We start from the raw sequence: 115,343 nt of genomic DNA, 5'->3' as shown, positions 1-115,343 counted from the left end.
CTGACCTTCACGCAACACATCTTTAATGTTGGGACGACCATGAGCACTGTAGTTAGCAGGGAAATATTCGCGGGCAATTTCTTTTAGTGGGAGGAAACCGTGACGTTCAGCGCCGTAATCAACAAAAGCAGCTTCCAGACTCGGTTCAATGCGGGTGATTTTACCTTTGTAGATGTTTGCCTTTTTCTGCTCGTGCCCTGGACTTTCGATATCCAGGTCATACAGACGCTGCCCATCTACAAGGGCAACGCGCAACTCTTCCTGCTGAGTTGCGTTGATTAACATTCTTTTCATCGTAACTTACTCATTATTCTTACATTGACGACTAAGCTGCGGGCAAAGTAACGCCTTTCCGGGTGTGAACCGATGGCCTCGTGTCTAGTCGCGTCGCCAACCTCACGGTTATCGTCAGCTCAAAGAGGCGCAGAGTGTCGGTTGCCCGTTTTTCATGCGGAAAAACAGCGCAATTATCAAAGAAACAGACTGGGTATTACTCTCCAGAAATATTTCCATCTACCGGTAAGGACTGCAACCCGCAGCCCGCTAACTGCCTGAAAGATCAATACGTCTTACGCCATTGCTGCGTGGATGATCGGTCGGGCAAAATGGGTTATTCCGTAAAATTTCTTGTTTTAACAAGGATGGACACGGAAACGGCCTCATTATTCCACTGCAAGCCTTGTTATAGCAAGATGACTTTTACCATTTATCACCCGCTTACTCACAGTTTTTTCACTTCTTGCTGGTGATTGGTTTAATAACCATCAATAAAGTGATCACGCAGTGAAGTAATAAGGTGCAAAAGTAAATATAAGCATAGAAAAATGAGTGGCGCGAATCCTGTTGGCTAATTAGAATCGCCAACCATGAAAACAGAGACTCCATCCGTAAAAATTGTTGCTATCACCGCTGACGAAGCGGGGCAACGTATCGATAACTTTTTGCGTACCCAATTGAAAGGCGTACCAAAAAGTATGATTTACCGTATTTTGCGTAAAGGCGAAGTGCGGGTGAACAAAAAACGTATTAAGCCTGAATATAAACTCGAAGCGGGTGATGAGGTGCGTATTCCACCGGTTCGCGTTGCTGAGCGGGAAGAAGAGGCGGTTTCGCCACATCTGCAAAAGGTGGCGGCGCTGGCGGACGTCATCTTATATGAAGATGATCATATCCTGGTGCTGAATAAACCTTCCGGTACGGCGGTACATGGCGGCAGCGGTTTAAGCTTCGGCGTTATTGAAGGTTTGCGGGCGTTGCGCCCGGAAGCGCGGTTCCTTGAACTGGTTCATCGTCTCGACCGGGACACTTCAGGTGTGTTGCTGGTAGCGAAAAAACGCTCGGCGTTGCGTTCTCTGCATGAGCAATTACGTGAAAAAGGGATGCAAAAAGATTACCTGGCGCTGGTGCGCGGTCAGTGGCAGTCGCATGTGAAGAGCGTTCAAGCACCGTTACTGAAAAATATTCTGCAAAGCGGCGAACGTATCGTGCGTGTGAGTCAGGAAGGCAAACCGTCGGAAACACGCTTTAAAGTGGAAGAACGCTATGCATTTGCCACCCTGGTGCGTTGTAGCCCGGTAACAGGGCGTACTCATCAGATCCGTGTGCATACACAGTATGCGGGTCATCCGATTGCCTTTGACGATCGCTACGGTGACCGTGAATTTGACAGACAGCTCACTGAAGCAGGCACGGGATTAAATCGTCTGTTCCTGCACGCCGCAGCGTTGAAGTTTACCCATCCGGGGACCGGTGAGGTGATGCGTATCGAAGCGCCGATGGATGATGGTTTGAAGCGTTGTTTGCAAAAGCTGCGTAACGCGCACTGATACAAACATATAAGCCTAATAATGGGCGGTTGGCCTGATAAGGCGTTTACGCCGCCTCAGGCCGCCAGCACCGATTGCCGGATGCGACGTAACCGCATCCGGCGCAAACAACTATCCCATCAGCGGGTTTTTCCCTTCCCGACGTAACATCTGACACAGCGCGATTAGCGGTAAACCAACCAGCGTGTTAGGGTCACGCCCCTCTAAACGCTCAAACAGCGTAATGCCAAATCCTTCACTCTTAAAGCTACCCGCGCAGTGCAGGGGATGCTCCTTACGCACATAATTATCAATCTCCGCCTCGCTCAGGTGACGGAAATGGACGTCAAAAGGCTCCACTTCTGTTTGCAGATGCCCATTCGCCGAATTAAACAACGCCAGTCCAGTATAGAAGGTGACGATATTGCCGCTGGCTTTGCGTAATTGCAGACGGGCATTTTCTTCCGTTAACGGTTTACCGGTGATTTCGCCATCAAGAACACATACCTGGTCTGAACCAATAATTAAATGATCCGGATAACGTGACGCAAGGGATTGTGCTTTTTCTTGTGCCAGTCGAAGCACCAACTGTCGCGGTGATTCGTCGCTGCGTGGGGTTTCGTCGACCTCTGGTGCTGCACATTCAAAAGAGATTTGCAGTTTTTCCAGAAGAGCGCGACGCCATGGCGAGGTGGAGGCTAAAATAAGTTTAGGCATATTTTTTTCCATCAGATATAGCGTATTGATGATAGCCATTTTAAACTATGCGCTTCGTTTTGCAGGTTGATGTTCGTTATCAGCACTGAACGAAAATAAAGCAGTAACCCGCAATGTGTGCGAATTATTGGCAAAAGGCAACCACAGGCTGCCTTTTTCTTTGACTCTATGACGTTACAAAGTTAATATGCGCGCCCTATGCAAAAGGTAAAATTACCCCTGACTCTCGATCCGGTTCGTACGGCTCAAAAACGCCTTGATTACCAGGGTATCTATACCCCTGATCAGGTTGAGCGCGTCGCCGAATCCGTAGTCAGTGTGGACAGTGATGTGGAATGCTCCATGTCGTTCGCTATCGATAACCAACGTCTCGCAGTGTTAAACGGCGATGCGAAGGTGACGGTAACGCTCGAGTGTCAGCGTTGCGGGAAGCCGTTTACTCATCAGGTCTACACAACGTATTGTTTTAGTCCTGTGCGTTCAGACGAACAGGCTGAAGCACTGCCGGAAGCGTATGAACCGATTGAGGTTAACGAATTCGGTGAAATCGATCTGCTTGCAATGGTTGAAGATGAAATCATCCTCGCCTTGCCGGTAGTTCCGGTGCATGATTCTGAACACTGTGAAGTGTCCGAAGCGGACATGGTCTTTGGTGAACTGCCTGAAGAAGTGCAAAAGCCAAACCCATTTGCCGTATTAGCCAGCTTAAAGCGTAAGTAATTGGTGCTCCCCGTTGGATCGGGGATAAACCGTAATTGAGGAGTAAGGTCCATGGCCGTACAACAGAATAAACCAACCCGTTCCAAACGTGGCATGCGTCGTTCCCATGACGCGCTGACCGCAGTCACCAGCCTGTCTGTAGACAAAACTTCTGGTGAAAAACACCTGCGTCACCACATCACTGCCGACGGTTACTACCGCGGCCGCAAGGTCATCGCTAAGTAATCACGCGTCTGCGTGATGAAGCTTAGTGAGGATTTTCCCCAGGCAACTGGGGAAAGACCAAACCGGGCGGCGACGATACCTTGACACGTCTAACCCTGGCGTTAGATGTCATGGGAGGGGATTTTGGCCCTTCCGTGACAGTGCCTGCAGCATTGCAGGCACTGAATTCTAATTCGCAACTCACTCTTCTTTTAGTCGGCAATCCCGACGCCATCACGCCATTACTTGCTAAAGCTGACTTTGAACAACGTTCGCGTCTGCAGATTATTCCTGCGCAGTCAGTTATCGCCAGTGATGCCCGGCCTTCGCAAGCTATCCGCGCCAGTCGTGGGAGTTCAATGCGTATGGCCCTGGAGCTGGTGAAAGAAGGTCGAGCGCAAGCCTGTGTCAGTGCCGGTAATACCGGGGCACTGATGGGGCTGGCAAAATTATTACTCAAGCCCCTGGAGGGGATTGAGCGTCCGGCGCTGGTGACGGTATTACCACATCAGCAAAAGGGCAAAACGGTGGTCCTCGATTTAGGGGCCAACGTCGATTGTGACAGCACAATGTTGGTGCAATTTGCCATTATGGGCTCAGTTCTGGCTGAAGAGGTGGTGGAAATTCCCAATCCTCGCGTGGCGTTGCTCAATATTGGTGAAGAAGAAGTAAAGGGTCTCGACAGTATTCGGGATGCCTCAGCGGTGCTTAAAACAATCCCTTCTATCAATTATATCGGCTATCTTGAAGCCAATGAGTTGTTAACTGGCAAGACAGATGTGCTGGTTTGTGACGGCTTTACAGGAAATGTCACGTTAAAGACGATGGAAGGTGTTGTCAGGATGTTCCTTTCTCTGCTGAAATCTCAGGGTGAAGGGAAAAAACGGTCGTGGTGGCTACTGTTATTAAAGCGTTGGCTACAAAAGAGCCTGACGAGGCGATTCAGTCACCTCAACCCCGACCAGTATAACGGCGCCTGTCTGTTAGGATTGCGCGGCACGGTGATAAAAAGTCATGGTGCAGCCAATCAGCGAGCTTTTGCGGTCGCGATTGAACAGGCAGTGCAGGCGGTGCAGCGACAAGTTCCTCAGCGAATTGCCGCTCGCCTGGAATCTGTATACCCAGCTGGTTTTGAGCTGCTGGACGGTGGCAAAAGCGGAACTCTGCGGTAGCAGGACGCTGCCAGCGAACTCGCAGTTTGCAAGTGACGGTATATAACCGAAAAGTGACTGAGCGTACATGTATACGAAGATTATTGGTACTGGCAGCTATCTGCCCGAACAAGTGCGGACAAACGCCGATTTGGAAAAAATGGTGGACACCTCTGACGAGTGGATTGTCACTCGTACCGGTATCCGCGAACGCCACATTGCCGCGCCAAACGAAACCGTTTCAACCATGGGCTTTGAAGCGGCGACACGCGCAATTGAGATGGCGGGCATTGAGAAAGACCAGATTGGCCTGATCGTTGTGGCAACGACTTCTGCTACGCACGCTTTCCCGAGCGCAGCTTGTCAGATTCAAAGCATGTTGGGCATTAAAGGTTGCCCGGCATTTGACGTTGCAGCAGCCTGCGCAGGTTTCACCTATGCATTAAGCGTAGCCGATCAATACGTGAAATCTGGGGCGGTGAAGTATGCTCTGGTCGTCGGTTCCGATGTACTGGCGCGCACCTGCGATCCAACAGATCGTGGGACTATTATTATTTTTGGCGATGGCGCGGGCGCTGCGGTGCTGGCTGCCTCTGAAGAGCCGGGAATCATCTCCACCCATCTGCATGCCGACGGTAGTTATGGTGAATTGCTGACGCTGCCAAACGCCGACCGCGTGAATCCAGAGAATTCAATTCATCTGACGATGGCGGGCAACGAAGTCTTCAAGGTTGCGGTAACGGAACTGGCGCACATCGTTGATGAGACGCTGGCGGCGAATAATCTTGACCGTTCTCAACTGGACTGGCTGGTTCCGCATCAGGCTAACCTGCGTATTATCAGTGCAACGGCGAAAAAACTCGGTATGTCTATGGACAATGTCGTGGTGACGCTGGATCGCCACGGTAATACCTCTGCGGCCTCTGTCCCGTGCGCGCTGGATGAAGCTGTACGCGACGGGCGCATTAAGCCGGGGCAGTTGGTTCTGCTTGAAGCCTTTGGCGGTGGATTCACCTGGGGCTCCGCGCTGGTTCGTTTCTAGGATAAGGATTAAAACATGACGCAATTTGCATTTGTGTTCCCTGGACAGGGTTCTCAAACCGTTGGAATGCTGGCTGATATGGCGGCGAGCTATCCAATTGTCGAAGAAACGTTTGCTGAAGCTTCTGCGGCGCTGGGCTACGACCTGTGGGCGCTGACCCAGCAGGGGCCAGCTGAAGAACTGAATAAAACCTGGCAAACCCAGCCAGCGCTGTTGACTGCATCTGTTGCGCTGTACCGCGTATGGCAGCAGCAGGGCGGTAAAGCACCGGCAATGATGGCCGGTCACAGCCTGGGGGAATACTCCGCGCTGGTTTGCGCTGGTGTGATTGATTTCGCTGATGCGGTGCGTCTGGTTGAGATGCGCGGCAAGTTCATGCAAGAAGCCGTACCGGAAGGCACGGGCGCTATGGCGGCAATCATCGGTCTGGATGATGCGTCTATTGCGAAAGCGTGTGAAGAAGCTGCAGAAGGTCAGGTCGTTTCTCCGGTAAACTTTAACTCTCCGGGACAGGTGGTTATTGCCGGTCATAAAGAGGCGGTTGAGCGTGCTGGCGCTGCCTGTAAAGCTGCGGGCGCAAAACGCGCGCTGCCGTTACCAGTGAGCGTACCGTCTCACTGTGCGCTGATGAAACCAGCAGCCGACAAACTGGCAGTAGAATTAGCGAAAATCACCTTTAACGCACCAACAGTTCCTGTTGTGAATAACGTTGATGTGAAATGCGAAACCAATGGTGATGCCATTCGTGACGCACTGGTACGTCAGTTGTATAACCCGGTTCAGTGGACGAAGTCTGTTGAGTACATGGCAGCGCAAGGCGTAGAACATCTCTATGAAGTCGGCCCGGGCAAAGTGCTAACTGGCCTGACGAAACGCATTGTCGACACCCTGACCGCCTCGGCGCTGAACGAACCTTCAGCGATGGCAGCGGCGCTCGAGCTTTAAAAGAGGAAAATCATGAATTTTGAAGGAAAAATCGCACTGGTAACCGGTGCAAGCCGCGGAATTGGCCGCGCAATTGCTGAAACGCTCGCAGCCCGTGGCGCGAAAGTTATTGGCACTGCGACCAGTGAAAATGGCGCTCAGGCGATCAGTGATTATTTAGGTGCTAACGGCAAAGGGCTGATGTTGAATGTGACCGACCCGGCATCTATCGAATCTGTTCTGGAAAAAATTCGCGCAGAATTTGGTGAAGTGGATATCCTGGTCAATAATGCCGGTATCACTCGTGATAACCTGTTAATGCGAATGAAAGATGAAGAGTGGAACGATATTATCGAAACCAACCTTTCATCTGTTTTCCGTCTGTCAAAAGCGGTAATGCGCGCTATGATGAAAAAGCGTCATGGTCGTATTATCACTATCGGTTCTGTGGTTGGTACCATGGGAAATGGCGGTCAGGCCAACTACGCTGCGGCGAAAGCGGGCTTGATCGGCTTCAGTAAATCACTGGCGCGCGAAGTTGCGTCACGCGGTATTACTGTAAACGTTGTTGCTCCGGGCTTTATTGAAACGGACATGACACGTGCGCTGAGCGATGACCAGCGTGCGGGTATCCTGGCGCAGGTTCCTGCGGGTCGCCTCGGCGGCGCACAGGAAATCGCCAACGCGGTTGCATTCCTGGCATCCGACGAAGCAGCTTACATCACGGGTGAAACTTTGCATGTGAACGGCGGGATGTACATGGTCTGACCGCGATTTGCACAAAATGCTCATGTTGCGCGCAGTCTGCGTGGTTATGAGTAATAATTAGTGCAAAATGATTTGCGTTATTGGGGGGTAAGGCCTCAAAATAACGTAAAATCGTGGTAAGACCTGCCGGGATTTAGTTGCAAATTTTTCAACATTTTATACACTACGAAAACCATCGCGAAAGCGAGTTTTGATAGGAAATTTAAGAGTATGAGCACTATCGAAGAACGCGTTAAGAAAATTATCGGCGAACAGCTGGGCGTTAAGCAGGAAGAAGTTACCAACAATGCTTCTTTCGTTGAAGACCTGGGCGCGGATTCTCTTGACACCGTTGAGCTGGTAATGGCTCTGGAAGAAGAGTTTGATACTGAGATTCCGGACGAAGAAGCTGAGAAAATCACCACCGTTCAGGCTGCCATTGATTACATCAACGGCCACCAGGCGTAAGTGAACATCTCCAGGCGGTCGTTCGACCGCCTGAGTTTTATCTTTTTGTCCCACTAGAATCATTTTTTCCCTCCCTGGAGGACAAACGTGTCTAAGCGTCGTGTAGTTGTGACCGGACTGGGCATGTTGTCTCCTGTCGGCAATACCGTAGAGTCTACCTGGAAAGCTCTGCTTGCCGGTCAGAGTGGCATCAGCCTAATCGACCATTTCGATACTAGCGCCTATGCAACGAAATTTGCTGGCTTAGTAAAGGATTTTAACTGTGAGGACATTATCTCGCGCAAAGAACAGCGCAAGATGGATGCCTTCATTCAATATGGAATTGTCGCTGGCGTTCAGGCCATGCAGGATTCTGGCCTTGAAATAACGGAAGAGAACGCAACCCGCATTGGTGCCGCAATTGGCTCCGGGATTGGCGGCCTCGGACTGATCGAAGAAAACCACACATCTCTGATGAACGGTGGTCCACGTAAGATCAGCCCATTCTTCGTTCCGTCAACGATTGTGAACATGGTGGCAGGTCATCTGACTATCATGTATGGCCTGCGTGGCCCAAGCATCTCTATCGCGACCGCCTGTACTTCCGGCGTGCACAACATTGGTCATGCTGCGCGTATTATCGCGTATGGCGATGCTGACGTGATGGTTGCAGGTGGCGCAGAGAAAGCCAGTACGCCGCTGGGTGTTGGTGGTTTTGGCGCGGCACGTGCATTATCTACCCGCAATGATAACCCGCAAGCGGCGAGCCGCCCGTGGGATAAAGAGCGTGATGGCTTCGTACTGGGCGATGGTGCCGGTATGCTGGTACTTGAAGAGTACGAACACGCGAAAAAACGCGGTGCGAAAATTTACGCTGAACTCGTCGGCTTTGGTATGAGCAGCGATGCTTATCATATGACGTCACCGCCAGAAAATGGCGCAGGCGCAGCTCTGGCAATGGCAAATGCTCTGCGTGATGCAGGCATTGAAGCGAGTCAGATTGGCTACGTTAACGCGCACGGTACTTCTACGCCGGCTGGCGATAAAGCTGAAGCGCAGGCGGTGAAAACCATCTTCGGTGAAGCTGCAAGCCGTGTGTTGGTAAGCTCCACGAAATCTATGACCGGTCATCTGTTAGGTGCGGCGGGTGCAGTAGAATCTATCTACTCCATCCTGGCGCTGCGCGATCAGGCTGTTCCGCCAACCATCAACCTGGATAACCCGGATGAAGGTTGCGATCTGGATTTCGTACCGCATGAAGCACGTCAGGTCAGCGGAATGGAATACACGCTGTGTAACTCCTTCGGCTTCGGTGGCACTAATGGTTCTTTGATCTTTAAAAAGATCTAAGTTGTCATTTTCCACCCTTATAAAAGGTCCGCTTGCGGGCCTTTTTTCTTAGCTTTTATTCCGACTTGTTCCGTAGTGAACATGCTGCCACACTAACAATTCTCTGATAAGGAGCCGGTATGTTCTTAATTAACGGTTATAAGCAGGAATCGCTGGCAGTAAGCGATCGGGCAACGCAGTTTGGTGATGGTTGTTTTACCACCGCCAGAGTTATCGACGGTAAAGTCAGTTTGTTATCGGCGCATATCCAGCGACTACAGGATGCTTGTCAGCGGTTGATGATTTCCTGTGACTTCTGGCCACAGCTTGAACAAGAGATGAAAACGCTGGCAGCAGAACAGCAAAATGGTGTACTGAAAGTCGTGATCAGTCGCGGTAGTGGCGGGCGAGGGTACAGCACATTGAACAGTGGACCGGCAACGCGGATTCTCTCCGTTACGGCTTATCCTGCACATTACGACCGTTTGCGTAACGAGGGGATGACGTTGGCGCTAAGCCCGGTGCGGCTGGGGCGCAATCCTCATCTTGCAGGTATTAAACATCTCAATCGTCTTGAGCAAGTATTGATTCGCTCTCATCTTGAGCAGACAAACGCTGATGAGGCGCTGGTCCTTGACAGCGAAGGGTGGGTTACGGAATGCTGTGCGGCTAATTTGTTCTGGCGGAAGGGCAACGTAGTTTATACGCCGCGACTGGATCAGGCAGGTGTTAACGGCATTATGCGACAATTCTGTATCCGTTTGCTGGCACAATCCTCTTATCAGCTTGTCGAAGTGCAAGCTTCTCTGGAAGAGGCGTTGCAGGCAGATGAGATGGTTATTTGTAATGCGTTAATGCCAGTGATGCCCGTACGTGCCTGTGGCGATGTCTCCTTTTCGTCAGCAACGTTATATGAATATTTAGCCCCACTTTGTGAGCGCCCGAATTAGTCATGAAAAAAGTGTTATTGATAATCTTGTTATTGCTGGTGGTACTGGGTATCGCCGCTGGTGTGGGCGTCTGGAAGGTTCGCCATCTTGCCGACAGCAAATTGCTTATCAAAGAAGAGACGATATTTACCCTGAAGCCAGGGACCGGACGTCTGGCGCTCGGTGAACAGCTTTATGCTGATAAGATCATCAATCGCCCACGGGTTTTTCAATGGCTGCTGCGTATCGAACCGGATCTTTCTCACTTTAAAGCCGGGACTTACCGCTTTACACCGCAGATGACCGTGCGCGAGATGCTGAAGTTGCTGGAAAGCGGTAAAGAAGCACAGTTCCCTCTGCGACTGGTAGAAGGGATGCGTCTGAGCGATTACCTCAAGCAATTGCGTGAGGCCCCGTATATCAAGCATACGCTGAGCGACGATAAGTACGCCACCGTAGCGCAGGCACTTGAACTGGAAAACCCGGAGTGGATTGAAGGTTGGTTCTGGCCAGACACCTGGATGTATACCGCCAATACCACCGATGTCGCGTTACTCAAGCGAGCGCACAAGAAAATGGTGAAAGCGGTCGATAGCGCCTGGGAAGGGCGTGCGGACGGTCTGCCTTATAAAGATAAAAATCAGCTGGTGACGATGGCATCAATTATCGAAAAAGAAACCGCCGTTGCCAGTGAACGCGATCAGGTTGCCTCGGTATTTATCAACCGTTTACGCATTGGTATGCGCCTGCAGACCGACCCAACCGTGATTTACGGGATGGGAGAGCGTTATAATGGCAAACTTTCTCGTGCAGACCTGGAAACGCCGACAGCGTATAACACCTATACCATTACCGGTTTGCCGCCGGGTGCGATAGCTACGCCGGGGGCGGATTCGCTGAAGGCTGCTGCGCATCCGGCAAAAACGCCGTATCTCTATTTTGTGGCCGATGGTAAAGGTGGTCACACGTTTAATACCAATCTTGCCAGCCATAACAAGTCTGTGCAGGATTATCTGAAAGTGCTTAAGGAAAAAAATGCGCAGTAAGTATATCGTCATTGAGGGGCTGGAAGGCGCAGGCAAAACTACCGCGCGTAATGTGGTGGTTGAGACGCTTGAGCAACTGGGTATCCGCGACATGGTTTTCACTCGGGAACCTGGCGGTACGCAACTTGCCGAAAAGTTAAGAAGCCTGGTGCTGGATATCAAATCGGTAGGCGATGAAGTCATTACCGATAAAGCCGAAGTTCTGATGTTTTATGCCGCGCGCGTTCAACTGGTAGAAACGGTCATCAAACCAGCTCTGGCTAACGGCACCTGGGTGATTGGCGATCGCCACGATCTCTCCACTCAGGCGTATCAGGGCGGAGGACGTGGTATTGACCAACATATGCTGGCAACACTGCGTGATGCTGTTCTCGGGGATTTTCGCCCCGACTTAACGCTCTATCTCGATGTTACCCCGGAAGTTGGCTTAAAACGCGCGCGTGCGCGCGGCGAGCTGGATCGTATTGAGCAAGAGTCTTTCGATTTCTTTAATCGCACCCGCGCCCGCTATCTGGAACTGGCTGCACAAGATAAAAGTATTCATACCATTGATGCCACCCAGCCGCTGGAGGCCGTGATGGATGCAATCCGCACTACCGTGACCCACTGGGTTAAGGAGTTGGACGCATGAGATGGTATCCATGGTTACGACCTGATTTCGAAAAACTGGTAGCCAGCTATCAGGCCGGAAGAGGTCACCATGCGCTACTCATTCAGGCGTTACCGGGCATGGGCGATGATGCTTTAATCTACGCCCTGAGCCGTTATTTACTCTGCCAACAACCGCAGGGCCACAAAAGTTGCGGTCACTGTCGTGGATGTCAGTTGATGCAGGCTGGCACGCATCCCGATTACTACACCCTGGCTCCCGAAAAAGGGAAAAATATGCTGGGCATTGATGCGGTACGTGAGGTCACCGAAAAGCTGAATGAGCACGCACGCCTAGGTGGTGCGAAAGTTGTCTGGGTAACCGATGCTGCCTTACTGACCGACGCCGCGGCTAACGCATTGCTGAAAACGCTTGAAGAGCCACCAGCAGAAACCTGGTTTTTCCTGGCTACCCGCGAGCCTGAACGTTTACTGGCAACATTACGTAGTCGTTGTCGGTTACATTACCTTGCGCCGCCGCCGGAACAGTACGCCGTGACCTGGCTTTCACGCGAAGTGACAATGTCACAGGATGCATTACTTGCCGCATTGCGCTTAAGCGCCGGTTCGCCTGGCGCGGCACTGGCGTTGTTTCAGGGAGATAACTGGCAGGCTCGTGAAACATTGTGTCAGGCGTTGGCATATAGCGTGCCATCGGGCGACTGGTATTCGCTGCTAGCGGCCCTTAATCATGAACAAGCTCCGGCGCGTTTACACTGGCTGGCAACGTTGCTGATGGATGCGCTAAAACGCCATCATGGTGCTGCGCAGGTGACCAATGTTGATGTGCCGGGCCTGGTCGCCGAACTGGCAAACCATCTTTCTCCCTCGCGCCTGCAGGCTATACTGGGGGATGTTTGCCACATTCGTGAACAGTTAATGTCTGTTACAGGCATCAACCGCGAGCTTCTCATCACCGATCTTTTACTGCGTATTGAGCATTACCTGCAACCGGGCGTTGTGCTACCGGTTCCTCATCTTTAAGAGAGACATCATGTTTTTAGTCGACTCACACTGCCATCTCGATGGTCTGGATTATGAATCTTTGCATAAGGACGTGGATGACGTTCTGGCGAAAGCCGCCGCACGCGATGTGAAATTTTGTCTGGCAGTCGCCACAACATTACCGGGTTATTTACATATGCGAGATCTGGTAGGCGAACGTGACAACGTCGTATTTTCTTGTGGCGTGCATCCACTCAACCAGAATGATCCCTACGATGTAGAAGATTTACGCCGTCTGGCGGCAGAAGAGGGTGTTGTAGCGCTGGGTGAAACCGGGCTGGATTATTATTACACACCGGAAACTAAAGTACGTCAGCAAGAGTCCTTCATCCATCATATCCAGATTGGTCGTGAACTGAACAAGCCGGTTATCGTCCATACCCGTGACGCCCGTGCCGATACGCTGGCAATTCTGCGCGAAGAAAAAGTGACGGATTGCGGTGGCGTACTACACTGTTTTACAGAGGACAGAGAAACGGCGGGTAAATTACTGGATCTCGGATTTTACATCTCCTTTTCCGGCATTGTGACCTTCCGTAATGCGGAGCAACTGCGCGATGCTGCGCGTTATGTCCCCCTGGATCGATTACTGGTGGAAACTGACTCACCTTACCTTGCGCCGGTACCGCATCGAGGAAAAGAGAATCAACCTGCGATGGTTCGTGACGTTGCAGAATACATGGCTGTGTTGAAAGGTGTTGCCGTTGAAGAACTGGCGCAGGTAACCACCGATAACTTCGCCCGTCTGTTTCACATCGACGCTTCCCGCCTTCAATCCATCCGTTGAATGAGTTTTTTTAAAGCTCGTAATTAATGGCTAAAACGAGTAAAGTTCACCGCCGAAAATTGGGCGGTGAATAACCACGTTTGAAATATTGTGACATATGTTTTGTCAAAATGTGCAACTTCTCCAATGATCTGAAGTTGAAACGTGATAGCTGTCAAACAAATTGGCACTGAATTATTTTACTCTGTGTAATAAATAAAGGGCGCTTAGATGCCCTGTACACGGCGAGGCTCTCCCCCCTTGCCACGCGTGAGAACGTAAAAAAAGCACCCATACTCAGGAGCACTCTCAATTATGTTTAAGAATGCATTTGCTAACCTGCAAAAGGTCGGTAAATCGCTGATGCTGCCGGTATCCGTACTGCCTATCGCAGGTATTCTGCTGGGCGTCGGTTCCGCGAATTTCAGCTGGCTGCCCGCCGTTGTATCGCATGTTATGGCAGAAGCAGGCGGTTCCGTCTTTGCAAACATGCCACTGATTTTTGCGATCGGTGTCGCCCTCGGCTTTACCAATAACGATGGCGTATCCGCGCTGGCCGCAGTTGTTGCCTATGGCATCATGGTTAAAACCATGGCCGTGGTTGCGCCACTGGTACTGCATTTACCTGCTGAAGAAATCGCCTCTAAACACCTGGCGGATACTGGCGTACTCGGAGGGATTATCTCCGGTGCGATCGCAGCGTACATGTTTAACCGTTTCTACCGTATTAAGCTGCCTGAGTATCTTGGCTTCTTTGCCGGTAAACGCTTTGTGCCGATCATTTCTGGCCTGGCTGCCATCTTTACTGGCGTTGTGCTGTCCTTCATTTGGCCGCCGATTGGTTCTGCAATCCAGACCTTCTCTCAGTGGGCTGCTTACCAGAACCCGGTAGTTGCGTTTGGCATTTACGGTTTCATCGAACGTTGCCTGGTACCGTTTGGTCTGCACCACATCTGGAACGTACCTTTCCAGATGCAGATTGGTGAATACACCAACGCAGCAGGTCAGGTTTTCCACGGCGACATTCCGCGTTATATGGCGGGTGACCCGACTGCGGGTAAACTGTCTGGTGGCTTCCTGTTCAAAATGTACGGTCTGCCAGCTGCCGCAATTGCTATCTGGCACTCTGCTAAACCAGAAAACCGCGCGAAAGTGGGCGGTATTATGATTTCCGCGGCGCTGACCTCGTTCCTGACCGGTATCACCGAGCCGATCGAGTTCTCCTTCATGTTCGTTGCGCCGATCCTGTACATCATCCACGCGATTCTGGCAGGCCTGGCATTCCCAATCTGTATTCTTCTGGGGATGCGTGACGGTACGTCGTTCTCGCACGGTCTGATCGACTTCATCGTTCTGTCTGGTAACAGCAGCAAACTGTGGCTGTTCCCGATCGTCGGTATCGGTTATGCGATTGTTTACTACACCATCTTCCGCGTGCTGATTAAAGCACTGGATCTGAAAACGCCGGGTCGTGAAGACGCGACTGAAGATGCAAAAGCGACAGGTACCAGCGAAATGGCACCGGCTCTGGTTGCTGCATTTGGTGGTAAAGAAAACATTACTAACCTCGACGCATGTATTACCCGTCTGCGCGTCAGCGTTGCTGATGTGTCTAAAGTGGATCAGGCCGGCCTGAAGAAACTGGGCGCAGCGGGCGTAGTGGTTGCTGGTTCTGGTGTTCAGGCGATTTTCGGTACTAAATCCGATAACCTGAAAACCGAGATGGATGAGTACATCCGTAACCACTAATCCGTAAGACGTTGGGGAGACTAAGGCAGCCAGATGGCTGCCTTTTTTACAGGTGTTATTCAGAATTGATACGTGCCGGTAATGCTGAAATTACGCGGTGCGCCGTAGACGATAGAACCTTCCACGTTGGTATCGTAGGTTTTGTCGAACAGGTTATTGACGTTCCCCTGTAACGAGAAGTTTTTCGTCACCTGGTAGCGGGTGAAGAGATCCACCAGCGCGTAGCTACCTTGCTCGGCGCGGAAGGTGCCATACGGTGTCACGGTGTCGGTATACACGCGATTTTGCCAGTTAACACCACCGCCGACTGTCAACTCTGGCATGACAGGCAACCGATAGCTGGTGAACATTTTAACCGTGGTGCGTGGCAGATTAGGATTAACGGCGTTTCCTTCGTTATCCTCTGCAATATAGCGCGTTGCGCCAAATGTCAGCTGCCAGTTGTCGGTAATTGCGCCGTTGAGTTCAAATTCCACCCCTTTACTGACTGTCCCATCCACCGCTTTATAGGCGGTTTCGCCGTTGCTGCCGGGGATAGGTGTACCGGTGGACTGAGCGACATTATCCTGCTCAATACGGAAGATGGCTAATGTGGTGGTCAGACGGCTATTCATCCAGTCCGATTTCAGACCCAGCTCGTAGTTGTTACCGGTGATTGGAGCCAGATATTTGCCTGAACTGTCACGATCATTTTGCGGCTGGAAAATAGAGGTATAGCTGGCGTAGGTCGACCAGTTGTCATTGATGTCAAACACCAGACCAGCGTAAGGCGTGGTGTGGTTTTTCTCCATGCTGTAAGTCAGCGTATCAACCCGCCAGTTGGTATAACGTGCGCCGAGGATCAGATGCAGCGGATCGGCAAGGGTGACACGAGTGGCAGCATATAACGATTTCATATGTGTGGTATCGTCCTGCGCCAGGCTCTGTGGTGACCAGTCGGTTTGTGGGAAATTGCCATTAAAGTTGTAGAAACTGCCAATTTCATCCGGGAAGATGTTGGCCCATGAACTGAAGTAACGATTGTTTTGTTTGCTGTAACTGCCACCAAACATTAGATTGTGCTGACGACCAAACAATTCATAACTACCGTCAGCGAACAAATCCAGCGCATCAACTTTACGTTTGCCACTGTTCCAACCGGTGCCGCCGACATAATCAAAGCCAGGTCCATAATTACTGTATGGCCCAACCAGCATACCATCCGCTTTGTTTACATAGGCATCGACATACATCATTTTGCTGTCAAATTCGACTTCAGAGTGGGTGGCATTCAGCGTCGCTTGCCAGGTATCAGCAAACCGCTGCTTCAGGGTCATAAAGACCTTGTTGATCTCTTTATCGTTGTACGCCCAGTCAGGTGCGGTACTGCGTGCGCGATCGTAACTGTTGCTGCTGCCATCAGTATTCCAGCGCGGTAAACCGCCCCAGGTTGGGCTATTAACATCAATGCGCTGATATTCGTAACCGGCTGAAAGCATCGTAAGATCGCCTAAATCAGCATCGACAATGCCGGAGAAGAAGGTCTTTTCACTGTTGTAGCGGTCCAGCCATGAGTCGTTATTCTGGTAGCCGCCGACAATTCGCGCGCGGATTTTACCGTCTTCGGTGAGTGGGCTTTGTAAATCCGCCACATACCGTTCTTTGTTCCAGCTACCGTATTCCGCCGAGACATCGCCTTTAAATTCACGACTGGTCGCGTGTTTTCGAACCATATTAATTGCCGCAGATGGATTACCCGTCCCGGTCATGAGTCCTGTCGCGCCACGCACTACTTCTACGCGTTCAAAGAGTGCCATATCAGAAAGTGCGTCGCCCAGATTCCAGCGCGATTCAAAATAGGTGGGGATACCATCAACCATATAGTTATCGATCTGGAATCCGCGGGAATAATAAAGAGCACGATCGGAATCCGCCTGACTTTTGCTGATCCCCTGCGTGTTTTCCATCACTTCGCCCAGCGTTTGTAACTGCTGATCTTCCATCCGCTGCTGGCTAACAATAGTGACCGACTGAGGAATATCACGTTGAGTCATCTGCATTTTGGTACCCGCAGAGGTAGACGTTACGCTGTAATCATTTTCGCCATCATCTGGAGCTGTGGCTGAACCCTCAACAATCACCGTTTCTTCAGTGGCTGGTGCAGCAAAAGCGGCAGAAGGTAATAGTGCCAGTGCTATGCAACCGGCAAGTAGTGACGGTTTGGTGATGGCTTGATATTGATTATCCCTGTTAAATTGTGTTGAAAGCATTTGAAATCTCTTGGTTTATGTTGTCGTCAGGCTCATGCCGGAGGAGGGTGATGAGCGATTATATTTAGTGTGCGAATAATTTTGTTTGTAAATGCAAATGAGAAATATACGCATTCATATTTGTCGTGTAAACCAAACAGAGAATGTCTTTTCAGCGCATTCGCAGGCAGAAATGGGAATAATGGCGATATATACGGCAGCAAAACGATTTTTTGCTTAAGAAATCGTGAGTTAAGGTTGAAAGAGCAGGTTTAACTCGACCATACTCTATACTCGCAGTGTGGCGCGGCGTAGCATGGCGCAACGCATGGCTATTTGAAAAAGGAAAATATCGTGGCAGAAGAAACTATATTCAGCAAAATTATTCGTCGTGAGATCCCCTCCGATATCGTCTACCAGGATGATCTGGTAACGGCGTTTCGCGATATTTCGCCGCAAGCGCCAACGCATATTCTGATCATTCCGAATATCCTCATTCCGACTGTGAACGACGTCTCAGCTGAGCATGAGCAGGCGCTGGGACGCATGATCACCGTAGCGGCAAAAATTGCTGAGCAAGAAGGTATTGCCGAAGATGGCTATCGTCTGATCATGAATACCAACCGCCATGGCGGACAAGAGGTTTACCACATCCATATGCACTTGTTGGGTGGCCGTCCGCTGGGACCAATGCTGGCGCATAAAGGTCTGTAACGATGAGAAAAGGATGCTTTGGGCTGGTGTCTCTGGCGTTGTTACTGCTGGTGGGCTGTCGTTCACATCCGGAAATTCCGGTGAATGATGAGCAATCGCTGGTGATGGAGTCATCTTTATTGGCTGCGGGCATCAGTGCAGAAAAGCCCGTCCTTTCGACGTCTGATATTCAACCTTCAGCATCCTCAACGCTTTATAACGAAAGGCAAGAACCCGTTACCGTTCATTATCGTTTTTACTGGTATGACGCCAGAGGGCTGGAGATGCATCCTCTGGAAAGGCCACGCAGCGTTACCATTCCCGCACATTCGGCGGTAACGCTGTACGGCAGCGCCAATTTTCTGGGGGCGCACAAAGTCAGACTTTATCTATATTTGTAAGGGGTGAATCTTGATGACAAAAATGAGTCGCTACGCCTTGATTACCGCGCTGGCGATGTTTCTCGCCGGATGTGTGGGGCAACGTGAACCTGCACCGGTAGAAGAAGTGAAACCAGCGCCGGAACAACCAGCCGAGCCACAACAGCCTGTCCCCACAGTGCCCTCGGTGCCGACGATCCCGCAGCAGCCAGGCCCAATTGAGCACGAAGATCAAACGGCACCGCCTGCGCCGCATATTCGCCATTATGACTGGAATGGCGCAATGCAGCCGATGGTCAGTAAGATGCTTGGGGCTGACGGGGTGACTGCGGGTAGCGTCCTGCTGGTTGATAGCGTTAACAACCGTACTAACGGTTCGCTGAATGCCGCAGAAGCGACCGAAACGCTGCGAAATGCGCTGGCTAATAACGGGAAATTTACCCTGGTTTCCGCCCAGCAGCTGTCGATGGCTAAGCAACAGTTAGGTTTGTCGCCGCAGGACAGTTTAGGTACTCGTAGTAAAGCCATAGGCATTGCCCGCAATGTCGGCGCTCATTACGTGCTGTACTCCAGCGCCTCTGGCAACGTTAACGCTCCGACCCTACAAATGCAGCTGATGCTGGTGCAGACGGGCGAAATTATCTGGTCAGGTAAAGGTGCCGTTTCGCAGCAATAATCCCATCATGCGCGACGAATTGCTGTCGCGCTTTTTCCCGCAGTTTCATCCCGTCACGACGTTTCATAGTGGGCTTAGTGGCGGGAGTTTTCTCATTGAACACCAGGGCCAGCGTTTTGTTGTACGTCAGCCGCACGATCCTGATGCGCCGCGGTTCGCGTTCTTGCGCCAGTATCGGGCTTTATCACAATTACCCGCATGTATTGCACCGAAGCCGCATTTATATCTCCGTGACTGGATGGTGGTCGACTATCTGCCCGGCGAGGTAAAAACGTATTTGCCGGATACCAACGAACTGGCAGGCTTGCTGTATTATCTACATCAACAACCGCGTTTTGGCTGGCGAATAACGCTGTTGCCGTTACTGGAACTGTACTGGCAGCAAAGCGATCCGGCGCGGCGGACAGTGGGTTGGCTGCGAAGGTTAAAACGTCTGCGCAAAGCGCGGGAACCACGGCCTTTACGCTTAAGTCCATTGCATATGGATGTCCACGCCGGAAATTTAGTGCATAGCGCGTCAGGGTTAAAACTCATCGACTGGGAGTATGCCGGAGATGGTGATATCGCGCTGGAACTGGCGGCGGTGTGGGTGGAAAATACTGACCAGCACCGGCAATTGGTCAATGACTATGCCACTCGCGCGAAGATTTATCCGGCGCAATTATGGCGTCAGGTCAGGCGATGGTTTCCCTGGCTGCTGATGCTCAAAGCAGGGTGGTTTGAGTACCGCTGGCGACAAACCGGCGATCAACAATTTATCAGGCTGGCCGATGACACCTGGCGGCAGCTATTAATAAAACAATAAGGAGAGCAGTGTGGGTCCAGTAATGTTGGATGTCGAAGGTTACGAACTGGACGCGGAAGAGCGTGAAATACTTGCGCATCCGCTGGTGGGAGGGCTGATTCTCTTTACGCGTAACTATCATGATCCTGCCCAGTTGCGTGAACTGGTGCGCCAGATCCGCGCAGCTTCGCGCAATCATCTGGTGGTGGCGGTAGATCAGGAAGGTGGACGCGTGCAGCGTTTTCGCGAAGGTTTTACCCGCTTACCGGCAGCACAATCCTTTGCTGCGCTGTTGGGAATGGAAGAGGGCGGCAAACTGGCGCAAGAGGCGGGTTGGCTGATGGCCAGCGAAATGATCGCTATGGATATTGATATCAGCTTTGCGCCTGTGCTGGATGTCGGGCATATCAGCGCGGCGATTGGCGAGCGTTCTTATCATGCCGATCCACAAAAAGCCCTGGCAATTGCCAGCCGGTTTATTGATGGTATGCATGAAGCCGGAATGAAAACGACCGGGAAACACTTCCCAGGACACGGTGCAGTAACGGCAGACTCACACAAAGAAACACCGTGCGATCCACGTCCACAAGCGGAGATTCGCGCTAAAGATATGTCGGTCTTCAGTTCCTTAATCCGCGAAAATAAACTCGACGCCATTATGCCTGCGCATGTGATCTACAGTGATGTTGATCCGCGTCCGGCGAGCGGTTCTCCCTACTGGCTGAAAACCGTTTTGCGTCAGGAACTGGGTTTTGACGGCGTGATTTTCTCTGACGATTTATCGATGGAAGGTGCCGCGATTATGGGCAGTTATGCCGAACGCGGGCAGGCATCACTGGATGCGGGTTGCGATATGATCCTGGTCTGCAATAATCGTAAAGGGGCCGTAAGCGTGTTAGATAATCTGTCACCGATCAAGGCAGAAGGTGTTACACGTTTGTATCATAAAGGTTCATTTTCGCGACAGGAACTGATGGACTCGGCTCGCTGGAAAGCGATCAGCACCCGTCTGAATCAGTTACATGAACGCTGGCAGGAAGAGAAAGCAGGTCACTAACCCTGGCTTATGTGAGGAAGCGATGATTATCTATTTACACGGTTTTGACTCTAACAGTCCGGGTAACCACGAGAAAGTCTTACAATTGCAGTTTATTGACCCGGATGTACGCTTGATAAGCTACAGTACGCGGCATCCGAAACATGATATGCAGCATCTGCTCAAAGAAGTGGACAAAATGTTGCAACTGAACGTCGACGAGCGTCCGCTGATTTGCGGCGTTGGTCTGGGCGGATACTGGGCGGAACGGATTGGTTTTCTTTGCGATATCCGCCAGGTGATCTTCAACCCTAATTTGTTCCCTTATGAGAACATGGAAGGCAAGATTGATCGCCCGGAAGAGTATGCCGATATTGCCACTAAGTGTGTGACCAACTTCCGTGAGAAGAATCGCGATCGTTGCCTGGTGATTTTGTCGCGTAATGATGAAGCGCTTAACAGCCAGCGGACATCTGAAGAGCTGCATCATTATTACGAGATTGTCTGGGACGAAGAGCAGACGCACAAATTCAAGAATATCTCCCCGCATTTACAGCGCATTAAAGCGTTCAAAACCCTCGGGTAAATGCCCTCGTCGCATCAGGTAACCTTGCCGGTACCTGATGCGCTCCGGATTCTGTGGGTCGGATAAGGCGTTCACGCCGCATCCGACATTCGAGCATCAATGCCTGATGCGCCTCTTATCAGGACGACCAAACGCCCTCGATATACGCTTCACCCTATATCGCCCTTCCGGACTTGCTCAAATAATAAACAATAAACTCTGTTTTTTGATCTCACCCGGTAAAGTCGCCTATCTTTTCAGCAACAAAACTTGATTAACATCAATTTTGGTATGACCAATGCACCATTCATGTTATTCTCAATAGCGAAGAACATTTTCATTGCTGTAACCTGTTGTTAATTAAGAGCTATGTTAATAACCATTAATTAACAATTGGTTAATAAATTTAAGGGGGTCACGTTGACTACGCCATTGAAAAAGATTGTGATTGTCGGCGGCGGTGCTGGTGGGCTGGAAATGGCAACACAGCTGGGGCATAAGCTGGGACGCAAGAAAAAAGCCAAAATTACGCTGGTCGATCGTAACCACAGCCATCTGTGGAAACCGCTGCTGCACGAAGTGGCGACTGGCTCGCTTGATGAAGGCGTCGATGCGTTGAGCTATCTGGCCCATGCGCGCAATCATGGTTTCCAGTTCCAGCTGGGTTCCGTCATTGATATTGATCGTGAAGCGAAAACAATCACTATTGCAGAACTGCGCGATGAGAAAGGTGAACTGCTGGTTCCGGAACGTAAAATCGCCTATGACACCCTGGTAATGGCGCTGGGTAGCACCTCTAACGATTTCAATACGCCAGGTGTCAAAGAGAACTGCATTTTCCTCGATAACCCGCACCAGGCGCGTCGCTTTCACCAGGAGATGCTGAATCTCTTCCTGAAATACTCCGCCAACCTGGGCGCAAATGGCAAAGTGAACATTGCGATTGTCGGCGGCGGCGCGACGGGTGTAGAACTCTCCGCTGAATTGCACAACGCGGTCAAGCAACTGCACAGCTACGGTTACAAAGGCCTGACCAACGAAGCCCTGAACGTAACGCTGGTAGAAGCGGGAGAACGTATTTTGCCTGCATTACCGCCACGTATCTCTGCTGCGGCCCACAACGAGCTAACGAAACTTGGCGTTCGCGTGCTGACGCAAACCATGGTCACCAGTGCTGATGAAGGCGGCCTGCACACTAAAGATGGCGAATATATTGAGGCTGATCTGATGGTGTGGGCAGCCGGGATCAAAGCGCCAGACTTCCTGAAAGATATCGGTGGTCTTGAAACTAACCGTATCAACCAGCTGGTGGTGGAACCGACGCTGCAAACCACCCGCGATCCAGACATTTACGCTATTGGCGACTGCGCGTCATGCCCGCGTCCGGAAGGGGGCTTTGTTCCGCCGCGTGCTCAGGCTGCACACCAGATGGCGACTTGCGCAATGAACAACATACTGGCGCAGATGAACGGTAAGCCGCTGAAAAATTATCAGTATAAAGATCATGGTTCGCTGGTATCGCTGTCGAACTTCTCCACCGTCGGTAGCCTGATGGGTAACCTGACGCGCGGCTCAATGATGATTGAAGGACGAATTGCGCGCTTTGTATATATCTCGCTATACCGAATGCATCAGATTGCGCTGCATGGTTACTTTAAAACCGGATTAATGATGCTGGTGGGGAGTATTAACCGCGTTATCCGTCCGCGTTTGAAGTTGCATTAATCGACGTACACTGGCGGATGTGGCATAAACGCCTCATCCGCCCTGGACAAATGGTACGAGCGGTAGGCCTGATAAGACGCGTTAAGCGTCGCATCAGGCATTCCTTCAGACTCCTCCGAATCATTAAGTATTTCCAGCCATTCCCGCGCTTTTCATCTTCTGTCTGATAGCTGCTTTTCTCCTTCGCTTGCATGATTGGCATAACTGCAAAGAAGGAGGTGTTCCCGTGAATAAATCAATGTTGGCGGGTATCGGGATTGGTGTCGCAGCTGCGCTGGGCGTAGCGGCAGTGGCCAGTCTGAACGTGTTTGAACGTGGCCCGCAATACGCTCAGGTTGTTTCTGCAACCCCAATCAAGGAAACGGTTAAAACACCGCGTCAGGAGTGTCGCAACGTCACAGTGACCCATCGTCGACCGGTGCAGGATGAAAATCGCATTACCGGGTCGGTGCTCGGCGCTGTTGCTGGCGGCGTGATAGGGCATCAGTTTGGCGGTGGTCGCGGTAAAGATGTCGCCACTGTTGTGGGGGCGCTGGGTGGTGGATATGCCGGTAACCAGATCCAGGGCTCTCTCCAGGAAAGCGATACTTACACGACTACGCAACAGCGTTGTAAAACGGTGTATGACAAGTCAGAAAAAATGCTCGGTTATGATGTGACCTATAAGATTGGCGATCAGCAGGGCAAAATCCGCATGGACCGCGATCCGGGTACGCAGATCCCGCTAGATAGTAATGGGCAACTGATTTTGAATAACAAAGTATAACAAGGCTGTACTCTGCAATTTGGCCCCTCATTCGCTCAGGCTGAGGGGCTTTTTTTGCGACTTATTTCACCAGTTCGGGCCATAAACGCAAAGTCGTTCCGGCAATCTGCATTAGTTTTTCCAGCGATGCACCTTCGCGTGCGCTGATCGACATCCCCTGAATAATACAATTAAGGAATTCTGCCAGATGTGTCACGTCACAGTGGGTCGGGATTTCCCCGCGCGCTTGTCGTTGACATAAAAACTGCTGCAAAGTGCGCTCTTGCATCGCATGGCGTGATTTCAACGTATTGGCGATATCTCCTGAATCTGGGGAGAGGGTGGTGCAGTTGTTGATCATGAAGCAGCCTGCCGGGGTGTCTTTGCTGGTAAAGCAGTTGGCGATGGCAGCAAAATAGTCAGCCAGCGCAGACTCCACGCTTTTCTCTTCACAAAACAGCTGTGCTTCATGCTTAGCGGCAAAACGATCGATATAGCGGTCGAGAACGGCACGAAATAACCCCTCTTTGTTGGTAAATTCCGCGTATAGCGTGGGCGCTTTGGCTCCGGTCGCTTCGACGAGGTCCGCAAGAGAAGTCGCTTCATAACCGTGTTGCCAGAACAATTTCATGGCCTTATCAAGCGCGGCATCCCTGTCGAACACTTTTGGGCGGCCACGGCTTTTTTTTACACATTGTGTTGAGTCAGTTGCCATGATGCCGTTGTACCTGGTGACTGTGAATGAAAGGTTATTATAAAAATAATCACCTCCGTTCACCAGTCCAGATCCCATAAAAATAATTGCTTTCTATTTAACTGAAATTTAAAGATTTTTAAATTAATTAATGATTGTTATAAAAAATATCTTGTATGTGATCCAGATCACATCTATCATTTAGTTATCGATCGTTAAGTAATTGCTTGCGACGTCATTCATCTGCATAAGGCCACTATTATGAAAAACGTAAAAACCCTCATCGCTGCGGCGATTTTAAGCTCCATGTCATTTGCCAGCTTTGCGGCTGTCGAAGTTCAGTCAACGCCAGAAGGCCAACAAAAAGTCGGTACAATCAGTGCTAACGCGGGGACAAATCTGGGATCGCTGGAAGAGCAGCTGGCGCAAAAAGCGGATGAGATGGGCGCAAAATCTTTCCGTATTACTTCTGTAACCGGTCCGAATACCCTCCATGGAACAGCAGTAATTTATAAATAAGCATTAACCCTCATTAATGCCTGCTACTGCTGATTTTTTCCCCGCGACATGCCGTGTCGCGGGGATTTTTTTTATCCAGGATTTACAGAGTTTGTGGGCTCACTTGATGACGGCGGACATCCACCGGCATCCCGGAACGGACATCCATCACATGTTGCATCACTTCAGCGTCAGTTTGTGCTGCATCTTTAAATGATTGCATTGCGCTATTCAGCGTAATTGGCAGCAGCTGCGGATCGTCATCAATCTTCTCTGACAGCGGCTGATGTACTTCAACCAGACGCGCACCGTTTGGTTCGGCAGAGACTTTTATCGGAGTGTTGATGATATTCACTTTGGTGCCTGGGGTGACCTGGCTAAAGAGTGTTTTGATATCGTCATCCCGCAGACGAATACAGCCAGAACTTACCCGCATGCCAATGCCGAAATCGGCGTTCGTACCGTGAAGCAAATAAACGCCGCCATAGGCCGCCAGACGAATCGCATGATGGCCCATTGGGTTATCCGGTCCAGCCGGCACTACCGCAGGCAACTCAATTCCCTGTGCTTTATAACGGGCGCGGATGTTTGCCGTTGGCGTCCAGGTTGGGTTTGCACGTTTGTCTGAAACGGTGGTCACCATTGTCGGTGTCAGCGTGTCACCACCTAACTGACCAATACCTATTGGATACACGGTTACCGAATTTTTACCCGGCGGGTAGTAATAGAGACGCAGCTCCGCAATGTTGATCACAATGCCTTCGCGCGGCGCGTCTGGAAGTAGGGTTTGCAACGGGATCGTTAACACGCTGCCCGCGCGCGGTACGTAAGGATCAACGCCGGGGTTAGCCTGTAACAGAGCGAGAAAGCCGACGTTATATTTTTTGGCGATGGCTTCCAGAGAACCACCGTCATTTTCCACCACATGAAATTTGTTTTCGCCAACCAGACGACTGCCCGCTGGCGGCAGCGGCCAGGTGTTGGCTTTTGCCGGTAGCGCCAGCGCCACGGCAGCGGCGAACGTAAAAAACGTTAGCCAGCGAGAAAAACGCGTTTTGATCATCACCAAAAATCCATAATAAATATAAGGTTATTGTAATAAACAGATAAGCCTGAATTATGGATGGTGACAGTGTCGGATAGTGCAGGGAAGTGCAAAGAATTTGTAAATGTTGCAGATGGGGGCGCAGAAACGCCCCCGATTTACCATTAAGCGATCGCGTTCTCTTCCAGTTCACGCATAAACTGGCGTACCCATTCGATACGCGTTTTCCGCTCACTCAAATCCTGAATAAATTTCAGGCGCGTCGGACCATCAAGGCGGTAATGCTGCGGCTGTTTTTGCAGCAAACCAATCAACCAGGCCGGATTAACGTGATTCTTCTCGGCAAATTCGATCACCCCGCCTTTCTCATTACCTTCCAGCTTCCTGATCCCCAGTTTCTGCGCTTGCTGGCGCAGACGGGCAACATCCAGCAGGATACGCGCCGGATCCGGCAGCAGGCCGAAGCGATCGATAAGCTCGACTTTGATCTCTTCCAGTTCGTTTTCCGTTTTGGCGCTGGCAATACGTTTATAGAACGACAAACGCGTATTCACGTCAGGAATGAAATCATCTGGCAATAGCGACGGCATCCGCAGCTCGACTTCTGTTTGCTGGCTGGTGAGATCTTCCAGCGACGGCTCGCGTCCGGCTTTCAGTGCATCGACGGCGTTTTCCAGCAACTCCATATACAGCGAGAAACCGATGGTTTCCATTGAGCCGCTTTGTTCTTCGCCAAGCAGTTCACCCGCGCCGCGAATCTCCAGATCGTGCGTTGCCAGCGCAAAACCTGCCCCGAGATCTTCCAGCGAGGCAATCGCTTCAAGACGTTTTTGTGCATCGGTAGTCATCGCTTTTGGATGCGGCGTCAGCAACCATGCATATGCCTGATGATGCGAACGTCCGACGCGACCGCGTAACTGGTGCAGCTGCGCCAGACCGAAGTGATCCGCACGTTCAATGATAATGGTGTTGGCTGTCGGGATGTCGATCCCGGTTTCGATAATGGTGGTACAAACCAGCACGTTGAAACGTTGATGATGGAAATCATTCATCACCCGTTCCAGTTCGCGCTCGCGCATCTGCCCGTGACCGATGGCGATCCGCGCTTCTGGCACCAGTTCTGCCAGCCGTTCGGCGGCTTTCTGAATGTTTTCCACATCATTGTAGAGATAATAAACCTGTCCTCCACGCAAAATTTCACGCAGGATCGCCTCCCGGACCACCAGGCTGTCATACTCACGGACAAAGGTTTTAACTGCCAGACGACGGGCGGGCGGCGTGGCGATAATCGACAGGTCACGCATTCCGCTCATTGCCATATTCAGCGTACGTGGGATCGGCGTTGCAGTAAGCGTCAGAATATCCACGTTCGCGCGCATCGCTTTAATACGCTCTTTATGACGCACCCCGAAGCGGTGTTCTTCATCGACAATCAGCAGGCCTAAATCTTTAAACTTGACGTCACTTTGCAGCAGTTTGTGCGTACCGATCAGAATATCGATTTTCCCTTCCGCCACTTCCGCAAGGATTTGCGTCTGCTCTTTGGCGCTGCGGAAACGGGAGATCATTTCGATACGTACCGGCCAGTTGGCGAAACGGTCGCGGAAGTTGTCGTAATGCTGCTGCGCGAGAAGGGTGGTAGGCACCAACACCGCCACCTGCTTGTGGTTATCTACTGCCAGGAAAGCGGCGCGCATCGCCACTTCTGTTTTACCAAAGCCAACATCGCCGCACACCAGACGATCCATTGCCAGCGGCTGACACATGTCGCTAAGTACCGCATTAATGGCCTGCGCCTGATCCGGCGTGGTTTCAAACGGGAAGCTGTCGCAGAACAACTGATACTGCTCACGATCGTGTTTAAACGCGAAGCCCTCTTTGGCGGCGCGTTGCGCGTAGATATCCAGCAATTCCGCCGCCACATCACGCACTTTTTCCGCCGCTTTCTGCCGCGCGCGTGACCACGCATCGCCGCCAAGTTTATGCAGCGGGGCGTTTTCTTCCGCGCCACCTGCGTAACGGCTAATCAGATGCAGTGACGACACCGGAACATACAGTTTGGCGTCGTTGGCATAGGTGAGCATCAAATACTCGCCAGTAATGCCGCCCGCTTCGAGCGTGGTCATTCCGGCATAGCGCCCGACACCGTGCTCCAGATGGACCACCGGCTGACCAATATGCAGCTCCGCAAGGTTACGGATCAGTGTATCGGGGTTGATGGTGCGGCGAGAATCCTGACGACGGCGGGCAACACGTTCACCGAGCAGATCGCTTTCGCAGATCAGCGCCAGATTACGCACCTTATCGACAAAACCATGTTCGGCAGCGCCAATCATCAGATAACGCCCACGGTCGCTGGCTTCATCAAGACGCATAATGCGTTGCGGAGCAATTTTAATTCGTGCGAGCAGTTCACCCAGCGCTTCACGGCGACCTTCACTTTCTACCGAGAACACCACCGGACCGTCGAAAGTCTCGAGGAACTTACGCAGCGCATCCAGCGGCGCTTTTTGTTGCGCCTGAACGGCCAGGTCTGGCAGTTTCTGGAAACCTAAATTGGCATTCGCGGCTTTTGTCGGTAAATGTTCAGTTTTTAGCTGCACCCGGGGCCAGTTTTTCAGCTCTGAGAAGAGCTCGTCCACCCGCAGCCAGAGCGATTGTGGTGGCAACAGCGGGCGCATCGGATCGACGCCGCGATTCTCAAAACGCGCCAGCGTGTCAGCCTGGAAACGTTCGGCACTGGTTTCCAGATCGCCAGTATTCACGAGCAAGGTATTGGCAGGGAAATAACTGAACAGCGGCGGCAGTGGTTCGCTGAAGAACAATGGCTGCCAGTACTCGATCCCGGCAGGTAATGTGCCTTTACTCACTTGCTGGTAAATATGTTCCGGATCGCGCTTCACTTCGAAGGTATCGCGCCACTGGCTGCGGAACAGTTCAATTGCCGCTTTATCGGTCGGAAATTCGTGCGCGGGCAGCAGATTGATCGCTTCTACTTCCTCCAGCGTGCGCTGGCTGTCGACGTCAAACACCCGCAGGCTGTCGATTTCATCATCAAAGAAATCAAGACGATAAGGCAGCTCACTCCCCATCGGGAAGAGATCCAGCAACGCGCCGCGCGTGGCGTATTCGCCGTGCTCCATCACCTGGTCAACATGGCGATAACCGGCGCTGTCCAGTTGGGTTCGTAATGCATCTCGTGACAGGCGCTGACCTTTTTTCATCACCAGCGCATGACCGTGGAGAAAACTGTGTGGGCAAACGCGCTGCATAAGCGTATTCACCGGAACAATCAGTACGCCACGCTGCATCGTCGGTAGCTGGTAAAGGGTGGAAAGGCGCGAGGAGATAATGTCCTGATGAGGCGAAAAACTGTCGTAGGGAAGAGTTTCCCAGTCCGCCAGATTCATCACCATCTGATCGGTGAACTGGCTGATTTCATCATGCAAACGCAGAGCATTTTGCATATCTGGTGCAATGAGTACCACCGGACCGGCGTGACGTTCGGCAATTTCCGCTACCAGCGTTGCACAGGCTGCGCCGGTTAACTCGCCCAGCAGACGCTGCTCACCCGCTTTGACGGGCAGCGTATAACGATATTGTTCAGGCATAACGGTTGTCAGATTCTCGTTAGGATATGCCTCAACATATGGGGGCATATCTCTGATAAGCAATGCTGTTCATTATCCGTAATCGACATGGTTTAGCAAATTGAATCGCCCCGGCTGGGGCGATGGCTTAGCGGGAGTAACTGACGGCAGCGGGCAGTGAAGGCGGGGAGAACAACAGATCGCTGAATGCACGCTGTGAAAGTTTTCTTACCAGCAAGCCCGCAACAGTACAGATGAACAAACTGACAAAGGGATAAACCAGCAGGAGTGTCAGTTCGACTTGCGGCGACCAGCGTGCTGCGTTCATTTGCGCAAGCAGAGTTAAGCTGAATATTTCAACCAGAATGCGATGGGTGGTGTAGATAGCAATGGTGTTGGAGCCAATCACATTCAGCAGGCTGGTGGAGCGCATACCGAATCGTTGCTCGTATTGATAAAACAGCTTCATGATCACCACAATCGATACCAGCGACAACAGCAGCGAGATAGTAAACAACCAGGCACCGACCGCCAGAACGGTAAGCAAAGAAGCCATCAGCAGATGGCGGCGCAACGGCACCTCTTTAACACAGGTCATTATTGTTGCGCCAAACCATGCGCCAAGGCTGTAATAAGGCAAATTGCGGATCACACTGTTCATTCCCCACCACGGCGTGGGAACGAAATTAACCGCCACACTCAACAGTACAAACAAGGCGAATAGTGGCAGCGCCAGACGGCTAAAAATTTTACATACCACGAAATAGACAATTAACGCATACAGATACCACAAGCTGGTGCTGGCGGTGATCATCCCGTGCAGGAACTCACCGGTGGAATCGGCATAAGCGGCATTGGAGGCATTGCTTAAATCGCGCTCAGGTGCCAGCCACTGGTTCAGCGCACTTAACGCCAGCCACTGCACCACGCCCCAAAGCGCCAGCACCCAGAAGATGTTCCAGATCCGTTTATCGAGACAATTTCCCCACGGTACGCTGTCGATATAGCGGCGAATCAAATAGCCGGAAATAAAGAAAAAAACCGGCATACGAAAGGGGGCAAGGTAAAGATTGAAATAGATCCAGCATTTGCTCAGGACTTCCGATAACGGATGCTGAAAAGTGGTCAGATGCGGATAAAAGGTAATGACCGAGTGATAAATCACCACCAGACAAATACATAACCCTTTGATCTGGTTAATCCATAGCTCTTTTTGTTTCATCAGGACAACACGCTCTTTTTTAATTTACATGCGGTTGATCCTGCGGGTTATGACCCGAGGTGTAATGGGTATCTGTCTGTATTGGATGATTTTTCAGATTAAGATCAGGCGGCAAGATTGATGATAAAACATGGCAATTTAGCCGATTGATTTACGGGGGCTTTTCAGATTAGCCCTGACGATCACTTACAGTTCAGACGTTTACCCATCTTGCTTTCGCTTATATACTCGTGTCTTTGCTACAGCAACCAGACGGATTTCATGTACCAACCTGTCGCTCTATTTATTGGCCTGCGTTACATGCGTGGGCGTGCAGCGGATCGCTTCGGTCGTTTCGTCTCCTGGCTTTCTACCATCGGCATTACCCTCGGGGTGATGGCGCTGGTCACAGTATTGTCAGTGATGAACGGCTTTGAGCGCGAGCTGCAAAACAACATCCTTGGCCTGATGCCACAGGCAATTCTCTCTTCTGAGCATGGCTCTCTTAACCCGCAGCAACTCCCGGAAACGGCAGTCAAACTGGACGGCGTTAATCGCGTCGCACCTATTACTACCGGTGATGTGGTACTGCAAAGCGCGCGCAGCGTGGCGGTCGGGGTGATGCTCGGTATCGACCCGGCGCAAAAAGATCCACTAACGCCGTATCTGGTCAATGTGAAACAAACTGACCTCGAGCCGGGGAAATATAATGTCATCCTCGGCGAACAACTTGCCTCACAGCTAGGCGTTAATCGCGGTGATCAAATCCGCATGATGGTACCATCTGCCAGCCAGTTCACGCCGATGGGGCGTATTCCAAGTCAGCGCCTGTTCAATGTGATTGGCACTTTCGCCGCCAACAGTGAAGTCGATGGCAATGAAATGCTGGTGAATATTGAGGATGCCTCGCGTCTGATGCGTTATCCGGCAGGCAATATTACCGGCTGGCGTTTGTGGCTGGATGAGCCGCTGAAAGTCGACTCATTAAGTCAGCAAAAACTGCCTGAAGGCAGCAAATGGCAGGACTGGCGTGATCGTAAAGGCGAGTTGTTCCAGGCCGTACGCATGGAAAAAAATATGATGGGTTTACTGCTGAGCCTGATTGTCGCCGTTGCGGCGTTTAACATTATTACCTCACTAGGGCTGATGGTAATGGAGAAGCAGGGCGAAGTAGCGATCCTGCAAACGCAAGGCTTAACTCCGCGACAAATCATGATGGTCTTTATGGTGCAAGGGGCCAGCGCCGGGATTATCGGTGCGATCCTCGGAGCGGCGCTTGGCGCCCTGCTTGCCAGCCAGTTAAATAATCTGATGCCGATAATCGGCGTCCTGCTTGATGGCGCGGCGCTGCCGGTCGCTATCGAACCTTTACAGGTCATTGTTATTGCGCTGGTGGCGATGGCTATCGCGCTGCTGTCTACGCTTTACCCTTCATGGCGCGCTGCCGCCACTCAACCCGCTGAGGCTTTACGTTATGAATAAGATCCTGTTGCAATGCGACAACCTGTGCAAACGCTATCAGGAAGGCAGTGTGCAAACCGATGTGCTGCACAATGTCAGTTTCAGCGTCGGCGAAGGTGAAATGATGGCGATCGTCGGTAGCTCTGGTTCCGGTAAAAGCACCTTGCTGCACTTGTTGGGCGGGCTGGATACGCCAACCTCCGGCGATGTGATCTTTAACGGTCAACCGATGAGCAAACTGTCTTCGGCGGCGAAAGCAGAGCTGCGCAACCAGAAGCTGGGCTTTATTTATCAGTTTCACCACCTGCTGCCGGATTTTACCGCCCTGGAAAACGTGGCTATGCCGCTGCTGATTGGCAAGAAAAAGCCCGCTGAAATCAACAGCCGTGCACTTGAGATGTTAAAAGCGGTGGGGCTGGATCATCGTGCGAATCACCGCCCATCTGAACTTTCTGGCGGCGAACGCCAGCGTGTGGCGATTGCCCGTGCGCTGGTGAATAACCCGCGCCTGGTACTGGCGGATGAACCTACCGGTAACCTCGATGCGCGTAACGCCGACAGCATCTTCCAGTTGCTTGGGGAATTGAATCGCTTGCAGGGCACCGCCTTCCTGGTGGTTACTCACGACCTGCAACTGGCGAAACGTATGAGCCGCCAGTTAGAAATGCGTGATGGTCGTCTGACGGCGGAACTGAGCCTGATGGGGGCGGAGTAATGGCGATGCCTTTATCGTTATTAATTGGCCTGCGTTTTAGTCGCGGACGGCGGCGCGGCGGCATGGTGTCGCTGATCTCCGTTATTTCTACCATTGGCATTGCCCTCGGCGTGGCGGTATTGATCGTCGGCTTAAGCGCGATGAACGGCTTTGAACGCGAACTGAACAACCGTATTCTGGCGGTGGTGCCGCATGGTGAAATCGAGGCGGTGGATCAGCCGTGGACTAACTGGCAGGAAGCACTGGATCACGTGCAAAAAGTGCCGGGTATTGCCGCTGCCGCGCCGTATATCAATTTCACCGGGCTGGTGGAAAGTGGCGCGAATCTTCGCGCAATCCAGGTGAAGGGCGTTAACCCGCAACAGGAACAGCGTCTGAGCGCATTACCCTCGTTTGTCCAGGGCGATGCGTGGCGCAATTTTAAAGCGGGCGAACAGCAAATTATCATCGGCAAAGGCGTGGCGGATGCGCTGAAAGTGAAGCAGGGGGATTGGGTGTCGATTATGATCCCCAACTCGAATCCCGAGCATAAACTGATGCAGCCAAAACGTGTGCGTTTGCACGTTGCCGGTATTTTGCAGTTGAGTGGTCAACTCGATCACAGTTTTGCCATGATCCCGCTGGCGGATGCCCAACAATATCTTGATATGGGTTCCAGCGTGTCAGGTATTGCCCTTAAAATGACGGATGTTTTCAACGCCAATAAGCTGGTACGCGATGCGGGTGAAGTGACCAACAGCTATGTTTATATTAAAAGTTGGATTGGTACTTACGGCTATATGTATCGCGATATCCAGATGATCCGCGCCATTATGTATCTGGCGATGGTACTGGTGATTGGCGTGGCCTGTTTCAACATCGTCTCCACCTTAGTGATGGCGGTGAAAGACAAGAGTGGCGATATCGCAGTATTAAGAACGCTGGGGGCGAAAGATGGTTTAATTCGCGCCATCTTTGTCTGGTATGGATTGCTGGCAGGGCTGTTCGGCAGCCTGTGTGGGGTGATTATCGGTGTGGTGGTTTCACTGCAACTTACCCCGATTATTGAGTGGATTGAAAAGTTGATCGGTCATCAGTTCCTCTCCAGCGATATCTATTTTATTGATTTCCTGCCATCGGAATTGCACTGGCTGGACGTCTTCTACGTACTGGTCACAGCATTGTTGCTGAGTCTTTTGGCAAGTTGGTATCCGGCGCGGCGCGCCAGTAATATTGACCCTGCGCGAGTCCTTAGCGGCCAGTAAAGGCAGTACATTAAAACAAGGAGCGGCAATGTATTACGGGTTTGATATTGGTGGAACAAAAATTGCGCTTGGCGTGTTTGATAGCGGTCGGCAGTTGCAGTGGGAAAAGCGGGTGCCGACACCGCGTGACAGCTATGACGCATTTTTAGATGCAGTGTGTGAGCTGGTAGCTGAAGCTGACCAACGTTTTGGCTGTAAAGGTTCTGTCGGCATCGGTATTCCGGGAATGCCGGAAACAGAAGATGGTACGCTGTATGCCGCCAATGTCCCCGCTGCCAGCGGTAAACCGCTGCGTGCCGACCTGAGCGCACGTCTTGATCGCGATGTACGCCTTGATAACGATGCCAACTGTTTTGCCCTTTCAGAAGCCTGGGATGATGAATTTACTCAATATCCACTGGTGATGGGGTTGATTCTCGGCACCGGCGTTGGCGGCGGGCTGATTTTCAACGGCAAACCGATTACCGGTAAAAGCTACATTACCGGCGAGTTTGGCCATATGCGTCTGCCGGTTGATGCGTTAACCATGATGGGGTTGGATTTCCCGTTACGCCGCTGCGGCTGTGGTCAGCATGGCTGCATTGAAAATTATCTGTCTGGTCGCGGTTTTGCGTGGCTGTATCAACACTATTATCATCAACCGTTGCAGGCTCCCGAAATTATTGCGCTTTATGATCAAGGCGATGAGCAGGCAAGGGCGCACGTTGAGCGTTATCTGGATTTATTAGCGGTTTGTCTGGGAAATATCCTGACCATTGTTGACCCTGACCTGGTCGTCATTGGTGGTGGCTTATCGAATTTCCCGGCAATCACAACGCAACTGGCGGACAGGCTGCCTCGTCATCTCTTACCTGTAGCTCGTGTTCCGCGCATTGAACGCGCGCGCCACGGTGATGCGGGAGGAATGCGTGGTGCGGCCTTCCTACATCTAACCGATTAAACAACAGAGGTTGCTATGCTGTCGCGTCGGGGTCATCGGTTAAGTCGTTTTCGTAAAAATAAACGCCGCCTGCGCGAGCGTTTGCGTCAGCGTATTTTTTTCAGAGATAAAGTGGTGCCGGAAGCAATGGAAAAACCAAGAGTACTCGTACTGACAGGGGCAGGGATTTCTGCGGAATCAGGTATTCGTACCTTTCGCGCCGCAGATGGCCTGTGGGAAGAACATCGGGTTGAAGATGTGGCAACGCCGGAAGGTTTCGATCGCGATCCTGAACTGGTGCAAGCGTTTTATAACGCCCGTCGTCGACAGCTGCAGCAGCCAGAAATTCAGCCTAACGCCGCGCATCTTGCGCTGGCTAAACTGCAAGACGCCCTCGGCGATCGCTTTTTGCTGGTAACGCAGAATATAGACAACCTGCATGAACGCGCAGGTAATACCAATGTCATTCATATGCATGGGGAATTGCTGAAAGTTCGTTGTTCGCAAAGTGGTCAGGTTCTCGACTGGACCGGAGACGTTACGCCAGAAGATAAATGCCATTGTTGCCAGTTCCCGGCACCCTTGCGCCCGCACGTCGTTTGGTTTGGCGAAATGCCACTCGGCATGGATGAAATTTATATGGCGTTGTCGATGGCTGATATTTTCATTGCCATTGGTACTTCCGGGCATGTTTATCCGGCGGCTGGGTTTGTTCACGAAGCGAAACTGCATGGCGCGCACACCGTGGAACTGAATCTCGAACCAAGTCAGGTCGGTAATGAATTTGCCGAGAAATATTACGGCCCGGCAAGCCAGGTGGTGCCTGAGTTTGTTGAAAAGTTGCTGAAGGGATTATAAAGCAGGAAGCATTGCCTGATGCGCTACGCTTATCAGGCCTACAAGGGGACGCAATTAATTGAATTTGCGGGTTTTGTGGGCCGGATAAGGCGTTCGCGCCCCATCCGGCATAATACACGCGCACTTTTCCGGCCTCTTTTATCGTTTACTCGTCAATAACAATGCGGCAATAAACGTACAGACACCAATTAGCCCTGCCCAGAGTGGCGATATTCTGGTAATCGCAAAGCTATTATCGATATACAAACATAAAGCCTGATAACCCATATTGGCAATAGTCATCGCCACTGCAAATTTTAACGCATAAATAAAACGAGTCGTGTAGCAAAAGATCCAGGAAAATAAGATAAACGTCGCAGCCCAGGCGATAAAACCTAATGTGTTGGTGCTGCCGGGGGGAGCATTTTCATGCTGTTGTCCTGGATGCGGATAATACGTCAGTGGCGGCGTCGGTTGTTTTAATATCTGTGCTTGTAGAACAGCCAATGCATTATTGATTCCCTGATACCAGAGATCTGCATTTAAATAAGCCAGCGTGTGATTTTCTATCAGAAGGCCGAGATGTTTATCGTCCAGACCACTTTCAACCTGGCCGTTGGTGATCATAATTAACCGTGGTTCGCGGGTAGTAAATAGTAACAGAACACTTCCTTTTACATTACTCAATGAAGATGACGCATGCGCCAGCATCGCTTTACCATTTTGTCTGAGACTGGCTTCATTATTAATGTCGGGTAAAATCACAATAAACGGTGCAATTCCCGTTTGTTGGCGAAAAAGCTCGGCTTTACGTGCGATCTCTTCAGCATCCGGTACAGTACCGGTAACATCCGTAAAAAGTGTCTTCATTATTGGAATCAATGGTTTACTGGTTGCTACCAGAGGCAGGAGTATCAGTAAACTGAGCAGTATAATGAATTTTTTCATGGGCGGGACTTCCGTTTCCTGCGAGATTTTTTGGTGGAGGGGAGCGTGATTATCAGACCGACACTACCGAAAATAATGCCTGCTATGCCAACAAAGCCCCATTTAAAAAAATTAACCCAGGGATTGTTTATTTCGGCTTGTTCTGGATGCCCTGGCGGATAATAGACATTGACTCTGTCACCTTCGCTATCTTCATAAAAATCACTACCGATATTCGAATTGAAAATTAGCGTGTAATCTGGCGTAGGGCGAAAGGCAACCACTGGATACCAGGAACCATTATCATCGACGTCGTTTGAGTGATTGTTGTACCAAACGGCATCAACAATGATTCCTTCTGTATGAACCGCGCTTTTGGTAAAAGTAAAATGGTAATAAAAGATGATTGCAGAAATAACGAGCAATATCAGACCGATACCGAGAAAAGCGCGGGATAACACTTTACTGTCCTGACTCATTAGCCACATCCTTGCTAACTAAAAAACGGGCGGTAATACCACCGCCCGCTTGCTGAATTAACGTCCTGCTTTCAGCTTCTGATAATACTCTTCATAAATGCTGCTGGCTGCGCCAACGTCATTCTGCCATTCGCCATTTTTAATGGTTTCAGCATCGGGGTAGAGCGTTTTATCGTTCGCCACTTCTGGACTTAACAGCTTACGCGCCGCAAGGTTTGGCGTTGGATAACCGATAGTTTCAGCAACCTGTTTTGCCACATCCGGGCGCAGCAGGAAGTTGATCAATTTCAGCGCGCCTTCTTTGTTTTTGGCATTTGCCGGGATCGCCAGGCTGTCCATCCAGAATATGCCGCCTTCTTTCGGCCACACCACGTCAATTGGCGTACCCGCCTGGCGTGCAACGAAAGCAGAGCCGTTCCAGATCATGCCGAGGTTAACTTCGCCTTCCATGTACGGGTTAGCCGGGTTATCGGAGTTAAACGCTGCGACGTTTGGCATCAGTTTTTTCAGCTCGTTATATGCAGCTTCAATCTCTTTCGGATCGGTAGTGTTACCGGAGTAGCCCAGTTTGCGCAGCGCCATCTGGAACACTTCACGGGCATCGTCGGTCAGCAGCAGGCTACCTTTGTACTCAGGCTTCCACAGATCGGCCCAGCTGGTAACGGATTTCGGATCTACCGCATCACCGTTAACGCCAATCGCCGTCGCCCCCCAGATATACGGAATGGAGTAGTCGTTATTCGGGTCAAACGGCTTGTTGAGCATGTCTGGATCGAGGTTGCTGAAATTGCTTAACTTCGACTTGTCGATCTTCTGGATCATCCCTTCTTTACGCATTTTATCGACGTAATAGGTTGAAGGAACCACCAGGTCGTAGGCACCGTCTTTGTACGTTTTCAACTTGGCGTACATGGTTTCGTTCGACTCGTAAGTCGAATAGATAACCTTAATACCGGTTTCTTTGGTGAACTGTTCAAGCAGTCCTGGCGGCACGTACTCGGTCCAGTTGTAGAAATACAGCGTATTGTTGTCATCGGCGTGAGCGGCGCTCATGCCCAGTGCCAGAGCACCCGCCGCGAGCAGGTGGCGTGACCATTTTTTCATTTAACGTCCCCTGTGTTACCTTTCGTTTTATCACGAGCAATAAGCTGGCTGGCAATTACCATCACCAGCGACAGCACCAGTAATATGGTTGCCAGCGCGTTAACTTCCGGCGATACGCCGACTTTGACCATCGAATAAATTTTTAACGGCAGAATTTCATAGCTTGGTCCGGTGACGAACGAAGAAACTACTACATCGTCCATCGACAGGGTAAAGCTTAACACCCAGCCCGCCGCCACCGCAGGCATTGCCAGTGGCAGAATGATTTTTCGCAGAATGGTAAATTCACTGGCACCGAGATCTTTCGCCGCTTCCAGCATCCGCACGTCAAAACCTTTCAGGCGCGAATACACCGTCACCACCACAAACGGCAGGCAGAAGGTGATATGCGAGAACAGCAGCGACCAGAAGCCAAGCTGAATACCCAGCAGCATAAACAGCACCAGCAGAGAAATCGCCATCACAATATCTGGCGACATCATCACCACAAACAGCATTCCGCTAACGAACGGCTTACCGCGAAAGCGATAACGGTACAGCGCAACTGCCGTCAGTGAACCGATAAGCGTAGCAAACGTCGCCGAAAACACCGCCATTGTTAGTGAATGCTGTGCTGCCTGTAACAGGCTGTCGTTGTTCATCAGCAGGCTATACCATTTGGTGGTAAAACCCTGCCAGTTGATGCCAAAGCGCGAGCTGTTAAAGGAGTTCACAATCAAAATAATGATTGGGATATACAGGTACGCGTAGATAGCGGTCATAAAACCGCCGCGAAGCAGTCGACCGATCATTCGAGTTCCACCTTCTTATTCAGCAAACGAGAAGCGCGCCAGTAAACCAGCAACATCAGGCCCATTACGATAGTCAGCGTAATGCTGGTGGCTGCACCAAACGGCCAGTCACGAATATTGAGGAACTGTACTTTGATGACGTTACCGATCAGCAGGTTTTTCGCACCGCCCATCAGGTCGGACACATAGAACAGGCCCATCGCTGGCAGCATCACCAGCAGACATCCGGCAATAATCCCCGGCATCGTCAGTGGGATAATGATGCGGATAAAGGTCTGCAACTTGCTGGCACCGAGATCGCGCGCCGCCTCAAGCAAAGGCTTATCCAGTTTTTCGATACTGGAGTACAGCGGCATCACCATAAACGGCAGCAGAATGTAAACCAGACCGATAATCACCGCACTGGGCGTGAACATGATACGGATTGGTGTGTCGATAACGCCCAGCCAGAGCAAAAACTCGTTGAGATAGCCTTTGGTGCTGAGGAAAATTTTCAGCCCGTAGATACGAATCAATGAGTTGGTCCAGAAGGGAACAATCAGCAGAAACAGCAGCAGCGGACGCACCTTGTGTGGCAGCTTCGCCAGAAACCAGGCAAACGGGTAGCCCAGCACCAGGCAGGCGAGGGTGGCGATCAGCGCCATATTCAGCGAGTGCAATAGCACTTCAAAATAGAGCGGATCGAGCAGACGCGTGTAGTTATCCAGCGTAAAGACCATTTTGACGAAACTGGCGTCGTCGCGGGTCAAAAAGCTGGTGCCAATGATCATCAGGTTGGGCAGAAAGACAAACAACACAAGCCAACCGACAATAGTGACAATCACTACATTCTGGAACTTACTTGTGTTCTTCATCAGCCAGTACGACCTCCCAGCTTTCTACCCAATTAATGGCCATTTTTTGGTCGAGAGAGTGGTCAAAGTCAGGGTCGTCTTCATTGAAGAATTCGCTGACCATCACCATCTTGCCATTTTCCAGTTCAACAACCGACTCCAGCGTCATGCCTTTGTAGTTACGCTCACGAACGTAACCAATCAGCCCTTCAGCGTGGTTGTCGTCGTTAATCTCTTCAACACGTAAGTCTTCCGGGCGCAGCAGAACATGCAGTTTTTGCCCCGGTTCAACGGCGAAGTTAACGTAGATATTACATTCGCGGCCTTCAACGTTGGCGCGTACGCGCTGCTCGTCGAGTCGCTCGATCACCGTAGCGTTAAACATATTAATTTCGCCAATGAACCCGGCAACAAACAGGTTTTTCGGCTCTTCGTAGATTTCACGCGGCGTGCCGTCTTGCTCAATGCGACCATCGCGCATCACCACAATCCTGTCTGACATGGTGAGTGCTTCTTCCTGGTCGTGAGTCACGAAGACGAATGTAATGCCAAGCTTACGCTGTAACGCTTTCAGCTCGTTCTGCATTTGCTTGCGCAGTTTGTAATCCAGCGCTGAGAGCGACTCATCCAGCAACAACAGACGAGGCTTGTTAACCACCGCGCGGGCAATGGCGACGCGTTGCTGTTGACCACCAGAGAGCTGATGCGGTTTACGTTGAGCGAAGGTTTCCAGTTGCACCATCCGCAGGGCTTCCATCACGCGGGGCGTAATTTCAGCAGCGGGGGTTTTTTGCATGCGCAACCCAAAGGCCACATTTTCGAACACGGTCATGTGGGGGAAAAGTGCGTAGCTTTGGAAAACAGTGTTCACATAGCGGTTTTCCGCCGGAACGTGGGTGATGTCCTCGTTATCCAGCATGATGCGTCCGGAATCAACAGTTTCCAGACCTGCAATCAGGCGAAGAACGGTTGTTTTACCGCAGCCAGAAGGGCCAAGCAGCGTGAGGAACTCGCCATTGTTGATAGTCAGATCCAGCTGGGGAATGACCTCTTTACCATCAAAGCATTTGCGAATTCCCGCCAATTGCACCAGCGGTGAAAGCGAACTCGGTTGTTTATTCAATTTTTTACTCTGTCCCATGTAAACGCAACGGATGGCTTACCGATGCGGGGTTTGTGGTTAACCACCTTGGTGACTCTTAATGAGGGCGGTAATTCTACGGCAAACCGCTTGAATCGCCAATCTTTGTTGTGAATTACTGGCTTAGCTTTATATTCATTAAGGTAATGCTGATAAATATTCCCGCTTGCAGGGGTAAAAGTGACCTGACGCAATATTTGTCTTTTCTTGCTTCTTAATAATGTTGTCACAAAAAGTGAGGGTGACTACATGGATAAACTACTTGAGCGATTTTTGAACTACGTGTCTCTGGATACCCAATCAAAAGCAGGGGTGAGACAGGTTCCCAGCACGGAAGGCCAATGGAAGTTATTGCATCTGCTGAAAGAGCAGCTCGAAGAGATGGGGCTTATCAATGTGACCTTAAGTGAGAAGGGCACTTTGATGGCGACGTTACCGGCTAACGTCCCTGGCGATATCCCGGCGATTGGCTTTATTTCTCATGTGGATACCTCACCGGATTGCAGCGGCAAAAATGTGAATCCGCAAATTGTTGAAAACTATCGCGGTGGCGATATTGCGCTGGGTATCGGCGATGAAGTTTTATCACCGGTTATGTTCCCGGTGCTGCATCAGCTACTGGGTCAGACGCTGATTACTACCGATGGTAAAACCTTGTTAGGTGCCGATGACAAAGCCGGTATTGCAGAAATCATGACCGCGCTGGCGGTATTGCAACAGAAAAACATTCCGCATGGTGATATTCGCGTCGCCTTTACCCCGGATGAAGAAGTGGGCAAAGGGGCGAAACATTTTGATGTTGATGCCTTCGATGCCCGCTGGGCTTACACTGTTGACGGTGGTGGCGTAGGTGAACTGGAGTTTGAAAACTTCAACGCCGCATCGGTCAATATCAAAATTGTCGGTAACAATGTTCATCCGGGCACGGCGAAAGGAGTGATGGTAAATGCGCTGTCGCTGGCGGCACGTATTCATGCGGAAGTTCCGGCGGATGAAAGCCCGGAAATGACAGAAGGCTATGAAGGTTTCTATCACCTGGCGAGCATGAAAGGCACCGTTGACCGAGCCGATATGCACTACATCATCCGTGATTTCGACCGTAAACAGTTTGAAGCGCGTAAACGTAAAATGATGGAGATCGCCAAAAAAGTGGGCAAAGGGTTACATCCTGATTGCTACATTGAACTGGTGATTGAAGACAGTTACTACAATATGCGCGAGAAAGTGGTTGAGCATCCGCATATTATCGATATCGCCCAGCAGGCGATGCGTGACTGCGATATTGAACCGGAACTGAAACCGATCCGCGGCGGTACCGACGGCGCGCAGTTGTCGTTTATGGGATTACCGTGCCCGAACCTGTTCACTGGCGGTTACAACTATCATGGTAAGCATGAGTTTGTGACTCTGGAAGGTATGGAAAAAGCGGTGCAGGTGATTGTCCGTATTGCCGAGTTAACGGCGCAACGGAAGTCGTGATTGCCCGATGCGTATGTGGACTGCCAATTACCGGGATGAAACCGTTATATTGATACTGGTCCACATACTTATCGTGCCTACAGGCGTTCAGTGCATGTAGGCACGATAAGGCGCAATCAGCGCCGCATCCGGCTTAAATCTAAACTTATCCTTCGAAGAACCAGTATCCGCTATTGACCAGCGCCGCGAGCATCGCGAGGAATGACGGATCTTCCAGCGCATCACCAAAATTCTCCGCGGTCAGCGCAATGTTGCTGGCGAGTGCATCCAGTGCCGGACGGTGCGGGGAATCGATCTTCTCACCATTGGCATACACGTCGTCGCCAATGCGCAATACGCGCAGACCACCCAGGCGCACCAGCACTTCACCTTGTTTCAGCGCATCGTAGATTTCATCCGGCTGATAAGGCGGCTCTGGCGGCGCGATATCCAGTTCATGACGTGACTGGGATATAAACTCGCCAAACCATTGCTTAAAGTGTTCCGGCTGGTTGATCAATTCGAGCATCATCTCACGCAGTTTATCCATCTCTTGCGGCAGAACATCCGCAGGATGAGCGCGAGGTGGAACATCCGGATCGCTGTAGTAGTTGCCGCCCAGTTCACGTTGCAGCACATAATCGGCAAATCCGCTAATTAATTCCCGCGTATTTGGCGCGCGAAAACCCACGGAATAGTTCATCGCATTTTCCAGCGCGTAGCCTTCATGCGGGAATCCTGGCGGAATATAAAGAATATCGCCAGGCTCCAGCTCTTCATCGATGATGGCTTCGAACGGATCGACTTGTAACAGATCCGGGTGCGGACAGTGCTGTTTCATTTGCAGCTTTTCGCCCACTCGCCAGCGACGACGGCCGGTACCCTGAATGATAAACACGTCGTACTGATCGAGATGCGGGCCGACGCCGCCGCCCGGTACAGAAAAAGAGATCATCAGATCATCAATACGCCAGTCCGGTAGTTCACGGAACGGTCGCATCAGCGCGGCGGTCGGCTCATGCCAGTGGTTCACTGCCTGTACCAGTAATGACCAGTTGGTTTCACCGAGATGATCGTAGCTTTCGAACGGGCCGTGGCTGACCTGCCATTTGCCATCCTGGTGACTGACCAGTCGACTGTCGACTTCGCTTTCCATCGCCAGACCCGCCAACTCGTCTGGAGAGATCGGGTCAATAAAATTATTAAAGCCGCGTTTTAACACCACCGGGCGTTTCTGCCAGTGACGTTCAAGAAAATCGGGCCAGTTAAGAGTGAGTTGGTATTCCATGTTAAGCATCCACAGGCTGGTATCTGCAACCGATTATAACGGATGCTTAACGTAATGCGTGAAGTATGGACATATTTATTCATCTTTCGGCGCAGAATGCTGGCGACCAAAAATCACCTCCATCCGCGCACCGCCCAGCATGCTCTCTCCGGCGACGATTTTACCCTCATATTGCTCGGTGATTTCGCGGGCTACCGCCAGCCCTACACCTTGTCCAGGGCGTAAAGTATCAACCCGTTGACCACGGTCGAAAATGACCTCTCGCTTGCTTAATGGAATACCGGGGCCATCATCCTCGACCACAATATAGAGATGCTCGTCGGTTTGCCTTGCAGAAATTTCGACAAACTCGAGGCAATATTTACAGGCATTATCCAGCACATTGCCCATCACCTCGACAAAATCGTTCTGCTCACCGACAAAGCTGATCTCTGGCGAAATATCGAGAGAGATATTGACCCCTTTGCGTTGATACACTTTGTTCAGCGCCGAGGTGAGATTGTCCAGCAGTGGGGCGACCGGATGCAGCTCGCGGCTGAGCAATGTCCCGCCGCGCATACTGGCACGATGCAGGTAGTAGCCAATTTGCTGTGAAATGCGGCTGATTTGCTCCAGCATTACCGGCTCAGCATCACTGACGCTCATCTTCTCACTACGCAGAGAACGTAGCGTACTTTGTAGCACCGCCAGTGGCGTTTTCAGACTATGGGTCAGGTCGGTGAGCGTCGTACGGTATTTGTCGTAACGTTCGCGTTCACTTTTTAACAATCGGTTCAGGTTTCGTACCAGACTGGTCAGTTCTCGCGTTGTGGCTGGATTGAGCAATTCGCGGTTATGTTCTTCCAGTTCGCGGACTTCTTTTGCCAGGGCTTCGATGGGGCGTAAACTCCACCAGGCGGCGACCCACAGCAGCGGGATCACTAACAGCAGATTGGCTGAGAGCACGTAGATAAACCAGCTCCAGACCATATAGGAACTTTTTAGCTCCACCGGAATGGTATCCACCACCACAATGGTTAACTTTGGCATCCGCGATGTTGCCGGGTAGACGTTTACCGCCACCGAGTGGGTCATCTCCGCGTCGTCATCATCTTCCCGCACTTCCTGCAACTGTTGCTGTATCGAATGATCTCCACTCAGCAAGAGGCTGGTATCGTTAACATCCGCTTCAATTTCATGAAAACCATTCGATTTCAGCCAGTCAGGCTGGATCATCTTCATCAGCCAGGGCACGTCACGTTGCGCCCATAAAAGCTGCCCGTTCTCATCATAAATTAGCGTCATGGTGGGGCTTTGCTTGTCGATATTTTCGGGTAACTCGACATGCAACTTATTGTTTTCCCACTTCGCAAGGGTATAGAACAGATTGCTCTCGCCACGTAACAGCCGAAACGTAGTTTTATCGAAACTGACGCTATAACCGATCAGCGCGACCATTCCGTAGGCAAGCGAAAGCACCAGTACTACCGCTGCCGTTGCCAACAGAAAACGTACCCGCAGCGAGAGCGGGAAAAAAAGACGCAGTAATTTTTTCATCAGCGCAATTCGAACAGATAGCCCTGGCCGCGAACGGTGGTAATGACTTCTTGCGGATATTGTGCCTGAATTTTTTTGCGCAGACGTCCCATCAGTACATCAATGGTATGGCTTTCCCGCAGCTCCGCGTCCGGATAGAGTTGTAGCATTAACGAATCTTTGCTGACCACTTTGCCATTATTGCGTATCAACGTTTCCATAATGGTGTATTCGAACGCGGTCAGTTTGATCACTTCGTCATTAATAGATAATTCACGGCGAGAGAGATCAACCTGAAACGGGGGTAGCGAAATGACCTGTGAAGCCAGACCGCTATTACGCCGCATTAATGCCTGCATTCGCGCCATCACCTCTTCAATATGAAACGGTTTAGTCACGTAATCATCAGCACCAGCACTTAATACTTCGACTTTGTCCTGCCAGCTTTCACGGGCGGTTAATACCAGAATCGGCAGTGAAACATCATTGCTACGCCAGCGGCGAATCAGTGACAGACCGTCCTCGTCTGGCAATCCGAGATCGACAATCGCAATATCCGGTAAATGTTCATTGAGATAATAATCGGCTTCTTTGGCATCTTCTGCGTCATCGACCTGATGACCAGCATCCTGAATCTGAACTTTAAGGTGGTGACGTAACAACGCATTGTCTTCAACAACCAGTACGCGCATTTTTATTTCTCCCTGTCTTAATTATTAAAATAGTGTAACGCGATTATGTGTTTATGGGGGTAAACATTAAATAAACCAGCGGGGAGGGAGGTAAAGTGAAAAAAGAAAAAGTGGATAATCTTAATAAGCAGGCCGGACAGCATCGCCATCCGGCACTGATTTGAGGCTTATTTCAGCTCATCAACCATCGTGATAGCTCGACCAATATAGTTAGCCGGCGTCATCGCTTTCAGGCGGGCTTTCTCTTCTTCTGGCAACGCCAGACCATCGATAAACTGCTTCATGCCTTCGGCGTCAACGCGCTTACCGCGAGTAAGCTCTTTCAGCTTCTCGTACGGTTTTTCGATGCCATAGCGACGCATAACTGTCTGGATTGGTTCTGCCAGCACTTCCCAGTTGTGATCCAGCTCATCCAGCAGATGGTCACGGTTCACTTCCAGTTTGCTCACGCCTTTCAGGGTGGATTGATACGCAATCAGCGCATAACCGATACCCACGCCGAGGTTACGCAGCACGGTGGAGTCGGTCAGGTCACGCTGCCAGCGGGAAACCGGCAGTTTGCTTGCCAGATGCTGCAATACCGCATTGGAAAGGCCCAAATTTCCTTCGGAGTTTTCGAAGTCGATCGGGTTAACTTTATGCGGCATGGTGGAAGAACCAATCTCACCAGCAATGGTTTTCTGTTTGAAGTGGTTAAGGGCGATATAGCCCCAGACGTCACGGTCAAAGTCGATCAGAATGGTGTTGAAGCGCGCAACGCAATCAAACAGTTCGGCAATGTAGTCGTGCGGTTCAATCTGGGTAGTGTACGGGTTCCACTGAATACCCAGCGAGGTGACGAACTCTTCGCTGAACTGATGCCAGTCAACTTCCGGGTAAGCGGCGATGTGGGCGTTATAGTTACCGACCGCACCGTTGATTTTGCCGAGGATCTCCACCTGGTTAAGCTGGCGGTACTGGCGCTCCATACGGTAGGCGACGTTTGCCATCTCTTTACCGATGGTTGACGGCGTGGCTGGCTGACCGTGGGTACGAGACAGCAGCGGGATATCGCGGTACTGAACGGCGAGATCTTTAATGCCATCAATCAGTTGACGCCAGTACGGCAGGATCACTTCATCACGCGCGGTTTTCAGCATTAATGCGTGGGAGAGGTTATTGATATCTTCCGAAGTACAGGCAAAGTGGATGAATTCAGAAACCGCGTGCAGTTCCGGGATCTCCGCCACTTTTTCTTTCAGGAAATACTCAACCGCTTTAACGTCGTGGTTAGTGGTACGCTCGATGGTTTTGATGCGTGCGGCATCTTCTTCGCTGAAATTGGCGACAATTGCATCAAGGTAACCGATTGCGTCGGCAGCAAAAGCAGGAACTTCCTTGATCGCTGCGTGCGCGGCCAGTTTTTGCAGCCAACGTACTTCAACTTGTACACGGAATTTCAGCAAACCATATTCGCTGAAAATCCCGCGCAGCGCGCTGACTTTATCGCCGTAGCGTCCATCGACAGGGGAAACGGCGGTCAGTGAGGATAATTCCATAGATCACAACTCCGGGGTTAAATGAGCAAGAATTTGTTTTGCCTGAGTGGTCAGGCGATTACGAGAAAACATCAGTTGCAGACGTCCGCCGCCGACCTGGTGCCAGAGCACGGCGGCGCGAATGCCTGCCAGCAGGGTTGCGCGAACTTTCGCCTGCACTTGTGGGCTTTGCAGTACAGCAGGGGAACCGGTGACCTGAATGCGCGGGCCAAGCGGGCTGATCACATCAACATAGATAGCAGCCATCGCGCTCATCAGCGTTTCGGACTGTAAATCGAAGTGTTCGAGCTGGCGTTGCAGGCCGTTGATCCGGTTGCCCAGAGTGTCGAGCGCGCCTTTCGCTGAGGAGAGTTTGCGCTCAAGCACCATCAAGCTGAGTGTGTAGCGGGTTAATTCGGCGTTTAAGCCCTGGCGACTGCTGGCATTGAGCACGCCGAGCAGGGTTTCCAGCCCGACGCGCAGGTTGGCTTCGCTACCGCCAAAAACCGCCAGCGTCGAGCTGGGGTTCATATCAATAATACTGTTGAGTGAGACGTGTAGCGCATCGGCATCACAATGCCCCTGGTGAGCGAGTTGTTGCACCAGGCGTGCCGACTGACAAATACCGGCCAGGGCGAGGGTGATGTCATAGTAATTCTTTGCCACGTTCACTGCTTCCTTGTTTTAAGTAAAGATAATAATCAGACCGGCAGCGGCAGACGCTGCTCAATAATACCGCCACCGAGGCACACTTCACCGTTATAGAAGACGGCAGACTGGCCCGGCGTCACGGCGGCAACCGGTTCATCGAAAATCACTTCAATGCGATCATCGTCCAGCGCCTTGACGGTGCAAGGGATATCGGTCTGGCGATAGCGGGTTTTTACCGTGCAACGCATAGTGCCGGTGAATGGTTCGCGATCGACCCAGTGCAACTGCTGGGCAATCAACCCGACAGACATCAGCCGCGGGTGTTCATGGCCCTGAGCGACAACCAGAATGTTGTTTTCGACGTCTTTGTCCACCACATACCACGGTTCTTCGGTACCTTCTTTGGTGCCACCGATACCCAGACCTTTACGCTGACCGAGAGTGTGATACATCAGCCCCTGGTGCTCACCAATTTCATCGCCATCGACGGTAATGATTTTGCCCGGTTGCGCCGGGAGATAACGGCCCAGGAACTCGCGGAATTTACGTTCGCCAATGAAGCAAATGCCGGTAGAGTCTTTTTTCTTCGCGGTGACCAGACCAAGATCTTCAGCAATCTTACGCACCTGCGGTTTTTCCAGTTCGCCGACCGGGAACAGGCTTTGCGCAATCTGCTCATGGCTGAGCGTATAAAGGAAGTAGCTCTGGTCTTTATTGCTGTCCAGACCACGCAGCAGGCGGCTCTTGCCATCGACATCGGCCCGACGTACGTAATGACCGGTAGCGATATAATCGGCACCTAAATCTTCGGCGGCAAATTCGAGGAAGGCTTTAAATTTGATCTCTTTGTTGCACAGAATATCCGGATTCGGCGTGCGACCGGCTTTATATTCGGCAAGGAACAGTTCGAAGACGTTGTCCCAGTACTCGGCAGCAAAGTTAACGGTGTGCAGTTCAATGCCGAGCTTGTCGCAGACAGCCTGGGCATCAGCCAGATCCGCTGCCGCTGTGCAATATTCCTCACCGTCGTCTTCTTCCCAGTTCTTCATAAACAGGCCTTCGACCTGATATCCCTGTTGTTGCAACAGCCAGGCAGAAACGGAGGAATCGACACCGCCGGACATGCCGACGATTACTTTTTTTGCGGTTTCAGACATTGGATCACTCACGACATTGAACTTCAAGGCGGCGTATTCTATCACGCAGCCTTTTAGATGACACCCTTTGTAAAAGGCCAGTTAAAATCGCCAATCATCTCCAGCGGATAGCGTTGCCCGCTTTGATAACAACGGATACTTTCCGCCACCAGCGGCGAACGAAGATTTGACGCCTGTAAAATTTCTTCGGCGCTGACCCAACGACAGCAGTCGATATCGCTGTCATGAGGCTGGGTCGGGCATATTTGCTCAAGCTCAATGGCAAAGAGGAAACGCAAAAACGGCGTTTTATCTGGCGCAATCCACTGATGCATACGAATAAAGTGTTGCGGCTGCGCGCTGATGCCGGTTTCTTCCCACAGTTCACGGGCGGCGGCTTCCACTAAGGTTTCATCGGCTTCCAGATGCCCGGCAGGTTGGTTCCATAACGCTTTACCATTAATCGTCTCTTCAACGACTAAAAATTTGCCTTCTGCGTGCACCACGCAAGCAACGGTAACGTGCGGTTTAAACATTTTGCATCCTTAATCTGTCACTTCTCGCCATTCGCCATTGGCAAGATTATCCAAAGAGTAATCTCCCATCGCATAGCGAATCAGTCGCAGCGTGGGGAAACCAACATGGGCGGTCATGCGGCGCACCTGGCGATTACGTCCTTCATATAAGGTGATCTTCAGCCAGCTGGTGGGAATACTTTTGCGTTCACGAATTGGTGGATTCCGCGGCCATAACCACGCGGGTTCGTCAACCAGCTCCGCGCCTGCGGGCAGGGTAGGGCCATCATTTAAGGTTACGCCATTGCGCAAGGCTTCAAGTGCGTCTTGTGTGGGAATACCTTCCACCTGCACATAATAGATTTTCCCGGTGCGTTTGCCCGGCTGGGTTAAACGCGCCTGCAACGCGCCGTTATTGGTCAGCACCAGTAACCCTTCGCTATCGCGGTCAAGACGACCTGCTGCATAAACGCCCTGAACCGGGATGAATTCTTTTAATGTTTTGCGTCCGGCTTCATCGGTGAACTGCGGAAGAACATCGTAGGGTTTATTGAACAGGATCACACGCGTGGGCTGGTTTTCAGGTTTACGCCTGGTAGAACGTTGCGAGCTGAATCGCTTAACCTGGTGATTTCTAAAAGAAGTTTTTTGCATGGTATTTTCAGAGATTATGAATTGCCGCATTATAGCCTAATAACGCGCATCTTTCATGACGGCAAACAATAGGGTAGTATTGACAAGCCAATTACAAATCATTAACAAAAAATTGCTCTAAAGCATCCGTATCGCAGGACGCAAACGCATATGCAACGTGGTGGCAGACGAGCAAACCAGTAGCGCTCGAAGGAGAGGTGAATGGAAAGTAAAGTAGTTGTTCCGGCACAAGGCAAGAAGATCACCCTGCAAAACGGCAAACTCAACGTTCCTGAAAATCCGATTATCCCTTACATTGAAGGTGATGGAATCGGTGTAGATGTAACCCCAGCCATGCTGAAAGTGGTCGACGCTGCAGTCGAGAAAGCCTATAAAGGCGAGCGTAAAATCTCCTGGATGGAAATTTACACCGGTGAAAAATCCACACAGGTTTATGGTCAGGACGTCTGGCTGCCTGCTGAAACTCTTGATCTGATTCGTGAATATCGCGTTGCCATTAAAGGTCCGCTGACCACTCCTGTTGGTGGCGGTATTCGCTCTCTGAACGTTGCCCTGCGCCAGGAACTGGATCTCTACATCTGCCTGCGTCCGGTACGTTACTATCAAGGCACTCCAAGCCCGGTTAAACACCCTGAACTGACCGATATGGTTATCTTCCGTGAAAACTCGGAAGACATTTATGCGGGTATCGAATGGAAAGCAGACTCTGCCGACGCCGAGAAAGTGATTAAATTCCTGCGTGAAGAGATGGGGGTGAAGAAAATTCGCTTCCCGGAACATTGTGGTATCGGTATTAAGCCGTGTTCGGAAGAAGGCACCAAACGTCTGGTTCGTGCAGCGATCGAATACGCAATTGCTAACGATCGTGACTCTGTGACTCTGGTGCACAAAGGCAACATCATGAAGTTCACCGAAGGCGCGTTTAAAGACTGGGGCTACCAGCTGGCGCGTGAAGAGTTTGGCGGTGAACTGATCGACGGCGGCCCGTGGCTGAAAGTTAAAAACCCGAACACCGGCAAAGAGATCGTCATTAAAGACGTGATTGCTGATGCATTCCTGCAACAGATCCTGCTGCGTCCGGCTGAATATGATGTTATCGCCTGTATGAACCTGAACGGTGACTACATTTCTGACGCTCTGGCAGCGCAGGTTGGCGGTATCGGTATCGCCCCTGGAGCAAACATCGGTGACGAATGCGCCCTGTTTGAAGCCACCCACGGTACTGCGCCGAAATACGCCGGTCAGGACAAAGTAAACCCTGGCTCTATTATTCTCTCCGCTGAGATGATGTTACGCCATATGGGCTGGACTGAAGCCGCAGACCTGATTGTTAAAGGTATGGAAGGCGCAATCAATGCGAAGACCGTAACCTATGACTTCGAGCGTCTGATGGAAGGCGCTAAACTGCTGAAATGTTCAGAATTTGGTGATGCGATCATCAAGAACATGTAATCACTACATGTGTTTAATATTGCAACGGGCGTATAACACGCCCGTTGTTTTATTTATGTAGGTATTATTAATAGCATATCGAGCATATTTATATAAAACCCTTTACTTGAGCCCATATGGGCATATTTTTATAATGCAACTATTATGCAAACATTTATTTGTTATTTTGCTTTCTCCTGGAGGACACTCTTGACTGCTTTTGAGTAGACTCCATAAATCCTTGTTGAATGGTGCGATGTTATAAATAGTAATAGGATATTCTTTATCTTTAAGGATAATTCCAGATTTAACCGGTGTAAATATACTGCCAGGAGGGAGAAATATAGTAGATTGATACCAGATGATCATTTTCATATTACCCCATATGGCTGAAAAAGATATGCCGCATGAAGGTTGAATTATCGTGTCAATTACTATCCACTTCATTTGTTATGTCTTATCCCACGGTATTTAATATAGTTCATTTGGATGTTCATTTCTTTATTTTGCATATGAGTATATTACCCCTTCAAAAAATAAATTAATTAAAACGATTGCTTATATAAAACAAAATTTAAAGCAAGGAATCTCAATGGATGTTAAACAAAATGAGATTTAGTGAAAACAATAAATTATTCACTTCGTTTTAGATTTGTTTAGCTATAATGTTATACATTCAAATGACTGAACATCCTGTAATTAAAACATAGCCTTTATGCTACTTTGTGCCAATTTGCTAAACATTATGGTTGCCTTTTTATATAACGATAATAATGAATATAAGCATGACATGAGAATAAGGTTTCAATTTTTGAGTTATATAGGAAAGGTTTAACCTGTTCCTGGCTAAAATACATATAACTGGATGATGACTAAACCAAAACACATGTGCGTTAAGTATTGAAACGGGCGTATGGCACACCCGTTGTTTTTATAAATATATTAACCGTTATAAAATAACGTATAGAAAGTCAAGTGATCACATTTCAAATATCAATTTGATAGTATTGGCATGGTGATTATTTATGGGTAGCAATAAAAGGACAGTATTTATCATCCATAGGGATAGTCTCTGTACTTTTATTCCCATTATGCTAATGCCTTACTGAATTATGAAGCATTTCTTAAGCATCCAACTTTAGCTAGATTAATGGTTTATTATTTTCTACATCTTCAATATATAAAAGCGTATTATCAATGGCGTAGTAACTGCGTTTGTTATGATTAACATCAGTAACCCACCGGAAAACGCCCGCGCCTGCTAGTGTTGAACAGTATTCCCGAAATGTAGATTTTCCGCAAATATGAAGCAATGCGGCCTCTTTTATTTTAGCAGGGTTCTTGGTCGTACTAACTTTTAACAGGTTCCTGGTTCCTCTTAATAACAAAACCGTGTCATCGTGAGTAATAATTCTGATGTTATCCGTAGCCAGATAATAAATGTAATGTGCAATACGGTGATGTTTTAATTCTGAATAAAACCAGGAGAAGTTTTGCTCTTTTCTCACTTGCTCAAACATCTTTTGAAAAACAACGACCTGATCCATCAGGATAATAACCTCTTGTTAGTTGTGAGACTGCGTAGTGTGCACGATCGGTTTTACCACTTCAATCTGGTCTGTCCTTTGGCTGTGATATGTACAGAGTGTGATAGAGGGAATATCTGAATTCTCCCGGTGAGCATTTTGCAACGGACCAGCTCCGGTACAAACGCTGTTGTGGGTTCAGATTATAACATTCTGTCTAAGGGGCGGGATAAAGGTGAAATTAGGGGGCATGAAAGATGACTTTATAACCTTGCTCACCCCAATGTTGTAAAAGTTCGTTTTGCCTTCTCGTTGGTGCCATGCCTGTCCAGACAATCAATGTTTGCGTCGGGAACAGTTCCGGGCGCGGCGATTCAATGGGATCAGCAAGAACAGAAATGTGCCATCCTGACAATGATAAACGCCATGCTTCCAGCCACAATCGTGCTCTCTCTTCAACATTCCACGCCATCAGAATGGCTTCTTTACCGGGCTTACGGCGCATTTCGAAAAGCGAGGTTGCTGCGTATTCAATTAATGCGCCGTCAAACATACTGCTCATAATGCGGGAGGTGTTGTGATCAAGCACGAGACGCTGGCGAACAGGAAGGTAAACATGATTAATCAATTGATCTACTGGGTACTCTCGACCCAGTGAAATAATTCTCGCGCGTAGTTTGGCAGGATTAGCCATGCGAAGAATTGACATCATCTCTTCTTGCAGGCGGCTCCAGTCATCTTCCGTATCCTGGCTGGTGGTTTCCAGTAATGCTTTAACTTTGCCTACAGGGACGCCATTACTTATCCAACGCTTGATCTCTTCGATGCGTTGTATGTCTTCTTCATCAAAGAGTCGGTGTCCGCCTTCACTGCGCTGTGGTTTTAACAAACCGTAGCGGCGTTGCCAGGCCCGGAGAGTGACAGGATTAATCCCGCAACGTTCAGCAACATCACCAATGCTGTAATAAGCCACAATTCCTCCTTGCGGTCATAAATCTCCGCCGCCTGTACACGACCCAATAATACTTTGTACAATATACGCTAAAATTGTACAAAGTATAAATAAGATTTCAGCTAAATTGGATGAAACATTATATTTAATGTGGATTAAATTTAAACATAACGTATTCATTTTCACGATGATTTACTGAAATCATGTGAAAGAATGTGCTGAAAATTATTTTTTCTCTGGCCACGCTATGGAAGGGATACCATTCAATTTAGCTTTAGCAAACAGATCTCCCTGAAACATCTCAATTCCTGCGGATTCAAGCCACATCCACTCTTCTGGTGTTGCCACGCCCATAGCACTGACTTGAATTTCAAGTGATGTACAGCATTTTATGATCGCTTGAATAATTGCCTGCCGTGGCCCGCTTTTATGAATATTGGTAATCAATTCCTGACTGATTTTAATTCTGTCAGGCTGGAAGCGTGACAGGAGTAACAAACCGGCAAAACCTGCGCCAAAATGATCAATTGCTACACTGATACCGGCAGCCTTAAGCGATTTAATCGCTTCTGCAAACTCATCAAACCGAGATATAACTTCACTTTCAGTAAATTCAACGATGATTTGTTCAGGCACCAGAGCATTGGCCTTTATTTCATCAAGTAAAAAAGAGACTGCGTCAGGTTCGTTAACCAGGGTCATAGGTAATAGATTGATTGAAATCATTTTATCACCGAGCTCAAGTGCGTGTGCCATCGCGAATGCAAGCGCCTTACTTTTGAGATCCGCTGTGTAGATTTCCCCGTCTTTACGCTGCCCAACCGCTATGGCTGATGGGCTATCTTCATTTTTTTGCACAATGGCTTCAAAAGCGATTATCCGCCGCGATAAGGGATCGACAATAGGATGAAAGGCAAAGTGGTCGTTTATAGTTGGTGAAAGGGTACAGGAATCAAGTTCTTTATCAGATCCGTCAGCGATAAAAAGCCAGGAGTCTTCGGCAGGGATCTCGAAATAGGTTGATTGTTCGGTTGCAAGGACAAAAGTACGAAAAAATTGTAGCGCTCTGTCATCATAAGTTAGCTGAAATTTTGATGTGCCTTTGTCGAATACGGCCTGTAAAACGTCATCTCGCTCGTGCAGGCGCAAATCAAATAATTCCATTCCCGCTTTGCCAAAACGGCGAGCAGGCGCGTAATCGCACAGCAGCTCAACAATATTATAGTGCCGTGGATCCTGGCATATAGCCCGATATATCATTTTAACCTGTTCTTCCGGACCTTCCAGAAGCTGGAAAAAATGAGAACCATTAAACAGTAAGATCCCTGTTACGTCAGACTGCATGTTCCTGCGATTTGCTATCGAAACCATTTCTTCGATTTTTTTGACAGGTTCGTCGTCACGTATATGGCTACGATAAATAAGGGTGGTAAGCATTAACAATCCAGGGTAATGGGTGAGGCGAGAGTAAGACGGTAACAGACATATCTTCTTGTGTCTTTCTTTTAATACCAAAACATAACCGTTTCTTTACATTGATAAAAAATGGAAAAAGTTGAACACTAGTTGGCGAAAAATCTTGTATAGATTGTCAGTTAAATGATGCAATATGTTTTATCATAACACATTGTTTTATATGCATTAGCACTAATTGCAAAAAATTAATTTATCATTCTGTACACATATTTCGTACAAGTTTGCTATTGTTACCTCACTTAACATTGATTAACATTTTTAACAGAGGCGTAGCATGCATCAAAATTCAGTGACTTTAGATTCTGCGGGAGCAATCACTCGTTACTTTGCAAAAGCTAACTTGCCTACTCAGCAGGAAACTCTCGGGGAAATTGTGACTGAGATTTTGAAAGATGGACGTAATCTGAGTCGAAAGTCGCTTTGTGCCAAACTTCTTTGCCGACTGGAACACGCGACTGGGGAAGAGGAACAGAAACATTATAATGCACTAATTGGGTTGCTTTTTGAATAATGCAACAGCCTGATTATTTAACAGGTTAGCTATGAAGTCGTTATGAAGACATCTGATAATGAACGTATAAAATATGAAATTACTGGCCAGGCGGTGATCCAGATACTGCGCATGAAGATAAATTTTTCATTGCAGACTCTTATTAAGCAATTACTCGTAATGAAATCGGCTGAGGAAGATGCTTTCCGACGCGATTTAATTGACAGCATAATTCGTGATTTTAGCAATAGTGATTCAGGAGGGCCAAACCGAAGAACAGCGACAGCTGACAATAAAAGTATGTTCAATGGTAAGAAAATAAACAGAATACATTAAAATTTCATAAGTAAGATGAGAGGTTACCATGCTTGAAGATACTACAATTCATAATGCAATAACTGATAAAGCGTTAGCAAGTTACTTTCGCAGTTCGGGTAATTTGTTAGAAGAAGAGTCAGCTGTGTTAGGGCAGGCTGTCACCAATTTAATGCTTTCAGGCGATAATGTTAATAATAAAAATATTATCTTAAGTCTGATACACTCCCTGGAAACAACAAGTGATATTCTCAAAGCTGATGTGATTAGAAAAACACTGGAAATCGTGTTGCGATACACAGCTGATGATATGTAACTTCTAATTATTAAGTATAAGTTTATAGAAAACTCATTCATCTTATTTTTGTCTGTCGCTTTAGACTATACACAGCATAATTTTATTGGGTTAATATTTCTACGAGACTGACATGAATAATTCAATCCCAGAGAGATTTATTTTTCAATGTGCTTTGTTTAAAAATCTCGAGAGGGAGGTGTTCATGACGCATGGGTATGTTGATAGTCATATTATTGATCAGGCTTTACGCTTGCGTTTAAAAGATGAAACCAGTGTGATTCTTTCTGATCTCTATCTGCAAATATTGCAGTACATTGAAATGCATAAGACTACACTAACGGATATCATTATTAATGACAGGGAATCCGTGCTCTCTTAGAACTTGAGTAAGGTTTTAGAATAAACATCAGCTGTATCACCATGCTGATGCAAAGTGAGCATTTCAGGCGTTATGCTTTCTTATTATGTCCGCAATATCAGGTGTCAAGAATGGAGAGTTCTCGCTCTCCATTCTTGACGCCTGATATCCCGCCTAACTTATTTTGTACTGCCTACATTATGCTCAATAATTAATGGGTTAGATCAAGATGGAGAAAATTTTATCTTCGGCGTGGATATTTCTTATGCTCTCTACCATGCTCTCTGTAGATGCCAGCGCGAGCGAATGAATGGCATTTTCATGTATTAAACCCTTTGGCCGGGACAAGCAAATGCGCAATACACTCATACCCATCCTCGTTGCGATATGCTTGTTTATTACCGGTGTCGCTATTTTGAACATCCAGCTCTGGTATTCCGCAAAAGCAGAGTACCTGGCGGGAGCGAGATATGCCGCCAACAATATCAATCATATACTTGAAGAAGCGTCACAAGCGACTCAAACAGCGGTTAACATTGCCGGGAAGGAATGCAACCTCGAGGAGCAATATCAGCTTGGCACTGAAGCAGCTCTGAAACCTCACCTGCGCACAATCATCATTCTCAAACAGGGAATAGTCTGGTGTACATCCCTGCCTGGGAATCGGGTCCTGTTGTCTCGTATTCCTGTTTTCCCGGACAGTAATTTACTGTTGGCTCCAGCAATCGACACCGTTAATAGATTACCTATCCTGCTCTATCAGAACCAATTTGCAGATACGCGCATTTTGGTTACGATAAGCGATCAGCATATTCGTGGGGCACTTAATGTACCCTTGAAAGGGGTAAGGTATGTATTACGCGTGGCGGATGACATTATTGGGCCTACGGGTGATGTGATGACACTTAATGGACATTATCCCTATACCGAGAAGGTTCACTCCACAAAATATCATTTCACTATTATCTTTAACCCGCCGCCACTCTTTAGCTTCTACAGACTTATCGATAAAGGCTTTGGGATCTTGATATTTATTCTGTTAATCGCCTGCGCCGCTGCCTTCCTGCTTGATAGGTATTTCAATAAAAGCGCAACGCCTGAAGAGATCCTGCGACGGGCAATAAATAATGGGGAGATCGTCCCTTTTTACCAACCTGTGGTAAATGGTCGGGAAGGGACATTGCGGGGAGTTGAGGTGTTAGCCCGCTGGAAACAACCTCACGGTGGATATATATCACCCGCGGCATTTATTCCACTTGCTGAAAAATCCGGATTAATCGTTCCGCTTACGCAAAGCCTGATGAATCAGGTTGCCAGACAGATGAACGCTATCGCGAGTAAATTGCCGGAAGGTTTTCATATTGGAATTAATTTTAGCGCTTCGCATATTATTTCGCCGACGTTTGTCGACGAGTGTTTAAATTTCCGTGACAGTTTTACCCGCCGCGATTTAAACCTTGTTCTGGAAGTCACCGAGCGTGAGCCATTGAATGTTGATGAAAGTCTGGTTCAGCGGTTGAACATTCTGCATGAAAATGGTTTTGTCATCGCGCTGGATGATTTCGGTACTGGCTACTCAGGGCTTTCTTATCTTCATGACCTGCATATTGATTATATCAAAATTGATCACAGTTTCGTTGGCCGCGTAAACGCAGACCCAGAATCAACCCGAATTCTGGATTGTGTATTGGATCTGGCGCGTAAACTTTCGATCAGTATCGTCGCTGAAGGTGTCGAAACGAAAGAACAACTTGACTATCTGAACCAAAATAATATCACATTTCAGCAGGGTTATTATTTCTATAAACCTGTTACATACATCGACCTGGTCAAAATTATCCTTTCTAAACCGAAGGTGAAGGTTGTGGTTGAGTGAAAATTGATCAGTAAGGCCATAGTGCGGTGTAATTATAGACAGCTAATTAGCTCGTTGCCTCTTGTTACTATTGTTCATTATTTTGTTTGCTATAATTGTTTGAAAGTTTTGACAGGATTGCCATTAGTAGCATGAACAATAGTAATAATCTGGATTATTTCACTCTCTATATCATCTTTTCCATTGCATTTATGCTGATCACCCTCCTGGTCATCCTTATTGCAAAACCCAGTACCGGGCTGGGAGAAGTGCTTGTGACGATAAATTTGCTTAATGCCCTTGTTTGGCTGGCGATCAATCTGGTTAATCGATTAAGAGAAAGACTCGTCAACCACAGGGATCAGCAATAATCTTTCAGTTTCTCACTGTCAGTATGCGGCTGAATGGGTTGCTGGCAGTGAACGCCTGGATCATTGAAGGAAAGGCATTATTGCGCAAATAGTTGTCAACCCTGGTGTTATCACGGTTGTTTTTATATATCACCGAAATAATCCTCATCGCAACTATTAACAATTTTGATGTCGAAGAGTTATTTGTTAAACAAAATCGTCACCCTAAAGTGATCAATGTCATGAAAATAAGGTGAAAAATGATAATGCCGACTTATTTATCATTTATATATTGTCGCTGTTTATCTATTTAAATTTTTTGTGCTTTTGTTTTTGTCTTTACCCTCCGTTTTGGTAATCTGAACGCATAGGTTATTTGACCAGGAATGTTTGTTAATCCAATGAATGGATGGTTAATCTATGAAACTGAAAAAACTCTCCGGGTTTAGTTTGGGACTTATTGCTCTGGCGGTGGGTAATGCATATGCTGAACAGTTTATTCAGCACGATGAATATAAACATGCTGTGGCAATAAAAGATGGAAAAGTAAAAGATATTGATAATGCGCTAGTTATAACAACGGGTAATGGAAGTTACGGGTATCCGTTGCAGGAGAGGGTAGCAAGTTAACCATTAACAATGGCGTCATTGTAACAACGGGCGGTTTATATCCTTCTGACAATAGTCCTCTAAGCACAGCATTAACAGCTAGCGCAATCGTAAGTGAATTTGGCGGTGCTGTTATTTTGCAGGGTAAAAACACGATTGTCATAACGGGGGATTACTCAATTGGTTTGCTAAGTCAAACGAGTGGAAACCTGAATACTGACACCATAATAAGAGTCAACTCTGACGGTTCGGTTACCCCCTCTTTTTCTGACGGAGATGATACATTTATTGTTACTGCGGGTAATCACGCAGTCGGCGTTCTTGCGTGTGCATCTCCCGGAAGCGCGCGTGCGTGTGTATCTTCTCTTGATGAAGAAAGTACTACCGATACAGGAAGTAATGAAAATAATGCCATAGCAAAACTGGATATGGCAAAAGGGGAGATCACAACCCACGGAACAGAAAGTTATGCCGCGTACGCTAATGGCACTGTCGTCAAGGCTGGTGACACGCTTGATTATACCAATGCCAGCGTTACATTAACCGATGTTGATATCACCACGCATGGGGACAATGCTCATGCCATCGCTGCCCGCCAGGGGACAGTTTCATTTAACCAGGGAGAAATTTATACAACGGGTCCTGACGCCGCGACTGCTAAAATTTATAATGGCGGCACGGTGACGCTGAAAAATACATCTGCAGTCGCGCATCAGGGGTCTGGAATTGTGCTGGAGTCTTCCATAAATGGTCAGGAAGCAACGGTAGATATTTTATCTGGTAGCTCACTACGGTCAGCAAATGAAATCCTCTACCATAAAAATGAGACGAGTAACGTGACCATTACGGATAGTGAGGTATCATCGGCTGCAGATGTTTTTATCAATAATATTAAAGGTCATTTGACCGTCGATGCAACTAATTCAAAAATAACGGGTTCAGCTAATATTTCAACAGATGTTAACACTCATACCTATCTGTCGCTTTCAGATAATAGTACCTGGGATATTAAAGCTGACTCAACGGTGAGCAACCTCACGGTTGATAATAGTACGGTCTATATTTCCCGGGCAGATGGACGGGATGTCGAACCAACAAGATTAACAATAACTGAAAATTACGTTGGTAATAATGGCGTATTGCATCTCAGAACTGAATTGGGTGATGATAATTCAGCTACGGATAAAGTCGTTATTGATGGAAATACCTCTGGAACAACCCGAGTTAAAGTTACCAATGCAGGAGGCAGCGGAGCTTACACGTTAAATGGGATAGAGATTATCAGCGTTGAGGGGGAATCAAATGGGGAATTTATTAAGGATTCGAGGATTTTCGCCGGTGCCTACGAATATTCATTAACCCGAGGTAATACCGAAGCGACCAATAAAAACTGGTATCTGACTAACTTCCAGGCAACGAGCGGCGGTGAAACAAACTCCGGAGGAAGTTCAGCGCCTACTGTTGCGCCTACCCCCGTCCTGCGCCTCGAAGCTGGAAGTTACGTCGCCAACCTGGCAGCCGCTAACACTCTTTTTGTTATGCGTCTGAACGACCGTGCGGGTGAAATGCGCTACATCGATCCTGTAACTGAACAGGAGCGTTCAAGCCGACTTTGGCTACGTCAAATTGGCGGGCATAATGCCTGGCGTGACAGCAACGGACAGTTGAGAACGACCTCGCATCGCTACGTCTCGCAGTTAGGGGCCGAGCTGTTAACCGGTGGTTTTACCGACAGTGACAGTTGGCGTTTGGGAGTGATGGCTGGTTATGCCCGCGACTACAACTCAACTCATTCCAGCGTGTCGGATTATCGTTCGAAAGGGAGTGTCAGAGGCTATTGCGCAGGGCTGTATGCCACTTGGTTTGCCGATGACATCAGTAAAAAAGGCGCATACATTGACGCCTGGGCGCAATATAGCTGGTTTAAAAACTCGGTGAAAGGGGATGAATTAGCCTATGAATCCTATAGTGCGAAAGGCGCAACCGTCTCGCTGGAAGCGGGTTACGGCTTTGCCCTGAATAAATCCTTTGGTCTGGAAGCGGCGAAATACACGTGGATATTCCAGCCACAGGCACAGGCTATCTGGATGGGCGTCGATCATAATGCGCACACCGAAGCCAATGGCTCACGTATTGAGAATGACGCAAATAACAACATCCAGACCCGACTTGGTTTCCGCACCTTTATTCGTACTCAGGAGAAAAACAGCGGTCCGCACGGTGACGACTTTGAACCTTTTGTTGAAATGAACTGGATCCATAACAGTAAAGATTTTGCTGTCTCAATGAACGGTGTGAAAGTCGAACAAGATGGGGCGAGTAATTTGGGGGAAATTAAACTTGGCGTAAATGGCAACCTGAATCCAGCGGCCAGCGTCTGGGGGAATGTGGGCGTGCAGCTGGGTGATAATGGCTACAATGACACCGCAGTGATGGTGGGCCTGAAATATAAGTTCTGATCCCGCCGTTAGCTAAAAAACCGCGTCGTATTCATCGACGCGGTACATATGAAATATTATTTTTTGCCGATAGCACGCATGGTGTCATCAATTGCCGTGATCAACAGCATTTGCGGGTCTTTAGCGCAAACCTGATTCAGTTTTTCTACCACTTTGGCGCTCAGTTCCGGAGATTGCTCAATTTTTAAATCACGGCTGGCAACGCTGGCATTACCCATTACCGCAACAATTTCTGCAACCTGTGCGCTGTCAGTTTTTGCCATTTCGTTGGCTTCTGCGCAAGTAATATAGGTTTCTGACGGCAAACCGTTTTTAATATTGTAGTCCTGCGCCCAGGTCATTGGTGCGAAAACAAACAGGCCCGCCAGTAAAGCAAATTTTTTCATCATCATTCCTTATTTCATTTTACCCAGAATTGCACCACCCGTACCGCCAATCACGGCACCTTTAATCGCCCCTTCGAGGCCATTGCCGGTCAGAACGCCAGTGACAGCACCAACGGCGGCACCTACTTTTGCACCTTTACGCGCATTTTTACCGTCGCGGCCTTTTTCTGTTACTGCACCAACACCAGCGCCAACAGCTGCACCTTTCAGTACGCCATTAACACCATTGCCAGTAAGTAAACCAACGCCTGCGCCTAGCAATGCACCTTTCGTGGTGCGATTCATATCCGCCATCGCTGGCGTGGAGCAGAACAATGCTGAGATAAGCCCGAAGGCAAGTATTTTTTTCTTCAACTTAGATGTCCGGTATTAAGTAAGTTGCACACACAATAATTTCGTCTTCAATTAAGATCTGCTTAACTAAAGAACGCTCGCTATTATTCAGATAATTCAAAATGAGCGTGGCTGTGATGATAGGAATTATGTTTTTTACGTGAATGAGAATAATCTTAAATGAGGAATAACTCATTGATTGACAATATTTTTATTCAAGAAGTGTCATTGACTGTTAACGCAATGTTGTAAAGGTAAGATAATCTGATTTATCAATATTATTGTGTGATTTTTATGTGAGCAGAAGATATTCATCAGCAACGATTACATTAGTCATTTTATTTTGCCGACGGCCTCATTGTCGAAAGATAAGCGTACGACAGTATTATCTGAAAAGAGTGATTTTTTATCCAACTACACTTCAGCGCACTGCGTGTAAAAAATGCCTCTTTCTTATGCGGGATATCATCATTTCATCATGATGTCTTTGGTGAGCGGTGAACACAATACACCTGCGCTGTCTCTTCAGGATGAATCCCCTGGTCTGGTGCCTGCGGGCTGATGTTGCAGCAGAGCTTAGGTCACTTAGACGCTACTATCATTTATCCAATGGCATGGAATCGAAATCAGTCGATACCCGCAGTATATATCGTGAACTGGGTGCAACGCTGAGTTACAACATGCGTCTGGGGAACGGTATGGAAATTGAACCCTGCCTGAAGGCGGCTGTGCGCAAAGAATTTGTCGATGATAATCGGGTGAAAGTGAATAGTGACGGTAATTTTGTCAATGATTTGTCGGGCAGACGTGGAATATACCAGGCAGGTATTAAAGCCTCATTCAGCAGTACGTTAAGCGGGCATTTCGGGGTGGGGTATAGCCATGGTGCCGGTGTGGAGTCCCCGTGGAACGCGGTGGCTGGTGTGAACTGGTCGTTCTGACCATCAACGATTAAACTGCGCTTCGGCGCAGTTTTCGTTTACAGGATGTTGAAAGAGAAAATTCTGGGGCAAAAAAAGCCCGCCAGTTACGGCGGGAAACCTCATCCTATGGGAGAACAATGAATAATGAAATTGCGGGGTTATCATCTCCCAGTATATCCACACTAACAACAGGGTTATTTACTCAACCAGGCATAAACATTTTGTTCTGTGCGTGGGAACAGCCTTAAGGTGTAAAGGGGGAGGTGGAAATAGCAATGAGGAGTATCAGCAAGAATACTCGCCGCTTTACCACAACGTGGATGAGAGGGATGAAAAACTCAAGGCAGAAATGACTCTGCCTTGAAGATAAATGCGTTTTTACAGCGGGCTTATTTCAGCTCTTCTGCTTCCGGTAAGGTCACGTTCAGCTCAAGAATAGAAATATCGCCATCTTTTTGCTCAAGCTGTACGGTTACCATCTCAGGATCAATTTGTACGTATTTACAAATGACCTCAAGAATATCTTTACGCAACTGCGGCAGATAATGCGGTTCTGCATCGCTGCGACGGCGTTCAGCAACAATAATCTGCAGCCGTTCTTTTGCAATGTTGGCTGTGTTTTTCTTCCGCGAGAGAAAGAAATCGAGTAATGCCATAACTTATCCTCCGAACAAGCGTTTGAGGAAGCCTTTCTTCTCTTCTTCAATGAAGCGGAAAGGACGTTCTTCTCCCAACAGACGTTCTACGGTATCTGCGTAGGCTTTACCCGCATCGGCGTTAATGTCGAGAATGACCGGTTCACCCTGGTTAGAGGCGCGCAATACTGATTGATCCTCTGGGATCACGCCGACGAGTTTGATGCGCAGGATCTCCAGCACATCTTCCATGCTCAGCATGTCACCTCTGCTTACGCGGCCTGGGTTATAGCGCGTTAACAGCAGGTGCTCTTTAATAGGCTCTTCGCCATTTTCTGCGCGGCGTGATTTCGACGCCAGAATGCCTAAAATACGGTCAGAGTCGCGTACTGAGGAGACTTCCGGGTTGGTGGTAATAATGGCTTCGTCTGCAAAATAGAGTGCCATTAACGCACCGGTTTCAATCCCTGCCGGGGAGTCACAAACGATAAATTCAAAATCCATCGCTTTCAGATCATCAAGAACTTTGGCGACCCCTTCACGGGTGAGGGCATCTTTATCGCGTGTTTGCGATGCCGGAAGAATATAGAGATTTTCAGTACGCTTATCTTTAATTAACGCCTGATTTAGCGTTGCATCGCCCTGAATGACGTTGACGAAATCGTAAACGACCCGGCGTTCACAACCCATAATCAGGTCGAGATTACGCAGGCCGATATCAAAATCTATCACGACAGTTTTCTTTCCCTTCTGGGCCAAACCAGTGGCGATGGCCGCGCTGGAGGTTGTCTTACCAACACCCCCTTTGCCCGAAGTAACAACAATAATGCGTGCCATAGAAATTCCTTGTTAAAAAGGGATCAATTTAACGGTTGAACGGTCAAAGCGTTTTCGACTAACTGCAGTCGCGCCGCTTTGCCATAAAATTCTGCTGGGATTTGATCACTCAGCCAGTATTCACCTGCGATGGACACCAGTTCCGCCATCAGGTTCGTACAAAATATTTGCGTTTCCCGGTCACCACTTGCCCCTGCAAGCGCACGACCGCGCATCATGCCATAGACATGAATGTTCCCATCGGCAATCAATTCGGCCCCAGCGCTAACGTGGCTTGTAACAATCAGATCACATTGTGGAGCATAAATACGCTGACCGGAACGCACCGGGGTATCTATTAAACGCGTTTTTGTGACCGGCGTTGTATTTTGCGCTGGAGCCTGTGGTGCGGGAGCTGGACGCGGCGCTTTTTCCTTTCCTTCCGTCAGGATAGGCAGCCCCATCTTTTCAATTTCGGCTTTAAGTTGCGCATCTTTGCAGCCACTTACGCCAATAACCCGCAAACCGGTTGCCGAAACCGCCTTATGCATCGCTGACCAGTTTACCGGGTCTTCCAGTGCACTGACGTTGAGTACAACGGGGGCATGTTTTAAAAATGCGGGGGCCTGAGCGATTTTGTCTTCCAGCGCCTGATGGATAACCTTAGGTTCTGCCTCATGCAGATGAACCACAGATAAAGTGAAGCTACTGCCTTTAAGCTCGATTGGCGTGTTTGACATCCTGGCCTTACTCAATTAGCTATTAATCATCGCCAGCGCGCGATGATGTTCCGAAGACTATAAGGCATGTTATAGTCTGGATTATATTGAGGCAAGTCACCCTCCCATTTATTCAGAGTAAAAGTCTATTCTGTGATAAATGGCGCTGATTCATAGCTTAAAAAATACCCTTGTCAATCAACCCATTGCCGTCGTACTTTTGATTGTTCTTATTTACGCTTCCTTTTTCCGCACCCTAATCGTGACAGCATCTCCAGACCTGTTTAAATATCCAGTATTGAGGCAAGTGTATTTTTTCACCACGCCAGGCTTTCTTAACTTTCCATTTTTTGCGGCATCATTAAAGAACAGATACCCGTTATCTTAATATCCGCCACAGAATTGCTCTATCATAGAAACCGCAGAAGACGTCTGATACTTCTGTCAGGTCATCGTAACTCGTCCAGGTCAGCGGTTTTGATTACGGATTGATGATGAAATGAGCATAAGTGTTGTACGGTTGGATTATCAGGATGTGCTATGAATATGATGCGTATTTTTTATATCGGATTGTCAGGTGTGGGGATGATGTTCTCATCAATGGCGTCTGGACATGACGCTGGCGGACTTCAATCTCCGGCGTGCGGCGTTGTTTGCGACCCGTATATTTGTGTGAACTCAGATGGCATTTCCCCAGAGTTAACAAGGAAATATCTCGGCGAAAAAGCCGCTGAAAACTTACAATCATTACAAGGCTACGATCCCAGCGAATTTACATTCGCTAACGGTGTATTTTGCGATGTTAAAGAAAAATTATGTCGTGATGATCGTTATTTTGGTGTGGATGGTAAGCGGAGTGGAAAAATCAATCAAATCACCACAAAGATGTTATTTATGTGTCGTGAGTGATGCCTTGTTTACATTATGTTCTATTCGGCATTGTCTGCTATTCGTCATTAACCTCTTGAGCGACAGAGAGGAGTGGGGCGTTAACGTTTATGACGGGGAGAGTCCCCGTCGGTTGACATTTACTTAATTTGAATATCGACGTTATATTTTTTAGTTTTGTTTTTACGGGCGTCGTTTCGGGTTTGCAGCACTCGCAGCTCATATTTGCCAGAAGCAGGGAGTGAGTATTGTCCGTGACTATCGAGTTCTGGTGAATATCTGGATAAATCAACTGAATCATCGATTCCTGGCCCGAAGAGGTAAGTATCAGCGCCTTCATTAGAGATACTCACATGCACTTTCTGACCTTTTTTGGCATAGAAGGTATATGTATCGTAATCGTATCCCTTTATTTCGCCGGAGTACTGAGCGCTGCTATGGCCTTTGCTGAACTCAACATTGACATTCTTACCCGCAGCAAAGCTCGTGGAGGTTAGCAGTGCAAGCAGCAATACAGCCTTACTGATGCTCTTGATTTTCATTGGTAGTCTCCTGTTCAGAATGAGTACGATGAACTGTTATAATATAACAATCCCTTACGGGAGAATTCCAGTGGCTTTTCTGCGTTCGGTAAAATCCCGGCGCGGCATTTTTTGCCGGGGGGATTACTTATAAAGGGGCATGGACTCAACAAACCGCAGAAATCTACAGCTGGCTGGCTTGTGGCGCGGGTTTCATTGATGTTAGCTTATGCCAAAACCTGGCATCTTAAAGAGTAAAAGTATGTTTTGTGTGATTTATCGAAGCAGCAAGCGTGACCAGACCTATTTATATGTCGAAAAAAAAGACGATTTTTCGCGTGTTCCTGAGGAACTGATGAAAGGTTTTGGTCAGCCTCAGTTAGCGATGATTCTGCCGCTGGATGGGCGCAAGAAACTGGTCAATGCTGATATTGAAAAGGTTAAACTGGCATTAACCGAGCAAGGTTACTATTTGCAGTTACCGCCACCACCCGAAGATTTGCTGAAGCAACATCTTTCCGTCATGGGGCAGAAAACAGACGACACTAACAAATAACCGATATCCGGCGGTGGCATTATCTTTGTCGGCGCGGGTTTTCATATCCACGATAAGGTGAGGGGAACGTTATGTATCAACATCACAACTGGCAAGGTGCGCTGCTGGATTATCCGGTGAGTAAAGTAGTCTGTGTTGGCAGTAACTATGCCAAACATATTAAAGAGATGGGCAGCGCAGTGCCCGAAGAGCCAGTGCTGTTTATTAAACCAGAAACGGCACTGTGCGATCTGCGGCAGCCATTGGCGATCCCATCCGATTTCGGTTCAGTTCATCATGAAGTCGAACTGGCGGTGTTGATTGGCGCGACGCTGCGTCAGGCAACGGAAGAGCATGTCCGCAAAGCCATTGCCGGTTACGGCGTGGCGCTTGATCTGACATTGCGTGATGTTCAGGGAAAAATGAAGAAAGCCGGGCAGCCGTGGGAAAAGGCTAAAGCGTTTGATAACTCTTGTCCGCTTTCCGGGTTTATCCCCGCGGCGGAATTTACCGGCGATCCACAAAATACAACGCTGGGCCTGAGCGTAAACGGCGAACAACGCCAGCAAGGTACGACTGCGGACATGATCCATAAAATCGTTCCGTTGATCGCTTATATGAGCAAGTTTTTTACCCTCAAGGCCGGTGACGTTGTGTTGACAGGCACGCCTGATGGCGTCGGCCCGTTGCAAAGCGGTGATGAGCTGACAGTCACTTTCGATGGGCATTCTTTGACAACTCGCGTTTTGTAATACTTTTTGCCGCCTGAAAGCGGCGGCAAAACTTGCATCGCTGTGCCAGACTGGTTATAAGGTGCGTTTTAACGTAATGGCGGAACACCTGATGAGCGATGTACCTTTCTGGCAAAGTAAAACCCTGGACGAAATGAGCGATGCGGAATGGGAGTCGTTGTGTGATGGTTGCGGTCAGTGTTGCCTGCATAAACTGATGGATGAAGACACCGACGAAATCTACTTCACTAACGTCGCCTGTCGCCAGCTCAATATTAAAACTTGTCAATGTCGGAACTACGAACGTCGTTTCGAGTTTGAACCCGACTGCATTAAATTAACCCGTGAAAATCTGCCAACATTCGAATGGCTGCCAATGACCTGCGCTTATCGTTTGCTGGCGGAAGGTAAAGATTTACCTGCGTGGCATCCGCTACTTACTGGTTCGAAAGCGGCAATGCATGGTGAACGTATCTCTGTGCGTCATATCGCAGTGAAAGAATCAGAAGTGATTGACTGGCAGGATCATATCTTAAATAAACCTGACTGGGCGCAGTGATAAATTTAATAGATGTTGATGGGGGCTTTCTTAATATACGTCTGGATGCTCGCCATTTCGTAGCCCTGTTTTTGAAAGCGCTCTGTCATAATGAGAGTTACCCGATACCTTATTATCAACAGGTAACTCTCAATCTTTAAAAAACGTCTGTGTTTTTAAATGTGATAAACCTTATACCTTGAGTACATGGAGAGAATAATCGCTTATCAGACTTCAGGTACCTCAAAGAGTGTCTTTTTACCGTGTCTTTTCTGATACTCATTACAGGTGTTAATCATTTTTTTTGCCGCTTCTTTTAGCAAAGAAAGCATTAAATCATCATAATCAACATAGAATCTGGTTGTTTCAGTTTCCGTTTTTATCTCCCCGATGGCGGCTATTTCGGTGGTTAATTTCAATTTGGCGGCATCGATATCTTTATTCGCTTGTTTAACCGTGTTAGACAGGGTGGTAAAGAAATTCTGCACAGATTTTAACTTGTTCTTCAATTCTGGAATCAGTTTCCCTTCAACTACGCCCGCAGCAATAGAATAGGAAATGATTAATCCAAATGGACCGGCGACGACACCGGCTGCGGCACCGGCATACGCTTCCTTCCTGATTTTATCTACCTGTGACTGGAAAAGCTGCTTTTTTCTGAAAAATCATTGGTTAACTGGCTATCTAACGCCAGCAGTTTCCCGGAAGCGTTGTTGAAACTTTGTGAGCTTACCAGCAGGGATTTTTGCGCTTCATTCAGCTTCGTGATGCCGTCATCCAGTACCTTAATGAGAATGTCTTTCTGGGCGGATGCTTTCTTCTCATTGTACTCATCAAATAGAAAAATATACGCTGCGAGCAATTGCGTCGCAACACCACACCATTCATACACTGTTTGGGTTGCTTCAAAATACTTATCCTGGCTATCCATAAGTAAGGTTTTAATATCGCCGACTAAAACGGAGGCTGCCTGTGAATACTCCTGTTTAAAGCGACTTAACTCTTTTATGATTTCATCAAAGGTCTGCCAGGGGATGACCTGATCGAGATATTTATTATAAAGATCTAATGCTCCATCTGCAGTTTCGATTGCGTTTTTAACTACTTCTACCGTTTTATCTGCAACGATTTCAGTCATAATCATTCGCCTCTTTAAATATATAAATTGTAATGAAACTCCTGTTTTACAACTATTAATAAATTTTACTTCATCTAATTCATAGTTAGCCGGGCGGGATGCGTCAATGTCTTTATTTCTATTAATATGATAAATATCAAACAATGTTTAATGTCATTATGGCGAATGCTTCTATTCTATTTTTTTGCCGGGTGATATTTTTCATTTCTGCTGGATGAGCGTCGTCGCCAGAAGGCCACGTGAGCACAGGATAAGAGAACGAAAAATCAGCAGTCTATGCAGCGACAAATATTGATAGCCTGAATCAGTATTGATCTGCTGGCAAGAACAGACTACTGTATATAAAAACAGTATAACTTCAGGCAGATTATTATGTTGTTTATCAAGCCTGCGGATCTCCGCGAAATTGTGACTTTTCCGCTATTTAGCGATCTTGTTCAGTGTGGCTTTCCTTCACCGGCAGCAGATTACGTTGAACAGCGCATCGATCTGAATCAACTGTTGATCCAGCATCCCAGCGCGACTTACTTCGTCAAAGCAAGTGGTGATTCTATGATTGATGGTGGAATTAGTGACGGTGATTTACTGATTGTCGATAGCGCTATTACCGCCAGCCATGGTGATATTGTCATCGCTGCTGTTGACGGCGAGTTTACGGTGAAAAAATTGCAACTACGCCCGACGGTACAGCTTATTCCCATGAACAGTGCGTACTCGCCCATTACCATCAGTAGCGAAGATACGCTGGATGTCTTTGGTGTGGTGATCCACGTCGTTAAGGCGATGCGCTGATGTTTGCTCTCTGTGATGTAAACGCGTTTTATGCCAGCTGTGAGACGGTGTTTCGCCCTGATTTATGGGGTAAACCGGTGGTTGTGCTATCGAATAATGACGGTTGCGTTATCGCCCGAAACGCTGAGGCAAAGGCGCTGGGTGTTAAAATGGGCGATCCCTGGTTCAAACAAAAAGATCTGTTTCGTCGCTGTGGCGTGGTTTGCTTTAGCAGCAATTATGAGCTTTACGCAGACATGAGCAATCGGGTGATGTCGACGCTGGAAGAACTATCGCCCCGCGTCGAGATTTACAGTATTGATGAGGCATTCTGCGATCTGACAGGTGTGCGTAATTGTCGCGATCTGACTGATTTTGGCAGAGAAATTCGCGCAACGGTGCTACAACGTACCCATCTTACTGTTGGTGTGGGGATCGCCCAGACCAAAACGTTGGCTAAGCTTGCCAATCATGCGGCAAAAAAATGGCAGCGGCAGACGGGTGGGGTGGTGGATTTATCAAATCTGGAACGCCAGCGTAAATTAATGTCTGCTCTCCCCGTGGATGACGTCTGGGGGATTGGACGGCGGATCAGCAAAAAACTGGACGCGATGGGGATCAAAACCGTTCTCGATTTGGCGGATACAGATATCCGGTTTATCCGTAAACATTTTAATGTCGTGCTCGAAAGAACGGTGCGTGAACTGCGCGGCGAACCCTGTTTGCAACTGGAAGAGTTTGCACCGACGAAGCAGGAAATTATCTGTTCCCGCTCGTTTGGTGAACGCATCACGGATTATCCATCGATGCGGCAGGCCATTTGTAGTTACGCTGCCCGGGCGGCGGAAAAACTTCGCAGCGAGCATCAATATTGTCGGTTTATCTCCACATTTATTAAGACGTCACCATTTGCGCTCAATGAACCTTATTACGGCAATAGCGCGTCGGTAAAACTGCTGACGCCCACTCAGGACAGCAGGGATATCATTAACGCTGCTACGCGATCTCTGGATGCCATCTGGCAAGCGGGCCATCGCTACCAAAAAGCGGGCGTGATGCTGGGGGATTTCTTCAGTCAGGGAGTCGCGCAGCTCAATTTATTCGATGACAACGCACCGCGCCCCGGGAGTGAGCAATTGATGACGGTAATGGATACACTGAATGCTAAAGAGGGCAGAGGAACACTCTATTTTGCCGGGCAGGGGATCCAGCAACAATGGCAGATGAAGCGTGCCATGCTTTCACCACGTTATACAACGCGAAGTTCTGATTTACTGCGGGTCAAATAAATATAGCGGCAGGAAAAAAGCGCTCCCGCAGGAGCGCTGAAGGGATTAGCGACCGAACAGGTCACGTTTTTTCGCTTTAAACGGCTGGGAAATCACCACCAGCACCGCGACAATCAGGTAAGCGATAAAAATACCGAGCAGCCACTGCGGCATTTCCATACCTAAAAAATCCCACTGACGCTCGGCACAATCGCCAGAGGCGACAAACACTTGCGGCACCCATTTATCCAGCGGCAGCCATTCCGGGAAACGAACCATAAAATCACAGGTGGCAAACGGCGAAGGATAGAGCTGAAGCATGGTGTGCTCGTAAGTTAACTGCACACCGCGGAACGCACTATACAACCAGATAACCATCGCTACATAACGCAGCGGAGTTTTCGGGGCGATCGCGCCAATCAGCGCAGCACCCAGAACGCCGAATAACGCACAACGTTCATAAATACAGAGCACGCAAGGTTTCAGTAACATCACATGCTGGAACCACAGCGCCGTCAGTTCCAGTGCCAGAGCAGTAAACGCCATCAACAGCCACGCGCCCCGGCCTTGTGAACATTGGTTCAAAAATCGCAACATAATCATTTCCCTGCAATATGCATAGAGTGCGCAGTTTAAACCAATTCATTCGCTGCGCCACCAGGAGGCAGCAAAAATAGGAAGCAATTGGACAATTATCGGGCGAAAAGGCAAACCGGGCATTTATATGCCCGGTAAGTTGTTATCAAAGCGTTGCTATCCAGCCCATTTGCATAAACCATTCGGTTACAGGGGCAAGCGTAAACTCGACGCAGAGCAAGCCGACGAGTGTCAGTACGAGGGTGTAAGGCAGGGCCATCCACACCATGCGGCCATAAGAGAGACGAATCAATGGCGCGAGTGCAGAGGTCAGCAGGAACAGGAACGCAGCCTGACCGTTCGGCGTAGCGACGGAGGGCAGATTGGTACCGGTATTAATGGCGACCGCCAGCAGCTCGTATTGCTTCAACGTGATAGCGCCACTTTCCATTGCCGCTTTCGCTTCGTTGATATAAATCGTCCCCACGAAGACGTTATCCGAAATGGATGACAGCAGACCGTTGAAAATATAGAACAGCGACAGCTGAGCATGTTCCGATGCCTGCAACACAAACTGAATAATTGGCGAAAACAGTTGTTGGTCGATAATCACCGCGACTACCGAGAAAAACACCGTCAACAGTGCGGTGAATGGCAGAGATTCGGTGAAGGCTTTACCGATAGCATGTTCATCGGTGACACCGGTCAATGATGTCGCCAGAATAATGACTGACAAACCAATCAAGCCAACTTCCGCCAGATGCAACGCCAGCGCAGTCACCAGCCAGACGCCAATAATCGCCTGGACAATCAGACGGATTTTATCCTGACGGGTACGCTGGTGGCGGCTTTGATCGTCAAACTGTTGCAACACTTCGCGGACTTTCTCCGGCAGCGTTTCACCGTAGCCAAACCAACGCAGCTTCTCTACCAGCAGGCAGGTTAACAGGCCACAAATCAGAACCGGAACGGTCACCGGCGACATGCGCAGGAAGAAATCGCCAAAATGCCAGCCAGCCGCTTTAGCGATGATCAGGTTCTGTGGTTCGCCCACCATGGTCATCACGCCGCCTAATGCAGTGCCGACACCGGCATGCATCATCAGGCTACGCAGAAAGCCACGGAACTGTTCCAGAACCACTTTGTAATGCTTGTCGATATGACTATCGTCTTGCAGGTCGGTGTCTTCGGTACGGGAAGAGGCTACGCGATGATAAATACCATAAAAACCGACTGCAACGCTGATCACCACCGCCACGACGGTTAAGGCATCGAGGAACGCGGAGAGGAACGCAGCCGCCACGCAAAAAGAGAGCGACAGCAGCATTTTGGAGCGAATGCTTAACAGCAAACGGGTAAATATGAACAGCAACAGCTGTTTCATAAAATAGATACCCGCCACCATAAACATCAGTAACAGCAAGACTTCAAGATTTGCCGCCACCTCTTCACGGACGTGTTCCGCGCTGGTCATGCCGATGAATACCGCTTCGATAGCCAACAGACCACCGGGGAGCAGCGGGTAGCATTTCAGGGCCATCGCCAGAGTGAAAATAAATTCCGCTACCAGCAACCAGCCCGCGACGAAAGGGCTGATGAGGAAAATTAACGGGTTTACGATTAAGAAAATGATGAGGGCGAGTTTGTACCAGTCGGGGGACTGGCCCAAAAAATTGCGCCATAGCGCGCGGCCCCAGGAGATCTCCATGATGGTTTCCCTTACCTTACAAATAATCAATGATGTTTTTATGTTTAAACGCAAAGCTTAACGGTCAGGCAGGAGTGAGGCAAGTCTTGATAGTCAAGGGGAAAGAGATGCGGAAAATGAAGCCTTGATCCCTTTTTCTTCTTTTTGTCTGCTGTCAGCGTAGTTAGCCCTCTGGTATGATGAGTCCAACTTTGTTTTGCTGTGTTATGGAAATCTCACTATGGTCATTAAGGCGCAAAGCCCGGCGGGTTTCGCGGAAGAGTACATTATTGAAAGTATCTGGAATAACCGCTTCCCTCCCGGGACTATTTTGCCCGCAGAACGTGAACTTTCAGAATTAATTGGCGTAACGCGTACTACGTTACGTGAAGTGTTACAGCGTCTGGCACGAGATGGCTGGTTGACCATTCAACATGGCAAGCCGACGAAGGTGAATAATTTCTGGGAAACCTCTGGTTTAAATATCCTTGAAACACTGGCGCGACTGGATCACGAAAGTGTGCCGCAGCTTATTGATAATTTGCTGTCGGTGCGTACCAATATTTCCACTATTTTTATTCGCACCGCGTTTCGTCAGCATCCCGATAAAGCGCAGGAAGTGCTGGCTACCGCTAATGAAGTGGCCGATCACGCCGATGCCTTTGCCGAGCTGGATTACAACATATTCCGCGGCCTGGCGTTTGCTTCCGGCAACCCGATTTACGGTCTGATTCTTAACGGGATGAAAGGGCTGTATACGCGTATTGGTCGTCACTATTTCGCCAATCCGGAAGCGCGCAGTCTGGCGCTGGGCTTCTACCACAAACTGTCGGCGTTGTGCAGTGAAGGCGCGCACGATCAGGTGTACGAAACAGTGCGTCGCTATGGGCATGAGAGTGGCGAGATTTGGCACCGGATGCAGAAAAATCTGCCGGGTGATTTAGCCATTCAGGGGCGATAATCCCTTCCGTTTAAAGAGCAAACCCCTCAAACGAGGGGTTTTTTGTTGTTTTTACAGATTTCCCATTCTTGGCGGGCAACGTTCCAGCAACTCGATGCTGCCGTCTTCGTTTTGCTGTTCGAGCATCACATCAAATCCCCACAGGCGATGCACATGCTTCAGGACTTCTTTGCGCCCCCGATCCAGCGGTGCGCGATTATGTGGAATATAACGCAGCGTCAGCGAACGGTCGCCGCGCAAATCCACGTTCCAGATCTGAATATTCGGCTCCAGATTACTTAAGTTATATTGCGACGATAACCGGTTACGGATCTCCCGATAACCTTCTTCATTATGAATAGCGGAAATCTCCAGATAATTATGCCGATCGTCATCCAGCACGGTGAAGAAGCGGAAATCACGCATCACTTTCGGTGACAGAAACTGGCTGATAAAACTCTCATCTTTGAAATCACGCATCGCGAAATGCAGCGTTTCCAGCCAGTCGGAACCGGCGATATCCGGGAACCAGTATTTGTCTTCTTCCGTTGGCGACTGACAAATCCGTTTAATATCCTGGAACATGGCGAACCCGAGGGCATACGGGTTGATGCCGCTGTACCACGGGCTGTTATAGGGGGGCTGGAAGACCACATTGGTGTGGCTGTGCAAAAACTCCAGCATAAAACGTTCCGTTACTTTCCCTTCATCATACAGATGGTTAAGGATGGTATAGTGCCAGAAGGTCGCCCAGCCTTCGTTCATCACCTGAGTCTGTTTTTGCGGATAAAAATACTGGCTCACCTTACGCACAATACGCAGGATTTCACGCTGCCATGATTCCAGCAGTGGCGCATTTTTCTCCATAAAATAGAGCAGGTTTTCTTGTGGTTCGGACGGATAGCGGCGCGCTTCAGCAACCGTTTTCTCTTCCTCGCGCTTTGGCAGGGTACGCCAGAGCATATTGACCTGACTTTGTAGATACTCTTCGCGACTTTTCTGCCGGGCTTTCTCTTCTTGCAGCGAGATTTTTTGCGGGCGTTTGTACCGGTCCACGCCGTAGTTCATCAGCGCGTGGCACGAGTCCAGAAGCCGTTCTACTTCATCAACGCCATAACGTTCTTCGCACTCGGTAATATATTTACGGGCAAAAATCAGATAATCGACAATCGAACTGGCGTCGGTCCAACTGCGGAATAAGTAATTGTTTTTAAAGAAAGAGTTATGCCCATAGCAGGCGTGTGCCATTACCAGCGCCTGCATGGTAATGGTGTTCTCTTCCATCAGGTAAGCGATACACGGGTTAGAGTTAATGACGATTTCATAGGCCAGCCCTTGCTGACCGTGCTTATACAGCCGTTCAGTCTCGATAAACTTTTTACCGAATGACCAGTGCGGATAGTTAATTGGCATGCCGACGCTGGAGTAGGCATCCATCATCTGTTCTGAGGTTATCACTTCAATCTGGTGCGGGTAGGTATCCAGCCGGTAGAGTTTCGCCACCCGGTCTATCTCTGCCAGATAAACATCCAGCAGGTCGAACGTCCAGTCGGGTCCATCGCTCAACCGTGTGGTGTCCTTATTCATAGAATCGATCGTCGCCATACGCGCACCTCATTGTTGTCGGCGCTCTCTGTGTGGAGCACCTCATTTCAAGCATAGAACACCTGTTAAAAACCGCGTCGCCGGAGAATTTTTTTCTTTGCGATTTCTTATTATCAGAGTGCCACTAATCCGCTTCTGAACGGAATTTTATGCTGGATAAAAAGGGCGTTCAGCAGGAGATACTAAAGACGCCATATTGCCGCAGAGTCAGGGAGATGTGAGCCAGCTCACCATAAAAAAGCCGTATGTTGAATAATATTTTCAACTGAGTTATCAAGATGTAATTAGATTATTATTCTTTTACTGTATCTACCGTTATCGGAGTGGCTATGCGAGTTGTCATACTGGGAAGTGGTGTGGTAGGCGTTGCCAGCGCCTGGTACTTAAATCAGGCAGGACATGAGGTCACCGTCATTGATCGGGAGCCGGGGGCCGCCCTGGAAACCAGCGCCGCGAATGCCGGGCAAATCTCCCCCGGATATGCTGCACCGTGGGCGGCACCAGGTGTGCCTTTAAAAGCGATTAAATGGATGTTCCAGCGCCATGCGCCGCTGGCGGTTCGTCTCGACGGTACGCAGTTCCAGTTGAAATGGATGTGGCAAATGTTACGTAACTGCGACACCAGCCACTACATGGAAAACAAAGGGCGGATGGTGCGTCTGGCGGAATACAGCCGTGATTGCCTGAAAGCATTGCGCGCCGAAACCAATATTCAGTATGAAGGGCGTCAGGGTGGGACGCTGCAACTGTTCCGTACCGAACAACAGTATGAAAATGCGACCCGCGATATCGCCGTGCTGGAAGATGCCGGCGTACCGTATCAGCTGCTGGAATCCAGCCGCCTGGCGGAAGTGGAGCCCGCGCTGGCAGAAGTAGCGCACAAACTGACGGGTGGTCTGCAACTGCCCAATGATGAAACCGGAGACTGCCAGCTGTTTACCCAGAATCTGGCGCGGATGGCAGAGCAGGCGGGGGTTAAATTCCGCTTTAATACGCCCGTTGACCAACTGCTTTGCGACGGCGAGCAAATCTACGGCGTGAAGTGTGGCGATGAAGTGATTAAGGCCGATGCGTATGTGATGGCGTTTGGTTCTTACTCGACGGCGATGCTCAAAGGCATTGTTGATATTCCGGTGTATCCGCTGAAAGGCTACTCGCTGACTATTCCAATTGCGCAGGAAGATGGTGCGCCAGTATCCACTATTCTTGATGAAACCTACAAAATCGCCATTACCCGTTTCGATAACCGCATTCGTGTTGGCGGAATGGCGGAAATTGTTGGTTTTAACACCGAGCTGTTGCAACCGCGTCGTGAAACGCTGGAAATGGTGGTTCGCGATCTCTATCCACGCGGCGGTCATGTCGAGCAGGCGACTTTCTGGACGGGTTTGCGCCCGATGACGCCAGACGGTACGCCGGTTGTCGGGCGTACACGCTTTAAAAATCTGTGGCTGAATACCGGTCACGGCACGCTCGGCTGGACGATGGCTTGCGGTTCCGGTCAGTTGTTAAGCGATCTGCTCTCTGGTCGCACGCCAGCGATCCCATATGAGGATCTAAGCGTAGCGCGCTACAGCCGTGGATTTACGCCATCACGTCCGGGCCATTTACATGGCGCACACAGCTAAGGAAACGAGATGACCCGTCCGATACAGGCCAGCCTCGATCTGCAGGCATTAAAACAGAATCTGTCCATTGTCCGCCAGGCCGCGCCGCACGCGCGCGTCTGGTCGGTGGTAAAAGCGAACGCTTACGGGCATGGTATTGAGCGTATCTGGAGCGCGCTCGGGGCCACCGATGGCTTTGCATTACTTAACCTGGAAGAGGCAATAACGTTACGTGAGCGCGGCTGGAAGGGGCCGATCCTGATGCTGGAAGGATTTTTCCATGCTCAGGATCTGGAGATTTATGACCAGCACCGCCTGACCACCTGCGTACACAGCAACTGGCAGCTCAAAGCACTGCAAAATGCGCGGCTAAAAGCACCGTTGGATATTTATCTTAAAGTGAACAGTGGGATGAATCGGTTGGGCTTCCAGCCCGATCGCGTGCTTACCGTCTGGCAGCAGTTGCGGGCAATGGCGAATGTTGGCGAGATGACCCTGATGTCGCATTTTGCCGAAGCGGAACATCCTGATGGAATTTCCAGCGCGATGGCGCGTATTGAGCAGGCGGCGGAAGGGCTGGAGTGTCGGCGTTCGTTGTCCAATTCGGCGGCGACTCTGTGGCACCCGGAAGCGCATTTTGACTGGGTTCGGCCTGGCATTATTTTGTATGGCGCTTCGCCGTCCGGTCAGTGGCGTGATATCGCCAATACCGGATTACGTCCGGTGATGACGCTAAGCAGTGAGATTATTGGTGTCCAGACGCTAAAAGCGGGTGAGCGTGTGGGCTACGGCGGTCGCTATACTGCGCGCGATGAACAGCGAATCGGCATTGTCGCCGCAGGGTACGCCGACGGTTATCCGCGCCACGCGCCTACCGGTACCCCTGTTTTAGTGGACGGCGTGCGCACCATGACGGTGGGGGCCGTCTCGATGGATATGCTAGCGGTCGATTTAACGCCTTGCCCGCAGGCGGGGATTGGTACGCCGGTTGAGCTGTGGGGCAAGGAGATCAAAATTGATGATGTCGCCGCCGCTGCCGGAACGGTGGGCTATGAGTTGATGTGCGCGCTGGCGTTACGCGTCCCGGTTGTGACAGTGTAACTTGTTGTAAGCCGGATCGGAGGCAGCGTCTTCTGGTTGCGAAAAAATCATCCATCCGGCTGGTCAGCAACTGTAGTTGTTAATGTGACAGAGCCATTGCCCATGATAGTGTCCATTAAAAGAATGGACACTATTTCCCCGGAACCTGAACTCACCGCACAGGCGTTCTACATAAAACGCTTACGCTTCATTGTTGACTCGAACTCGACTTCAGATAAATCACGCTTTACCCTTGATGGAGCCTGTACATAGATTTGTGTAATTGCCTGATTTTGATATGTTCAATTCAACATCAAATGAAGGTTAAATTATGGACGACAAACAATTGCAGGCTCAGGCTGCGTTCAGCAAAGCATCGCAACCGGCGATAGATGCTTCATTAAATTTAAGATTCAGCTTCCTCTTCAGCCACCCGTACGCCAATCTTCAACACTTCATTATCTTCTTTCTCGGCCACCGTCCAGATCATCCCGGCAAACTCTACCTGGTCACCGACAACCGGTGCCGCGCCTAACAACTGCTGGACAATTTCACCCAGCGTTTGCTGCTTATCACGATATTCTCGCCCGTCTTCCAGGCCATATATCAGCGCAACATCAGCATATTTGGCGCTGGCTTCGAGAATGAAGTCACCAAAGAAGCGTTGATCCAGCGCGACCGGCGGCGACTGGCTGAACAGTTTACCGAGCGCCGGAAGATCGCGTTCCCGACCAATTACACACAACACATCGCCTTCGCGCAGTCGGGTGCTGCCGGTAGGATGAAGCAACTGGTTATCACGAAACAGTGCCGCAATACGCGTCTCTTTTGGCATATGCAAATCGCGCAGTGCCGCGCCCACGCACCATTTATCGGCACTCAATTGATAAACAAACTGCTCCCACGGATTTTCCGGATGAATATCCAGGCCAACGCGTGACACCGGACGTCCCACTGGCGGAACCACCACTTTGGCTTTTTTAGCCGCCCACGAGAGTGATGTTCCCTGCAAGAGCAGTGAAACCAGAACCACAAAGAAGGCGACATTAAAGAACAGACGTGCATTCTCCAGCCCCGCCATCATCGGGAACACGGCCAGGATGATTGGCACCGCGCCGCGTAATCCTACCCAGCTGATAAACACGCGCTCACGCAGATTGAAACCGCGGAAGGGGAGCAATCCAGCAAATACCGAAAGGGGACGGGCGAAGAATATCATCCATGCCGACAAAATGAGCGCCGGAATGGCAATAGGCAGCAGATCGCTTGGGTTAACCAATAGCCCCAGCACCAGGAACATGGCGATTTGCGCCAGCCAGGCGAGGCCGTCGAAATTTTGCAGGATGCCGTAGCGGTTGCGAATCGGCCGATTACCCAGCAGAAAACCGCACAGATAAACAGCCAGAATACCGCTGCCTTCCAGCGCCGTGGTTAAAGCAAAAATTAAAATACCGCCGCTTAATGCCAGCAATGGATATAATCCGGCGGGCAGGGCGATGCGATTAATCATTTGCAGCAGTAAATAACCACCGCCAAGTCCGATGACAATCCCGAGGCCAAATTGCTGCAGAATATCGACCACGAACATCCAACTGACACTGCTTTCATGTTGCTGGATCATCGCAATCAGGGTAATCGTCAGAAAGACCGCCATTGGATCATTACTGCCGGATTCAATTTCCAGCGTCGAGCCAACACGTTCGTTAAGCCCCTTACCACCCAGCAGAGAAAAGACCGCTGCAGCATCGGTAGAGCCGACGATAGCGCCGATTAATAAGCCTTCAATCAAATCAAGATTAAACAGCCACGCCGCCATCATGCCGGTTAAACCAGAGGTGATAAGCACGCCCAGCGTCGCCAGCGACAGTGCCGGTCCTAACGCCACACGAAAGGAACTGGCCTGAGTGCGCATCCCGCCGTCGAGCAAAATAATCGCCAGTGCCAGGTTACTTACCATGTAGGCGAAGGGGTAATTATCAAACGGGATACCGCCGACGCCATCGACTCCTGCCAGCATGCCGATCGCCAGAAAAATAACCAGAATAGGAATGCCAAGACGGGAAGAAAATGAACTAAGTAATATACTGCTGGTGACAAGGATGGATCCTAAGATGAAAAGGCTAATTATTGTTGTGGCATCCAACGGTCGGTTACTCCTGATTACGCTGTCTCTTATATAAACCCTACCATATTAGCGGCAGAGACAGCGTTTTACTTAGCCCTGAAGCGTGATTTTTTTACATTTTAAGAACAGGATGACCGCTAATCGTCAACTGAGTGCCTTCCCGGGTGTTATTCAGAATGGCATGTGCGCCCAACGGCAGCGTAACCGTGCGTTGTTCATGACCAAAATCGAGGCCGGTAATGAGTGGAATCGACAGGCGGGAACGCAAAAACGCGTACACTGACTCCAGGTTGTAACCTGCGTCATAATCATTGGGCGTGCTGCCGCTAAAGCTACCGAGAATAATCGCCTTCTGACGTGGCAAAATTCCCGCATGATAGAGCTGCAACAGCATACGTTCGACGCGGAAAGGGTGCTCGTTAATATCTTCCAGCACCAGAATACCGTTCTCAATTTTTGGCATCCACGGTGTACCAATCAGTGAAATCAGCATCGCAAGATTGCCTCCCCACAACGTGCCTTCGGTCTGACATGTCGGGCCTTCCCCTTGCCATTCAATGGTGAAGGTTTTATTGCGTAACGCCAGCCAGAAATGGTGCTCGGTAAAGGCGTTCAGTTCATCCGCACCAAAGTTTGCTACCAGCATGGGGCCGCTAAAGGTGATGACATTGCCTTGCGCCAGAAGACCGCACTGAATGGCGGTAAAATCGCTATGTCCGCAAATGAGTAACGGGTCATGTTGTTGGCGAGCCACCAGTGCCTGCCAGTCAATATCTGCCAGTAAACGACTGGCACCGTAACCGCCGCGTACAGCCAGCACGATGGTGTTGGGGGTAGTCAGTCTGGCAAGGGAATTGAGATCTTCCAGGCGCTCCGTTTCCGTACCCGCAAAACGCTCACAACGACGGGCAATAACCTCGACGTTATTGACCTGATGCCCCTCGTCGGTAAGGCGATGGATACCACGCAGCGCGGCGTGCTGTTTAATGCAGTAACCCGATGGGGCAATTAAGTGAAACAGAGACATGGCAATTCCTTGCTGACAACAGAAACGAAATGTATATCATGCCGCTTAGGTGTGCCGTTGTCACCTCAACGGCGATTCCAGGCTATAAGGATAGAAGAAGTGAAATTGAGATGGTTTGCCTTTTTGATTGTGTTATTAGCGGGTTGTTCATCAAAGCATGACTATACGAACCCGCCGTGGAACGCGAAAGTTCCGGTGCAACGTGCGATGCAGTGGATGCCAATAAGCCAGAAAGCCGGTGCAGCCTGGGGCGTCGATCCACAATTGATCACGGCGATTATCGCTATCGAATCGGGTGGTAATCCGAACGCGGTGAGTAAATCGAATGCCATTGGTTTGATGCAGTTAAAAGCTTCAACCTCCGGACGTGATGTTTATCGCCGTATGGGCTGGAGTGGTGAGCCGACGACCAGCGAGCTGAAAAATCCAGAGCGTAATATTTCAATGGGGGCGGCTTACCTGAATATTCTGGAAACCGGCCCGCTGGCAGGCATTGAAGATCCGAAGGTACTGCAATATGCGCTGGTGGTGTCATACGCTAACGGGGCAGGTGCGCTGCTACGGACTTTCTCGTCAGATCGGAAAAAGGCGATCAGCAAAATCAACGATTTGGATGCTGACGAGTTCCTCGATCACGTAGCGCGAAATCATCCTGCGCCGCAGGCTCCGCGCTATATCTACAAACTTGAGCAGGCACTGGACGCGATGTAAATCAGTCGCGCACTTTGTCCGCTTTTTCTCGGGCTTCTCGCTCGAGAGAGAAAATAATCCGTTGTAATTGCCGCTCCACCGTCGGGCTGACGTTAAGAAAACGGAAGCTCAGACGGGGAGTGGTGATGGTTTCATTCTTGCCATCAATCACTTTGCGCTCGCTGATGGAGATTAACTGGGCGTCAAAGTGAAAAACACCCCATTGCCCCATGTTGACTTCAATCTGAGCGAAGCGCATGCCTTCTTGTAATTCGGCAGGCTTTGCTGTTTCCAGTAATGCGCCCATGCCGCCTAACGACAAATCATACAGGCGGAAACGTAACGTACTGTTATCCGCCAGTTTGGTCTGGCAAAAATAAGGCGGATGGAGTGGGGCGGAGATGCGGAAATATCGGCGTCGTTGTACAAACCATAAGGTGGGAGGCGGTACGGTGATAAATGCCGGAAGCTGCAAGTATTCACTCTGCTGTAGTTGTTCAACAGTAAACTCGACTTTCGCACCCTGAGTTTCGGCGGTAATGGTAATGTGCTGTGCCTTTAGCACGGCGATGTTGTCTTCGGCTTGACTGCCGAAATCCAGCACCAGTTTATCCGGGGTTATTGCCAGTATTTTGCTGATCAGCTGCCCGCCATTCCAACTGAGACGCAAAGGAATTGCGGCTTTGTGCAAATCGCGTAACACGCCCAGGACGGCTAACGGATTTTGTTTCAGGAACTGCTCATGGTAATGACTCACGCGGAAAAACTCCTGACTGACAAACTGTCTTTGGTTTATCGGTCACAGTTAACAAAACTTAATACAAATGCGTGAATATTTTTTACATGTTGTTCTTAAATCAGCCGACATACGCCCAGCATCGATCCCGCCCTTGCCTATACTTAGAGCGTTGACGTAAGCATTTCTTGCGTCCGATTCATCGAAACGAGGGCCTGAACATGGGAATTATTGCCTGGATTATTTTTGGCCTGATAGCCGGCATTATCGCCAAGCTAATCATGCCGGGGCGTGATGGTGGTGGATTTTTCCTGACCTGTATTCTCGGGATAGTCGGTGCGGTGGTCGGCGGCTGGCTGGCGACCATGTTTGGCATTGGCGGCTCCATCAGTGGTTTTAATCTGCACAGCTTCCTGGTGGCGGTGGTGGGAGCTATTCTCGTTCTGGGCATATTCCGCCTCCTGCGAAGAGAATAAGATTTTCATAAGGCGGATAGCGATACAGATGCCGCTATCCGCTTTCACATCAGAACGTATACTCGACACCTGCTTTACGGGTGAAAAAAATCAATATAGCACTTCGATATCCGATAAAGTCGGTTCCCGGTAACAACAACAGAATCCTTTTTTAATTATTGTTTCGTTGTTTTTGGTGTGATTCAGAAAATAAATATTTTAGACAGTAGCCAGTCAGGCGTTAAAAATGGGGCGGATAGTGAGGCGGTTTTGGCTGCGCTTATTGAACATTTAGAATTGATCAATCCTTCTGGCAGATTAAGCCAAAATACCCGTTCGGCAATGCTTCAGTTACGCGAAGAGGAATGGTCTGAATTCTTTTTTTGGTTGCTAAATTCTCTGGAGTGTCTGGATTATGTGATTATTAATTTAACTCCAGAAAGCAAAAAAACGTTGATGAGTGAACACCGTAACAATATTCAGGTAGCAATTGATGCTTTATATAGCCAACGTCGGCGTAAATCGCCGGGTGATGAAAGTGAAACACTTACCCGTAGAAATGACGCTATCTTCGGCAACCACGTATGGCAAACATTTGCGCAATACTTCCCGCCAGGACTTGAAAAACCGTCTGTGTAGAAAAAACCATAGCTATGGTGTTATCTGCCGACAACGCCATCCGGAGAAGCCGAATGACGTTGTCGGAGTAAGCGCTGGTTAAGGTGTGGGTTGTGCCTCTTTGGTTGAGGGTTGCGTCGTTGCTGACTTAACGGTCGGACGCGTCGCCGGAACATTGTCACACGGTTGCTCTTTCGGGCAGATCAAATCCAGCATTTTCAGCGTCACGCCATTGGTCCAGCCAAAGCCATCCTGTAATGGATATTCGCCACCGCCGCCCCCCGTTCCGGTGGTGCTGACATCATATTTTTCCACCAGCTTTTTCTCCCGGTCATAGGTGTGCTGAACATTGGTCAGGAAGTGCCAGCTAATGTCCATCGCCACCTCTTTTTGCCCGTAGTTTTGTAATCCTTCTGTCGCGACCCACTGTAACGGTGCCCAGCCATTTGGCGCATCCCATTGTTGCCCACTTTTCACCGACGTGGTGTTCAGGCCGCCGGGTTGCAGCAGATGTGTTTTCGTCGCCGTCGCCATTTTGTTGGCGCGATCTTTCGCTGCCGCATTGACGTACAGCGGGAACAGGGCGGCCGCGGTTAACTGATTGCGCACTTTATGACTTTTCAGGTCGTAATCGGCATACCAGCCTTGTTGATCGTTCCACAGGTATTTTTCGATCCCTTTTTGACGGGCATTTGCCAGCGTTTCGTACTGGTTTGCCATCGCGTTATCTCCGGCAGCTTTGCTGGCGCGGGCGAGGATTTTTTCCATTTTAAACATCAGGCTGTTCAGATCGACCGGTACGATGCTGGTGGTGCGTAAGGTATTTAACTGCTGCGGGTTGTCCATCCAGCGCGAGCTGAAATCCCAGCCAGACGCAGCGGCAGAGCGCAGGTCGCGGTAAATTTCAGTGGCAGGTCGATTCGGATTGCTTTTGGCGGTGGCAATATCTTCCACCCATGACTCTGGTCGTGGCGTATCGCGATCGTCCCAGTAGCGGTTGAGAAGGGTACCATCCTGAAGTTTGACAACGCGTTTTTCCTGTTGTCCGGCTTGCAGGTTTTCAACACCGTCCATCCAGTAAGCATATTCTTTTTGCATTTGCGGCAGGTATTGCTTCAACGCGGCATCGCCTTCATGCTGCGCCAGTAACTCTACCATCAGGGCAAAGAAGGGCGGTTGCGAGCGGCTTAAATAGTAACTGCGGTTGCCGTTGGGAATATGACCGTAAGTGTCTATTTCATGAGCAAAATTGGCCACCATATCCGCGACTTTATCCCAGTGACCGCTTTCGGCAAGTCCTAACATGGTGAAGTAACTGTCCCAGTAATATACCTCGCGAAAACGTCCGCCCGGCACGACATAAGGTTCCGGCAGCGGTAACAGAGAATCCCATTTTTCTGTGTTTTCGGTAGAACGCGTTAATACCGGCCAAAGTCCGTCAATATGTTCGCGCAGTGACTGCCCCTCTGGCGGAACATATTTCTCGCCTTCTTTCGGCAGGGTGAAATTGACGTTAACGAAATGGCGCAGATCAAATCCGCTCTGGTTTTGCTGCATCCGATAATCAGCAAGGATCATCAGCGGATCGCTGTTCGGCACGGCATCGGCAAAGGTTTTTTGGTCCGGAAAAAGTTTGGCGTTTTGCACATCATTAAACAGCGGCCCTAATAAAATATCAGGCGGCTGTGGTGTTACCGGTGTTTCTTCTGCCTGCACCGATAGCGCAGCGAAACACAAAAAGATACAGGCTGGAATTAACGCCATTTTTTGCGGGCGAGAAGGTGCGGGGGATTTCATCAATCATTCTCCTTTGGCGAAACCGAATAAAACGGTATTCAAGTATCAGAAAACCTTAGTTCAGGATCGCACTAGCTGCATGATCGAAATCTCATTCTGCGAACTGTCAGGCATTTTAGAAAAGGGAATTAAAGGGATAAATAACGGCGAAATAGAGTGATCAAATAACGTCTGTTTATTAGCCAGCCAGCGGCGTTGGGTTCGTGATTAGCGAAGAAAAATCATCATAAATTGGTGAAAAATATAACAGGTAGTTAAAAACCATTAGTGCTGAGTAAATTGCCGGATGACATCAGAACGATGCCATCCGAACAGTGGCTTAACCCTGACGGTTGAAACGTTGCGTTTTAACGTCCAGCGTTAGCGTTTCTTCTGGTTGTATCGCATACAGTTTCTCACCCTGCTGGCAAATCCAGCCAATCCCCAGCTCACGGGCGATTAGGGCGCTGTGGGATACCGGACTTCCGGCGCTAAGGCAGATACCTTTTACAACCGCCGGATCCAGTTGCAGTACTGTGGAAGGATAAATGTTCTCCGCCAGTAGAATAGTTGGCGAGTTAAACTGCGGGAGTTCTTCTTTCGTTTGGGTCAGGTGGACCAGGGTGCGATGCAGAAGATCGTCCACATCAATATAGCGAGCTTGTAGATATTCATCATCCAGTTGCTGGTATTGCTGGCTAAGTTCTTTAAGAACTTGCTGCCAGGCATATTCTGCCGTGCAATGTTCGTGCTGAAGGAGTTCGCTTGCCGCCGCCAGCAGTTCCGGATCATCTAACAGTGTATGGTGACCAGAAAAGATTGCGGCAATATCGTCAAGCCCGCTGGCTTCTGCTTTCGCTGTTAACGTCATCAGATCTAATAACGTGAAGTCAATGGCCTGGCGTAATCGATCTTGTTCTTCTTCCACGGTCAGGGTTGATTTTGCCTGTACCGTACATAAAACTGGTTGATAATAAAAGGCTTTACCCGAAACAGGCGGAACGGGACGCAGAGTAGGTGGAGCGACTTCCTCCGTTTCACCAAAGTTATCTTCAGCCAGCTGACGGAAAGCGATCAGTGCCTCTTCAGCTTCTGGCCCTTTCGCAATCAGGCGCAGCGTATCGTTATAGCGAACTTGTAGTAACGCAATCTGGTTAATACTCTCTGGTGTGACGCATTTGCCGTTTTTTTCCAGCAACATATCGGCATTAAATGTCGATAAGGTATAAACCAGCCGGGAGGCCGGACGTACATGCAGGCCGTTACGGTTTTTTATGACCACCGCCAGAGAACGGGCTTCTTCATCGTACGCAGGACATGTGTCAGAGATTTTAGTGTCGGAGGACGGTAAACCCAGTTGTTCACGTTTGGCTTCCAGCGCATGCATAGCGTCAAAGATAACTTTGTCGATATCCGCTCCCGAGGCCGCGCTGACCGTTGCTGCCAGTGTACCTTCGACCAACGGCGCAGCACACAAACGTACTTTTGCGGCGATCTTGGGAGCCAGCAATTCCAGCGCAGTTTCAGCACTCAATAATGCGCTACCCATATCCATCATGACCAGCACATGGTCGGCATCAGCAACAGATTCGATGGCCTCCATCACTTTGACGGCATCGGTACCAATAGGATTTTGTGGATCGTCAATTCCCGCGGCAATGGCGATTTTACAACTATCACTCATTAACATCTGACGGGCTAATTCACCGACACCTTCTCCCAGTCGGCTGCTATGTGAAACTATGACCAGGTTTACCATCACCAATTCCTTACTCTTTTGCGGCTAACGCCAACATTTGCATCATAAACATCACCGAGGTCGCGCCGGGATCCTGGTGACCAATACTGCGTTCACCGAGATAACTGGCGCGGCCTTTGCGGGCTTGCATCGTAATCGTACTTTGTGCAGCGGATTCGGCGATTCTACTGGCAGCTTCGAGCGCCACCGGAACAGAGAGATTTTGCTCGCTGGACTGACGTAACGATTCCACCACCGGCACCCACACATCACACATGGTTTTATCGCCAGGTTCGGCTTTCCCGCGACTGATTACGCCGTCCGCGCCATCGCGGAACATCTGATAAAGCTCTTCCAGTGTCAGGCTTTGCCGTGCCTGGGTCGCCTGTGCGGCGCGGATAAAGAAGGTACCGAACAGCGGACCACTGGCACCACCGACGCTGGAAAGCAGCGTCATACCGGTATTCTTGAGAATGAAACCGATATCTTTATCTGCGATAGCAGGGAGTTTTTCCACCACTTTGCTAAAGCCTCGGTTCATATTTAGCCCGTGGTCAGCGTCGCCAATTTCGCGATCCAGTCCGGTAAGATACTCGCTCTCGGTGCTGAAAATATCGCCACAACGAGTGAGCCAGTTAACAATTTGAGTTCTGCTCAGTGACATTGCTTTCTCCTTATTTACCCCAGTTAAGGGCCGGGGTGTGGACCGGGGCGTCCCAGAGTGCCAGCGTTTCGTCATCAACTTTCAGTAAGGTGATTGAGAAACCGGTCATATCCAGTGAGGTGCAGTACGCGCCAATTAAATTACGTTCGATAGTCAATCCCGCTTGCTGGCAACGTGTGGTCAGGCGGTTATAGACGCCGTACAGCTCAGAAAGCGGAGTTGCGCCAAGATTGTTAACCAGCGCAATCACCCGATCGCCAGACTGGAGCGGTTGTTTGGTTTGTTGTTCTTCCTGCCAACTGCCTTGTTGATAATCCCAGAAACGCAAAGTGCGATGGTATGAGCCATTTTCCAGCAGGGTGTCGAACATTTCATCGACGGTTTGATCAAGGGAAGAGAAGGAGCGGCGGTCAATACCCGGCTCACCATGAATGCCGACGCCAAACTCCATCTCATTATCCGCCAGGGTAAAAGAAGGTTTGCCCGCGGCAGGAACGGTACAGGCACCGAGAGCGATACCTATTGAGTGGCCTTGATTATTCAACTTACGCCCCAGTTCCGCACAGGCGTCCAGTGAGTCGCCACGCTCCGCCGCTGCGCCTACGAGTTTTTCAATTAATACGGTGTTGGCAACGCCGCGTCGCCCGGCAGTATAAAGACTGTCTTTTACCGCAACGTCGTCATCAATGACCACAGTGGTCACTTTTACGCCGCTATCGTGCAGTAACTCGGTCGCTGTTTCAAAGTTAAGAATATCGCCGGTGTAATTTTTGATTATCAACAGTACACCTTCGCCGCCATCAACTTGCATGGCGCATTCAAAGATTTTATCGGGCGTCGGTGAGGTGAAAATTTCGCCCGGACAGGCCCCCGAAAGCATCCCCTGACCGATATACCCACAGTGCATCGGCTCGTGTCCGCTGCCGCCACCCGACAGCAGGGCGACTTTTCCTGCAACAGGGGCATCAGCTCGGGTGACATACACCGGATCCTGATGCAGTGTCAGAGATGGATGCGCTTTCGCCAGTCCTGCCAGTTGTTCGTCCAGTACGTCTTGCACATCATTGATCAATTTTTTCATTATTTTGCTCCAGCAATTACGGTAGGGCATGGATGATGTTCAACGACACGGCGACCACTGACTGCCGATGAATCCATTGTGCATCAGGCAAGGGAAAAGAAAATTAGCCCAAATTATGTTTCATAGTGAAACATATGCTTTAATGAATGTTCCATATTGAAACTTTTACGTGTATTAATACTTAAAATTGCGAGCCGGAACACCTTTTGTCATAAGGGATGCGGGATATGAGTGGCGCTTTTAACAACGATGGTCGGGGCATATCTCCCTTAATTGCAACCTCCTGGGAGCGATGCAATAAGCTGATGAAACGGGAGACATGGAACGTACCACATCAGGCCCAGGGCGTGACATTTGCTTCTATTTATCGGCGTAAGAAAGCGATGCTGACGCTCGGGCAGGCTGCGCTGGAAGATGCCTGGGAATATATGGCACCGCGAGAGTGTGCGCTGTTTATCCTCGATGAAACCGCCTGCATTCTCAGCCGTAATGGCGATCCGCAAACCTTGCAGCAGCTAAGTGCACTTGGATTCCATGACGGCACGTATTGCGCCGAGGGAATTATTGGTACTTGTGCGCTATCGTTAGCGGCTATCTCTGGTCAGGCCGTGAAAACGATGGCCGATCAACATTTCAAACAGGCACTCTGGAACTGGGCCTTTTGTGCAACGCCGTTGTTTGACAGCAAGGGCCGATTGACGGGAACAATAGCGCTTGCGTGTCCGGTTGAGCAAACTACCGCAGCTGATTTGCCGTTGACGTTGGCAATCGCCCGAGAGGTCGGAAATTTACTGCTGACGGACAGTTTGCTCGCTGAAACTAACCGTCATTTAAATCAACTTAATGCCCTGTTAGAAAGTATGGATGATGGCGTGATTAGCTGGGACGAGCAGGGTAATTTGCAATTTATTAATGCCCAGGCGGCGCGGGTCTTGCGCCTTGACGCGACGGCAAGTCAGGGAAGGGCAATCACTGAACTCTTAACGTTACCCGCCGTATTGCAACAAGCAATAAAACAGGCACATCCGCTCAAACACGTAGAAGCAACCTTTGAAAGTCAGCATCAGTTTATTGATGCGGTGATAACCCTTAAACCGATAATAGAAACGCAGGGAACCAGCTTTATTTTGTTGCTCCATCCTGTGGAACAGATGCGGCAGTTGATGACCAGTCAATTAGGAAAAGTCAGCCATACCTTCGCTCATATGCCACAGGACGATCCGCAAACCCGCCGCTTGATTCATTTTGGTCGCCAGGCGGCGCGCAGTAGCTTTCCTGTCCTGCTTTGTGGAGAAGAGGGCGTGGGAAAGGCACTGCTAAGTCAGGCAATTCATAATGAAAGCGAGCGTGCTGCAGGTCCTTATATCGCCGTCAATTGTGAGTTATATGGTGATGCGGCGCTGGCGGAAGAATTTATTGGTGGCGATCGCACGGACAATGAAAATGGCCGTCTGAGTCGGCTGGAACTGGCACACGGCGGCACGCTGTTTCTTGAAAAGATTGAATATCTGGCGGTGGAGTTACAGTCTGCTTTGCTTCAGGTTATCAAGCAGGGGGTTATCACGCGACTGGATGCGCGGCGTTTAATACCAATTGATGTCAAAGTGATTGCCACAACGACCGCGGACCTCGCAATGCTGGTGGAACAAAATCGTTTTAGTCGCCAGCTGTATTACGCGCTGCATGCATTTGAAATTACCATCCCGCCTCTGCGTATGCGGCGTGGCAGCATTCCGGCGCTGGTGAATAACAAATTACGCAGTCTTGAAAAACGCTTCTCTACGCGGCTGAAAATTGATGACGATGCCCTCGCTCGCCTGGTTTCTTGTGCATGGCCAGGCAACGATTTTGAACTTTACAGCGTCATCGAGAATCTTGCTCTGAGTAGTGATAACGGGCGCATTCGCGTCAGTGATTTACCTGAACATCTGTTTACCGAGCAGGCGACAGATGATGTCAGCGCCACCCGCCTTTCCACCAGTCTGTCATTTGCGGAAGTTGAAAAAGAGGCAATTATTAACGCAGCCCAGGTCACAGGCGGTCGCATTCAGGAAATGTCGGCTTTACTTGGGATCGGCCGCACTACGCTGTGGCGGAAAATGAAGCAACATGGCATTGATGCAGGGCAGTTTAAGCGCCGGGTATGAAAGACAGAAACGATTTCTGATACATCAGAGTGATCTGTATTTCATTCCGGCGCACGCTAACAATTTTCAGCATCGTTTAAGGGCTTGTCTATCCCGCACTTAAAAGCTGAAGCGATATCCTCCGTTGACTTGCTTCTGATCAAAGAGGTTACCCTGCGTGTAATCCGCTTCGAGATAGAATGTGTGCTGTTTGTTATACTGTGCACTGACTCCCACGCCGTTATTCCAGCCATTACCTTTGAAACTGTACTTCTCCCGGGAGTTGTTCAACAGATATTCGGTATCCCCTGAAAACTCGCGGATAGCGCCAGTCTTCACATAGACATTCAGCTGGCTGTTGCCTGCGGTGATGTCATACCCCAGTATCATGCTGGCACGCCCCAGCAGCGATTCGTAGTGATTCAGATGTATATTGAGGCCATTACTCGCCTTCATAGCCATTTCATTCTGGTGGCTGTATGTAAGCTGGGTTTGCGGCTCTATATAGAACCCATAACCAGTAGGGGACAGGTTGAACCTCTGCCCGGCTTCCAGGGAGATGCTCATTCCATTCGCAGTGCCGTTGGCGTTAACGCCGTTGTTCTGACTGTCCAGTACGTGGAAACTATTTTTCTGGCGCGATGCTTTTATAACGAGATCGCTGTAAAAACCGTTTTGTGCCATGTAACTGGCGTACATTCCCATGTAGTCTGAACGTGCGGTACCGTCGCCTCCGCTATAGTCCGGCGATGCATGTGTTGAGCCAATATACAGACCGACATACAACGGCATTACATCAGAGAGACGTTTATCCCCACCAAACTGGATACCGCTGTAACCCATGTCAAAGCCGCTCAGTTTGCCACTGGCAAAGGAGTCCAGGCTTCCCCCATAACTGCGCAACCAGATATTACCGTCTTTACTCTGATTTCGCAGGTCACCCATCCGTTGCATCAGCGTACGGTTTTCAACATAGTTTAATAAGTAACCGACATTGAGATAATTGCCGCCAGCATCTGCGGTCGTGGTGGGTTTAGGTGTGGGAGTGGGGTTAGGCGTAGGATCGGGTTCAGGCGTAGGATCGGGGTTGACTATGGGAGGCTGAGCGGGAGCCGGTGTTGGTTCAGGATTAGGAGTCGGTTCCGGAACTGTCCCGGAAGCGTAAAGCTCCCAGTTAGTGCCATTTTTACGCACATCGTACAGATATCCCCCCAACTCAACCTGAGAAGACGCGCTGAACGAGGCCGCACCGTCAGTGGTTTTTACCACTGTCAGAACTTCATTTCCCGTAGTGGCCTCGCTGCCCTGGTTGCGGATAGCCAATACGTGATTACCAGCACTACTTCCGCTGATATTCAATAAATCCCCTTTATTATTAACGCCATTACCCTCGCCAACAACATCAGCACGCATAATAAAGGTACTGTTACCGCTCAGGTTCTCTACGTTTAATGTGGCAAATGTGCCGGCAGTTGACCCGTGGCTGGCAAAATCGACAGTTGAATGGCTCAGCGCCAGCGTGTCGAGATTAGAATTACTTGTTACGTTCCAGACGCTGTTATTCATTGCAACGTCCAGTTTCCCGCCATTGACATTATCGCTGAGGGAGGAACCTGTCCAAACCGACCCTGGGTGCATATCTAGATTGATTAGCCCACCTTTGGAAAGAACGCTACCGTTGATAAGCATACGACCCGAGGCGTTGATGCGGCTGGCGGCATAACCATCGTCATGTTGCGTTGCAATGGCCATCTGGTCGGGTGTACTCATATCAATGACCAGATCGCTCGTGAGGTCGATCTGGCTGTTGGTCATGGCATAAATTCCCCTGGCTCCTGCCGCGCCGGTGATAGCTAAACTGTCTCCGGTTATTCTACCGCCGCTGAGCGCCCACAAACCCAGCGCCAGACTGCCATTACGATCAACTGTAATATCGGTATTTTGCATGTTGACAACAGCCGTTGCCGTCTGGGCCGAGGCACCATAAGAACCGCCGGAAAAGATGCTGTTTCGTTGCGCTGCCGTGCCAGAAAAATTGATTGTCGCGTCTGAACCACTGGTGACGAGGCCACCGCCCTGCGCGGAAGAAATATGGCTATCTGCACCGATAGTGGTTGTACCACCACGAACTTCGACGCCATTGGCCGCGGCTCCAGTTACATCAACAGTGAGTGCATTCGCGCTAACCTGGCCAAAGCTCCAGAGGCCGTGTGCATTATCGCCATTGGTTTTAATGGTACTGTTTGTTCCGAGATCGACAACAGAGTTTTTCTGTACGTTTATCCCCATGGCGCTGTAGCCCTGAACATCGATTGTCAGGTCTGTCGCCGTAAAACGCGCAGCACCATTGGCGTTATTGCCGTTGAGACCACCGATATAAACACCTGTACTTCCATCGGTCGTGATTTTACTTCCGCTTCCAAGATCGACACTGGTGCCATAGTCATTGATGGTTAGGCCTATACCGTTCGAGTTTTCAATGGTGAATTGAGTGGCTGTTAGTGTTGAGCTATGCCCAATAATGATGCCGTCATCGTTACTCTTAATGGTGCTGCCTGTGCCTAAGTCAGCATGGGTATAGTCACCAATTAAGTTAATGCCGATGGCAGAGGTTTGACTAACAACATCTACTGTGAGTCGGTTAGCTGTCAGGGAGCTGTTTTTGCCCTGAATAATGATTCCTTTTGCATATCCAGAGGCGTCGTTGACATTGACGGTGACATCATTACCCAGGTTGATATTGCCAGGCGTGTTTCCTGCTGGGGTCATTACACCATAGAGGTTTCCTGATGGATCGGCGGTATCTCCTGTAATTCTGTCACCATCATTAATAGTAATATTGGTGCCATATTGACTTCCTGTATCAGCAGCTATCAGCAGGGGGGAAAAGATAATTGCATTCAAACCAATAGCGCCAAATTTTATCAGTTGAATTGAGGGCGAACGGATTTTTAATTCAGCGAGACGATCTGCTTTGGTATTCCCATTGTGTTGTTTGATGCCCATACCACTCCTATATAGTACCCAGACTATGGGTCTATGGATTTTGTCATTTTGTTTAAATCAATGAATAATATCCTCTTATCATCATGATATTTGTATGGTGCAATCATGATGAGCTTCTCAGAGAATAATTCTCTATTACCGGGCAAAATCAGGAACACAGGAATTAATATATATTTAACATCCCCCTTACAAAGGTGGGTTTATATCGAGTTATTCCCTAAGTTGTCGTTGCTTATTCCAATTCGTTACTATAAATATGGCAAAAATATTACAACAAACAGCGGTTAAAAAATTTGGTGAAGATTTTTTGTAATAATCCTAATTAGTTATGGGAATTTCGCTTGATGTATCTGCATAACAAAAACAATATGCGCCATTTTTGCATTACTAATAAGAAAAAGCAAAAAACATCGATATTCATTTTTGGTCAATGGGTTTTCTGGCCTATCGTTGTTATTGTGCTACTGGTTATCATTTTCATCTTGCCAGGATCGCACGTAATCACGTTATTCGGGGACTTTATCTGCGGGATATTACCCTTCAGGTAAGTCCTTTTCTCGCCAGCATATTGGAGCGTGATCAATATTGATCAGCTGTGAAGGGGGTGATGTGTAGTGGACCAAAACTTACGTTATATCACTACTAATGAGATATCCGTCATCTGACACTGATGTCTTTAATTATTCTCGTGGTTCACTGTAGGCAATAAGCACAAAAGTGTAGGATGTTACAAGAATGATTAGGACTCGGTGAAATGAAAAATCCACGCAATTGCGTGGATTATATATACTTTTGCGCTCTTCATGAGATTTAGCGAAACCTCATGAGACAACAAATTAATTAGACGTTGAAAAGGAAGTTCATCACATCGCCATCTTTAACGATGTAATCTTTACCTTCTGCACGCATTTTGCCTGCTTCTTTCGCGCCTTGTTCACCTTTGTAAGTGATGAAATCTTCAAACGAGATGGTTTGTGCACGGATAAAGCCTTTTTCAAAATCAGTATGGATTTTGCCCGCTGCCTGCGGCGCGGTTGCTCCAACCGGAATGGTCCATGCACGCACTTCTTTCACCCCAGCGGTGAAGTAAGTTTGCAGGTTCAGCAGCTTATAACCGGCACGGATCACACGGTTCAGGCCCGGCTCTTCCAGCCCAAGCTCCTGCATAAACTCGTCACGTTCTTCGTCGTCCAGTTCGGCAATGTCTGCTTCAACAGCAGCACAAACCGGAACCACAACAGAACCTTCTTTCGCCGCGATTTCACGCACCTGGTCAAGATATGGGTTGTTTTCAAAACCGTCTTCGTTGACGTTGGCGATGTACATTGTTGGTTTCAGCGTCAGGAAGCTCAGGTAACGAATAGCCGCTTTCTCTTCAGCGCTTAAATCCAGCGCGCGCAGCATACCTGCATTTTCCAACTGGGGCAGGCATTTTTCCAGGACCGCCAGCTCAGCTTTCGCGTCTTTATCGCCACCTTTGGCTTTCTTCTGTACGCGATGAATCGCACGTTCGCAGGTGTCGAGGTCTGCCAGCGCCAGTTCGGTGTTGATAACTTCAATATCGTCAGCCGGGTTAACTTTGCCGGAAACGTGAATGATGTTGTCATTTTCAAAGCAGCGAACAACGTGACCGATCGCTTCGGTTTCACGGATGTTGGTCAGGAACTGGTTACCCAGACCTTCGCCTTTCGATGCGCCTTTTACCAGACCGGCGATATCGACAAATTCCATGGTCGTGGGAAGCGTACGTTGCGGTTTTACGATTTCAGCCAGTTGATCCAGGCGAGGGTCAGGCATTGGTACGACGCCTGTGTTCGGCTCAATGGTGCAGAATGGAAAGTTGGCCGCTTCAATACCGGCTTTGGTCAGCGCGTTGAACAGGGTAGATTTCCCGACGTTGGGCAAACCGACGATACCGCATTTGAATCCCATGATTTAAATCACCTTAATATCTTAATAATCAACCTGTTATTGCTAACAGATTGCAGAAATGGAAATAACTTTGCCTATTATACACGGCACTCGGCAAAAATGCCGCAGACAACGACTTATTGCGCTTTAAAGGCGTGCAATCGGTTCGTTGCTTTGGTCAAGCCATCTGTAAACCACATTTCAGTACAACGCGCCGCTTCGTCGATGGCTTCATCAATTAACTTCTGTTCACTAACAGGCGGTTTGCCTAACACAAAACCGACAACTTTATTTTTATCGCCCGGATGACCGATTCCGATGCGTAAACGGTGAAAGTTAGGGTTATTACCCAATTTACTGATGATGTCTTTCAGTCCATTGTGACCACCATGGCCACCGCCCAATTTAAATTTGGCGACGCCAGGAGGCAGATCCAGTTCGTCGTGGGCCACCAGAATTTCGTCCGGATTAATGCGGAAAAAACTGGCCATCGCCGCAACGGCTTTGCCGCTGAGATTCATAAATGTAGTCGGGACTAACAGGCGGACATCTTCGCCTCCAAGAGTGACTCGCGAAGTATAACCAAAGAATTTAGCCTCTTCGCGCAGCGGAGCGCGCAAACGCTCTGCCAGTAAGTCAACGAACCAGGCACCAGCATTATGTCGCGTTGCGGCGTATTCAGCACCGGGGTTCGCCAGGCCGACAATCAATTTAATCGTCACGTTTTTTTGTCCTGAGTGTGTACATAACTGGCGCGTAGTTTACTGGTTGCGGCCCCGCTTGACAAAAAACTGCGTATCAAATGCAGATAACGTAATAATTGCATGAGTGGACTATTAGAAAGTCAAGGTGTTCAGGCGTTTATTTGTAAAGTTTTGTTGAAATAAGGGTTGTAATTGTGATCACGCCCGCACATAACCCACAGGGTGTTGTCTATACTTTACACATAAGGAAGAGGGGTATTCCCTGTTACAACCCAGAAAGTTCCGGAGGTGACATATGAAACGCAAAAACGCTTCGTTACTCGGTAACGTGCTCATGGGGTTGGGTCTGGTGGTAATGGTGGTCGGCGTGGGGTATTCAATCCTCAACCAGTTACCACAGTTTAATATGCCCCAGTATTTCGCACATGGTGCAGTGCTAAGTATTTTCGTCGGTGCCATTCTCTGGCTGGCGGGTGCCCGTGTTGGCGGGCATGAACAGGTGTGCGACCGTTACTGGTGGGTTCGCCACTATGACAAACGTTGCCGCCGTAGCGATAATCGCCGTCATAGCTAACAAATAATGCAGTTTGCTGACCAGTCAGTTTGCGCTGACTGGTCAATCTCGTACTTATAAATCCGCCATCGCCGCGCGACGATTCGGGAAGAACGCCAGGCGTCCCGGGATCGGTTGAATGCCAGCGCGAGCCATAGTGCGCAGTGGCTGGAATTCCACGTTGCACACGCGCAGTTCACATCCCTCGGGCAGACGCTTCACAAAACGCTGGAACGCATCAAGACCACCAGCATCAAGTACCGGAACCGCATCCCACTTCAGAATCACAATCCGTTTGCCTTCAAGACGTGACTCCAGGTCCGTGAACAAGCCTTCAGCAGCAGCAAAAAACAGCGGGCCAATAACGCGCAGAACCAGGACATCGTCTGGAACATCTACGACTACCGGTGCCAGGCGAGTCATACGTGCGATACGACGCATAAACAGCAGCGATGCCAGCACGATCCCCACGCTGATGGCAATAACCATATCAAACAGCACGGTCAGCGACATGCACAGCAGCATGACAATGATGTCATCTTTCGGCGCATGACGCAGCAAGTCGACCACTTTGTGCGCTTCACTCATGTTCCACGCCACCATCAACAGCAGGGCAGCCATGGCGGAAAGCGGCAGCCAGGAGAGCAGCGGTGCCAGTACCAGCAGGGCAAGAATAACCAGAATAGAGTGGATCACCGCCGAGATAGGGGAAGTTGCCCCGGCACGGACGTTAGCGGCAGAACGCGCGATGGCAGCTGTAGCGGTAATGCCACCAAAGAACGGAGCGATGATATTCCCCAGTCCCTGTCCAACCAGTTCGCTATTCGCCTTGTGTTTCGTCCCGGTCATACCATCCAGCACCACGGCGCAGAGCAGAGATTCGATTGCGCCGAGCATTGCCATTGAGAATGCCGCAGGCAGCAGTGTGCGAATAGAATCCCAGGTTAGCGTGAATTCTGAATTAGGCAGATCCCACGGCAGCACCAGTTGCGGCAGCAGTTGCGGAATACCGTTACCCTGAGAACCATCGGCCAGGACGTAGTGGAATTGCGAACCGATGGTAGCAACATGTCCGCCGAGCAGGTTAACAATCCCCATCACCGCGCAACCAGCCAGCAAGGCCGGAAGGTGACCGGGTAAACGAATGCCCAGACGCGGCCAAAAAACAAGAATACCTAGCGTCACAATGCCAATGGCAGCATCACCCACATTAATGGTCGGCAGCGCCATAAATAATGCGCCGACTTTTTGTAGATAATGTTCCGGGACATGGGCCATTTGCAGACCGAGAAAATCTTTAATCTGCATGGTACCGATGGTGATCCCGATACCCGAGGTGAAACCTAAGGTGACGGAAACCGGAATATACTCAATCAGGCGACCAAAGCGTGCCAGACCCATCAGAATCAAAAAGATCCCCGACAGCAAGGTCGCAACCAGCAGTCCTGCCAGTCCAAACTGTTGCGACACGGGATAGAGAATTACCACAAATGCCGCAGTCGGACCGGAAACGCTAAAGCGTGACCCACCCGTCAGAGCAATGACAATCCCCGCAACAGCTGCGGTATATAAACCGTACTGGGGTGCCACACCACTACCAATAGCCAACGCCATCGCCAGCGGGATAGCAATAATCCCGACGGTTATCCCGGCAATCAGGTCACGGGTAAACCGTGCGGCAGTATATTTTTCTTTCCAGCAAGCGTCGATCAGAGCGCGGAAAGGCATCACATGTGAGGAAAATATTTTGTTCACAATAATGTTTCATCCGTGAGCGCATCATCTGTCAACTAAATGGCAGGTGAAGGAGGCATAGGTCATACAAATGGATATTACAGACAAAAAAACCCGCCGCAGCGGGTCTTTGAGCCGGGTTCGATTAGTGTTCGAACATGGCAGAGATCGATTCTTCGTTGCTGATACGACGAATCGCTTCGGCCAGCATACCTGACAGGGTCAGAGTACGCACGTTCGGCAGTGATTTGATTTCATCGCTCAGCGGAATGGTATCGCAGACAACGACTTCATCAATTACAGAGTTACGCAGGTTGTTCGCCGCGTTGCCAGAGAAGATCGGGTGAGTCGCGTACGCAAATACACGTTTAGCACCACGTTCTTTCAGAGCTTCAGCAGCTTTACACAGCGTACCGCCAGTGTCGATCATATCATCGACCAGTACGCAGTCACGACCTGCAACGTCACCGATGATATGCATCACCTGGGAAACGTTCGCACGCGGACGACGTTTGTCGATGATTGCCATATCGGTATCGTTCAGCAGCTTAGCGATAGCGCGGGCACGCACAACGCCGCCGATGTCCGGAGAAACCACAATTGGGTTATCCAGATTCAGCTGCAGCATGTCTTCCAGCAGGATCGGGCTACCAAATACGTTATCAACCGGAACGTCGAAGAAACCCTGAATCTGTTCAGCGTGCAGATCCACTGTCAGCACACGGTCAACACCGACGCTGGAGAGGAAGTCTGCAACCACTTTCGCAGTGATTGGTACACGAGCGGAACGGACGCGACGGTCCTGGCGCGCATAGCCAAAGTAGGGGATAACAGCGGTGATACGACCTGCGGAAGCACGACGCAGGGCATCAACCATAACGACTAATTCCATCAGGTTGTCGTTAGTAGGGGCACAAGTGGACTGGATGATGAAAATATCACCACCGCGTACATTTTCATTAATTTGTACGCTGACTTCGCCATCGCTAAAGCGACCTACAGCGGCGTCGCCGAGTGAAGTGTACAGGCGGTTGGCAATACGTTGTGCTAGTTCCGGGGTGGCGTTACCAGCAAAAAGCTTCATATCAGGCACGAGAAGAACCTCAGGCATGCGTCCATTGGTGGAAAGAATCTGCCGAAAACTGTGCGGGCCAGGCATGATCCTTTCCAGGCGGTGTATTAAAGAGCGCGATGCAACGTCTGGAACAAGGTGACGTTGTCACCGAAACTCAGCTTGCCCGGCTTAAAGCATGGCTCTGTGCAATGGGGAAAGATTAACGCCTTTCGCCACAAAGCCATTGAGCCATTCCGGGGCTTGCTCTAGCACCTGGCGGGCTTCAGACTCTGTATCAAATTCAGCAAAGACACAGGCCCCTGTCCCAGTCAGGCGCGACGGGGCGTATTCTAACAGCCAGGAAAGCACCGCATCAACCTCGCGAAAACGTTTTCTTGCGATAACCTCGCAATCATTGCTGAATTCACATTTTAGCAACGTTTCTATTGACCTTTTTGGCGTATTGCGCGGGAGTTCAGGATCTTTAAAAATCACCGGAGTCGGAATACTTACACCAGGGTGCGCCACCAGATACCACTTCTCTGGCGGATCCACCGGCGTTAGTATTTCACCAACGCCTTCGGCAAACGCGGCATGCCCCCGAACAAAGACAGGAACATCTGCGCCCAGCGTCAGCCCCATTTCCGCCAGCTCATCCATGCTTAGCCCGCATTGCCAGAGATGATTTAATGCCACCAGGACCGTCGCGGCATTGGATGAACCACCGCCGAGACCGCCGCCCATCGGCAAACGCTTGTCAATGCTGATATTCGCACCGCTTCCCGTCGGAAGACGCCCGCTGTCTGCCGCAGTTTTTATCAACAATCGCGCTGCGCGAACGATCAGGTTATCTTCATGTTCCACGCCTTCAACGGGCGTTAACAGACGAATATCCCCATCGTCACGAAGCTCAATGCTGATGGTGTCGCCGTAATCAAGAAACTGAAACAGCGTTTGCAGCGTGTGGTAACCATCCGCACGCTGACCGGTAATGTATAAAAACAGATTAAGTTTTGCCGGAGAGGGCCACTGTGTCCGCATTATTTCACTATCCAGTTATCCATTTTTAACTTGATGCGTTGACCACCGTCGGTGAGTTCCATATTGGCTGGCATCGCAGGTTGCGTTTTGGTGTCATAACCACCATAAACAACCTTCCAGTTTTTGCCATTCTGGCTGTAGGTAATTTCGCTCAGGCGGTACTGGTCGTCCAGTTTGTAGTCGGTTGCATCACCCGGTAAACCTAAAATCCACTGGCGCAAGCTGTTGAGCGGAATTGGCATTCCGGTCAATTTGCCAATCATCTCTTCGGCGTCATCGGCGGTATAACGCTGACCTTTATTGTCGACTAACTGCACGTTACCCGGTTGAGCATTCAGCTCCAGTTCCGTGCTGCCCAATGGGTTAGTGAGCAGCAGACGGTAGCGATCCTGGCCGGTTTGCTGCCAGAAAAAGCGGGCGTACACTTTTTGTTGGTCAGAAATATAAGCGAACGCGCCGCGAGTCTGATACTGATTAAGATTGCGCACGTCTTGCTGATGCTGACGCCATTGTGGCGAATCCGGGCTTTTGCCAGGACCTTTGGGCGTGGTAACGGAACAGGCAGTAAGCACAAGAGCAGCCAGCGGTAGCAGGCGGATAAGACGAAAATCGGGCAGGGGCATAGTGATGACAAGTCCTTGAGATACGTTGCAGTTATAACCCTTAATGCTAGCGTTACCGTCCGCTATCGTCTATGTTCAAGTTGTCTTAATTGCCAGAATCTAACGGCTTTCGGCAATTACTCCAAAAGGGGGCGCTCTCTTTTATTGATCTTACGCATCCTGTATGATGCAAGCAGACTAACCCTATCAACGTTGGTATTATTTCCCGCAGACATGACCCTTTTAGCACTCGGTATCAACCATAAAACGGCACCTGTATCGCTGCGAGAACGTGTATCGTTTTCGCCGGATAAGCTCGATCAGGCGCTTGACAGCCTGCTTGCGCAGCCGATGGTGCAGGGCGGCGTGGTGCTGTCGACGTGCAACCGCACGGAACTTTATCTTAGCGTTGAAGAGCAGGATAACCTGCAAGAGGCGTTAATCCGCTGGCTTTGCGATTATCACAATCTTAATGAAGAAGATCTGCGTAAAAGCCTCTACTGGCATCAGGATAACGACGCGGTTAGCCATTTAATGCGTGTTGCCAGCGGCCTGGATTCACTGGTTCTTGGGGAGCCGCAGATCCTCGGTCAGGTTAAAAAAGCGTTTGCCGATTCGCAAAAAGGTCATATGAAGGCCAGCGAACTGGAACGCATGTTCCAGAAATCTTTCTCTGTAGCGAAACGCGTTCGCACTGAAACAGATATCGGTGCCAGTGCTGTGTCTGTCGCTTTTGCGGCTTGTACGCTGGCGCGGCAGATCTTTGAATCGCTCTCTACGGTCACAGTGTTGCTGGTAGGCGCGGGCGAAACCATCGAGCTGGTAGCGCGTCATCTGCGCGAACATAAAGTACAGAAGATGATTATCGCCAACCGCACTCGCGAACGTGCCCAAATTCTGGCAGATGAAGTTGGCGCGGAAGTGATTGCCCTGAGTGAGATCGACGAACGTCTGCGCGAAGCCGATATCATCATCAGTTCCACCGCCAGCCCGTTACCGATTATCGGGAAAGGCATGGTGGAGCGCGCATTAAAAAGCCGTCGCAACCAACCAATGCTGTTGGTGGATATTGCCGTTCCGCGCGATGTTGAGCCGGAAGTTGGCAAACTGGCGAATGCTTATCTTTATAGTGTGGACGATCTGCAAAGCATCATTTCGCACAACCTGGCGCAGCGTAAAGCCGCAGCGGTTGAGGCGGAAACTATTGTCGCTCAGGAAACCAGCGAATTTATGGCGTGGCTGCGAGCACAAAGCGCCAGCGAAACCATTCGCGAGTATCGCAGCCAGGCAGAGCACGTTCGCGATGAGTTAACCGCCAAAGCGTTAGCGGCCCTTGAGCAGGGCGGCGACGCGCAAGCCATTATGCAGGATCTGGCATGGAAACTGACTAACCGCTTGATCCATGCGCCAACGAAATCACTTCAACAGGCCGCCCGTGACGGGGATAACGAACGCCTGAATATTCTGCGCGACAGCCTCGGGCTGGAGTAGCAGTACATCATTTTCTTTTTTTACAGGGTGCATTTACGCCTATGAAGCCTTCTATCGTTGCCAAACTGGAAGCCCTGCATGAACGCCATGAAGAAGTTCAGGCGTTGCTGGGTGACGCGCAAACTATCGCCGACCAGGAACGTTTTCGCGCATTATCACGCGAATATGCGCAGTTAAGTGATGTTTCGCGCTGTTTTACCGACTGGCAACAGGTTCAGGAAGATATCGAAACCGCACAGATGATGCTCGATGATCCTGAAATGCGTGAGATGGCGCAGGATGAACTGCGCGAAGCTAAAGAAAAAAGCGAGCAACTGGAACAGCAATTACAGGTTCTGTTACTGCCAAAAGATCCTGATGACGAACGTAACGCCTTCCTCGAAGTCCGAGCCGGAACCGGCGGCGACGAAGCGGCGCTGTTCGCAGGCGATCTGTTCCGTATGTACAGCCGTTACGCCGAAGCCCGCCGCTGGCGGGTAGAAATCATGAGCGCCAGCGAGGGTGAACATGGTGGTTATAAAGAGATCATCGCCAAAATTAGCGGTGATGGTGTGTATGGTCGTCTGAAATTTGAATCTGGCGGTCATCGCGTGCAGCGTGTTCCTGCTACGGAATCGCAGGGTCGTATTCATACTTCTGCTTGTACCGTTGCGGTAATGCCAGAACTGCCTGACGCAGAACTGCCGGACATCAACCCAGCAGATTTACGCATTGATACTTTCCGCTCGTCAGGGGCGGGTGGTCAGCACGTTAACACCACCGATTCGGCAATTCGTATTACTCACTTGCCGACCGGGATTGTTGTTGAATGTCAGGATGAACGTTCACAACATAAAAACAAAGCGAAGGCACTTTCTGTACTTGGTGCTCGTATCCACGCTGCAGAAATGGCAAAACGGCAACAGGCCGAAGCGTCTACCCGTCGTAACCTGCTGGGGAGTGGCGATCGCAGCGACCGTAACCGTACTTACAACTTCCCGCAGGGGCGCGTTACCGATCACCGCATCAACCTGACACTCTACCGTCTGGATGAAGTGATGGAAGGTAAGCTGGATATGCTGATTGAACCGATTATCCAGGAACATCAGGCCGACCAACTGGCGGCGTTGTCCGAGCAGGAATAATGGAATATCAATACTGGTTACGTGAAGCAATAAGCCAACTTCAGGCGAGCGAAAGCCCACGCCGTGACGCTGAAATCTTATTGGAGTATGTCACTGGCAGGGGGCGGACTTTTATTCTGGCCTTTGGTGAAACGCAGCTGACTGACGAACAATGTCAGCAACTTGATGCGCTACTGACACGTCGTCGCGATGGTGAACCCATTGCTCATTTAACCGGGGTGCGAGAATTCTGGTCGTTGCCGTTATTTGTTTCGCCAGCGACCTTAATTCCGCGCCCGGATACGGAGTGTCTGGTGGAGCAGGCACTGGCGCGGTTGCCTGAACAACCTTGCCGTATTCTCGATCTCGGGACGGGTACCGGGGCGATTGCGCTTGCGCTGGCTAGCGAGCGCCCGGACTGCGAAATTATCGCTGTAGATCGTATGCCTGATGCTGTCTCCCTGGCACAACGTAATGCCCAGCATCTGGCGATCAAAAATATCCACATTCTGCAAAGCGACTGGTTTAGCGCGCTAGCCGGGCAGCAGTTTGCGATGATTGTCAGCAATCCGCCGTATATTGACGAGCAGGACCCACATCTTCAACAAGGCGATGTCCGCTTTGAGCCGCTCACTGCGCTGGTTGCGGCAGACAGTGGAATGGCAGACATCGTGCATATCATCGAACAGTCGCGTAACGCGCTGGTATCCGGCGGCTTTCTGCTTCTGGAACATGGCTGGCAGCAGGGCGAAGCGGTGCGACAAGCATTTATCCTCGCGGGGTATCATGACGTCGAAACCTGCCGTGACTATGGTGATAACGAGCGCGTAACGCTCGGCCGCTATTATCAATGACAAGTTTTTCTACACTGCTTAGTGTTCATCTTATTAGTATCGCGCTTTCTGTTGGGCTATTAACCTTACGTTTCTGGCTACGTTATCAGAAGCATCCACAGGCATTTGCTCGCTGGACGCGCATTGTGCCGCCGGTTGTCGATACGGTGTTATTGTTAAGCGGCATTGCGTTGATGGCTAAAGCGCACATCCTGCCATTTTCTGGGCAGGCACAGTGGCTGACTGAAAAGCTGTTTGGAGTTATCATTTATATCGTTTTGGGTTTTATTGCACTCGATTATCGTCGTATGCACAGTCAGCAGGCGCGCATTATTGCCTTCCCGCTGGCGTTGGTGGTGCTGTACATCATCATTAAACTCGCCACCACAAAAGTACCGTTACTGGGGTAAGTCATGAGATCGTTAGCTGATTTCGAATTTAATAAAGCGCCATTGTGCGAAGGCATGATCCTGGCTTGCGAAGCAATCCGCCGCGATTTTCCCTCGCAAGATGTTTACGACGAACTGGAGCGTCTCGTTAGTCTGGCGAAGGAAGAAATCAGCCAGCTTCTGCCTTTAGAAGAGCAGCTGGAAAAACTGATCGCGCTGTTTTACGGCGACTGGGGATTTAAAGCCTCACGCGGCGTTTATCGTCTTTCCGATGCATTATGGCTGGACCAGGTGTTAAAGAATCGACAGGGCAGTGCGGTATCATTAGGTGCGGTTTTATTATGGGTCGCGAATCGTCTCGATTTGCCGCTGCTGCCGGTGATTTTCCCTACGCAGCTGATATTGCGCATTGAATGTCCGGATGGCGAAATTTGGCTGATTAATCCTTTTAACGGTGAATCGTTAAGCGAACATATGCTGGACGTATGGTTAAAGGGAAATATCAGCCCGTCGGCGGAACTGTTTTATGAAGACCTTGATGAAGCTGATAACATTGAGGTAATCCGCAAATTGCTGGATACACTCAAAGCCTCGTTGATGGAAGAAAATCAGATGGAGCTGGCGTTACGCACCAGCGAAGCTTTATTACAATTCAACCCTGAAGATCCCTATGAAATTCGCGATCGCGGGTTGATTTATGCGCAACTGGATTGCGAACACGTTGCGTTGAACGATTTAAGTTATTTCGTTGAACAGTGTCCGGAAGACCCGATCAGCGAAATGATCCGTGCGCAAATAAATAACATCGCGCATAAACATATTGTGCTGCATTAATTAATCGACATTTTACTCAAGATTAAGGCGATCCTATGAAACAAAAAGTGGTTAGCATTGGCGACATCAACGTAGCAAATGACCTGCCGTTCGTACTGTTTGGTGGTATGAACGTGCTGGAATCTCGCGATCTGGCGATGCGCATTTGCGAGCACTACGTAACCGTGACCCAGAAACTGGGTATCCCTTACGTGTTCAAAGCCTCTTTTGACAAAGCCAACCGCTCCTCCATCCACTCTTATCGTGGACCGGGCCTGGAAGAAGGGATGAAAATCTTCCAGGAATTGAAGCAGACTTTTGGCGTGAAAATTATCACCGACGTTCACGAACCAAGTCAGGCACAGCCCGTTGCTGATGTCGTGGATGTGATTCAGTTGCCGGCGTTTCTTGCTCGCCAGACTGACCTGGTTGAAGCCATGGCGAAAACCGGTGCGGTAATTAACGTCAAGAAACCACAGTTTGTCAGCCCGGGACAGATGGGTAATATCGTTGATAAATTCAAAGAAGGCGGCAACGAAAAAGTGATTCTTTGCGATCGCGGTGCTAACTTCGGCTATGACAACCTGGTTGTCGATATGCTGGGCTTCAGCATTATGAAGAAAGTGTCTGGTAACTCGCCGGTGATTTTCGACGTGACCCACGCACTGCAATGCCGCGATCCTTTTGGCGCAGCTTCCGGCGGTCGTCGTGCTCAGGTGGCTGAGCTGGCACGAGCCGGTATGGCGGTAGGTCTGGCGGGGCTGTTTATTGAAGCGCATCCGGATCCGGAACATGCGAAATGTGATGGTCCATCCGCGCTGCCGCTGGCTAAACTGGAACCGTTCCTCAAGCAGATGAAAGCGATTGATGATCTGGTGAAAGGTTTCGAAGAACTGGATACCAGCAAGTAATCTTTTTGTTTGAAAAATAAAGTCTTAGCGTTCTGCGTTAAGACTTTTTTTATGGGTGCCGGATACAAAAAAGGCCGCAGGCTGTTACCCCTGCGGCCGGTTTCGGGCGCATATTGCCATCACGGCAGCCTGACGCCCGTTTTCGCCTTACTTCCGGTTACGCCACCAGCCGACAATCGCTGCGGTAATAATTCCCGCCAGGATCGGTGCTGCCAGGTCGTGCCAGAAAATCATGGCAAACTGCGCGAGCGTCATATAGCCGCCTTGTTGTAATGACAACATTTTGCGGCTATTCTTGAATTGTTGATGGTTCAAGATTAGCCCCCGTTTTGTTGTCAGGTTTTACCTCTCAACGTGCGGGGGTTTTCTCTTTCCAGCAACCAATGCCACCAGGGATAAAGCCCCCGCAACATTGCGCCTCACCGGATAATTCCGGCTTGGTGTGGATACTACGACTCAATTCATCTTCACTTCATCCCTGAAATGTTTGCAATGAAGAGTGCATTCCGGTTTTTCAACAGCTGTTACAGTCGTTTCATGAGTACTCTGGATGATGCTTCCAGCTCGGGTTGCCAATATTTACTTGTGGAAGAGATAAAGACAAAAATGGCCGCAGGCTGTTACCCCTGCGGCCGGTTTCGGGCGCATATTGCCATCACGGCAGCCTGACGCCCGTTTTCACCTTACTTCCGGTTACGCCACCAGCTGACAATCGCTGCGGTAATAATCCCCGCCAGGATCGGTGCTGCCAGGTCGTGCCAGAAAGTCATGGTAAACTGCGCGAGCGTCATATAGCCGCCTTGTTGTAATGACAACATTTTGCGGCTATTCTTGAAGTGTCTGGTTTCAAGATTAGCCCCCGTTTTGTTGTCAGGTTTTACCTCTCAACGTGCGGGGGTTTTCTCTTTCCAGCAACCAATGCCACCAGGGATAAAGCCCCCGCAACATTGCGCCTCACCGGATAATTCCGGCTTGGTGTGGATACTACGTCTCAATTCATCTTCACTTCATCCCTGAAATGTTTGCAATAAAGAGTACATTCCGGCTTTTCAACAGCTGTTGCAGTGGTTTCGTGCAGGTTGTGGTACAGGCTCGCAATTCTGATTAACGAGCTGTCCAGGTAGTATGAAGAAATACAATAAGCAGGAATTTATCTTATCTCCCCCGATTTCCGTCATCGGAGGAGATATAACTGTCAGGCAAATATCGTCATCAAATAGGCGGCAAACAGTGCCAGATGCGCTGCGCCATTGAGCACGTTAGTACGTCCGGTGGAGAAGGAGATATGGCACAGCACTAAAGAGGCCACCATCACCACCATTTCTGGCGCACCAAGTGCAAACTGTAATTCGTTACCCGTCATAAAGGCAATTAGCGTGACGACAGGTACGGTAAGCGAAATGGTTGCTAACACTGAACCAAAGAACAGATTCATCGCGCGCTGGACCTGGTTGTTCAACACTGCTTTTAACGCACCTAAACCTTCCGGCGACAGAATCAACAGAGCCACCAGGAAGCCAGTAAAGGCGACAGGGGCATTCATGCTGTCGAGCAATGTCTCCAGCGGGCTGGCATTCATTTTGGTGACTGCAATAACGGCAATCAGATGGATAATCAACCAGATAGCATGCCACACGCTGCTATGGGCAGACGGTTTACCGTGATGCGGGTCATCGTCATCACTGTCATCTTCGTGCTCGTAGACAAACAAACTTTGATGCGTTTTGGTCTGGATCAGCAAAAATACGCCATACATTGCCGCAGAAATTAATGCTACCAGTAACGCCTGACCGGTTGAAAAATTCGCCGCAGGCAGAGCCATTGGAAATACCAGTACGATTATCGCCAGGGGGAACAGCGCAATTAAATACTGCTTGATACCAAACAGATTCATATATTGGGTGGCAAACTTACGACCGCCCAACAATAATGAAAAGCCAACCAGCCCACCGGTAACAATCATAATGATTGAATAGAGCGTATCACGCATTAGCGTTGGCGCGGCGTCGCCGGTTGCCATTAAAGCTGAAATCAAACTGACTTCAAGAATAACCACTGAAAGGCTAAGAATAAGCGAACCGTAAGGTTCTCCCAGGCGATGGGCTAATACGTCCGCATGACGGACAACACTAAAGGCGCTACTTAAAATACCAATAAGCGCAAGAAGATTGATGGCAATGACCACTGGTAATGTCTGGTTGCTTCCCCACAGGAACAGCACTACCAGCGCCAGAACCGGGAAAATAAGCGAAGTCTCCTTGTGGCGGGTTTTTACCGCCTCTTGAGCATTTGACATTATGGTTATCCCTTTGCAGATGAATTTATCGAAAATGTAAAAAATAGGTAGGAAAAATAACAGAAAGTGTCTGGATATCGGTAACATTTTACGAATTTTTACCCCACTGTCGATTTTTTACTCATTGGGACATAAAAATAAGTATTACGTTTAGACAATGTTTGTTTTAGCGTTTCTTAAGAACAGTCTGACATGAAAATTCTTATGTTTTGGCAAGAGTAGATATTGTTGACCACACTTAATGTTCAACTTTGTAAAAGGAGTCAACGATGCCGTATAAAACGAAAAGCGATCTGCCGGAAAGCGTAAAGCACGTTCTACCGTCTCATGCCCAGGATATCTATAAAGAAGCGTTCAACAGCGCATGGGATCAATATAAAGATAAAGACGATCGGCGTGATGACGCCAGTCGCGAAGAAACCGCGCATAAAGTGGCCTGGGCTGCTGTGAAGCATGAATATGCCAAAGGGGATGATGATAAATGGCATAAAAAATCGTAAAACCGGTAGCTTAGTTAAAGCTATTCGTGCGGTGTTGCCTTGCAAGTGGTCCGTGGATTGCATATTGTCCCGTTAGTGGTTTCAAAATGAGCAGTAAAAATGTCCGGAAGACACCAAAAAGTTGTCGCAGGGAAGTATGCAGTGGCGGAGGTGTAAGGTGATAACGCGTGATTTCTTGATGAATGCCGATTGTAAAACGGCATTTGGTGCCATTGAAGAATCACTCTTATGGTCAGCAGAGCAACGGGCGGCTTCGCTGGCGGCGACGCTGGCTTGTCGACCTGATGAGGGACCGGTGTGGATCTTCGGTTATGGATCGTTGATGTGGAATCCGGCACTGGAGTTTACCGAGTCGTGCACCGGTACACTGGTTGGATGGCATCGCGCGTTTTGCCTGCGCCTGACCGCCGGGCGCGGGACTGCGCACCAGCCGGGACGGATGCTTGCACTGAAAGAGGGCGGACGCACTACAGGCGTCGCCTATCGACTGCCAGAAGAGACGCTGGAGCAGGAACTAACCCTGTTGTGGAAGCGCGAGATGATTACCGGCTGTTATCTGCCAACCTGGTGTCAGCTTGATCTTGATGATGGATGCACAGTAAACGCCATTGTGTTTATTATGGACCCGCGACATCCAGAATATGAATCTGACACTCGCGCTCAGGTCATCGCGCCGTTGATTGCGGCGGCGAGCGGTCCGCTGGGAACCAACGCACAATACCTGTTTTGACTGGAACAGGAGCTTATCAAACTGGGAATGCAGGACGATGGGCTGAATGATTTGCTGGTATCGGTAAAAAAACTGCTGGCGGAGAATTATCCGGATGGTGTGTTACGGCCGGGATTCGCCTGAGTAAACTTCCCTCATAGTGGGGCGTCAGACGCCCCCTCAAACATTAAAATGTGAGCACTTTATCGGCTGACAGCGTCCATTGCGCCAGTTCCACAAGAGTACCGATTTCCACCCCATCAATAAGAGGAAGTGTGCTAATCCCGCGCCCGTCGGTACAGGTTTTGCACAATTTCACCGGTACATTCTGAGCGGTAAGGATCTCCAGCATTTGCTGAATGTTGTAGCCTTCCCCTGGTTTTTGCCCGCGCAACCCGGCTGTGACCGCATCAGACATCAGGAACAGACGCAGATCCAGATTGCTCTCCTGCTCTCGTAACGCAATGGCCAGCCGCAAGCTGTTAAACAAGGATTCGCTCCCGTAAGGTGCGCCATTGGCAACGATCACGATTTTTTGCATTATTTACTCCTGTATTCAGGGAATTAGACATTCATCTTCTATCTTACTGCTTCTGCAGCGTCTGACCAATCGGTCACATTTTTAAGGATTTTCCTGAAAGCGCGAGAAAATACGACAAAAGTTGCCAGTAATCGTTATTCTTTAAGGCTATGGTTTTTCATTATTACCGGAAGTTACCGACGTTTTGAGCCGTTTCGTTCCTCGCATTATCCCGTTTTATTTACTCTTGCTTGTAGCAGGCGGTACAGCTAACGCACAATCTACCTTCGAGCAAAAAGCGGCAAATCCCTTTGATAATAACAATGATGGTCTGCCGGATTTAGGCATGGCTCCCGAAAATCATGATGGGGAAAAACACTTTGCTGAAATTGTGAAAGATTTCGGCGAAACCAGTATGAATGATAACGGGCTGGATACTGGCGAGCAGGCAAAAGCTTTCGCATTGGGAAAAGTCCGCGACGCGCTTAGTCAACAGGTTAATCAGCACGTAGAGTCCTGGCTATCACCGTGGGGAAATGCCAGTGTTGACGTCAAAGTGGATAACGAAGGACATTTCACCGGCAGTCGTGGAAGCTGGTTTGTGCCGTTACAAGATAATGATCGTTATCTCACCTGGAGCCAGCTTGGTCTTACTCAGCAGGATGATGGGTTGGTGAGCAATGTGGGCGTTGGGCAACGCTGGGCGCGCGGCAACTGGCTGGTGGGTTATAACACTTTTTATGACAACTTGCTGGACGAAAATCTTCAGCGAGCGGGCTTTGGTGCCGAAGCGTGGGGCGAATATTTGCGACTATCGGCAAACTTTTATCAGCCGTTTGCTGCATGGCATGAACAGACAGCCACGCAGGAACAACGGATGGCGCGCGGGTATGACCTGACAGCCCGGATGCGCATGCCGTTCTATCAACACCTCAATACCAGTGTCAGCGTAGAACAGTATTTTGGTGATCGTGTTGATTTGTTTAACTCTGGTACGGGTTATCACAATCCCGTCGCGTTGAGTCTGGGATTAAATTACACCCCTGTGCCATTAGTCACTGTGACGGCCCAGCATAAACAGGGTGAAAGTGGCGAGAATCAAAATAACCTCGGGCTGAATCTTAATTACCGCTTTGGTGTACCGCTCAAAAAACAACTTTCTGCGGGTGAGGTTGCCGAAAGTCAGTCGTTACGTGGTAGTCGCTATGACAATCCGCAGCGAAATAATCTACCGACTCTTGAGTACCGACAGCGAAAAACGTTAACGGTGTTTCTGGCGACACCGCCGTGGGATCTAAAACCTGGCGAAACAGTGCCGCTGAAATTACAAATCCGCAGTCGTTACGGTATTCGGC

Annotated in this window: 118 protein-coding genes and 4 pseudogenes (2 of these 122 cut by a window edge); 66 read left to right on the top strand and 56 right to left on the bottom strand. The window is 49.6% G+C overall.

The genetic code is table 11. The features are described from left to right. Positions 1-294 carry the 5' end (the start) of a ribonuclease E gene (rne, locus tag FTE26_RS18940; protein WP_000827375.1) on the bottom strand. 2,892 nt of this gene lie to the left of the window's left edge, so the window shows 294 of its 3,186 coding nt (coding positions 1-294); it begins with the start codon at positions 292-294; the stop codon falls past the left edge of the window. Between the two features lie 572 nt (positions 295-866). On the opposite strand from rne, the gene rluC reads away from it, so the two are divergent. Beyond that, complete coding sequence (rluC, locus tag FTE26_RS18935; protein ID WP_000846341.1) at positions 867-1,826, top strand: 23S rRNA pseudouridine(955/2504/2580) synthase RluC; 960 nt, start codon at positions 867-869, stop codon at positions 1,824-1,826. 111 nt (positions 1,827-1,937) lie between these two features. Here rluC and yceF read toward each other — a convergent pair whose 3' ends face one another. Further along, the gene (gene yceF / locus FTE26_RS18930) at positions 1,938-2,522 is read right to left on the bottom strand and encodes a 7-methyl-GTP pyrophosphatase (protein WP_001125202.1); all 585 of its coding nucleotides are present in this window, start codon (positions 2,520-2,522) and stop codon (positions 1,938-1,940) included. 198 nt (positions 2,523-2,720) lie between these two features. Between yceF and yceD the strand changes: the two genes are divergently transcribed. From yceD to ptsG, 14 genes are all read left to right on the top strand, one after another. Next, positions 2,721-3,242: a 23S rRNA accumulation protein YceD gene (gene yceD, locus FTE26_RS18925; protein ID WP_001174482.1), complete on the top strand. Its 522-nt coding sequence runs from the start codon at positions 2,721-2,723 to the stop codon at positions 3,240-3,242. A 51-nt stretch (positions 3,243-3,293) separates the two neighbouring features. Then, a complete protein-coding gene (rpmF, locus tag FTE26_RS18920; protein WP_000290727.1) occupies positions 3,294-3,467 on the top strand; it encodes a 50S ribosomal protein L32 in 174 nt (57 codons plus the stop codon). A gap of 80 nt (positions 3,468-3,547) precedes the next feature. After that, on the top strand, positions 3,548-4,618 hold the full coding sequence (plsX, locus tag FTE26_RS18915) for a phosphate acyltransferase PlsX (RefSeq protein ID WP_000197568.1): 1,071 nt from the start codon (positions 3,548-3,550) through the stop codon (positions 4,616-4,618). A gap of 67 nt (positions 4,619-4,685) precedes the next feature. Then, the gene (fabH, locus tag FTE26_RS18910; protein WP_000288132.1) at positions 4,686-5,639 is read left to right on the top strand and encodes a beta-ketoacyl-ACP synthase III; all 954 of its coding nucleotides are present in this window, start codon (positions 4,686-4,688) and stop codon (positions 5,637-5,639) included. A 15-nt stretch (positions 5,640-5,654) separates the two neighbouring features. Further along, positions 5,655-6,584: an ACP S-malonyltransferase gene (gene fabD / locus FTE26_RS18905; RefSeq protein ID WP_000191372.1), complete on the top strand. Its 930-nt coding sequence runs from the start codon at positions 5,655-5,657 to the stop codon at positions 6,582-6,584. A 12-nt stretch (positions 6,585-6,596) separates the two neighbouring features. Then, complete coding sequence (fabG, locus tag FTE26_RS18900) at positions 6,597-7,331, top strand: 3-oxoacyl-ACP reductase FabG (RefSeq protein ID WP_001008535.1); 735 nt, start codon at positions 6,597-6,599, stop codon at positions 7,329-7,331. 210 nt (positions 7,332-7,541) lie between these two features. Then, on the top strand, positions 7,542-7,778 hold the full coding sequence (gene acpP, locus FTE26_RS18895; protein ID WP_000103754.1) for an acyl carrier protein: 237 nt from the start codon (positions 7,542-7,544) through the stop codon (positions 7,776-7,778). An 87-nt stretch (positions 7,779-7,865) separates the two neighbouring features. Then, complete coding sequence (gene fabF, locus FTE26_RS18890; protein ID WP_000044679.1) at positions 7,866-9,107, top strand: beta-ketoacyl-ACP synthase II; 1,242 nt, start codon at positions 7,866-7,868, stop codon at positions 9,105-9,107. A gap of 119 nt (positions 9,108-9,226) precedes the next feature. Further along, entirely contained in the window at positions 9,227-10,036 is an 810-nt protein-coding gene (gene pabC / locus FTE26_RS18885; RefSeq protein WP_000478706.1) for an aminodeoxychorismate lyase, read from the top strand. A 2-nt stretch (positions 10,037-10,038) separates the two neighbouring features. Next, positions 10,039-11,061 carry a cell division protein YceG gene (yceG, locus tag FTE26_RS18880; RefSeq protein WP_000756838.1) on the top strand — a complete coding sequence of 341 codons (1,023 nt, stop codon included), beginning with the start codon at positions 10,039-10,041 and terminating at the stop codon, positions 11,059-11,061. Further along, a complete protein-coding gene (tmk, locus tag FTE26_RS18875; protein WP_001257000.1) occupies positions 11,051-11,692 on the top strand; it encodes a dTMP kinase in 642 nt (213 codons plus the stop codon). Before yceG ends, tmk begins: the two co-directional genes overlap by 11 nt. Next, positions 11,689-12,693 carry a DNA polymerase III subunit delta' gene (gene holB, locus FTE26_RS18870; protein WP_001267931.1) on the top strand — a complete coding sequence of 335 codons (1,005 nt, stop codon included), beginning with the start codon at positions 11,689-11,691 and terminating at the stop codon, positions 12,691-12,693. The genes tmk and holB overlap by 4 nt, the downstream gene beginning before the upstream one ends. A gap of 10 nt (positions 12,694-12,703) precedes the next feature. Next, complete coding sequence (locus FTE26_RS18865; RefSeq protein WP_000480245.1) at positions 12,704-13,501, top strand: metal-dependent hydrolase; 798 nt, start codon at positions 12,704-12,706, stop codon at positions 13,499-13,501. Positions 13,502-13,795: 294 nt separating this feature from the next. Next, positions 13,796-15,229, top strand: coding sequence for a PTS glucose transporter subunit IIBC (gene ptsG, locus FTE26_RS18860; RefSeq protein WP_000475719.1), 1,434 nt, complete (start codon positions 13,796-13,798; stop codon positions 15,227-15,229). A gap of 59 nt (positions 15,230-15,288) precedes the next feature. Here the strand turns inward: ptsG and fhuE are convergent, their stop codons facing one another. Next, complete coding sequence (gene fhuE / locus FTE26_RS18855) at positions 15,289-17,478, bottom strand: ferric-rhodotorulic acid/ferric-coprogen receptor FhuE (RefSeq protein ID WP_000953465.1); 2,190 nt, start codon at positions 17,476-17,478, stop codon at positions 15,289-15,291. Positions 17,479-17,811: 333 nt separating this feature from the next. Between fhuE and hinT the strand changes: the two genes are divergently transcribed. The 8 genes from hinT (at position 17,812) to FTE26_RS18815 (ending at position 24,082) form a co-directional block, all read left to right on the top strand. Then, positions 17,812-18,171, top strand: coding sequence for a purine nucleoside phosphoramidase (hinT, locus tag FTE26_RS18850; protein ID WP_000807125.1), 360 nt, complete (start codon positions 17,812-17,814; stop codon positions 18,169-18,171). Positions 18,172-18,173: 2 nt separating this feature from the next. Beyond that, positions 18,174-18,551: a YcfL family protein gene (locus FTE26_RS18845; protein WP_001225281.1), complete on the top strand. Its 378-nt coding sequence runs from the start codon at positions 18,174-18,176 to the stop codon at positions 18,549-18,551. 13 nt (positions 18,552-18,564) lie between these two features. Further along, the gene (gene lpoB / locus FTE26_RS18840; protein ID WP_000164439.1) at positions 18,565-19,206 is read left to right on the top strand and encodes a penicillin-binding protein activator LpoB; all 642 of its coding nucleotides are present in this window, start codon (positions 18,565-18,567) and stop codon (positions 19,204-19,206) included. After that, a complete protein-coding gene (gene thiK, locus FTE26_RS18835) occupies positions 19,187-20,011 on the top strand; it encodes a thiamine kinase (RefSeq protein WP_001116548.1) in 825 nt (274 codons plus the stop codon). The genes lpoB and thiK overlap by 20 nt, the downstream gene beginning before the upstream one ends. Positions 20,012-20,021: 10 nt before the next feature. Beyond that, the gene (nagZ, locus tag FTE26_RS18830; protein ID WP_000529297.1) at positions 20,022-21,047 is read left to right on the top strand and encodes a beta-N-acetylhexosaminidase; all 1,026 of its coding nucleotides are present in this window, start codon (positions 20,022-20,024) and stop codon (positions 21,045-21,047) included. A 22-nt stretch (positions 21,048-21,069) separates the two neighbouring features. Further along, the gene (gene ycfP, locus FTE26_RS18825) at positions 21,070-21,612 is read left to right on the top strand and encodes an alpha/beta hydrolase YcfP (protein WP_000587933.1); all 543 of its coding nucleotides are present in this window, start codon (positions 21,070-21,072) and stop codon (positions 21,610-21,612) included. A 399-nt stretch (positions 21,613-22,011) separates the two neighbouring features. Further along, positions 22,012-23,316 (top strand): NADH-quinone dehydrogenase, encoded by a 1,305-nt coding sequence (ndh, locus tag FTE26_RS18820; RefSeq protein WP_000211045.1) that lies wholly within the window; start codon positions 22,012-22,014, stop codon positions 23,314-23,316. 226 nt (positions 23,317-23,542) lie between these two features. Then, positions 23,543-24,082 carry a glycine zipper 2TM domain-containing protein gene (locus FTE26_RS18815; protein WP_001043459.1) on the top strand — a complete coding sequence of 180 codons (540 nt, stop codon included), beginning with the start codon at positions 23,543-23,545 and terminating at the stop codon, positions 24,080-24,082. 61 nt (positions 24,083-24,143) lie between these two features. Here FTE26_RS18815 and comR read toward each other — a convergent pair whose 3' ends face one another. Continuing rightward, positions 24,144-24,776 carry a TetR family copper-responsive transcriptional repressor ComR gene (gene comR, locus FTE26_RS18810; RefSeq protein WP_000179805.1) on the bottom strand — a complete coding sequence of 211 codons (633 nt, stop codon included), beginning with the start codon at positions 24,774-24,776 and terminating at the stop codon, positions 24,144-24,146. A gap of 240 nt (positions 24,777-25,016) precedes the next feature. On the opposite strand from comR, the gene bhsA reads away from it, so the two are divergent. Beyond that, complete coding sequence (gene bhsA, locus FTE26_RS18805) at positions 25,017-25,274, top strand: multiple stress resistance protein BhsA (RefSeq protein ID WP_000800153.1); 258 nt, start codon at positions 25,017-25,019, stop codon at positions 25,272-25,274. Between the two features lie 82 nt (positions 25,275-25,356). Here bhsA and ldtC read toward each other — a convergent pair whose 3' ends face one another. The 3 genes from ldtC to FTE26_RS18790 all read right to left on the bottom strand — a co-directional run bounded on the left by ldtC (position 25,357) and on the right by FTE26_RS18790 (position 31,110). Continuing rightward, positions 25,357-26,319: a L,D-transpeptidase LdtC gene (gene ldtC, locus FTE26_RS18800; RefSeq protein WP_001300895.1), complete on the bottom strand. Its 963-nt coding sequence runs from the start codon at positions 26,317-26,319 to the stop codon at positions 25,357-25,359. A 143-nt stretch (positions 26,320-26,462) separates the two neighbouring features. Then, positions 26,463-29,909 carry a transcription-repair coupling factor gene (gene mfd, locus FTE26_RS18795; protein ID WP_001299842.1) on the bottom strand — a complete coding sequence of 1,149 codons (3,447 nt, stop codon included), beginning with the start codon at positions 29,907-29,909 and terminating at the stop codon, positions 26,463-26,465. A gap of 127 nt (positions 29,910-30,036) precedes the next feature. Then, positions 30,037-31,110 (bottom strand): acyltransferase family protein, encoded by a 1,074-nt coding sequence (locus tag FTE26_RS18790; protein WP_000810253.1) that lies wholly within the window; start codon positions 31,108-31,110, stop codon positions 30,037-30,039. A 261-nt stretch (positions 31,111-31,371) separates the two neighbouring features. Here FTE26_RS18790 and lolC point away from each other — a divergent pair, with 261 nt between their 5' ends. The 5 genes from lolC to cobB are packed head-to-tail and all read left to right on the top strand — an operon-like array spanning position 31,372 to position 36,286. Then, positions 31,372-32,571, top strand: a complete 1,200-nt coding sequence (gene lolC / locus FTE26_RS18785; RefSeq protein WP_000284709.1) for a lipoprotein-releasing ABC transporter permease subunit LolC — start codon at positions 31,372-31,374, stop codon at positions 32,569-32,571. Beyond that, positions 32,564-33,265: a lipoprotein-releasing ABC transporter ATP-binding protein LolD gene (lolD, locus tag FTE26_RS18780; RefSeq protein WP_001033694.1), complete on the top strand. Its 702-nt coding sequence runs from the start codon at positions 32,564-32,566 to the stop codon at positions 33,263-33,265. Before lolC ends, lolD begins: the two co-directional genes overlap by 8 nt. Then, positions 33,265-34,509 carry a lipoprotein-releasing ABC transporter permease subunit LolE gene (gene lolE, locus FTE26_RS18775; RefSeq protein ID WP_001251348.1) on the top strand — a complete coding sequence of 415 codons (1,245 nt, stop codon included), beginning with the start codon at positions 33,265-33,267 and terminating at the stop codon, positions 34,507-34,509. The genes lolD and lolE overlap by 1 nt, the downstream gene beginning before the upstream one ends. Positions 34,510-34,537: 28 nt before the next feature. Beyond that, positions 34,538-35,449, top strand: a complete 912-nt coding sequence (gene nagK / locus FTE26_RS18770; RefSeq protein WP_000291270.1) for an N-acetylglucosamine kinase — start codon at positions 34,538-34,540, stop codon at positions 35,447-35,449. A 15-nt stretch (positions 35,450-35,464) separates the two neighbouring features. After that, the gene (gene cobB, locus FTE26_RS18765; RefSeq protein ID WP_000952736.1) at positions 35,465-36,286 is read left to right on the top strand and encodes a Sir2 family NAD+-dependent deacetylase; all 822 of its coding nucleotides are present in this window, start codon (positions 35,465-35,467) and stop codon (positions 36,284-36,286) included. A 138-nt stretch (positions 36,287-36,424) separates the two neighbouring features. Here cobB and FTE26_RS18760 read toward each other — a convergent pair whose 3' ends face one another. Genes FTE26_RS18760 through potA form a run of 6 tightly spaced genes read right to left on the bottom strand, consistent with a single transcriptional unit; the run spans position 36,425 to position 41,540 of the window. Continuing rightward, positions 36,425-37,213 carry a TPM domain-containing protein gene (locus FTE26_RS18760; protein ID WP_000713472.1) on the bottom strand — a complete coding sequence of 263 codons (789 nt, stop codon included), beginning with the start codon at positions 37,211-37,213 and terminating at the stop codon, positions 36,425-36,427. Beyond that, the gene (locus tag FTE26_RS18755) at positions 37,210-37,671 is read right to left on the bottom strand and encodes a DUF3592 domain-containing protein (protein ID WP_000076381.1); all 462 of its coding nucleotides are present in this window, start codon (positions 37,669-37,671) and stop codon (positions 37,210-37,212) included. Before FTE26_RS18755 ends, FTE26_RS18760 begins: the two co-directional genes overlap by 4 nt. 57 nt (positions 37,672-37,728) lie before the next feature. After that, positions 37,729-38,775 (bottom strand): spermidine/putrescine ABC transporter substrate-binding protein PotD, encoded by a 1,047-nt coding sequence (gene potD / locus FTE26_RS18750; protein WP_000759309.1) that lies wholly within the window; start codon positions 38,773-38,775, stop codon positions 37,729-37,731. Continuing rightward, the gene (potC, locus tag FTE26_RS18745; RefSeq protein ID WP_000580316.1) at positions 38,772-39,566 is read right to left on the bottom strand and encodes a spermidine/putrescine ABC transporter permease PotC; all 795 of its coding nucleotides are present in this window, start codon (positions 39,564-39,566) and stop codon (positions 38,772-38,774) included. Before potC ends, potD begins: the two co-directional genes overlap by 4 nt. Continuing rightward, the gene (gene potB, locus FTE26_RS18740) at positions 39,563-40,420 is read right to left on the bottom strand and encodes a spermidine/putrescine ABC transporter permease PotB (RefSeq protein WP_000799401.1); all 858 of its coding nucleotides are present in this window, start codon (positions 40,418-40,420) and stop codon (positions 39,563-39,565) included. The genes potC and potB overlap by 4 nt, the downstream gene beginning before the upstream one ends. Next, positions 40,404-41,540, bottom strand: coding sequence for a spermidine/putrescine ABC transporter ATP-binding protein PotA (potA, locus tag FTE26_RS18735; protein ID WP_000531594.1), 1,137 nt, complete (start codon positions 41,538-41,540; stop codon positions 40,404-40,406). The genes potB and potA overlap by 17 nt, the downstream gene beginning before the upstream one ends. A gap of 249 nt (positions 41,541-41,789) precedes the next feature. Between potA and pepT the strand changes: the two genes are divergently transcribed. Beyond that, positions 41,790-43,019 carry a peptidase T gene (pepT, locus tag FTE26_RS18730; protein WP_000359438.1) on the top strand — a complete coding sequence of 410 codons (1,230 nt, stop codon included), beginning with the start codon at positions 41,790-41,792 and terminating at the stop codon, positions 43,017-43,019. A 145-nt stretch (positions 43,020-43,164) separates the two neighbouring features. Here the strand turns inward: pepT and roxA are convergent, their stop codons facing one another. From roxA to rluE, 8 genes are all read right to left on the bottom strand, one after another. After that, the gene (roxA, locus tag FTE26_RS18725; protein ID WP_000456506.1) at positions 43,165-44,286 is read right to left on the bottom strand and encodes a [50S ribosomal protein L16]-arginine 3-hydroxylase; all 1,122 of its coding nucleotides are present in this window, start codon (positions 44,284-44,286) and stop codon (positions 43,165-43,167) included. Between the two features lie 75 nt (positions 44,287-44,361). After that, the gene (gene phoQ, locus FTE26_RS18720) at positions 44,362-45,822 is read right to left on the bottom strand and encodes a two-component system sensor histidine kinase PhoQ (RefSeq protein ID WP_000735412.1); all 1,461 of its coding nucleotides are present in this window, start codon (positions 45,820-45,822) and stop codon (positions 44,362-44,364) included. Continuing rightward, positions 45,822-46,493, bottom strand: coding sequence for a two-component system response regulator PhoP (gene phoP / locus FTE26_RS18715; RefSeq protein WP_001265481.1), 672 nt, complete (start codon positions 46,491-46,493; stop codon positions 45,822-45,824). The genes phoQ and phoP overlap by 1 nt, the downstream gene beginning before the upstream one ends. 167 nt (positions 46,494-46,660) lie before the next feature. After that, entirely contained in the window at positions 46,661-48,031 is a 1,371-nt protein-coding gene (purB, locus tag FTE26_RS18710) for an adenylosuccinate lyase (RefSeq protein WP_000423729.1), read from the bottom strand. A gap of 3 nt (positions 48,032-48,034) precedes the next feature. Continuing rightward, positions 48,035-48,676 (bottom strand): high frequency lysogenization protein HflD, encoded by a 642-nt coding sequence (gene hflD / locus FTE26_RS18705; RefSeq protein ID WP_001297479.1) that lies wholly within the window; start codon positions 48,674-48,676, stop codon positions 48,035-48,037. A 35-nt stretch (positions 48,677-48,711) separates the two neighbouring features. Next, complete coding sequence (gene mnmA / locus FTE26_RS18700) at positions 48,712-49,818, bottom strand: tRNA 2-thiouridine(34) synthase MnmA (RefSeq protein WP_001297484.1); 1,107 nt, start codon at positions 49,816-49,818, stop codon at positions 48,712-48,714. Positions 49,819-49,871: 53 nt separating this feature from the next. Then, positions 49,872-50,333 (bottom strand): phosphatase NudJ, encoded by a 462-nt coding sequence (nudJ, locus tag FTE26_RS18695; RefSeq protein ID WP_000476093.1) that lies wholly within the window; start codon positions 50,331-50,333, stop codon positions 49,872-49,874. A 9-nt stretch (positions 50,334-50,342) separates the two neighbouring features. Continuing rightward, positions 50,343-50,996, bottom strand: coding sequence for a 23S rRNA pseudouridine(2457) synthase RluE (gene rluE / locus FTE26_RS18690; protein WP_001248691.1), 654 nt, complete (start codon positions 50,994-50,996; stop codon positions 50,343-50,345). 171 nt (positions 50,997-51,167) lie between these two features. Here rluE and icd point away from each other — a divergent pair, with 171 nt between their 5' ends. Beyond that, entirely contained in the window at positions 51,168-52,418 is a 1,251-nt protein-coding gene (icd, locus tag FTE26_RS18685; RefSeq protein WP_000444487.1) for an NADP-dependent isocitrate dehydrogenase, read from the top strand. 102 nt (positions 52,419-52,520) lie between these two features. On the opposite strand, the gene FTE26_RS18680 is transcribed toward icd, so the two are convergent. The 6 genes from FTE26_RS18680 to bluF form a co-directional block, all read right to left on the bottom strand. Next, positions 52,521-52,844 (bottom strand): anti-adapter protein IraM, encoded by a 324-nt coding sequence (locus FTE26_RS18680; RefSeq protein ID WP_001307134.1) that lies wholly within the window; start codon positions 52,842-52,844, stop codon positions 52,521-52,523. A gap of 252 nt (positions 52,845-53,096) precedes the next feature. Next, on the bottom strand, positions 53,097-53,141 hold the full coding sequence (locus tag FTE26_RS18675; protein WP_120795380.1) for a protein YmgK: 45 nt from the start codon (positions 53,139-53,141) through the stop codon (positions 53,097-53,099). 235 nt (positions 53,142-53,376) lie between these two features. Continuing rightward, complete coding sequence (gene ymgL / locus FTE26_RS18670; protein WP_032141808.1) at positions 53,377-53,487, bottom strand: protein YmgL; 111 nt, start codon at positions 53,485-53,487, stop codon at positions 53,377-53,379. A gap of 52 nt (positions 53,488-53,539) precedes the next feature. Continuing rightward, the gene (locus FTE26_RS18665; RefSeq protein WP_000373101.1) at positions 53,540-53,944 is read right to left on the bottom strand and encodes a DUF1398 domain-containing protein; all 405 of its coding nucleotides are present in this window, start codon (positions 53,942-53,944) and stop codon (positions 53,540-53,542) included. Between the two features lie 220 nt (positions 53,945-54,164). Beyond that, on the bottom strand, positions 54,165-54,896 hold the full coding sequence (gene bluR, locus FTE26_RS18660; RefSeq protein WP_000332303.1) for a DNA-binding transcriptional repressor BluR: 732 nt from the start codon (positions 54,894-54,896) through the stop codon (positions 54,165-54,167). Positions 54,897-55,100: 204 nt separating this feature from the next. After that, a complete protein-coding gene (gene bluF / locus FTE26_RS18655; RefSeq protein WP_085674530.1) occupies positions 55,101-56,312 on the bottom strand; it encodes a blue light-responsive regulator BluF in 1,212 nt (403 codons plus the stop codon). 313 nt (positions 56,313-56,625) lie between these two features. On the opposite strand from bluF, the gene ycgZ reads away from it, so the two are divergent. From ycgZ to FTE26_RS18620, 8 genes are all read left to right on the top strand, one after another. Beyond that, positions 56,626-56,862: a regulatory protein YcgZ gene (gene ycgZ / locus FTE26_RS18650; protein ID WP_000554144.1), complete on the top strand. Its 237-nt coding sequence runs from the start codon at positions 56,626-56,628 to the stop codon at positions 56,860-56,862. 42 nt (positions 56,863-56,904) lie between these two features. Further along, positions 56,905-57,177, top strand: a complete 273-nt coding sequence (locus FTE26_RS18645; protein ID WP_000857995.1) for a two-component-system connector protein YmgA — start codon at positions 56,905-56,907, stop codon at positions 57,175-57,177. Between the two features lie 28 nt (positions 57,178-57,205). After that, the gene (gene ariR, locus FTE26_RS18640; protein WP_000888772.1) at positions 57,206-57,472 is read left to right on the top strand and encodes a biofilm/acid-resistance regulator AriR; all 267 of its coding nucleotides are present in this window, start codon (positions 57,206-57,208) and stop codon (positions 57,470-57,472) included. Positions 57,473-57,584: 112 nt separating this feature from the next. Next, positions 57,585-57,833: a protein YmgC gene (gene ymgC / locus FTE26_RS18635; protein WP_001065752.1), complete on the top strand. Its 249-nt coding sequence runs from the start codon at positions 57,585-57,587 to the stop codon at positions 57,831-57,833. Positions 57,834-58,164: 331 nt separating this feature from the next. After that, on the top strand, positions 58,165-59,688 hold the full coding sequence (locus FTE26_RS18630) for an EAL domain-containing protein (protein ID WP_001246498.1): 1,524 nt from the start codon (positions 58,165-58,167) through the stop codon (positions 59,686-59,688). Positions 59,689-59,819: 131 nt separating this feature from the next. Continuing rightward, entirely contained in the window at positions 59,820-60,038 is a 219-nt protein-coding gene (gene ymgF / locus FTE26_RS18625) for a cell division-associated protein YmgF (RefSeq protein WP_001065861.1), read from the top strand. 399 nt (positions 60,039-60,437) lie between these two features. After that, on the top strand, positions 60,438-60,647 hold the full coding sequence (locus tag FTE26_RS20125; protein WP_001297677.1) for a hypothetical protein: 210 nt from the start codon (positions 60,438-60,440) through the stop codon (positions 60,645-60,647). A gap of 116 nt (positions 60,648-60,763) precedes the next feature. Beyond that, positions 60,764-63,085 (top strand): autotransporter outer membrane beta-barrel domain-containing protein, encoded by a 2,322-nt coding sequence (locus FTE26_RS18620; RefSeq protein WP_001297680.1) that lies wholly within the window; start codon positions 60,764-60,766, stop codon positions 63,083-63,085. A 56-nt stretch (positions 63,086-63,141) separates the two neighbouring features. Here the strand turns inward: FTE26_RS18620 and FTE26_RS18615 are convergent, their stop codons facing one another. The 3 genes from FTE26_RS18615 to ymgI are packed head-to-tail and all read right to left on the bottom strand — an operon-like array spanning position 63,142 to position 64,000. Beyond that, complete coding sequence (locus tag FTE26_RS18615) at positions 63,142-63,477, bottom strand: YmgD family protein (protein ID WP_000979977.1); 336 nt, start codon at positions 63,475-63,477, stop codon at positions 63,142-63,144. Between the two features lie 3 nt (positions 63,478-63,480). After that, entirely contained in the window at positions 63,481-63,825 is a 345-nt protein-coding gene (locus FTE26_RS18610; protein ID WP_000726974.1) for a YMGG-like glycine zipper-containing protein, read from the bottom strand. 1 nt (position 63,826) lies between these two features. Further along, entirely contained in the window at positions 63,827-64,000 is a 174-nt protein-coding gene (gene ymgI / locus FTE26_RS18605) for a protein YmgI (protein ID WP_000122462.1), read from the bottom strand. A 100-nt stretch (positions 64,001-64,100) separates the two neighbouring features. Here ymgI and ymgJ point away from each other — a divergent pair, with 100 nt between their 5' ends. The 3 genes and pseudogenes from ymgJ to FTE26_RS18590 form a co-directional block, all read left to right on the top strand. Next, complete coding sequence (ymgJ, locus tag FTE26_RS18600) at positions 64,101-64,286, top strand: protein YmgJ (protein ID WP_001325743.1); 186 nt, start codon at positions 64,101-64,103, stop codon at positions 64,284-64,286. Next, entirely contained in the window at positions 64,247-64,366 is a 120-nt protein-coding gene (locus tag FTE26_RS18595) for a hypothetical protein (protein WP_001131446.1), read from the top strand. The genes ymgJ and FTE26_RS18595 overlap by 40 nt, the downstream gene beginning before the upstream one ends. Before the next feature lie 34 nt (positions 64,367-64,400). Further along, a pseudogene (locus tag FTE26_RS18590) lies at positions 64,401-64,745 on the top strand (autotransporter outer membrane beta-barrel domain-containing protein); the annotation flags it as partial. A 371-nt stretch (positions 64,746-65,116) separates the two neighbouring features. On the opposite strand, the gene minE reads toward FTE26_RS18590, so the two are convergent. Genes minE through minC form a run of 3 tightly spaced genes read right to left on the bottom strand, consistent with a single transcriptional unit; the run spans position 65,117 to position 66,918 of the window. Continuing rightward, positions 65,117-65,383: a cell division topological specificity factor MinE gene (gene minE / locus FTE26_RS18585; protein WP_001185665.1), complete on the bottom strand. Its 267-nt coding sequence runs from the start codon at positions 65,381-65,383 to the stop codon at positions 65,117-65,119. Positions 65,384-65,386: 3 nt separating this feature from the next. Further along, positions 65,387-66,199 (bottom strand): septum site-determining protein MinD, encoded by an 813-nt coding sequence (gene minD / locus FTE26_RS18580; RefSeq protein WP_000101055.1) that lies wholly within the window; start codon positions 66,197-66,199, stop codon positions 65,387-65,389. Positions 66,200-66,222: 23 nt separating this feature from the next. Further along, on the bottom strand, positions 66,223-66,918 hold the full coding sequence (gene minC / locus FTE26_RS18575; RefSeq protein ID WP_000072536.1) for a septum site-determining protein MinC: 696 nt from the start codon (positions 66,916-66,918) through the stop codon (positions 66,223-66,225). Positions 66,919-67,437: 519 nt separating this feature from the next. Here minC and FTE26_RS18570 point away from each other — a divergent pair. Next, positions 67,438-67,806 carry a YcgJ family protein gene (locus FTE26_RS18570; RefSeq protein ID WP_001056831.1) on the top strand — a complete coding sequence of 123 codons (369 nt, stop codon included), beginning with the start codon at positions 67,438-67,440 and terminating at the stop codon, positions 67,804-67,806. Positions 67,807-67,925: 119 nt separating this feature from the next. On the opposite strand, the gene pliG is transcribed toward FTE26_RS18570, so the two are convergent. Continuing rightward, entirely contained in the window at positions 67,926-68,327 is a 402-nt protein-coding gene (gene pliG / locus FTE26_RS18565; RefSeq protein WP_000695223.1) for a g-type lysoyme inhibitor PliG, read from the bottom strand. A 241-nt stretch (positions 68,328-68,568) separates the two neighbouring features. Here pliG and FTE26_RS18560 point away from each other — a divergent pair, with 241 nt between their 5' ends. The 3 genes from FTE26_RS18560 to FTE26_RS18550 all read left to right on the top strand — a co-directional run bounded on the left by FTE26_RS18560 (position 68,569) and on the right by FTE26_RS18550 (position 70,131). Then, complete coding sequence (locus FTE26_RS18560) at positions 68,569-68,862, top strand: YcgL domain-containing protein (protein ID WP_001297679.1); 294 nt, start codon at positions 68,569-68,571, stop codon at positions 68,860-68,862. 71 nt (positions 68,863-68,933) lie between these two features. Next, the gene (locus tag FTE26_RS18555; RefSeq protein WP_000284277.1) at positions 68,934-69,593 is read left to right on the top strand and encodes a fumarylacetoacetate hydrolase family protein; all 660 of its coding nucleotides are present in this window, start codon (positions 68,934-68,936) and stop codon (positions 69,591-69,593) included. 91 nt (positions 69,594-69,684) lie between these two features. Next, positions 69,685-70,131, top strand: a complete 447-nt coding sequence (locus FTE26_RS18550) for a YcgN family cysteine cluster protein (protein ID WP_001306825.1) — start codon at positions 69,685-69,687, stop codon at positions 70,129-70,131. Positions 70,132-70,337: 206 nt separating this feature from the next. On the opposite strand, the pseudogene hlyE reads toward FTE26_RS18550, so the two are convergent. Beyond that, positions 70,338-71,248, bottom strand: a pseudogene (hlyE, locus tag FTE26_RS18545) (hemolysin HlyE). Between the two features lie 372 nt (positions 71,249-71,620). Here hlyE and FTE26_RS18540 point away from each other — a divergent pair. Next, positions 71,621-72,040 (top strand): translesion error-prone DNA polymerase V autoproteolytic subunit, encoded by a 420-nt coding sequence (locus FTE26_RS18540; protein ID WP_000897378.1) that lies wholly within the window; start codon positions 71,621-71,623, stop codon positions 72,038-72,040. Further along, the gene (gene umuC, locus FTE26_RS18535; RefSeq protein ID WP_000457616.1) at positions 72,040-73,308 is read left to right on the top strand and encodes a DNA polymerase V catalytic protein; all 1,269 of its coding nucleotides are present in this window, start codon (positions 72,040-72,042) and stop codon (positions 73,306-73,308) included. The genes FTE26_RS18540 and umuC overlap by 1 nt, the downstream gene beginning before the upstream one ends. Before the next feature lie 45 nt (positions 73,309-73,353). Here the strand turns inward: umuC and dsbB are convergent, their stop codons facing one another. Further along, positions 73,354-73,884: a disulfide bond formation protein DsbB gene (dsbB, locus tag FTE26_RS18530; protein ID WP_000943462.1), complete on the bottom strand. Its 531-nt coding sequence runs from the start codon at positions 73,882-73,884 to the stop codon at positions 73,354-73,356. Between the two features lie 145 nt (positions 73,885-74,029). Next, positions 74,030-75,571 (bottom strand): Na(+)/H(+) antiporter NhaB, encoded by a 1,542-nt coding sequence (gene nhaB / locus FTE26_RS18525; protein WP_000406391.1) that lies wholly within the window; start codon positions 75,569-75,571, stop codon positions 74,030-74,032. A 220-nt stretch (positions 75,572-75,791) separates the two neighbouring features. On the opposite strand from nhaB, the gene fadR reads away from it, so the two are divergent. After that, the gene (gene fadR / locus FTE26_RS18520; protein WP_000234823.1) at positions 75,792-76,511 is read left to right on the top strand and encodes a fatty acid metabolism transcriptional regulator FadR; all 720 of its coding nucleotides are present in this window, start codon (positions 75,792-75,794) and stop codon (positions 76,509-76,511) included. Positions 76,512-76,562: 51 nt separating this feature from the next. Here fadR and FTE26_RS18515 read toward each other — a convergent pair whose 3' ends face one another. Then, complete coding sequence (locus tag FTE26_RS18515; RefSeq protein ID WP_000190854.1) at positions 76,563-78,095, bottom strand: SpoVR family protein; 1,533 nt, start codon at positions 78,093-78,095, stop codon at positions 76,563-76,565. A 329-nt stretch (positions 78,096-78,424) separates the two neighbouring features. Here FTE26_RS18515 and dadA point away from each other — a divergent pair, with 329 nt between their 5' ends. From dadA to FTE26_RS20345, 3 genes and pseudogenes are all read left to right on the top strand, one after another. Further along, positions 78,425-79,723 carry a D-amino acid dehydrogenase gene (gene dadA / locus FTE26_RS18510; protein ID WP_001266908.1) on the top strand — a complete coding sequence of 433 codons (1,299 nt, stop codon included), beginning with the start codon at positions 78,425-78,427 and terminating at the stop codon, positions 79,721-79,723. Between the two features lie 9 nt (positions 79,724-79,732). Then, positions 79,733-80,803, top strand: a complete 1,071-nt coding sequence (gene dadX / locus FTE26_RS18505) for a catabolic alanine racemase DadX (protein WP_000197837.1) — start codon at positions 79,733-79,735, stop codon at positions 80,801-80,803. Between the two features lie 310 nt (positions 80,804-81,113). Continuing rightward, positions 81,114-81,254: pseudogene (locus FTE26_RS20345) on the top strand (hypothetical protein); the annotation flags it as partial. On the opposite strand, the gene FTE26_RS18500 reads toward FTE26_RS20345, so the two are convergent. Then, positions 81,189-82,925: a potassium/proton antiporter gene (locus FTE26_RS18500; RefSeq protein ID WP_000340206.1), complete on the bottom strand. Its 1,737-nt coding sequence runs from the start codon at positions 82,923-82,925 to the stop codon at positions 81,189-81,191. The pseudogene FTE26_RS20345 and the gene FTE26_RS18500 overlap by 66 nt on opposite strands. 94 nt (positions 82,926-83,019) lie before the next feature. Beyond that, complete coding sequence (ldcA, locus tag FTE26_RS18495) at positions 83,020-83,934, bottom strand: muramoyltetrapeptide carboxypeptidase (RefSeq protein ID WP_000051548.1); 915 nt, start codon at positions 83,932-83,934, stop codon at positions 83,020-83,022. Positions 83,935-84,033: 99 nt separating this feature from the next. Here ldcA and emtA point away from each other — a divergent pair, with 99 nt between their 5' ends. After that, a complete protein-coding gene (gene emtA / locus FTE26_RS18490; RefSeq protein ID WP_001295616.1) occupies positions 84,034-84,645 on the top strand; it encodes a membrane-bound lytic murein transglycosylase EmtA in 612 nt (203 codons plus the stop codon). 1 nt (position 84,646) lies between these two features. Here emtA and ycgR read toward each other — a convergent pair whose 3' ends face one another. Next, positions 84,647-85,381: a flagellar brake protein YcgR gene (gene ycgR / locus FTE26_RS18485; RefSeq protein ID WP_000020161.1), complete on the bottom strand. Its 735-nt coding sequence runs from the start codon at positions 85,379-85,381 to the stop codon at positions 84,647-84,649. A 200-nt stretch (positions 85,382-85,581) separates the two neighbouring features. Between ycgR and FTE26_RS18480 the strand changes: the two genes are divergently transcribed. Next, a complete protein-coding gene (locus FTE26_RS18480) occupies positions 85,582-85,836 on the top strand; it encodes a GlsB/YeaQ/YmgE family stress response membrane protein (RefSeq protein WP_000511313.1) in 255 nt (84 codons plus the stop codon). A gap of 177 nt (positions 85,837-86,013) precedes the next feature. After that, entirely contained in the window at positions 86,014-86,454 is a 441-nt protein-coding gene (gene ycgY / locus FTE26_RS18475) for a protein YcgY (RefSeq protein ID WP_000615067.1), read from the top strand. Between the two features lie 78 nt (positions 86,455-86,532). On the opposite strand, the gene treA is transcribed toward ycgY, so the two are convergent. The 4 genes from treA to dhaK all read right to left on the bottom strand — a co-directional run bounded on the left by treA (position 86,533) and on the right by dhaK (position 91,692). Then, on the bottom strand, positions 86,533-88,230 hold the full coding sequence (gene treA / locus FTE26_RS18470; protein WP_000841714.1) for an alpha,alpha-trehalase: 1,698 nt from the start codon (positions 88,228-88,230) through the stop codon (positions 86,533-86,535). 319 nt (positions 88,231-88,549) lie between these two features. Further along, the gene (gene dhaM, locus FTE26_RS18465; protein ID WP_001297541.1) at positions 88,550-89,968 is read right to left on the bottom strand and encodes a dihydroxyacetone kinase phosphoryl donor subunit DhaM; all 1,419 of its coding nucleotides are present in this window, start codon (positions 89,966-89,968) and stop codon (positions 88,550-88,552) included. Positions 89,969-89,978: 10 nt separating this feature from the next. After that, positions 89,979-90,611, bottom strand: coding sequence for a dihydroxyacetone kinase subunit DhaL (gene dhaL / locus FTE26_RS18460; RefSeq protein WP_001297535.1), 633 nt, complete (start codon positions 90,609-90,611; stop codon positions 89,979-89,981). A gap of 10 nt (positions 90,612-90,621) precedes the next feature. Beyond that, complete coding sequence (gene dhaK / locus FTE26_RS18455; RefSeq protein ID WP_000733717.1) at positions 90,622-91,692, bottom strand: dihydroxyacetone kinase subunit DhaK; 1,071 nt, start codon at positions 91,690-91,692, stop codon at positions 90,622-90,624. 227 nt (positions 91,693-91,919) lie between these two features. On the opposite strand from dhaK, the gene dhaR reads away from it, so the two are divergent. Beyond that, positions 91,920-93,839 carry a dihydroxyacetone kinase operon transcriptional regulator DhaR gene (gene dhaR, locus FTE26_RS18450; protein WP_001385778.1) on the top strand — a complete coding sequence of 640 codons (1,920 nt, stop codon included), beginning with the start codon at positions 91,920-91,922 and terminating at the stop codon, positions 93,837-93,839. Positions 93,840-93,938: 99 nt separating this feature from the next. Here dhaR and FTE26_RS18445 read toward each other — a convergent pair whose 3' ends face one another. From FTE26_RS18445 to pth, 3 genes are all read right to left on the bottom strand, one after another. Next, positions 93,939-96,824, bottom strand: a complete 2,886-nt coding sequence (locus tag FTE26_RS18445) for an autotransporter outer membrane beta-barrel domain-containing protein (protein WP_001348353.1) — start codon at positions 96,822-96,824, stop codon at positions 93,939-93,941. A gap of 840 nt (positions 96,825-97,664) precedes the next feature. Continuing rightward, positions 97,665-98,756: a redox-regulated ATPase YchF gene (gene ychF, locus FTE26_RS18440; RefSeq protein ID WP_000505866.1), complete on the bottom strand. Its 1,092-nt coding sequence runs from the start codon at positions 98,754-98,756 to the stop codon at positions 97,665-97,667. A gap of 116 nt (positions 98,757-98,872) precedes the next feature. Next, positions 98,873-99,457 (bottom strand): aminoacyl-tRNA hydrolase, encoded by a 585-nt coding sequence (gene pth, locus FTE26_RS18435; RefSeq protein WP_000152933.1) that lies wholly within the window; start codon positions 99,455-99,457, stop codon positions 98,873-98,875. A gap of 277 nt (positions 99,458-99,734) precedes the next feature. On the opposite strand from pth, the gene ychH reads away from it, so the two are divergent. Beyond that, entirely contained in the window at positions 99,735-100,013 is a 279-nt protein-coding gene (ychH, locus tag FTE26_RS18430) for a stress-induced protein YchH (protein ID WP_000823885.1), read from the top strand. A gap of 54 nt (positions 100,014-100,067) precedes the next feature. Here ychH and dauA read toward each other — a convergent pair whose 3' ends face one another. The 4 genes from dauA to lolB all read right to left on the bottom strand — a co-directional run bounded on the left by dauA (position 100,068) and on the right by lolB (position 104,444). Beyond that, positions 100,068-101,747 carry a C4-dicarboxylic acid transporter DauA gene (gene dauA / locus FTE26_RS18425; protein ID WP_001033352.1) on the bottom strand — a complete coding sequence of 560 codons (1,680 nt, stop codon included), beginning with the start codon at positions 101,745-101,747 and terminating at the stop codon, positions 100,068-100,070. A gap of 124 nt (positions 101,748-101,871) precedes the next feature. After that, positions 101,872-102,819, bottom strand: coding sequence for a ribose-phosphate diphosphokinase (gene prs, locus FTE26_RS18420; protein ID WP_001298109.1), 948 nt, complete (start codon positions 102,817-102,819; stop codon positions 101,872-101,874). Positions 102,820-102,969: 150 nt separating this feature from the next. Further along, positions 102,970-103,821 (bottom strand): 4-(cytidine 5'-diphospho)-2-C-methyl-D-erythritol kinase, encoded by an 852-nt coding sequence (gene ispE, locus FTE26_RS18415; RefSeq protein WP_001260314.1) that lies wholly within the window; start codon positions 103,819-103,821, stop codon positions 102,970-102,972. Beyond that, a complete protein-coding gene (lolB, locus tag FTE26_RS18410) occupies positions 103,821-104,444 on the bottom strand; it encodes a lipoprotein insertase outer membrane protein LolB (RefSeq protein WP_001130692.1) in 624 nt (207 codons plus the stop codon). Before lolB ends, ispE begins: the two co-directional genes overlap by 1 nt. A 213-nt stretch (positions 104,445-104,657) precedes the next feature. On the opposite strand from lolB, the gene hemA reads away from it, so the two are divergent. Genes hemA through kdsA form a run of 6 tightly spaced genes read left to right on the top strand, consistent with a single transcriptional unit; the run spans position 104,658 to position 109,963 of the window. Next, positions 104,658-105,914 carry a glutamyl-tRNA reductase gene (gene hemA, locus FTE26_RS18405; protein ID WP_000173200.1) on the top strand — a complete coding sequence of 419 codons (1,257 nt, stop codon included), beginning with the start codon at positions 104,658-104,660 and terminating at the stop codon, positions 105,912-105,914. Between the two features lie 41 nt (positions 105,915-105,955). After that, positions 105,956-107,038: a peptide chain release factor 1 gene (gene prfA, locus FTE26_RS18400; protein WP_000804726.1), complete on the top strand. Its 1,083-nt coding sequence runs from the start codon at positions 105,956-105,958 to the stop codon at positions 107,036-107,038. Next, a complete protein-coding gene (gene prmC / locus FTE26_RS18395; protein ID WP_000456571.1) occupies positions 107,038-107,871 on the top strand; it encodes a peptide chain release factor N(5)-glutamine methyltransferase in 834 nt (277 codons plus the stop codon). Before prfA ends, prmC begins: the two co-directional genes overlap by 1 nt. Next, entirely contained in the window at positions 107,868-108,260 is a 393-nt protein-coding gene (gene sirB2, locus FTE26_RS18390; RefSeq protein ID WP_000200378.1) for an invasion regulator SirB2, read from the top strand. Before prmC ends, sirB2 begins: the two co-directional genes overlap by 4 nt. Before the next feature lie 3 nt (positions 108,261-108,263). Continuing rightward, complete coding sequence (gene sirB1, locus FTE26_RS18385) at positions 108,264-109,073, top strand: invasion regulator SirB1 (RefSeq protein ID WP_001257044.1); 810 nt, start codon at positions 108,264-108,266, stop codon at positions 109,071-109,073. Between the two features lie 35 nt (positions 109,074-109,108). After that, a complete protein-coding gene (gene kdsA / locus FTE26_RS18380; RefSeq protein ID WP_000811065.1) occupies positions 109,109-109,963 on the top strand; it encodes a 3-deoxy-8-phosphooctulonate synthase in 855 nt (284 codons plus the stop codon). A gap of 147 nt (positions 109,964-110,110) precedes the next feature. Here kdsA and FTE26_RS18375 read toward each other — a convergent pair whose 3' ends face one another. From FTE26_RS18375 to chaA, 3 genes are all read right to left on the bottom strand, one after another. Further along, positions 110,111-110,218 (bottom strand): type I toxin-antitoxin system toxin Ldr family protein, encoded by a 108-nt coding sequence (locus FTE26_RS18375; RefSeq protein ID WP_000170954.1) that lies wholly within the window; start codon positions 110,216-110,218, stop codon positions 110,111-110,113. A 428-nt stretch (positions 110,219-110,646) separates the two neighbouring features. Beyond that, positions 110,647-110,754, bottom strand: coding sequence for a type I toxin-antitoxin system toxin Ldr family protein (locus FTE26_RS18370; protein WP_000170972.1), 108 nt, complete (start codon positions 110,752-110,754; stop codon positions 110,647-110,649). Positions 110,755-111,158: 404 nt separating this feature from the next. Next, complete coding sequence (chaA, locus tag FTE26_RS18365) at positions 111,159-112,259, bottom strand: sodium-potassium/proton antiporter ChaA (protein WP_024198518.1); 1,101 nt, start codon at positions 112,257-112,259, stop codon at positions 111,159-111,161. A gap of 269 nt (positions 112,260-112,528) precedes the next feature. Between chaA and chaB the strand changes: the two genes are divergently transcribed. Together chaB and chaC are read left to right on the top strand one after the other, a co-directional pair. Beyond that, on the top strand, positions 112,529-112,759 hold the full coding sequence (chaB, locus tag FTE26_RS18360) for a putative cation transport regulator ChaB (RefSeq protein WP_001146442.1): 231 nt from the start codon (positions 112,529-112,531) through the stop codon (positions 112,757-112,759). 157 nt (positions 112,760-112,916) lie between these two features. Then, positions 112,917-113,612: pseudogene (chaC, locus tag FTE26_RS18355) on the top strand (glutathione-specific gamma-glutamylcyclotransferase). A 43-nt stretch (positions 113,613-113,655) separates the two neighbouring features. Here the strand turns inward: chaC and ychN are convergent. Then, a complete protein-coding gene (gene ychN, locus FTE26_RS18350) occupies positions 113,656-114,009 on the bottom strand; it encodes a DsrE/F sulfur relay family protein YchN (protein WP_001169669.1) in 354 nt (117 codons plus the stop codon). 184 nt (positions 114,010-114,193) lie between these two features. Here ychN and ychO point away from each other — a divergent pair, with 184 nt between their 5' ends. Next, positions 114,194-115,343: the 5' portion of an inverse autotransporter invasin YchO gene (ychO, locus tag FTE26_RS18345; protein WP_000086212.1), read on the top strand. The gene runs 245 nt beyond the window's last position; 1,150 of the gene's 1,395 nt are visible here — the first part of the coding sequence; its start codon is at positions 114,194-114,196; its stop codon lies beyond the right edge, outside the window.

The organism is Escherichia sp. S10b (genome assembly GCF_028421345.1).
Classification (GTDB): Bacteria; Pseudomonadota; Gammaproteobacteria; order Enterobacterales; family Enterobacteriaceae; genus ECMA0423.
This window is presented reverse-complemented; position numbering and strand designations above follow the sequence as displayed.

Bases quoted from the DNA above. Each gene is read 5' to 3' on its own strand.
- FTE26_RS18375 (WP_000170954.1), bottom strand. From the start codon at position 110,218: ATGACGCTCGCGCAGTTTGCCATGATTTTCTGGCACGACCTGGCAGCA.
- ymgF (WP_001065861.1), top strand. From the start codon at position 59,820: ATGAACAATAGTAATAATCTGGATTATTTCACTCTCTATATCATCTTT.
- FTE26_RS18645 (WP_000857995.1), top strand. From the start codon at position 56,905: ATGAAGACATCTGATAATGAACGTATAAAATATGAAATTACTGGCCAG.
- rluE (WP_001248691.1), bottom strand. From the start codon at position 50,996: ATGCGGCAATTCATAATCTCTGAAAATACCATGCAAAAAACTTCTTTT.
- hemA (WP_000173200.1), top strand. From the start codon at position 104,658: ATGACCCTTTTAGCACTCGGTATCAACCATAAAACGGCACCTGTATCG.
- kdsA (WP_000811065.1), top strand. From the start codon at position 109,109: ATGAAACAAAAAGTGGTTAGCATTGGCGACATCAACGTAGCAAATGAC.
- ptsG (WP_000475719.1), top strand. From the start codon at position 13,796: ATGTTTAAGAATGCATTTGCTAACCTGCAAAAGGTCGGTAAATCGCTG.
- ariR (WP_000888772.1), top strand. From the start codon at position 57,206: ATGCTTGAAGATACTACAATTCATAATGCAATAACTGATAAAGCGTTA.
- dhaR (WP_001385778.1), top strand. From the start codon at position 91,920: ATGAGTGGCGCTTTTAACAACGATGGTCGGGGCATATCTCCCTTAATT.
- chaB (WP_001146442.1), top strand. From the start codon at position 112,529: ATGCCGTATAAAACGAAAAGCGATCTGCCGGAAAGCGTAAAGCACGTT.
- FTE26_RS18555 (WP_000284277.1), top strand. From the start codon at position 68,934: ATGTATCAACATCACAACTGGCAAGGTGCGCTGCTGGATTATCCGGTG.
- prfA (WP_000804726.1), top strand. From the start codon at position 105,956: ATGAAGCCTTCTATCGTTGCCAAACTGGAAGCCCTGCATGAACGCCAT.
- fadR (WP_000234823.1), top strand. From the start codon at position 75,792: ATGGTCATTAAGGCGCAAAGCCCGGCGGGTTTCGCGGAAGAGTACATT.
- ispE (WP_001260314.1), bottom strand. From the start codon at position 103,821: ATGCGGACACAGTGGCCCTCTCCGGCAAAACTTAATCTGTTTTTATAC.
- lolD (WP_001033694.1), top strand. From the start codon at position 32,564: ATGAATAAGATCCTGTTGCAATGCGACAACCTGTGCAAACGCTATCAG.
- comR (WP_000179805.1), bottom strand. From the start codon at position 24,776: ATGGCAACTGACTCAACACAATGTGTAAAAAAAAGCCGTGGCCGCCCA.
- dsbB (WP_000943462.1), bottom strand. From the start codon at position 73,884: ATGTTGCGATTTTTGAACCAATGTTCACAAGGCCGGGGCGCGTGGCTG.
- FTE26_RS18680 (WP_001307134.1), bottom strand. From the start codon at position 52,844: ATGAAGTGGATAGTAATTGACACGATAATTCAACCTTCATGCGGCATA.
- FTE26_RS18515 (WP_000190854.1), bottom strand. From the start codon at position 78,095: ATGGCGACGATCGATTCTATGAATAAGGACACCACACGGTTGAGCGAT.
- FTE26_RS18540 (WP_000897378.1), top strand. From the start codon at position 71,621: ATGTTGTTTATCAAGCCTGCGGATCTCCGCGAAATTGTGACTTTTCCG.
- FTE26_RS18480 (WP_000511313.1), top strand. From the start codon at position 85,582: ATGGGAATTATTGCCTGGATTATTTTTGGCCTGATAGCCGGCATTATC.
- FTE26_RS18550 (WP_001306825.1), top strand. From the start codon at position 69,685: ATGAGCGATGTACCTTTCTGGCAAAGTAAAACCCTGGACGAAATGAGC.
- FTE26_RS20125 (WP_001297677.1), top strand. From the start codon at position 60,438: ATGAAACTGAAAAAACTCTCCGGGTTTAGTTTGGGACTTATTGCTCTG.
- yceF (WP_001125202.1), bottom strand. From the start codon at position 2,522: ATGCCTAAACTTATTTTAGCCTCCACCTCGCCATGGCGTCGCGCTCTT.
- fhuE (WP_000953465.1), bottom strand. From the start codon at position 17,478: ATGCTTTCAACACAATTTAACAGGGATAATCAATATCAAGCCATCACC.
- lolE (WP_001251348.1), top strand. From the start codon at position 33,265: ATGGCGATGCCTTTATCGTTATTAATTGGCCTGCGTTTTAGTCGCGGA.
- FTE26_RS18665 (WP_000373101.1), bottom strand. From the start codon at position 53,944: ATGGATCAGGTCGTTGTTTTTCAAAAGATGTTTGAGCAAGTGAGAAAA.
- ymgI (WP_000122462.1), bottom strand. From the start codon at position 64,000: ATGAGTTATTCCTCATTTAAGATTATTCTCATTCACGTAAAAAACATA.
- roxA (WP_000456506.1), bottom strand. From the start codon at position 44,286: ATGGAATACCAACTCACTCTTAACTGGCCCGATTTTCTTGAACGTCAC.
- fabH (WP_000288132.1), top strand. From the start codon at position 4,686: ATGTATACGAAGATTATTGGTACTGGCAGCTATCTGCCCGAACAAGTG.
- umuC (WP_000457616.1), top strand. From the start codon at position 72,040: ATGTTTGCTCTCTGTGATGTAAACGCGTTTTATGCCAGCTGTGAGACG.
- sirB2 (WP_000200378.1), top strand. From the start codon at position 107,868: ATGACAAGTTTTTCTACACTGCTTAGTGTTCATCTTATTAGTATCGCG.
- cobB (WP_000952736.1), top strand. From the start codon at position 35,465: ATGCTGTCGCGTCGGGGTCATCGGTTAAGTCGTTTTCGTAAAAATAAA.
- pepT (WP_000359438.1), top strand. From the start codon at position 41,790: ATGGATAAACTACTTGAGCGATTTTTGAACTACGTGTCTCTGGATACC.
- minD (WP_000101055.1), bottom strand. From the start codon at position 66,199: ATGGCACGCATTATTGTTGTTACTTCGGGCAAAGGGGGTGTTGGTAAG.
- FTE26_RS18760 (WP_000713472.1), bottom strand. From the start codon at position 37,213: ATGAAAAAATTCATTATACTGCTCAGTTTACTGATACTCCTGCCTCTG.
- ymgL (WP_032141808.1), bottom strand. From the start codon at position 53,487: ATGGGAATAAAAGTACAGAGACTATCCCTATGGATGATAAATACTGTC.
- nagK (WP_000291270.1), top strand. From the start codon at position 34,538: ATGTATTACGGGTTTGATATTGGTGGAACAAAAATTGCGCTTGGCGTG.
- mfd (WP_001299842.1), bottom strand. From the start codon at position 29,909: ATGCCTGAACAATATCGTTATACGCTGCCCGTCAAAGCGGGTGAGCAG.
- ymgC (WP_001065752.1), top strand. From the start codon at position 57,585: ATGAATAATTCAATCCCAGAGAGATTTATTTTTCAATGTGCTTTGTTT.
- yceG (WP_000756838.1), top strand. From the start codon at position 10,039: ATGAAAAAAGTGTTATTGATAATCTTGTTATTGCTGGTGGTACTGGGT.
- tmk (WP_001257000.1), top strand. From the start codon at position 11,051: ATGCGCAGTAAGTATATCGTCATTGAGGGGCTGGAAGGCGCAGGCAAA.
- holB (WP_001267931.1), top strand. From the start codon at position 11,689: ATGAGATGGTATCCATGGTTACGACCTGATTTCGAAAAACTGGTAGCC.
- yceD (WP_001174482.1), top strand. From the start codon at position 2,721: ATGCAAAAGGTAAAATTACCCCTGACTCTCGATCCGGTTCGTACGGCT.
- dhaK (WP_000733717.1), bottom strand. From the start codon at position 91,692: ATGAAAAAATTGATCAATGATGTGCAAGACGTACTGGACGAACAACTG.
- lpoB (WP_000164439.1), top strand. From the start codon at position 18,565: ATGACAAAAATGAGTCGCTACGCCTTGATTACCGCGCTGGCGATGTTT.
- fabD (WP_000191372.1), top strand. From the start codon at position 5,655: ATGACGCAATTTGCATTTGTGTTCCCTGGACAGGGTTCTCAAACCGTT.
- bluF (WP_085674530.1), bottom strand. From the start codon at position 56,312: ATGCTTACCACCCTTATTTATCGTAGCCATATACGTGACGACGAACCT.
- mnmA (WP_001297484.1), bottom strand. From the start codon at position 49,818: ATGTCTGAAACCGCAAAAAAAGTAATCGTCGGCATGTCCGGCGGTGTC.
- phoP (WP_001265481.1), bottom strand. From the start codon at position 46,493: ATGCGCGTACTGGTTGTTGAAGACAATGCGTTGTTACGTCACCACCTT.
- FTE26_RS18630 (WP_001246498.1), top strand. From the start codon at position 58,165: ATGCGCAATACACTCATACCCATCCTCGTTGCGATATGCTTGTTTATT.
- FTE26_RS18370 (WP_000170972.1), bottom strand. From the start codon at position 110,754: ATGACGCTCGCGCAGTTTACCATGACTTTCTGGCACGACCTGGCAGCA.
- FTE26_RS18755 (WP_000076381.1), bottom strand. From the start codon at position 37,671: ATGAGTCAGGACAGTAAAGTGTTATCCCGCGCTTTTCTCGGTATCGGT.
- acpP (WP_000103754.1), top strand. From the start codon at position 7,542: ATGAGCACTATCGAAGAACGCGTTAAGAAAATTATCGGCGAACAGCTG.
- rluC (WP_000846341.1), top strand. From the start codon at position 867: ATGAAAACAGAGACTCCATCCGTAAAAATTGTTGCTATCACCGCTGAC.
- fabG (WP_001008535.1), top strand. From the start codon at position 6,597: ATGAATTTTGAAGGAAAAATCGCACTGGTAACCGGTGCAAGCCGCGGA.
- FTE26_RS18560 (WP_001297679.1), top strand. From the start codon at position 68,569: ATGTTTTGTGTGATTTATCGAAGCAGCAAGCGTGACCAGACCTATTTA.
- dadA (WP_001266908.1), top strand. From the start codon at position 78,425: ATGCGAGTTGTCATACTGGGAAGTGGTGTGGTAGGCGTTGCCAGCGCC.
- lolB (WP_001130692.1), bottom strand. From the start codon at position 104,444: ATGCCCCTGCCCGATTTTCGTCTTATCCGCCTGCTACCGCTGGCTGCT.
- nhaB (WP_000406391.1), bottom strand. From the start codon at position 75,571: ATGGAGATCTCCTGGGGCCGCGCGCTATGGCGCAATTTTTTGGGCCAG.
- potC (WP_000580316.1), bottom strand. From the start codon at position 39,566: ATGATCGGTCGACTGCTTCGCGGCGGTTTTATGACCGCTATCTACGCG.
- dhaM (WP_001297541.1), bottom strand. From the start codon at position 89,968: ATGGTAAACCTGGTCATAGTTTCACATAGCAGCCGACTGGGAGAAGGT.
- purB (WP_000423729.1), bottom strand. From the start codon at position 48,031: ATGGAATTATCCTCACTGACCGCCGTTTCCCCTGTCGATGGACGCTAC.
- potA (WP_000531594.1), bottom strand. From the start codon at position 41,540: ATGGGACAGAGTAAAAAATTGAATAAACAACCGAGTTCGCTTTCACCG.
- ldcA (WP_000051548.1), bottom strand. From the start codon at position 83,934: ATGTCTCTGTTTCACTTAATTGCCCCATCGGGTTACTGCATTAAACAG.
- FTE26_RS18445 (WP_001348353.1), bottom strand. From the start codon at position 96,824: ATGGGCATCAAACAACACAATGGGAATACCAAAGCAGATCGTCTCGCT.
- ychN (WP_001169669.1), bottom strand. From the start codon at position 114,009: ATGCAAAAAATCGTGATCGTTGCCAATGGCGCACCTTACGGGAGCGAA.
- minC (WP_000072536.1), bottom strand. From the start codon at position 66,918: ATGTCAAACACGCCAATCGAGCTTAAAGGCAGTAGCTTCACTTTATCT.
- phoQ (WP_000735412.1), bottom strand. From the start codon at position 45,822: ATGAAAAAATTACTGCGTCTTTTTTTCCCGCTCTCGCTGCGGGTACGT.
- nudJ (WP_000476093.1), bottom strand. From the start codon at position 50,333: ATGTTTAAACCGCACGTTACCGTTGCTTGCGTGGTGCACGCAGAAGGC.
- dadX (WP_000197837.1), top strand. From the start codon at position 79,733: ATGACCCGTCCGATACAGGCCAGCCTCGATCTGCAGGCATTAAAACAG.
- chaA (WP_024198518.1), bottom strand. From the start codon at position 112,259: ATGTCAAATGCTCAAGAGGCGGTAAAAACCCGCCACAAGGAGACTTCG.
- bhsA (WP_000800153.1), top strand. From the start codon at position 25,017: ATGAAAAACGTAAAAACCCTCATCGCTGCGGCGATTTTAAGCTCCATG.
- ycfP (WP_000587933.1), top strand. From the start codon at position 21,070: ATGATTATCTATTTACACGGTTTTGACTCTAACAGTCCGGGTAACCAC.
- FTE26_RS18790 (WP_000810253.1), bottom strand. From the start codon at position 31,110: ATGAAACAAAAAGAGCTATGGATTAACCAGATCAAAGGGTTATGTATT.
- FTE26_RS18595 (WP_001131446.1), top strand. From the start codon at position 64,247: ATGCCTCTTTCTTATGCGGGATATCATCATTTCATCATGATGTCTTTG.
- icd (WP_000444487.1), top strand. From the start codon at position 51,168: ATGGAAAGTAAAGTAGTTGTTCCGGCACAAGGCAAGAAGATCACCCTG.
- prmC (WP_000456571.1), top strand. From the start codon at position 107,038: ATGGAATATCAATACTGGTTACGTGAAGCAATAAGCCAACTTCAGGCG.
- rpmF (WP_000290727.1), top strand. From the start codon at position 3,294: ATGGCCGTACAACAGAATAAACCAACCCGTTCCAAACGTGGCATGCGT.
- FTE26_RS18845 (WP_001225281.1), top strand. From the start codon at position 18,174: ATGAGAAAAGGATGCTTTGGGCTGGTGTCTCTGGCGTTGTTACTGCTG.
- minE (WP_001185665.1), bottom strand. From the start codon at position 65,383: ATGGCATTACTCGATTTCTTTCTCTCGCGGAAGAAAAACACAGCCAAC.
- ycgZ (WP_000554144.1), top strand. From the start codon at position 56,626: ATGCATCAAAATTCAGTGACTTTAGATTCTGCGGGAGCAATCACTCGT.
- FTE26_RS18865 (WP_000480245.1), top strand. From the start codon at position 12,704: ATGTTTTTAGTCGACTCACACTGCCATCTCGATGGTCTGGATTATGAA.
- treA (WP_000841714.1), bottom strand. From the start codon at position 88,230: ATGAAATCCCCCGCACCTTCTCGCCCGCAAAAAATGGCGTTAATTCCA.
- sirB1 (WP_001257044.1), top strand. From the start codon at position 108,264: ATGAGATCGTTAGCTGATTTCGAATTTAATAAAGCGCCATTGTGCGAA.
- potD (WP_000759309.1), bottom strand. From the start codon at position 38,775: ATGAAAAAATGGTCACGCCACCTGCTCGCGGCGGGTGCTCTGGCACTG.
- pliG (WP_000695223.1), bottom strand. From the start codon at position 68,327: ATGAAAATCAAGAGCATCAGTAAGGCTGTATTGCTGCTTGCACTGCTA.
- potB (WP_000799401.1), bottom strand. From the start codon at position 40,420: ATGAAGAACACAAGTAAGTTCCAGAATGTAGTGATTGTCACTATTGTC.
- dhaL (WP_001297535.1), bottom strand. From the start codon at position 90,611: ATGTCACTGAGCAGAACTCAAATTGTTAACTGGCTCACTCGTTGTGGC.
- lolC (WP_000284709.1), top strand. From the start codon at position 31,372: ATGTACCAACCTGTCGCTCTATTTATTGGCCTGCGTTACATGCGTGGG.
- ychF (WP_000505866.1), bottom strand. From the start codon at position 98,756: ATGGGATTCAAATGCGGTATCGTCGGTTTGCCCAACGTCGGGAAATCT.
- ychH (WP_000823885.1), top strand. From the start codon at position 99,735: ATGAAACGCAAAAACGCTTCGTTACTCGGTAACGTGCTCATGGGGTTG.
- pabC (WP_000478706.1), top strand. From the start codon at position 9,227: ATGTTCTTAATTAACGGTTATAAGCAGGAATCGCTGGCAGTAAGCGAT.
- FTE26_RS18570 (WP_001056831.1), top strand. From the start codon at position 67,438: ATGAATATGATGCGTATTTTTTATATCGGATTGTCAGGTGTGGGGATG.
- FTE26_RS18615 (WP_000979977.1), bottom strand. From the start codon at position 63,477: ATGATGATGAAAAAATTTGCTTTACTGGCGGGCCTGTTTGTTTTCGCA.